Annotated in this window: 97 protein-coding genes; 71 read left to right on the forward strand and 26 right to left on the reverse strand. The window is 64.0% G+C overall.

Annotated elements, in window-relative coordinates:
• Positions 1-16: 16 nt before the first annotated feature.
• The 3 genes from BUA41_RS12720 to BUA41_RS12730 form a co-directional block, all read right to left on the reverse strand.
• Positions 17-721 carry a DUF4123 domain-containing protein gene (locus BUA41_RS12720; protein WP_175546972.1) on the reverse strand — a complete coding sequence of 235 codons (705 nt, stop codon included), beginning with the start codon at positions 719-721 and terminating at the stop codon, positions 17-19.
• Complete coding sequence (locus BUA41_RS12725; protein WP_084671548.1) at positions 718-2,811, reverse strand: type VI secretion system Vgr family protein; 2,094 nt, start codon at positions 2,809-2,811, stop codon at positions 718-720. Before BUA41_RS12725 ends, BUA41_RS12720 begins: the two co-directional genes overlap by 4 nt.
• A gap of 217 nt (positions 2,812-3,028) precedes the next feature.
• Positions 3,029-4,885 (reverse strand): sigma-54-dependent Fis family transcriptional regulator, encoded by a 1,857-nt coding sequence (locus tag BUA41_RS12730; protein ID WP_072823451.1) that lies wholly within the window; start codon positions 4,883-4,885, stop codon positions 3,029-3,031.
• 273 nt (positions 4,886-5,158) lie between these two features.
• Between BUA41_RS12730 and BUA41_RS12735 the strand changes: the two genes are divergently transcribed.
• The 6 genes from BUA41_RS12735 to BUA41_RS12760 all read left to right on the forward strand — a co-directional run bounded on the left by BUA41_RS12735 (position 5,159) and on the right by BUA41_RS12760 (position 11,160).
• A complete protein-coding gene (locus tag BUA41_RS12735) occupies positions 5,159-6,250 on the forward strand; it encodes an ABC transporter ATP-binding protein (RefSeq protein ID WP_072823453.1) in 1,092 nt (363 codons plus the stop codon).
• 9 nt (positions 6,251-6,259) lie between these two features.
• Positions 6,260-7,378 carry an ABC transporter ATP-binding protein gene (locus tag BUA41_RS12740; protein ID WP_072823455.1) on the forward strand — a complete coding sequence of 373 codons (1,119 nt, stop codon included), beginning with the start codon at positions 6,260-6,262 and terminating at the stop codon, positions 7,376-7,378.
• Complete coding sequence (locus BUA41_RS12745; RefSeq protein WP_072823457.1) at positions 7,375-8,238, forward strand: carbohydrate ABC transporter permease; 864 nt, start codon at positions 7,375-7,377, stop codon at positions 8,236-8,238. The genes BUA41_RS12740 and BUA41_RS12745 overlap by 4 nt, the downstream gene beginning before the upstream one ends.
• A gap of 8 nt (positions 8,239-8,246) precedes the next feature.
• Positions 8,247-9,047: a carbohydrate ABC transporter permease gene (locus BUA41_RS12750; protein ID WP_072823459.1), complete on the forward strand. Its 801-nt coding sequence runs from the start codon at positions 8,247-8,249 to the stop codon at positions 9,045-9,047.
• A 29-nt stretch (positions 9,048-9,076) separates the two neighbouring features.
• Positions 9,077-9,349, forward strand: coding sequence for a DUF2160 domain-containing protein (locus BUA41_RS12755; protein ID WP_072823461.1), 273 nt, complete (start codon positions 9,077-9,079; stop codon positions 9,347-9,349).
• A 110-nt stretch (positions 9,350-9,459) separates the two neighbouring features.
• Complete coding sequence (locus tag BUA41_RS12760; RefSeq protein WP_139249129.1) at positions 9,460-11,160, forward strand: ABC transporter substrate-binding protein; 1,701 nt, start codon at positions 9,460-9,462, stop codon at positions 11,158-11,160.
• A gap of 51 nt (positions 11,161-11,211) precedes the next feature.
• On the opposite strand, the gene BUA41_RS12765 is transcribed toward BUA41_RS12760, so the two are convergent.
• Both BUA41_RS12765 and BUA41_RS12770 read right to left on the reverse strand, forming a co-directional pair.
• Positions 11,212-13,032: an aminopeptidase P family protein gene (locus tag BUA41_RS12765; protein ID WP_072823465.1), complete on the reverse strand. Its 1,821-nt coding sequence runs from the start codon at positions 13,030-13,032 to the stop codon at positions 11,212-11,214.
• 56 nt (positions 13,033-13,088) lie between these two features.
• Entirely contained in the window at positions 13,089-13,547 is a 459-nt protein-coding gene (locus BUA41_RS12770) for a DUF6314 family protein (RefSeq protein WP_084671551.1), read from the reverse strand.
• Between the two features lie 58 nt (positions 13,548-13,605).
• Here BUA41_RS12770 and BUA41_RS12775 point away from each other — a divergent pair, with 58 nt between their 5' ends.
• Positions 13,606-14,487, forward strand: a complete 882-nt coding sequence (locus BUA41_RS12775) for a carboxylate/amino acid/amine transporter (protein ID WP_072823469.1) — start codon at positions 13,606-13,608, stop codon at positions 14,485-14,487.
• A 14-nt stretch (positions 14,488-14,501) separates the two neighbouring features.
• Here BUA41_RS12775 and BUA41_RS12780 read toward each other — a convergent pair whose 3' ends face one another.
• The 5 genes from BUA41_RS12780 to BUA41_RS12800 form a co-directional block, all read right to left on the reverse strand.
• Positions 14,502-15,494: a DUF1853 family protein gene (locus tag BUA41_RS12780; protein WP_245791917.1), complete on the reverse strand. Its 993-nt coding sequence runs from the start codon at positions 15,492-15,494 to the stop codon at positions 14,502-14,504.
• Positions 15,495-15,561: 67 nt separating this feature from the next.
• Positions 15,562-16,026 carry a hypothetical protein gene (locus BUA41_RS12785; protein ID WP_072823471.1) on the reverse strand — a complete coding sequence of 155 codons (465 nt, stop codon included), beginning with the start codon at positions 16,024-16,026 and terminating at the stop codon, positions 15,562-15,564.
• A gap of 9 nt (positions 16,027-16,035) precedes the next feature.
• On the reverse strand, positions 16,036-16,416 hold the full coding sequence (locus BUA41_RS12790; protein WP_072823473.1) for a DUF6152 family protein: 381 nt from the start codon (positions 16,414-16,416) through the stop codon (positions 16,036-16,038).
• Between the two features lie 3 nt (positions 16,417-16,419).
• Positions 16,420-16,791 carry a DUF427 domain-containing protein gene (locus tag BUA41_RS12795; protein WP_072823475.1) on the reverse strand — a complete coding sequence of 124 codons (372 nt, stop codon included), beginning with the start codon at positions 16,789-16,791 and terminating at the stop codon, positions 16,420-16,422.
• A 780-nt stretch (positions 16,792-17,571) separates the two neighbouring features.
• Complete coding sequence (locus BUA41_RS12800; RefSeq protein ID WP_175546973.1) at positions 17,572-18,060, reverse strand: tetratricopeptide repeat protein; 489 nt, start codon at positions 18,058-18,060, stop codon at positions 17,572-17,574.
• 12 nt (positions 18,061-18,072) lie between these two features.
• Here BUA41_RS12800 and BUA41_RS12805 point away from each other — a divergent pair, with 12 nt between their 5' ends.
• The 7 genes from BUA41_RS12805 (at position 18,073) to BUA41_RS12835 (ending at position 23,778) form a co-directional block, all read left to right on the forward strand.
• Positions 18,073-18,486, forward strand: coding sequence for an alpha/beta fold hydrolase (locus BUA41_RS12805; RefSeq protein WP_072823479.1), 414 nt, complete (start codon positions 18,073-18,075; stop codon positions 18,484-18,486).
• 158 nt (positions 18,487-18,644) lie between these two features.
• Positions 18,645-19,526: an NAD(+) kinase gene (locus BUA41_RS12810; RefSeq protein WP_072823481.1), complete on the forward strand. Its 882-nt coding sequence runs from the start codon at positions 18,645-18,647 to the stop codon at positions 19,524-19,526.
• Between the two features lie 7 nt (positions 19,527-19,533).
• A complete protein-coding gene (locus BUA41_RS12815) occupies positions 19,534-20,532 on the forward strand; it encodes a metallophosphoesterase (protein WP_175546974.1) in 999 nt (332 codons plus the stop codon).
• Between the two features lie 210 nt (positions 20,533-20,742).
• Positions 20,743-21,594 carry a rhomboid family intramembrane serine protease gene (locus tag BUA41_RS12820; protein WP_072823484.1) on the forward strand — a complete coding sequence of 284 codons (852 nt, stop codon included), beginning with the start codon at positions 20,743-20,745 and terminating at the stop codon, positions 21,592-21,594.
• Positions 21,595-21,614: 20 nt separating this feature from the next.
• Positions 21,615-21,875: a YeaC family protein gene (locus BUA41_RS12825; RefSeq protein ID WP_072823486.1), complete on the forward strand. Its 261-nt coding sequence runs from the start codon at positions 21,615-21,617 to the stop codon at positions 21,873-21,875.
• Between the two features lie 26 nt (positions 21,876-21,901).
• On the forward strand, positions 21,902-22,699 hold the full coding sequence (locus BUA41_RS12830; protein WP_072823488.1) for a DUF2797 domain-containing protein: 798 nt from the start codon (positions 21,902-21,904) through the stop codon (positions 22,697-22,699).
• Between the two features lie 83 nt (positions 22,700-22,782).
• Positions 22,783-23,778 (forward strand): zinc-dependent alcohol dehydrogenase family protein, encoded by a 996-nt coding sequence (locus BUA41_RS12835; RefSeq protein ID WP_245791918.1) that lies wholly within the window; start codon positions 22,783-22,785, stop codon positions 23,776-23,778.
• A gap of 168 nt (positions 23,779-23,946) precedes the next feature.
• Here the strand turns inward: BUA41_RS12835 and BUA41_RS12840 are convergent, their stop codons facing one another.
• Positions 23,947-25,431, reverse strand: a complete 1,485-nt coding sequence (locus BUA41_RS12840) for a RimK family ATP-grasp domain-containing protein (protein WP_072823490.1) — start codon at positions 25,429-25,431, stop codon at positions 23,947-23,949.
• A 162-nt stretch (positions 25,432-25,593) separates the two neighbouring features.
• Here BUA41_RS12840 and BUA41_RS12845 point away from each other — a divergent pair, with 162 nt between their 5' ends.
• From BUA41_RS12845 to pepN, 4 genes are all read left to right on the forward strand, one after another.
• Complete coding sequence (locus BUA41_RS12845; protein ID WP_245791919.1) at positions 25,594-26,073, forward strand: GNAT family N-acetyltransferase; 480 nt, start codon at positions 25,594-25,596, stop codon at positions 26,071-26,073.
• A 72-nt stretch (positions 26,074-26,145) separates the two neighbouring features.
• Entirely contained in the window at positions 26,146-26,631 is a 486-nt protein-coding gene (locus tag BUA41_RS12850) for a YajQ family cyclic di-GMP-binding protein (RefSeq protein ID WP_072823494.1), read from the forward strand.
• A gap of 54 nt (positions 26,632-26,685) precedes the next feature.
• Complete coding sequence (locus tag BUA41_RS12855) at positions 26,686-27,057, forward strand: YbaN family protein (RefSeq protein WP_072823496.1); 372 nt, start codon at positions 26,686-26,688, stop codon at positions 27,055-27,057.
• Between the two features lie 80 nt (positions 27,058-27,137).
• Complete coding sequence (pepN, locus tag BUA41_RS12860; RefSeq protein WP_245791920.1) at positions 27,138-29,813, forward strand: aminopeptidase N; 2,676 nt, start codon at positions 27,138-27,140, stop codon at positions 29,811-29,813.
• Between the two features lie 89 nt (positions 29,814-29,902).
• On the opposite strand, the gene BUA41_RS12865 is transcribed toward pepN, so the two are convergent.
• The 4 genes from BUA41_RS12865 to BUA41_RS12880 form a co-directional block, all read right to left on the reverse strand.
• Entirely contained in the window at positions 29,903-30,430 is a 528-nt protein-coding gene (locus BUA41_RS12865) for an invasion associated locus B family protein (RefSeq protein ID WP_072823500.1), read from the reverse strand.
• A gap of 79 nt (positions 30,431-30,509) precedes the next feature.
• A complete protein-coding gene (locus BUA41_RS12870; RefSeq protein WP_072823502.1) occupies positions 30,510-30,803 on the reverse strand; it encodes a hypothetical protein in 294 nt (97 codons plus the stop codon).
• A gap of 3 nt (positions 30,804-30,806) precedes the next feature.
• On the reverse strand, positions 30,807-31,682 hold the full coding sequence (nfo, locus tag BUA41_RS12875; protein ID WP_072823504.1) for a deoxyribonuclease IV: 876 nt from the start codon (positions 31,680-31,682) through the stop codon (positions 30,807-30,809).
• A gap of 46 nt (positions 31,683-31,728) precedes the next feature.
• The gene (locus tag BUA41_RS12880) at positions 31,729-32,214 is read right to left on the reverse strand and encodes an Lrp/AsnC family transcriptional regulator (protein ID WP_072823506.1); all 486 of its coding nucleotides are present in this window, start codon (positions 32,212-32,214) and stop codon (positions 31,729-31,731) included.
• A 262-nt stretch (positions 32,215-32,476) separates the two neighbouring features.
• Between BUA41_RS12880 and leuA the strand changes: the two genes are divergently transcribed.
• A complete protein-coding gene (gene leuA, locus BUA41_RS12885; protein ID WP_072823508.1) occupies positions 32,477-34,180 on the forward strand; it encodes a 2-isopropylmalate synthase in 1,704 nt (567 codons plus the stop codon).
• 101 nt (positions 34,181-34,281) lie between these two features.
• Here leuA and BUA41_RS12890 read toward each other — a convergent pair whose 3' ends face one another.
• A complete protein-coding gene (locus BUA41_RS12890) occupies positions 34,282-34,749 on the reverse strand; it encodes a GFA family protein (protein ID WP_072823510.1) in 468 nt (155 codons plus the stop codon).
• Positions 34,750-34,799: 50 nt separating this feature from the next.
• Positions 34,800-35,618: a formate/nitrite transporter family protein gene (locus BUA41_RS12895; RefSeq protein WP_217652823.1), complete on the reverse strand. Its 819-nt coding sequence runs from the start codon at positions 35,616-35,618 to the stop codon at positions 34,800-34,802.
• A 182-nt stretch (positions 35,619-35,800) separates the two neighbouring features.
• Here BUA41_RS12895 and BUA41_RS12900 point away from each other — a divergent pair, with 182 nt between their 5' ends.
• The 5 genes from BUA41_RS12900 to BUA41_RS12920 all read left to right on the forward strand — a co-directional run bounded on the left by BUA41_RS12900 (position 35,801) and on the right by BUA41_RS12920 (position 39,034).
• Positions 35,801-36,496, forward strand: coding sequence for an MgtC/SapB family protein (locus BUA41_RS12900; RefSeq protein ID WP_072823512.1), 696 nt, complete (start codon positions 35,801-35,803; stop codon positions 36,494-36,496).
• A gap of 110 nt (positions 36,497-36,606) precedes the next feature.
• A complete protein-coding gene (gene yegS, locus BUA41_RS12905; RefSeq protein WP_072823514.1) occupies positions 36,607-37,563 on the forward strand; it encodes a lipid kinase YegS in 957 nt (318 codons plus the stop codon).
• A 20-nt stretch (positions 37,564-37,583) separates the two neighbouring features.
• The gene (locus tag BUA41_RS12910; RefSeq protein ID WP_072823516.1) at positions 37,584-38,012 is read left to right on the forward strand and encodes a VOC family protein; all 429 of its coding nucleotides are present in this window, start codon (positions 37,584-37,586) and stop codon (positions 38,010-38,012) included.
• A gap of 10 nt (positions 38,013-38,022) precedes the next feature.
• Complete coding sequence (locus BUA41_RS12915) at positions 38,023-38,460, forward strand: nucleoside deaminase (protein ID WP_072823518.1); 438 nt, start codon at positions 38,023-38,025, stop codon at positions 38,458-38,460.
• A gap of 100 nt (positions 38,461-38,560) precedes the next feature.
• Entirely contained in the window at positions 38,561-39,034 is a 474-nt protein-coding gene (locus BUA41_RS12920) for a hypothetical protein (protein WP_072823520.1), read from the forward strand.
• A gap of 102 nt (positions 39,035-39,136) precedes the next feature.
• Here the strand turns inward: BUA41_RS12920 and BUA41_RS12925 are convergent, their stop codons facing one another.
• Both BUA41_RS12925 and BUA41_RS12930 read right to left on the reverse strand, forming a co-directional pair.
• Positions 39,137-39,340 carry a cold-shock protein gene (locus BUA41_RS12925; protein WP_048308232.1) on the reverse strand — a complete coding sequence of 68 codons (204 nt, stop codon included), beginning with the start codon at positions 39,338-39,340 and terminating at the stop codon, positions 39,137-39,139.
• Positions 39,341-39,681: 341 nt separating this feature from the next.
• Positions 39,682-39,888: a cold-shock protein gene (locus tag BUA41_RS12930; RefSeq protein ID WP_048308231.1), complete on the reverse strand. Its 207-nt coding sequence runs from the start codon at positions 39,886-39,888 to the stop codon at positions 39,682-39,684.
• Between the two features lie 360 nt (positions 39,889-40,248).
• On the opposite strand from BUA41_RS12930, the gene BUA41_RS12935 reads away from it, so the two are divergent.
• The 3 genes from BUA41_RS12935 (at position 40,249) to BUA41_RS12945 (ending at position 41,964) form a co-directional block, all read left to right on the forward strand.
• Positions 40,249-40,632, forward strand: a complete 384-nt coding sequence (locus BUA41_RS12935; protein WP_072823522.1) for a TM2 domain-containing protein — start codon at positions 40,249-40,251, stop codon at positions 40,630-40,632.
• Positions 40,633-40,700: 68 nt separating this feature from the next.
• Positions 40,701-41,270 carry an exopolysaccharide biosynthesis protein gene (locus tag BUA41_RS12940; RefSeq protein ID WP_072823524.1) on the forward strand — a complete coding sequence of 190 codons (570 nt, stop codon included), beginning with the start codon at positions 40,701-40,703 and terminating at the stop codon, positions 41,268-41,270.
• 52 nt (positions 41,271-41,322) lie between these two features.
• The gene (locus BUA41_RS12945; RefSeq protein ID WP_072823526.1) at positions 41,323-41,964 is read left to right on the forward strand and encodes a LysE family translocator; all 642 of its coding nucleotides are present in this window, start codon (positions 41,323-41,325) and stop codon (positions 41,962-41,964) included.
• Here BUA41_RS12945 and BUA41_RS12950 read toward each other — a convergent pair.
• Entirely contained in the window at positions 41,961-43,907 is a 1,947-nt protein-coding gene (locus tag BUA41_RS12950; protein WP_072823530.1) for a transglycosylase SLT domain-containing protein, read from the reverse strand. The two genes, BUA41_RS12945 and BUA41_RS12950, sit on opposite strands and share 4 nt — an antisense overlap.
• Before the next feature lie 127 nt (positions 43,908-44,034).
• On the opposite strand from BUA41_RS12950, the gene BUA41_RS12955 reads away from it, so the two are divergent.
• The 10 genes from BUA41_RS12955 (at position 44,035) to BUA41_RS13000 (ending at position 54,799) form a co-directional block, all read left to right on the forward strand.
• A complete protein-coding gene (locus tag BUA41_RS12955) occupies positions 44,035-44,379 on the forward strand; it encodes a YkvA family protein (RefSeq protein ID WP_072823532.1) in 345 nt (114 codons plus the stop codon).
• Positions 44,380-44,492: 113 nt separating this feature from the next.
• On the forward strand, positions 44,493-46,391 hold the full coding sequence (gene htpG / locus BUA41_RS12960) for a molecular chaperone HtpG (RefSeq protein WP_072823534.1): 1,899 nt from the start codon (positions 44,493-44,495) through the stop codon (positions 46,389-46,391).
• 126 nt (positions 46,392-46,517) lie between these two features.
• Positions 46,518-47,360: a protein bax gene (locus BUA41_RS12965; protein ID WP_072823536.1), complete on the forward strand. Its 843-nt coding sequence runs from the start codon at positions 46,518-46,520 to the stop codon at positions 47,358-47,360.
• Positions 47,361-47,469: 109 nt separating this feature from the next.
• Positions 47,470-48,957, forward strand: a complete 1,488-nt coding sequence (locus BUA41_RS12970; protein ID WP_072823538.1) for a protein adenylyltransferase SelO — start codon at positions 47,470-47,472, stop codon at positions 48,955-48,957.
• A gap of 81 nt (positions 48,958-49,038) precedes the next feature.
• Positions 49,039-49,632 carry a cysteine hydrolase family protein gene (locus BUA41_RS12975; protein ID WP_072823540.1) on the forward strand — a complete coding sequence of 198 codons (594 nt, stop codon included), beginning with the start codon at positions 49,039-49,041 and terminating at the stop codon, positions 49,630-49,632.
• Positions 49,633-49,760: 128 nt separating this feature from the next.
• Positions 49,761-51,332 carry a Re/Si-specific NAD(P)(+) transhydrogenase subunit alpha gene (locus BUA41_RS12980; protein ID WP_072823542.1) on the forward strand — a complete coding sequence of 524 codons (1,572 nt, stop codon included), beginning with the start codon at positions 49,761-49,763 and terminating at the stop codon, positions 51,330-51,332.
• Positions 51,333-51,350: 18 nt separating this feature from the next.
• Positions 51,351-52,793 (forward strand): NAD(P)(+) transhydrogenase (Re/Si-specific) subunit beta, encoded by a 1,443-nt coding sequence (locus BUA41_RS12985; RefSeq protein WP_072823544.1) that lies wholly within the window; start codon positions 51,351-51,353, stop codon positions 52,791-52,793.
• An 88-nt stretch (positions 52,794-52,881) separates the two neighbouring features.
• Complete coding sequence (locus BUA41_RS12990) at positions 52,882-53,982, forward strand: NAD(P)H-dependent glycerol-3-phosphate dehydrogenase (RefSeq protein WP_072823546.1); 1,101 nt, start codon at positions 52,882-52,884, stop codon at positions 53,980-53,982.
• Positions 53,979-54,464 carry a phosphohistidine phosphatase SixA gene (gene sixA, locus BUA41_RS12995; RefSeq protein ID WP_072823548.1) on the forward strand — a complete coding sequence of 162 codons (486 nt, stop codon included), beginning with the start codon at positions 53,979-53,981 and terminating at the stop codon, positions 54,462-54,464. Before BUA41_RS12990 ends, sixA begins: the two co-directional genes overlap by 4 nt.
• A 20-nt stretch (positions 54,465-54,484) precedes the next feature.
• Positions 54,485-54,799, forward strand: coding sequence for an antibiotic biosynthesis monooxygenase family protein (locus BUA41_RS13000; protein ID WP_072823550.1), 315 nt, complete (start codon positions 54,485-54,487; stop codon positions 54,797-54,799).
• Here BUA41_RS13000 and BUA41_RS13005 read toward each other — a convergent pair.
• Complete coding sequence (locus tag BUA41_RS13005) at positions 54,796-55,743, reverse strand: AEC family transporter (RefSeq protein ID WP_072823552.1); 948 nt, start codon at positions 55,741-55,743, stop codon at positions 54,796-54,798. The genes BUA41_RS13000 and BUA41_RS13005 overlap by 4 nt on opposite strands.
• Before the next feature lie 226 nt (positions 55,744-55,969).
• On the opposite strand from BUA41_RS13005, the gene BUA41_RS13010 reads away from it, so the two are divergent.
• The 3 genes from BUA41_RS13010 to BUA41_RS13020 are packed head-to-tail and all read left to right on the forward strand — an operon-like array spanning position 55,970 to position 58,683.
• Positions 55,970-56,773 (forward strand): alpha/beta fold hydrolase, encoded by an 804-nt coding sequence (locus BUA41_RS13010; RefSeq protein ID WP_072823555.1) that lies wholly within the window; start codon positions 55,970-55,972, stop codon positions 56,771-56,773.
• Positions 56,770-57,639 carry an alpha/beta fold hydrolase gene (locus BUA41_RS13015; protein WP_072823557.1) on the forward strand — a complete coding sequence of 290 codons (870 nt, stop codon included), beginning with the start codon at positions 56,770-56,772 and terminating at the stop codon, positions 57,637-57,639. Before BUA41_RS13010 ends, BUA41_RS13015 begins: the two co-directional genes overlap by 4 nt.
• On the forward strand, positions 57,640-58,683 hold the full coding sequence (locus BUA41_RS13020) for a patatin-like phospholipase family protein (protein WP_072823559.1): 1,044 nt from the start codon (positions 57,640-57,642) through the stop codon (positions 58,681-58,683).
• Between the two features lie 24 nt (positions 58,684-58,707).
• Here BUA41_RS13020 and BUA41_RS13025 read toward each other — a convergent pair whose 3' ends face one another.
• Positions 58,708-59,295, reverse strand: coding sequence for a Smr/MutS family protein (locus tag BUA41_RS13025; protein WP_072823561.1), 588 nt, complete (start codon positions 59,293-59,295; stop codon positions 58,708-58,710).
• A 123-nt stretch (positions 59,296-59,418) separates the two neighbouring features.
• Between BUA41_RS13025 and prmB the strand changes: the two genes are divergently transcribed.
• The gene (prmB, locus tag BUA41_RS13030; protein WP_072823563.1) at positions 59,419-60,369 is read left to right on the forward strand and encodes a 50S ribosomal protein L3 N(5)-glutamine methyltransferase; all 951 of its coding nucleotides are present in this window, start codon (positions 59,419-59,421) and stop codon (positions 60,367-60,369) included.
• A 63-nt stretch (positions 60,370-60,432) separates the two neighbouring features.
• Entirely contained in the window at positions 60,433-61,518 is a 1,086-nt protein-coding gene (gene aroC, locus BUA41_RS13035; RefSeq protein ID WP_072823566.1) for a chorismate synthase, read from the forward strand.
• 39 nt (positions 61,519-61,557) lie between these two features.
• On the opposite strand, the gene BUA41_RS13040 is transcribed toward aroC, so the two are convergent.
• Positions 61,558-62,091 (reverse strand): DUF1269 domain-containing protein, encoded by a 534-nt coding sequence (locus tag BUA41_RS13040; RefSeq protein ID WP_072823568.1) that lies wholly within the window; start codon positions 62,089-62,091, stop codon positions 61,558-61,560.
• A gap of 135 nt (positions 62,092-62,226) precedes the next feature.
• Between BUA41_RS13040 and BUA41_RS13045 the strand changes: the two genes are divergently transcribed.
• From BUA41_RS13045 to phaC, 3 genes are all read left to right on the forward strand, one after another.
• On the forward strand, positions 62,227-62,655 hold the full coding sequence (locus BUA41_RS13045) for a hypothetical protein (RefSeq protein WP_072823570.1): 429 nt from the start codon (positions 62,227-62,229) through the stop codon (positions 62,653-62,655).
• Between the two features lie 152 nt (positions 62,656-62,807).
• Positions 62,808-63,281: a phasin family protein gene (locus BUA41_RS13050; protein WP_072823572.1), complete on the forward strand. Its 474-nt coding sequence runs from the start codon at positions 62,808-62,810 to the stop codon at positions 63,279-63,281.
• A 155-nt stretch (positions 63,282-63,436) separates the two neighbouring features.
• Positions 63,437-65,287 (forward strand): class I poly(R)-hydroxyalkanoic acid synthase, encoded by a 1,851-nt coding sequence (gene phaC, locus BUA41_RS13055; RefSeq protein WP_072823574.1) that lies wholly within the window; start codon positions 63,437-63,439, stop codon positions 65,285-65,287.
• An 11-nt stretch (positions 65,288-65,298) separates the two neighbouring features.
• Here the strand turns inward: phaC and BUA41_RS13060 are convergent, their stop codons facing one another.
• A complete protein-coding gene (locus BUA41_RS13060; RefSeq protein WP_072823576.1) occupies positions 65,299-66,219 on the reverse strand; it encodes a LysR family transcriptional regulator in 921 nt (306 codons plus the stop codon).
• Positions 66,220-66,406: 187 nt separating this feature from the next.
• On the opposite strand from BUA41_RS13060, the gene leuC reads away from it, so the two are divergent.
• The 22 genes from leuC to BUA41_RS13170 all read left to right on the forward strand — a co-directional run bounded on the left by leuC (position 66,407) and on the right by BUA41_RS13170 (position 90,825).
• The gene (leuC, locus tag BUA41_RS13065; RefSeq protein WP_072823578.1) at positions 66,407-67,846 is read left to right on the forward strand and encodes a 3-isopropylmalate dehydratase large subunit; all 1,440 of its coding nucleotides are present in this window, start codon (positions 66,407-66,409) and stop codon (positions 67,844-67,846) included.
• A gap of 2 nt (positions 67,847-67,848) precedes the next feature.
• The gene (leuD, locus tag BUA41_RS13070; protein WP_072823580.1) at positions 67,849-68,502 is read left to right on the forward strand and encodes a 3-isopropylmalate dehydratase small subunit; all 654 of its coding nucleotides are present in this window, start codon (positions 67,849-67,851) and stop codon (positions 68,500-68,502) included.
• Positions 68,499-69,578, forward strand: a complete 1,080-nt coding sequence (gene leuB / locus BUA41_RS13075) for a 3-isopropylmalate dehydrogenase (protein WP_072823582.1) — start codon at positions 68,499-68,501, stop codon at positions 69,576-69,578. Before leuD ends, leuB begins: the two co-directional genes overlap by 4 nt.
• 77 nt (positions 69,579-69,655) lie before the next feature.
• Positions 69,656-70,768 (forward strand): aspartate-semialdehyde dehydrogenase, encoded by a 1,113-nt coding sequence (gene asd / locus BUA41_RS13080; protein ID WP_072823584.1) that lies wholly within the window; start codon positions 69,656-69,658, stop codon positions 70,766-70,768.
• 176 nt (positions 70,769-70,944) lie between these two features.
• A complete protein-coding gene (locus BUA41_RS13085) occupies positions 70,945-73,149 on the forward strand; it encodes a FimV/HubP family polar landmark protein (protein WP_084671558.1) in 2,205 nt (734 codons plus the stop codon).
• Between the two features lie 454 nt (positions 73,150-73,603).
• Positions 73,604-74,581, forward strand: a complete 978-nt coding sequence (locus BUA41_RS18765; RefSeq protein WP_175546975.1) for a glycosyltransferase family 61 protein — start codon at positions 73,604-73,606, stop codon at positions 74,579-74,581.
• A gap of 38 nt (positions 74,582-74,619) precedes the next feature.
• Positions 74,620-75,585: a tRNA pseudouridine(38-40) synthase TruA gene (gene truA / locus BUA41_RS13095; protein WP_072823588.1), complete on the forward strand. Its 966-nt coding sequence runs from the start codon at positions 74,620-74,622 to the stop codon at positions 75,583-75,585.
• Positions 75,582-76,220 carry a phosphoribosylanthranilate isomerase gene (locus tag BUA41_RS13100; protein WP_072823590.1) on the forward strand — a complete coding sequence of 213 codons (639 nt, stop codon included), beginning with the start codon at positions 75,582-75,584 and terminating at the stop codon, positions 76,218-76,220. The genes truA and BUA41_RS13100 overlap by 4 nt, the downstream gene beginning before the upstream one ends.
• Positions 76,221-76,248: 28 nt before the next feature.
• The gene (trpB, locus tag BUA41_RS13105; protein WP_072823640.1) at positions 76,249-77,463 is read left to right on the forward strand and encodes a tryptophan synthase subunit beta; all 1,215 of its coding nucleotides are present in this window, start codon (positions 76,249-76,251) and stop codon (positions 77,461-77,463) included.
• Between the two features lie 170 nt (positions 77,464-77,633).
• On the forward strand, positions 77,634-78,437 hold the full coding sequence (gene trpA, locus BUA41_RS13110) for a tryptophan synthase subunit alpha (protein ID WP_072823592.1): 804 nt from the start codon (positions 77,634-77,636) through the stop codon (positions 78,435-78,437).
• Between the two features lie 91 nt (positions 78,438-78,528).
• Positions 78,529-79,482, forward strand: coding sequence for an acetyl-CoA carboxylase, carboxyltransferase subunit beta (accD, locus tag BUA41_RS13115; RefSeq protein ID WP_072823594.1), 954 nt, complete (start codon positions 78,529-78,531; stop codon positions 79,480-79,482).
• The gene (gene folC, locus BUA41_RS13120; protein WP_072823596.1) at positions 79,483-80,823 is read left to right on the forward strand and encodes a bifunctional tetrahydrofolate synthase/dihydrofolate synthase; all 1,341 of its coding nucleotides are present in this window, start codon (positions 79,483-79,485) and stop codon (positions 80,821-80,823) included.
• Entirely contained in the window at positions 80,820-81,476 is a 657-nt protein-coding gene (locus tag BUA41_RS13125) for an SPOR domain-containing protein (RefSeq protein WP_072823598.1), read from the forward strand. The genes folC and BUA41_RS13125 overlap by 4 nt, the downstream gene beginning before the upstream one ends.
• Entirely contained in the window at positions 81,473-82,039 is a 567-nt protein-coding gene (locus tag BUA41_RS13130; protein ID WP_072823600.1) for a CvpA family protein, read from the forward strand. Before BUA41_RS13125 ends, BUA41_RS13130 begins: the two co-directional genes overlap by 4 nt.
• 53 nt (positions 82,040-82,092) lie before the next feature.
• The gene (gene purF / locus BUA41_RS13135) at positions 82,093-83,610 is read left to right on the forward strand and encodes an amidophosphoribosyltransferase (RefSeq protein ID WP_072823602.1); all 1,518 of its coding nucleotides are present in this window, start codon (positions 82,093-82,095) and stop codon (positions 83,608-83,610) included.
• 42 nt (positions 83,611-83,652) lie between these two features.
• Complete coding sequence (locus BUA41_RS13140) at positions 83,653-84,855, forward strand: O-succinylhomoserine sulfhydrylase (RefSeq protein WP_072823604.1); 1,203 nt, start codon at positions 83,653-83,655, stop codon at positions 84,853-84,855.
• A 12-nt stretch (positions 84,856-84,867) separates the two neighbouring features.
• Positions 84,868-85,425 (forward strand): cytochrome b, encoded by a 558-nt coding sequence (locus BUA41_RS13145; RefSeq protein WP_072823606.1) that lies wholly within the window; start codon positions 84,868-84,870, stop codon positions 85,423-85,425.
• Positions 85,426-85,473: 48 nt separating this feature from the next.
• Entirely contained in the window at positions 85,474-86,055 is a 582-nt protein-coding gene (locus BUA41_RS13150) for a YceI family protein (protein WP_084671564.1), read from the forward strand.
• A gap of 234 nt (positions 86,056-86,289) precedes the next feature.
• Positions 86,290-87,423 carry an ABC transporter ATP-binding protein gene (locus BUA41_RS13155; protein ID WP_072823611.1) on the forward strand — a complete coding sequence of 378 codons (1,134 nt, stop codon included), beginning with the start codon at positions 86,290-86,292 and terminating at the stop codon, positions 87,421-87,423.
• Between the two features lie 98 nt (positions 87,424-87,521).
• Positions 87,522-88,622: an extracellular solute-binding protein gene (locus BUA41_RS13160; protein ID WP_217652824.1), complete on the forward strand. Its 1,101-nt coding sequence runs from the start codon at positions 87,522-87,524 to the stop codon at positions 88,620-88,622.
• A 93-nt stretch (positions 88,623-88,715) separates the two neighbouring features.
• Complete coding sequence (locus BUA41_RS13165; RefSeq protein WP_072823613.1) at positions 88,716-89,969, forward strand: ABC transporter permease; 1,254 nt, start codon at positions 88,716-88,718, stop codon at positions 89,967-89,969.
• A 4-nt stretch (positions 89,970-89,973) separates the two neighbouring features.
• Positions 89,974-90,825: an ABC transporter permease gene (locus BUA41_RS13170; RefSeq protein ID WP_072823615.1), complete on the forward strand. Its 852-nt coding sequence runs from the start codon at positions 89,974-89,976 to the stop codon at positions 90,823-90,825.
• 12 nt (positions 90,826-90,837) lie between these two features.
• Here the strand turns inward: BUA41_RS13170 and BUA41_RS13175 are convergent, their stop codons facing one another.
• Positions 90,838-91,962, reverse strand: coding sequence for an NAD(P)/FAD-dependent oxidoreductase (locus BUA41_RS13175; protein ID WP_072823617.1), 1,125 nt, complete (start codon positions 91,960-91,962; stop codon positions 90,838-90,840).
• A 144-nt stretch (positions 91,963-92,106) separates the two neighbouring features.
• Between BUA41_RS13175 and dkgB the strand changes: the two genes are divergently transcribed.
• Positions 92,107-92,922 (forward strand): 2,5-didehydrogluconate reductase DkgB, encoded by an 816-nt coding sequence (gene dkgB / locus BUA41_RS13180; protein ID WP_072823620.1) that lies wholly within the window; start codon positions 92,107-92,109, stop codon positions 92,920-92,922.
• Between the two features lie 81 nt (positions 92,923-93,003).
• Here the strand turns inward: dkgB and BUA41_RS13185 are convergent, their stop codons facing one another.
• Positions 93,004-93,789: a 2OG-Fe dioxygenase family protein gene (locus BUA41_RS13185; protein WP_072823622.1), complete on the reverse strand. Its 786-nt coding sequence runs from the start codon at positions 93,787-93,789 to the stop codon at positions 93,004-93,006.
• A gap of 397 nt (positions 93,790-94,186) precedes the next feature.
• Here BUA41_RS13185 and BUA41_RS13190 point away from each other — a divergent pair, with 397 nt between their 5' ends.
• The 3 genes from BUA41_RS13190 to BUA41_RS13200 form a co-directional block, all read left to right on the forward strand.
• Positions 94,187-96,100 carry a putative bifunctional diguanylate cyclase/phosphodiesterase gene (locus tag BUA41_RS13190; RefSeq protein ID WP_084671567.1) on the forward strand — a complete coding sequence of 638 codons (1,914 nt, stop codon included), beginning with the start codon at positions 94,187-94,189 and terminating at the stop codon, positions 96,098-96,100.
• A 208-nt stretch (positions 96,101-96,308) separates the two neighbouring features.
• Positions 96,309-97,598: an MATE family efflux transporter gene (locus tag BUA41_RS13195; RefSeq protein ID WP_072823624.1), complete on the forward strand. Its 1,290-nt coding sequence runs from the start codon at positions 96,309-96,311 to the stop codon at positions 97,596-97,598.
• A 578-nt stretch (positions 97,599-98,176) separates the two neighbouring features.
• The coding region (locus BUA41_RS13200) for a hypothetical protein (protein WP_217652825.1) at positions 98,177-104,707 on the forward strand (6,531 nt) is incomplete at its 3' end.

Below are 104,707 nucleotides of genomic sequence, written 5' to 3' on the forward strand. Positions count from 1 at the left end.
GGAAGGTCGAGAGTATTCATGACGATATTTCTTCTTCTGGATGGGCACGAGTGTCGCTAATACGAGCTTCATGTGCCTTACGCCGGCAATATTCGAGACACGCTTGTTCATTGTCGACGCCCGTTGCGTGATGCTCTTGGTACCAGTCGATCAAGCGCTCGAGGGAGATGGCGTATTGCGCGGCCAAGGGTTGCAGCATCAATTGCCTGCGCCATGCCTCGATGCCTTGCAGATGCTGCCGGGTCAGTCGGAAGGGAGCCTCGCTTGACGCGTAACGTGCCGCCGCCTCGGTGTCCTGTTGCAGTTGCCAGGCCTGGCCTGCCACCACGCCCCGCATGCGCTCGTTCGGCCCCAGTAGCCGCGCCCGTTCAGGCGCGTTCAACGAGGCTTCGAGCCCGGCAAGGACGCGGGGATCGGCGTAACGAAACAGGGAGGGGGGCGCCTGCTCGCACTCGATCACCGTCAGGGTCTTCAGATGATCGGCGACCCTGTCGAACGGCTGTGCCGAGACCAGCTCGATGGCCAGCCCCTCTTCGACCCACGGGCGGTAGCGTTGAAGGGCGACCAGCGAGGCGGGTTCGACGAGCAGCGGGCCGGCAGTGGCCTGTTCGTGCTGGTGGGTCTGCAGGTAGAGTAGGTGATAGCGAGGCGACGGTTCGGTCTCGAACAGCTGGCGCAGCCCGTCCCGATGCCAGGCCAGATCGACTAGGAAACGACTCATCCGCATCGGCATTGCGCTCCCAGGCTGCAGTTGTCGGGGCCGGAGGCCAGGGTGACGTCCTGGATCTGGCAGGTGTCCAAGGTGATGAAGCCCTGCATTGATGACTCGAGTAGCGCGTCGTAGGCGACGGGGGGTATGGCTTCGTGGGATTCCGGGGTGGCATGTTCGGGCAGCAGCGGTATCGCGGTACGCTGACCACTACCCTTGCCCGGATTGCCCCCGGCATTGAGCCGCACCTTGGGGCCGCTCATTGTCACGCCGCTGGGGTCGAGTTTGAGGAAGCTGCCCTCGGCATTCAGGGTGAATTCGTCACCCGCCTCCAGCACGACCTGCTGGCCGGCCTTGATGTGCAGCTCACGCCCGCATTCCGAGAGCCAGGCCTGACCGGCGTTAAGGTGCAGCGAGCCCTGGACGATCAGGCTCTGATCGCCATCGACCCTCGTGCGTCGTTCACCGTTTACGTGGAGGTGTTCGTCGCGCTCGATCACGGTGAGGCGGTCGCGCTGGACCGTGAGATGGCTGTCGCGGCGAATCTCCTCGGTTCGATCGTTTTCGGTGAGCAGCTCGAGATCCTTCTGGGCATGAATCCAGATCTGCTCGTTGTCCTGGGCATCCTCGAAGCGCAGTTCGTTGAAGCCCTCGCCCTGGTGGGTCTGGGTGCGAATCACCGTGCGCGTCTTGTGCTCCGGCAGGGCATAGGGCGGGGTATTCACCGCGTGATAGGTGCGCCCGGTGATCAGCGGCTGGTCCGGATCGCCTTCGAGAAACGAGACGATGACTTCATGGCCGATGCGAGGAATCGCGATCGACCCATAACCCCCACCGGCCCAGCCCTGGGCGACGCGAATCCAGGCGCTACTGGTGTCATCACCGACGGCATAACGGTCCCAGGGGAAGCGCACCTTGACCCGACCGTGGACGTCGCAGTGAATCTCTTCCCCTTCGGGACCGACCACGAAGGCCACCTGGGGCCCATCGACGCGCGGCTTTGTATCTTGCGCTGGCCGCCAGGCCTGGTCGGCAGGCATCAGCACCAGGGTGTTGGTGTATTTAGTCATGCCGTCACCGCCGACGGCGTCTTCTTCGAGCGCCTGGGGCTGGACGCCGTCGTGGACCACCTCGATGACCTGCCAGTCACGGTTCAGCGCGTCGTTATCGTGCCCGGCGAGGGTGAAACGGGTCCCGGGCCGCAGTTCGGGTAGATCGCTTTCGGCGTTCACAGTGAGGGCATCACGGCGCAACCGTTCCAGGCGGGTCTTGGTGAACGCCTGGCCCGAGACATCCGCCTTGTAGCGCCCGGGATAGTCGAAGTGCTCGTAGTCGGTTCTTTGCGCGTGTTCTTCCAGCGCGCTGCCGACCTGTTCATGTAATTGCGCATATGCCGGTTGCTTGAAGGAGTAGTCCTTCAGCATGGCCGAGGCCGGGCGCACCCGGGCTGTCTGGCGCAGTCGCCGCACATGGCGGACCAGCGCCGTACCCCCGGCGCGGCTGTGATAGGGCCGCGACCCCAGGCTCCCGAGCATCTTGGGATCGTCGGCGAATACCAGGCGATGGGCGCCACCCGCTCGCTCGTCGAATTCGTGGAAATAGCACAGGCCTTCCTCGGCGGCCAGGCGCTCGATGAAGGCAAGGTCCGTCTCGCGGTACTGCACGCAGTATTCGCGCTCGACGGGCTCCCGGGTCACCGCGAAGGTCGCATCCTTGATGCCGCGCTCGGCAAGCAGGGTGTTGATGAGGGTTAGCGGCGAGACCTGCTGGAAGATACGCGAGTTGTGGCGCAGGGAGAGCCGCCACAGGGCCGGCCTGACGAGAAGCGTGTAGAAGGTGCGGCGGTGACCGCGATCGCCCTGGGCGAACTCGGCGACCACGCCATGCACGCGGCGCAGGGCTTTGCCGTCCTGCCACACGGTGAGGGTCACCTCGCGTTCGAGCCAGTCGCCGGCGGCAAGATCGGGCCGGCGGCTGGCCAGGGTCACGGTGAGTTCGAAGGGTTGGGAGAGGGCTTCCTCGAGATGGAAGTCGATGACCGCGAGGTCGGCGTCCTCATTGGCGCGACGGAGAGTGAACTGGAGGCCGGTCGAGGTCGCCATGCGGAGTCCTTGGAGAATGCGAGACGACCCAGAATAACGGAATTAATTATCCAGAACAGAGGCTTACAGTGTTTGTATAAAATGGCTGACAAGCGTTGTCGGCAATGTCTTACAAGATTCTGAAACACCACTGTATAAGCAACACCGGTAAGTAAATATTGTTAAATTTAAAGAGTGCGATATGTCTTTTTTCGACGCTCCTTATCAGACTTTTCGATCATGCCTGCAAGGCCGCGGCTTGCTCCCGCAAGCGCTTGTAGAGGGTCGTGCGGCTGATGCCCATTTGCCGTGCCAGGGCAGAGAGGTTTCCACCGTGTTCGGCCAGGCGTTCTGCCAGGCTGAGTGAGCCGCTAGCAGGGTGTGGGGGCGTTGCTTCCCCGAGGGACGACGTGGCGGGAGGTGCAGCCGATGCCAACAGGTTGGCCGGCAGATGGTGGAGCTCGAGCACGGGCCCGTCGGCCATGGCCATGGCGACACGCAACACATTCTCCAGCTGGCGTATGTTTCCCGGCCAGGGTTGCTGGATCAGCCAGTCGAGCAGGGCAGGCGAGGGCGTGGAAAAACCGGGTCGCGGATCGTCTCGCAGCGGCTCGGCGGCATCACGGATCAGACCGTCGAGCACCGCCTGGACCAGCATTTGCCGGTCTTCTCGCTCGCGAAGCGGCGGCAGCAGAATCTCGACGCCGCACAGGCGGTAAAAGAGATCGGCACGAAACCGCCCGGTAGCCACGTCCTCGATCAAGGGACGGTGGGTGGCCGCGATCACTTCGATATCCACCGGGTAGGACACCCCGCCACCCAGCGGCGTCACTCGCCGCTCCTGCAGCACGCGTAGCAGGCGTGCCTGCACGGCAAGCGGCATGTCGCCGATCTCGTCGAGGAACAGTCGCCCGCCATCGGCTTCGCGCAGACGACCGATGTTGCCGCGCGGGTCGGCGCCGGTAAACGCGCCACGCACGTACCCGAACAGTTCGGCCTCGACCAGTTCGCTGGGGATCGCGGCACAGTTGATGGCGACCAAGGGTTGGCTGGCGCGCCGGCTGGCGGCATGCAGGGCCTTGACGAAGACCTCCTTGCCGGTGCCGGTCTCACCACGGATCAGCATGGCGATGCCGCTGTCCTTGAGTCGCGAGGCCAGGGTGATCGCCTGATGCATGCGAGGATCGCCCAGGTCGAGCCGCTGAAGCGGCGAAGCTGGGGCGCCCGCCGGGGCTGCCGAGATCGGCGCGGCCAGGCGACAATGACAGTGATAGCGTCCGGCGAAGCGCAGGGTCATGTCGCCGTCGAGGTGTGCAACGATGGCCTGCCAGTTTTCGTCGCAGAGCGATTCGAGATGCTGCCCCCGGGCATGCTCGGCCTCCAGCCCCAGCAGCCAGCGTGCTCGGCTATTGCTGGCCACGAGCCGGCCCTGTCCATCGAGAATCAGTAGCCCCGAGCGGGGGCTATCCAGGTTGTCGCGGTTGGAGTTGAAGGTCAGGCGATAGTGATCATGGCGATAGTGATTGATCAGGCGGCGGTTCTCGATCTGCATCGAGAGCACCTGTAACAGGCCGCTGTGATGGCGCGTGGGGTTTCGGTAAGGGTCGCTCAGCAGGGCCAGGCAGGCGTCGACATTGTCGTTCGGGAGCTTCAAGGGCACCGCGAAGCTCGCCAGGTGATGCAGCGCGCCACAGGCATGTTCGTCGCCGATCACATCGACACTCCTGCCTTTTGCCAGGCAGGTACCGATGGCATTGCGGCCGCAGTAGCGTTCGCCCCAGTGCGCCCCCGGGGACAACCACGCCTGACAGGCCGGGGGCAACAGAGGCGTCTCGCCCCAGCGCTCGAGAATGACGCCGTCGCGATCGGTCACCACCAGACAGCATTGCCAATGGCGCAACATCTCGTCGAACTCGGCGATCACACCCTGGCCCAGCAGCGACAGCAGCGGCTGCATGGTGGCGAGTCGCTGGGCCGTATCGGCGGCCGAACAGCGTCGGGGGTGCCACTGGCGATCTTCGGTATGCTGGTGCGGCGAGGCACGGTTGATGCGCTGAGGTGATGGCTGGCGACGATCGACGGCGCTCTCACTCATGGGAGGTTCCTTGACCCGAAGCGGGCGCAATGTTCGTTCCCGAACAGTTATTGTTCATTGTTGAGTGTTCAAGGGTGTTCAGCAGCTGTTCATCCAAGGGTAGTCGGGTCGGGTGGAAAAGCGTTTATACCAAGGTATAGGGTGGTTTTTTCTCCTCTTGCAACAGAGGTCTACTGGTTTCTTGCACAAGGCTGAAGTCTCGTTTTCCAGCCTTGGCATGGCGTTCGCTTGGGGCTTGCAGAATGCGCGAACCCGAAAGGAAACCGACGATCCATGTCCCTGACCCTCGAGCACATCGAGCGCACCGTGAGCGGCGAGAGGCATATCACCGACGCCAGCCTGACCCTGGAGTCCGGTACCTTCAACGTGCTGCTGGGCCATACCCTGGCCGGCAAGACGACACTGATGCGTCTGATGGCCGGGCTGGACAGCCCCAGTCACGGGCGGGTGCTGCTCAACGGTCGCGACATGACCGGCGTGCCGGTGCGCCAGCGCAATGTGTCGATGGTCTATCAGCAGTTCATCAACTATCCCACGCTGAACGTCTTCGACAATATTGCCTCGCCGCTCAAGCTGGCCAAGGTGCCCAAGCGGGACATCGCCCGCCGGGTCGAGGAAACCGCCGGCATGCTGCACATCGAGCATCTGCTGGGACGCTATCCACAGGAACTTTCCGGGGGCCAGCAGCAGCGCACCGCCATGGCCCGGGCGTTGGTCAAGGATGCCGACCTGGTGCTGTTCGACGAGCCGCTGGTCAATCTCGACTACAAGCTGCGCGAGGAGCTGCGTCTGGAGATGCGCAAGCTGTTTCATTCGCGCAACACCATCGCCGTCTATGCCACCACGGAACCCGGCGAGGCCCTGGCCCTGGGCGATACCACCACGCTGATTCACGAAGGCCGCATCCTGCAGAGCGGACCCAGCGACAGCGTCTATCACCATCCGGAAACCGCCGAGGCCGCCGCCCTGTTCGGCGAGCCGCCCATCAACCTGCTGGATGTCGAGGTGCGCGGCAGCGAGCTGGTCATCGATCGCACGACCTTCCCGTTACCGACGACCCTGGCCACGCTGGAAGAGGGGCGTTATCGCCTGGGCATTCGCCCCAGCCACCTGGGATTGGCGCCGATGGGCGATGACGATCTGGAGTTCCGGGTGGCGGTCGGCGTGGCCGAGATCAGCGGGTCCGAGACCTTCCTGCATGTGGAGAACGACGACCTGGAACTGGTGCTGCACCTGGGAGGCATCCACGACTTCCATGTGGATGACGAGATTCGCGTCTACGTGCCCTGCCACAAGCTGTTCGCCTTCGATGACCAGGGTGCTCTGGTCCGCTCGCCCACTCGATCCCCGAACGTGCCGGAGTGAGAACCAGCCATGGCGGAAATTCGTCTTCAACAGTTGGCCCATAGCTACCACGCCAATCCGGCCGGTCCCGAAGATTATGCGCTGCGCCGCATGGAACACGTCTGGGAGCAGGGCGGCGCCTACGCCCTGCTGGGCCCTTCGGGCTGCGGGAAGAGCACTTTGCTGAACATCATCTCGGGGTTGCTCGAGCCTTCCGAGGGGCAGGTGCTCTACGACGGCAAGTCGGTCAATGGCCTGACGCCCCAGCAGCGCAACATCGCCCAGGTTTTCCAGTTTCCGGTGATCTACGACACCATGACGGTCCACGACAACCTGGCGTTCCCGCTGCGCAACCAGCGCCAGCCGGCGGCCAAGATCGCCGAACGGGTCACGGAGGTGGCCCAGACGCTGGAGATCGAGCACCTTCTGCATCGCAAGGCGCGCAACCTCACCGCGGACGAGAAGCAGAAGGTCTCGATGGGCCGCGGCCTGGTGCGCGACGACGTGGCGGCGATCCTGTTCGACGAGCCGCTCACCGTCATCGACCCGCAACTGAAATGGCGCCTGCGCCGCAAGCTCAAGCAGATCCACGAGCGCTTCAACATCACCATGGTCTACGTGACCCACGACCAGCTCGAGGCCTCGACCTTCGCCGACAAGATCGCGGTCATGTACGACGGCCAGATCGTCCAGTTCGGCACTCCCCGGGAGCTGTTCGAGAACCCGGCGCACACCTTCGTCGGGTACTTCATCGGCAGCCCCGGCATGAACCTGCTGGCGGTGACGCCGAGTGCCGAAGGCGTGCTGCTGGCGGGCATCGAGCTACCGCTGGCGCCGGCGACCCGGCAGGCCCTCGCCGAATGGGGCGCGCAACGGCTGATGCTGGGCATCCGCCCCGAATTCGTGCAACTGGTGGCGCCCGGCCAGGCCCGCCTGCGTGCCTCGGTCGGCCTGGTGCAGGACCTGGGCACCTACCGGATTCTCGATCTGCAGCTGAAGGGGGCGGTCGACGCCCCGCTGATCAAGGCGCGCATCGAGGAGGACCAGGCGGTGCCGAATGGCGAGGTCGGGGTGCTGTTTCCCGAACGCTGGACCCGCTTCTATGCCGACGACGTCCTGGTGGAGATGACCGAGGGAGGCCACCCATGAAGGTGCACAACAACAAGGCCTGGTGGCTGGTGCTGCCGGTCGTCGCGCTGGTGGCCTTCAGCGCCATCGTGCCGATGATGACGGTGGTCAACTATTCGGTACAGGATATCTTCGATCCCAGCACCCGCTACTTCGTCGGCACCGAGTGGTATCGCGAGATCCTGCGCGACGAGCGCCTGCACAACGCCTTGCTGCGCCAGTTCGCCTACTCCTTCAGCGTGCTGGCGATCGAGATTCCGCTGGGCATCATCGTCGCCCTGTCCATGCCGCGTCGCGGCCTCGGCGTGCCGATCTGCCTGATCCTGCTCTCGCTGCCGCTGCTGATTCCCTGGAACGTGGTCGGCACCATCTGGCAGATCATCGGCCGCGGCGACATCGGCCTCTACGGTCGGCTGCTGCATGATCTCGGCATCGACTACAACTACGCCTCCAACCCCGCGGATGCCTGGGTCACCGTGCTGATCATGGATGTCTGGCACTGGACCTCCCTGGTGGCGCTGCTGTGCTACTCCGGGCTGCGCTCGATCCCCGATGTCTACTACCAGGCCGCGCGCATCGATCGCGCCTCCCACTGGGCGGTGTTTCGCTACATCCAGTTGCCCAAGCTCAAGAACGTGCTGCTGATCGCGGTGATGCTGCGCTTCATGGACAGCTTCATGATCTATACCGAACCCTTCGTGCTCACCGGGGGCGGGCCGGGCACGACCACCACCTTCCTCAGCCAGACCCTGACCCAGATGGCGGTGGGGCAGTTCGACCTGGGCCGCGCCGCCGCCTTCTCGCTGATCTACTTCCTGATCATCCTGCTGGTGACCTGGCTGTTCTACACCGCCATGACCCACGCCGACGACAAGGGCTGAGGTGTGCCATGAGAACCCGAAAGCTGCTCGTGCTGATCGCCTACATGCTGTTCGTGCTGGTGCCGATCTACTGGCTGATCAACATGTCGTTGAAGACGAACCGTGAGATTCTCGGCACCCTGTCGCTGTGGCCGGTGGAGCCGACCCTCGCCAACTACCGCGTGATCTTCACCGACCCGACCTGGTACATGAGCTACCTGAACTCGCTGAGTTTCGTGTCGATGAACATGGTCATCTCCCTGGCGGTGGCCCTGCCCGCGGCCTATGCGTTCTCGCGCTATCGCTTCCTCGGCGACAAGCACATGTTCTTCTGGCTGCTGACCAACCGCATGGCGCCCCCGGCGGTGTTCCTGCTGCCGTTCTTCCAGCTCTACTCCTCGATTGGCCTGTTCGACACGCCGATCGCCGTGGCCCTGGCGCACTGCCTGTTCAACGTGCCGCTGGCGGTATGGATCCTCGAAGGCTTCATGTCCGGCGTGCCCAAGGAGATCGACGAGACGGCCTATATCGATGGCTACAGCTTCCCGCGCTTCTTCCTGCGCATCTTCATTCCGATGATTCGCCCGGGCATCGGCGTCACCGCCTTCTTCTGCTTCATGTTCTCCTGGGTCGAGCTGTTGCTGGCCCGTACCCTCACCTCGGTGGACGCCAAGCCTATCGTGGCGCAGATGACGCGCACCGTCTCCGCCTCGGGAATCGACTGGGGAGTGCTTGCCGCCGCCGGCGTGGTGGCCTTGCTGCCGGGTGTCGCGGTGATCTACTTCGTGCGCAATCACGTGGCCAAGGGTTTTGCCCTGGGGCGCGTGTGAAAACCGATTCGTAACGAGGAGGGCAGCACATGGAATGGATGGCATGGACGTTGCCGACGGCGCTCTTCTTCATCGTCATCGGCCTGATCCTGGCCGGGATGACGGTCTGGCAGACGGTGTCGCCGGGGCACCAGCGCAAGGGCTTCCTGCCCATCTCGACGACCCGCGGCGATCGTCTGTTCATCAGCCTGCTGATCGCCGGCTACGCTCACCTGCTGCTGCTCGGCCTGACCGGCTGGCCGCTGTGGGTTGCCACCCTGGCCAGCGTGACGGCAGCCATCGTCATCATGAAATGGGGGTGAACCACCGCTGATTCGGGGCACGACGCCAACGACGCACCACACCAACACCACACAACAACGAGGTTGCCATGTCTTCTATACACCACACACCACGGCTGACCCGCATCGCCATGGCGATGAGCCTGGTCGGCTGGATCGCGGCACCCAGCCCGGTCTTCGCCGACCAGTACCAGGATGCCGCCAAGCGCTGGATCGAGCAGGAATTCTCCACCTCGACGCTCACGCCGGAAGAGCAGATGAAGGAGATGCAGTGGTTCATCGACGCGGCGGAGTCGCTGCGCGGCAAGGAAATCAACGTCGCTTCCGAGACCCTCACCACCCATCAGTACGAGGCGGATGTGCTGGCCAGGGCGTTCACCGAGATCACCGGCATCGAGGTCAATCACGACCTGATCCAGGAGGGCGACGTCATCGAGAAGCTGCAGACCCAGATGCAGTCCGGGCGCAACATCTACGATGGCTACGTCAACGACTCGGACCTGATCGGCACCCATTCCCGCTACGGCAAGGTGGTGCCGATCTCCGAGATGATCGAGGGCGATGGCGCCGAGTTCACCTCGCCGACCCTGGACCTGGACGACTTCATCGGCCTGTCGTTCACCACCGGGCCGGATGGCAAGGTCTACCAGTTGCCGGACCAGCAGTTTGCCAACCTCTACTGGTTTCGTGCCGACTGGTTCGACGACCCCGACATCAAGCAGCAGTTCGAGGAGAAGTACGGCTATGCGCTGGGCGTGCCGGTCAACTGGTCGGCCTACGAGGACATCGCCGATTTCTTCACCAACGACGTCAAGGAGATCGACGGCACGCGCGTCTACGGCCACATGGACTACGGCAAGAAGGACCCGTCCCTGGGCTGGCGCTTCACCGATGCCTGGTTCTCCATGGCTGGCGCGGGCGACAAGGGCATCCCCAACGGGCTGCCCGTGGACGAGTGGGGCATCCGTGTCGAGGAGTGTCACCCGGTGGGCTCCATGGTCGCGCGCGGTGGGGCGGCCAACGGCCCGGCGGCGGTCTTTGCCACCCAGAAGTACGTCGACTGGCTGAAGGCCTACGCGCCGCCCGCCGCCCAGGGCATGACCTTCTCCGAGGCCGGTCCGGTTCCCGCCCAGGGCAACATCGCCCAGCAGATCTTCTGGTACACCGCCTTCACCGCGGACATGACCAAGGAAGGCCTGGCGGTGGTCAACGAGGATGGCACGCCCAAGTGGCGCATGGCGCCCTCGCCGGTGGGGCCCTACTGGGAAGACGGCATGAAGAAGGGCTATCAGGACGTGGGTGCCTGGACCTTCTTCGACTCGACGCCCCAGGAGAATCGCCTGGCGGCCTGGCTGTATGCCCAGTTCGTGACCTCCAAGACCGTGTCGCTGAAGAAGACCCTGGTCGGGCTGACGCCGATTCGCGAATCGGACATCCAGTCCGAGGCGATGACCGAGGCGGCCCCCAGGCTGGGCGGCCTGGTCGAGTTCTATCGCAGCCCGGCACGCCTGCAATGGTCGCCGACCGGCACCAATGTGCCGGACTATCCGAAGCTGGCCCAGCTGTGGTGGCAGTACGTCTCCCGGGCCGCCAGCGGGGAATCCAGCGCCCAGGAAGCCCTCGACGGCCTGGCCGAGGCCCAGGATCGTATCCTCGAACGCCTGGAACGCGCCAAGGTGCAGGAGGAGTGCGGGCCCAGGCTCAACGAGAAGCGCGACCCGCAGTACTGGCTCGACCAGCCCGGCGCACCCAAGCCCAAGCTCGACAACGAGAAGCCCCAGGGCAAGACCGTGCCCTACGATGAGCTGGTCAAGTCCTGGCAGGAAGGTTGAGCCAGGCCTCGATTGGCACGACAGTAATGGCGCCCGCGGGCGCCATTGCTGCTACTGCTCCCTGAGCGGCGCGGTGCGCTCATTCAGCCAGGCCCGGGCAGACTCGCCGACCTTCGGCGCCAGGCGTTCTCGCACCTCGGCATGATAGGTATCGAGCCAGGCGATCTCCTCGTCGCCGAGCAGGGCGACGTCGATGCAGCGGGTATCGATGGGGCACAGCGTCAGCGTCTCGAACTCAAGAAACTCGCCGAAGTCGCTGCGTTCGGCGGGCCGGTTCGCCGCCAGGTTCTCGATGCGCACGCCCCATTGCCCGGGGCGATACACCCCGGGTTCGATCGAAGTGATCATCCCCGGCTGCATGGCGGTGTGTGGTGACGAGGGCGCATACCAGGCGATGACCTGGGGGCCTTCGTGAACGTTGAGGAAATACCCCACGCCATGCCCGGTGCCGTGCCCGTAGTCGCGGCCCGAGGCCCACAGTGGCGCCCGGGCGATGGCGTCGAGCTGCGGTGCGGGAATACCCCGGGGGAAGTGCGCCCGGGACAGGGCGATGGTGCCCTTGAGCACCCGGGTGAAGTCCTCGCGTTGGGCGGCCGTGATCTCGCCGATGGGCACCACCCGGGTGATATCCGTGGTGCCGCCCGGGTACTGGCCGCCGGAGTCGATCAGCAGCAGCCCGTTACCCTCGATGACCGAATGGGCGGCCTCGGTGGCATGATAGTGGGGCAGCGCGCCATTGGCATTGAAGGCAGCGATGGTCGCGAAACTGCGCGAGACGAAGCCTTCCCGCGCGGCGCGCTCGGCGGTGATGCGTTCGTCGATGGTCAGCTCGGTGATGCGCTCTCCTTGGGCCAGGGCCTCTTCCAGCCAGGCGAAGAATTCGCACAGCGCGGCGCCATCCTCTTCCATCGCCTGTCGCACGTGAGCCAGTTCCTTTTCTTCCTTGCACCCCTTGGCCAGGGTCGAGGGCTGGTAGGCCTCGGTGATCTCAAGGGTGTCGGGCAGGGCCTGGAACAGCGCCAGGCTGAGGCGCGCCGGGTCGAGCAGCAGTCGGGCGTGCCCGGGCAACTCAGCGAGCGCATGAGCGGCGGCGTCATAATCGGCAATCGCGATGCCGTCTCGGCCAAGCGCCTCGGTCAGCGCCGCATCGAGCTTGCCCGGCGCCACGAACAGGGTGGCCCGCTCGGGGCCGACCAGCAGATGGGCGAGGAAGACCGGATTGAAGTCGACATCCGCGCCGCGCAGGTTGGTCAGCCAGGCGATGTCGTCCAGGGTCGAGACGATGTGCCAGTCGGCGCCGTGCTCGGCCATGGCCTCGCGCAGCCGCGCCAGCTTCTCCCGGCGCGAGCTTCCCGTGTAGGCGACGGGGTGCTCGAACACCGGCGCCTCGGGCAATGCCGGGCGACCGGGCCAGATGGCGTCGAGCAGATCGATGTCACCGCGCAGCGCGATACCCTTGGGGGCCAGCACCTCCTCCAGTTGCCGCGCATTGGCCAGGGAGACCACGCTGGCATCGAAGCCCAGCGTGGCACCGGCGGGAAGCTCGCCGGCGAGCCACTGCATCGGCGCCTGGGCCTGACCGGGCTGGAGTTTCATCAGCGTTATACCGCTGCCGGCGAGCTGCTCCTCCGCCTGAACCCAGTAGCGGCTATCGACCCACAGGCCGGCGCTCTGCCGGGTGACCACCAAGGTGCCCACCGAGCCATCGAAACCCGATAGCCAGGCACGCCCCTGCCAGTGCTCCGGAAGGTATTCGGAACCGTGCGGGTCCGAGGAGGGCAGCCACCAGGCGTCGATGGCCTGGGCTTGCATGGCATCGCGCAGTGCGGCGAGCCGGGCCTGGGGGGTGGCGGGATTCTCATCAAGGGACATCGTTCGGCCTCCGGTCGGAAGAGGGGGGAGAATGGGCATGGCAAGGAAGCCGCTCCTTACCGATAACGGTAATGGAGGTGTTCATCCTTGCGCGGCCCGTGGATGGTCCATTCGAGATCGAAGCCATCCTCGGTGAATGTCAGGGTGGCACGATAGCGGTCATCGCCGCACAGGTGGGCTTCTCGGGAGACGAAATCGGCATCTCGCTCGTCCTCGGCGACCACCAGGTCGAACAGCCATACCGCCGCATCGACGCCACGACGCTCGTGGGAGAGGGCGACATGCTCGGCATGAGAACGCCAGCGAAAGACGTTGTGAAAGGGCAGGGGGCGGGCTGACGAGATACCGGAGGGCTCGGGTAGCGCATCCTGCTGGAAATGCCCCGTTTCGGTGAAGGTCAGGCTGCCGTCCTCATGGCACCTGGCCTCTACCCGCCCCTGGCCCTTGCCGGACCAGCCACAGCGTGAACCGGCACCGGAGCGGGAACGAAAAGTGACGCACGAGATGGATGACAAGCACGCCGTTAGTTGTAAAATGCGCGCCGTCGCTTCCACATTCACTGGTTGATCCGTCATGTCCTACCTGATTGGTGTCACGGCCCTATGGGCCTTCTCGTTCTCCCTGATCGGCGCCTATCTCGCCGGCCAGGTCGATAGCTATTTCGCGGTGCTGGTGCGTATCGTGCTGGCCAGCATGCTGTTCCTGCCGTTCCTGCGGCCGTCGGCGCTCTCCAATGGCATGAAGCTGGCCATGATGTGCATCGGGGCGATCCAGCTCGGGCTGATGTACATCTTCTTCTATCAGTCCTTCCTGCTGCTGTCGGTGCCCGAGGTGCTGCTCTTCACCATCTTCACGCCGCTCTACGTGACCCTGCTCGACGATGCCATGGTCAAGCGCTTCTCGCCATTCTACCTGCTCACGGCAGCCCTTGCCGTGCTGGGGGCCGCGGTCATTCGCTACCAGGGCATCAGCAGCGATTTCTGGCTGGGCTTCCTGGTGGTCCAGGGCGCCAACCTGTGCTTTGCCATTGGTCAGGTGGCCTATCGGCATCTGGCCAATGGCCTGCCGCGCGACCTGCCCCAGCGTAGCGTGTTCGGCTGGTTCTACCTCGGGGCGCTGGCCCTGGTCGTCATCGCCTTCGCCATCTTCGGCTCCACCGAGAAGCTGCCCACCAGCGGCGTGCAGTGGGGCGTGCTGGGCTGGCTGGGGCTGGTTGCCTCGGGGCTGGGCTACTTCCTGTGGAACAAGGGGGCGACCCAGGTCGATGCAGGCGCCCTGGCGATCATGAACAATGCGCTCATTCCTGCCGGGCTGCTGGTCAACCTGCTGATCTGGAACCGGGATGCGGACCTCGTGCGCCTGGCCTTGGGTGGTGCGATCATCGTCGCCTCGTTGCTGGTCAACGAATGGTGGGCGCGGCGTCGCGAACAGCGTCGCTCGGCTGCCGTGGCCTGAGTCGCCGGCCCCGGTCAGTGATTGGTCGTCGGTCGTGGCGGTGGCAGGGGAATCCGATGCGGCCAGTCGTTCCCGACCACGAACAGTCGCTGCCAGCGCTCGTCGGCGTGCTTGAGTATCAGTTGCCTAGGCGAGCGACGCTGAGCGAAATGCCGGTCCAGGGCGCCGGTCAGGCTCTCCAGGTCGATCAGGTCGGCGTCGACCGGCGGCGCCAGCCAGTGAGGCTTGTCGAGAAAGGCGCCTCGTGTCGTGTGGATGCTCTCGATCCGCTCACGGAAGCTTGGCCATCGGGAAAGGGCCAGCCAGTCACCGAAAAGTGCCCCGGGAGCGATCTCTCGCGGTGCCGGAAGCGGTGATTCGCAGGACCAGGGACGAAACAGCAGACCGAGCAGGGCCAGCCGAGGCGTCAACGGTGGCGCATCGAAGGGCGCCAGCGCCTCGGCCGCCTCGGGACGCAAGGCCAGCGACAGCTGATGATCGATGGCGTGCTGGCGCTTGATGGCCAGCGAGTCGGCACAACCCGGGCCGATCCAGCGCGCTTGGCTATCCGGTGTCTCCGGCCCCTGGGGCAGGCCGAGGTAATACTTGATCGCCAGTTCCAGATGCACCGGCTGCGCGTCGCGCCGGTGGCGATACAGCAGATCGAGTTCGCCAAGAGTGCGCTTGGTGTCGCGGATGGTCAGGTTGTGCGCCAGCAGGCGCGTATCCGGGGCCTGATCCAGCAGGAAGTGCCAGAGTCGTTCGTGATAGAGGCCCAGGCGATTGACGAGACTCGGCCCCACCCGTGCCTCGATCGTCTGAGGGGCTTGTTCGAAGCCTTGCAGCCAGGCTCGGCGCCGCTGAGGGTCTTCCAGACCCAGCTCACCCAGGGAAGGGCGTCCGGCGAAGGGCGTGGTCAACAGATCAGGCGCATGCAGCAGCCAGGCGAGGTCTCTCACCAGCGGGTGGCGTAGCCCGGCCAGATCGGCGGTCATGACGTCGAGCGAAGCGGTTGGCGGCAAGGGCATCTGCAGTTCATCGGTAAGGACTCTTCGCAGTGTCTGCAAGTGGCCAGGGCATTTCAAATGGCTAAGCCTAGTCGGCGACGAAGGCCAGTAAACGCCCCGCCACCAGAATGCCAGGCCACAGCAACAATGAGAGGCCCCCGGCCAACCGGCGACGACGTGGCGAGGCATGCTCGACTCCCGGGCCGAGATTGAAGAGCAGGGCGTTGCCCAGCGCCAAGGCGATCAGGCCGAGCTTGAACACGAAAAGGGGCTCGCTCGCATATTCCGTGGCGCGGCTGGCGAACAGCAGAGCGCCCGTCACGAGTGCCAGAAGCAGGCCACCGATCGCCACGCGCTGCAGCAGGCGGGTCAAGGGCAGCAGGGGTAGCCCGCGTGCCCAACCCAGCAGACGCAGGTCGAGGGGCACGATGGCACCGACCAGCAGGGCGATCCCCAGCACATGCAGGGTATTGACGGCGGCGTAGCCCCAGCGCGAGAAGCGCAACCACATCGCCGGCGGAGATTGCTCCAGCAGCGCCAGCAGCGCCTCCATGGCGTCGGCTCAGAGGCGATCGGGATAAAGGGTGTATTCGCGATCCTCGATCCATAGCCGCTCGACCTTGAGCAGCTTGCGGTCCGGGTCCGTGGCGCGTTCTCCGGAAACGGTGATCTCCACCCCCTCGGCCAGGTCGCCCTTCTTCAGTCCCGCCCGCTCGTTGCGCCAGGGCTGGCCGACTTCCACGGTCCAGGATGTACCTTCCACATCCAGGGTGAGCTCTCCGTGGGGGTTGCCGAGCCGTACCGCGGTGATGACGCCGGTCAACTCGATGTTCTCGCCGCTGGTCCAGCTCCAGCCGTGGTGGGCGAGTGCCATGCCGGCCCCTTGACTGGCGATGAGAAGGCAAAGACCGATCAGCAGGAAAAAACGTCGTACAGGTTTCATGGGTCAGGCCTCGTGTGATGCCCAGTCTAGCTCTTCTTCCACCAGGCGCGTATCGAAGGCCAGATGACCTTTGATCGCGGTCATGGCCTCGAAGGGTCGTTCGTAGCTCCAGGCGATGTCCTTCAGGGTCGCGTCGTCCCGCTCGAGAGAGAAGTAGGTCGTGTCGCCCTTGAAGGGGCAGTGGGTGACCGTCGATGACCTGGTGAGCCGCTGCAGATCCACATCCTCGCGGGGGAGATATTGCCGGGGCGGGTAATCTGTCTCCCGCAGCTCGATGGCATTGTGACTATCGGCGATCACCTGCCCGCCAGCCCAGATACGCACGCGTCGGTGATGGGGATGCAGGCTGATACGGCCAGCAGGATCGTGAATCATCGGGAAGCTCCGCGGCGGCTTTACGTCTACCTAAATATAGCAGCCAGTAAGATGCCACCAAGCGGGAAGTCTGCCCTGGGCTTAAACATCATCAATGGGCTCGATAACGATAGTCTTGTCGAAGCGTTTGAAATCCTTGAAGTTATGGGTCGGTAGGCACGGAATATCACAAGCAAGCAAAGTTGCTACGATATTGGCGTCGTGGACCTGCTTGCCGCCGATAGGGAAATTATTCATTAGCTCGATCAACTGGTTGGTGACGGCGTCGGTATCGTCGGCAATATGTTGGTATCGACAAACAGTGGCTTAGCGCCCGTCGTCTCCATACATATCCTCCCTGCGCAGGCTTAACCCTTCCGGCCAAGGACCGGGATCATCCACCGGAAAATCCAGTGTTTCCGGCTTGCGGGCGCTTTCCTCCAGGCGCGCCGTGCGCTCTCTAAGGAAGTCCACGAAATCCAGAGCATCGCCGTTATCATGAGGATGCGCAGATGCAGAATGTCCCGCATCAGATACGACAGCAGGTGTAGGGCGTTGGCAAGGTAAATCAAGGCGTCCATGGTGGTTTCACGTCATCGTCAGGGGCTTCGCGTCGATACTCTCGGCGCGATCCAAATAGTCCGGGGTATTCTTCGATAAAGCTCCCGGCACCATGAAGGGTGCCGGGGGCAGGTCCGCTATGGGGATGAACCCGATGACGACGATAAATGGCAGGCGTTGGAGGCAGCGTGGTGATCAGCGTGGAATTTTTGGCGATTGGGTATCACGACCCTGATCCGATCACAGCCGATCCAGCGCCAGCAAGGCGTTATCCCCAAGCCATACCCGACGAAACTCCCGCTCGGTCTGCCTGGCGGAGGCGTCGCCGGCCTGTCGCTGTGCCTGCAGCAATCCCCAGAGCGCCCAGCCGTTCTTCGGCTGTTGCGCGAGCGCCTGGCGGAAGGTGGCGATCGCCTCTTCGGCGCGGCCGTCCTGAAGCTGCACCGCGCCGAGGGTCTGGCGGACCGGGTAGTACCAGTAAGGCGGCTCCATGTAGGCGATGGCGTCTTCCAGGGCAATCGCCTCCTGCAAATGATGCTCGGCGGCGGGATAATCCTGCCTGGCCTGTTCGACTCGTGCTTCGACGATATGCTTGGCGATCTCGAGCAGGGTGCGCGCCGGGACATACTGAGCTTCTAACCCGTCCAGGTCGGCGTTGTTGTAAAGCTCGTTCAAGGCCGTCGCTTCCGACAGCGCCTCGTCGATCCGGCCCAACCGGGCTGAGGCCACGCCGCGGGCGTAGTGCCAGTAGCCCTTGACGAAGGGGAAGCGCTCGCCGGGATCGGCTGGGGCCAGGACAACCCGGCCTATCGGCAGGTCTTTTCCTCGACCTTCCTTCCCAGCGCCACCTTCGACGAACTCCAGTGGTTCAACGAGTTTCAGCGGCGTACCACCTCGCCGGAGAACGCGGTACGCTTCCTGTCGGCATTCGGAGATATCGACGTGCGCCATCGACTCGCCCTGGTGCACGTACCCACGCTGGTCATTCACTCGCAACGAGACGGGCGCATTCCGATCGACTCGGCCCGAAAGATTGCCGCTGCCATCCCCGATGCGCAGTTCATGAGCCTGGAGAGCGATGGGCATCTGCTGCTGGGTCGCGAACCCGCCGCCCGGGAATTCGTCGAGGCGGTAAGGCGATTCGTGGCGAGTTGAACGAGATGCCACGAGCCGCGGCTCGGCGTGCAGGATGCCGGGGCGCAAGCCTGACAAACGGCTGAGCGATGGCGTCAGGCGTCCGACAGCGATGCAGTTTGCCCCGCCTTCGAGTCAGCCCGCATAATAACGACTCGCGACATGGCAGTGGAGCGCCCATGGCATCCTTCAAGAATATCGGTCTGATCGGCCGCCTCGGCAGCGCGAGCGTGGTCGAAACGCTCAAGCGGCTGATTCGTTTTCTCAACGACCGAAGCTACCATGTCATTCTTGAGGACCGCACCGCCACGGTGCTGCTCGATCATGGCCAGCAGGAGGCCAGTCGGCGCCTGCTGGGAGAAATCTGCGACCTGGTCATCGTGGTAGGGGGCGATGGCAGCATGCTGGGAGCCGGTCGCGTCCTGTGCCACAGCGGCACGCCCGTACTCGGGATCAACCGTGGGCGCCTTGGGTTCCTCACCGACATCTCGCCGAACGAAGTGGAAGAGCGCGTGGGCGACGTCCTGGACGGCGAGTACGAAATCGAGGAGCGCTTCCTGCTGGATACCGAGGTCTTCCGCGAGGGCTCGCTGGTCGGCACGGGGGAGAGCCTGAACGACGTGGTGATCCACCCCGGCAAGGCGGTACGCATGATCGAGTTCGAGCTGTTCGTCAACGAGCAGTTCGTCTACAGCCAGCGCTCGGACGGGCTGATCATCGCCACGCCCACCGGCTCGACCGCCTACGCGCTGTCCGGTGGCGGGCCGATCGTCCATCCCAAGCTCGATGCCATCACGCTGGTACCGATGTTCCCGCACACCCTGTCGAGCCGGCCCATCGTCGTCGATGCCGCCAGCGAGATCATGGTCCACATCGGCGAGACCAACGAAACTTATCCGCACGTCAGTTGCGACGGTCAGACGCAAGTGGTGTCCAAGCCCGGGGACATCGTTCACGTGCGTCGCAAACCGCAGAAACTGATGCTGATTCACCCGCGAGGACACAACTATTTCGAAATCTGCCGCAGCAAGCTGGGCTGGAGCAGCCGACTCGGAGAATGAGACACCCATGACCGGCAATATCGAAGGCTATGATCTGATCGGCGATGTGCATGGCTGTGGCGCGACCCTGGCGGCATTGCTGGAAAAACTGGGTTACCACCAGCGCGGCGGTGTTTATCGTCACCCCCGGCGCAAGGCCATCTTCCTCGGCGATCTCATCGATCGGGGCCCGCGTATACGCCTGGCGGTTTCCATTGCCCGGCGGATGGTCGAGGCCGGGGAGGCATTCATCGTCATGGGCAATCACGAGGTGAATGCCCTGGCGTACACCCGCCGCTGCAAGCCCGGCTCGAGTTGCGAATGGCTGCGCGAGCATACGCCGCGCCACAACCGCATCGTCCAGGAGACCCTCGAGCAGTATCGCGATCACCCGGCCGAATGGGAGGATACCCTGGCCTGGTTCATGGACATTCCCCTGCTTCTCGAGCGAGACGGCTTGCGGGTGGTGCATGCCTGCTGGGACGCCCCCTTGATCAATCAATTCCTCTCTCGCTACCCCCAGGCCCGCATCGACGAAGCCTTTCTGCATGAATCGGCAGTACCCGACAGCTTCGCCTATCGCGTACTGGAGCGCCTGACAAGGGGAACGCACATTCCGTTGCCCGAGGGCGTCAGAATTCACTCCGGCGACGGTTTCACCCGGCGAACCTTCCGCGCGCATTTCTGGGCGGACTCGCCCCGGACCTATGGCGATGTCATCTTCCAGCCCGACAACCTGCCCGGGGATCTCGAGGATCGCCCCCTATCCGAGAAGGAGCGGGCGCGCCTGACCTATTACGGGCCCGACGAGCCGCCATTGTTCATCGGCCACTACTGGTGCGAGGGGATACCGGCCCTGCCGGCGCCCAACATCGCCTGTGTGGATTACAGCGCCGTCAAGTACGGTCGGCTGGTGGCCTATCGCTGGGACGGCGAGCAGGTGCTGAGTGCCGACAAGTTCGTCTGGGTGCGGGTGCCCCGAGACGAACAGACGCGGCCCAGGCCCTGGGAGATCGATCTGGACTGACTTGCCATTCTTTACAAAAAATTACTCAATTTTCCGGCCTGGCCGGAAACTTGTCGCTTCAATCGCCATCAGAGTAGGTGTTCCCTTGAATGATCCCTTGCTCGTTGTCCGGCGGCCCCCTCCGCCGGACTTTTCTTTGTGGGATACTTGGCGCAGACGATTACATGCTGGGGCGCACTCTCCTGGCACCAACGGGACGAGGAGTAGCCAATGTACAAGGTGTTGATGCTGCCGAGGGACACCGACATACGCAAGCTGCGTCAGGCCCTCTGGGCCCAGCGTATCGGTCATCGCTTCACCGAGGAAGACGACGCCCAGGTGCTGTGGCTTGCCGATCCCCGTCAGCACGACGATCTGATGCAGCTGATCGAGCGTTGGCAACGTGGCGACCCACTGGACGTGGCCCAGGAACAGCCCCGCAGGTCGCAGGGCTGGCGCCAGGGGCTTTTGGCCGAAGCACCGATGGCAGCAGGACTGATCGCAGTGTGCCTGGCGGTGTTCGGCCTGATGGCCGTCCTCGGCGATCTGGTGATCGCCGCCATGACCATCACGCCCATCGGCGTGGTGGGCAACAGCCTGAGCGTCGGCACCCTGGGCGATACCCTCTCCTCGGGCCAGCTATGGCGCCTCGTGTCGCCGGCGTTCCTGCACTTCGGCTGGACGCACCTGATCTTCAACATGCTCTGGCTGTGGTACTTCGGGCGCCAGGTCGAGGCGCTGCAAGGGTCGTTGCGCCTGCTGGGCGTGGTGTTCGGCAGCGCCCTGGTTTCCAATCTGGCCCAGTACGCCACGGGCACGGTACTGTTCGGCGGCATGTCGGGCGTGGATTATGCCCTGCTCGGCTATGTCTGGCTGATGGCTTGGCGCGTGCCGAGAAGCGGCTTCTTCGTGCCGCAGATGCTGGTGGTGTTCATGCTTGGCTGGATGGTCTTCACCATGACCGATTTCGCCGAGCCCATCGGCTTCGGCAACGTCGCCAACGAGGCCCATCTCGGTGGCCTCTTGATCGGCCTGCTGATGGGCTGGGTCGCCAGTAGCCGCAGCAGGCGGCGTATTTCATGACAACGTTTTTGGAGCAAGTGATGAGCGATATGACCTTCGAGCGCATGATCCGGCAGATGACCCCGAGTGTCTATGAAAGCTTCAAGCAGGCGGTGGCGCTGGGCAAGTGGCCCGATGGGCGTCGGCTCACCGCCGAGCAGACCGAGCTGTGCCTGGAAGCGGTGATGCGCTACGAGATCGAGCATGGGGTGCCCGAGCACGAGCGGGTGGGCTATCTCGGTGCCAGCGGCTGCGGCAGTGCCACGAATGACGGCGGAGATGGTGTCAAGTGGGTGAACTGATCGCCCTGCGGGGCTGCCTGAGCAAGATGGCCATCGACCCCGGGAGTGGCGACCGGCCGGCACGATACATGCTGCGCGCCGGCGAGCACCGTCTCGATCTCAACGCACGTCTTGGCCAGACGCTGCACCTGAGGCATACCGGCGCCATCGCCTGCACCCATTGCGGGCGGCCCACCCGCAAGAGCTTCGCCCAAGGCTACTGCTACCCCTGTTTCAAGCGTCTGGCACAATGCGACACCTGCATCGTCAAGCCGGAACTCTGCCACTACCATGCCGGCACCTGCCGTGAGCCCGAGTGGGGCGAGCGTCACTGCTTCCAGCCGCATGTGGTCTATCTGGCCAACTCCTCGGGGCTCAAGGTGGGCATTACCCGCAGGACCCAGCTGCCGACCCGCTGGCTGGACCAGGGGGCGATCCAGGCGCTGCCGATACTCGAGGTGGATACCCGCCAGCAATCCGGCTTCGTCGAGATGCTGTTCAAGGAGCAGGTCGCCGATCGCACCAACTGGCGCGCCATGCTCAAGGGGGAAGTCGCGCCTCTCGATCTGCGCACGGAGCGCGATCGCCTGCTGGCATCCCTGGCCCCGGGCCTGGCCAACCTGCGGGAGCGTTTCGGCAGCGATGCCCTGCGCCTCCTCGATGCCGAGCCAGTCAGCTTCACGTATCCGGTGCTCGAGGCACCGACGAAAGTGGTCTCCCACAACTTCGACAAGAATCCAGTGGTTGCCGGCACCCTGCTGGGGCTCAAGGGGCAGTACCTGATGCTCGATACCGGGGTGATCAACCTGCGCAAGTTCACCGGCTACGAGGCCGAGGTGGCCTGAACCGCTGCTGTCGCTTTCATTCACGGTTCGTCCAGGCGCTATGCTAAACCGAGTCCATTTCGTAATGGCCAGGAGGACATGAGATGAGCGACGAGATGCGGGCGATGCGCCTGACCCGAGTGGGGCGCCCCCTGGAATTGCAGAGCGTTCCTCGCCCCAGTCCGGGTGAAGGCGAGGTGTTGTTGCGGGTGCTGGCCTGCGCGGTCTGTCGTACCGACCTGCATGTGGTGGATGGTGAACTCCCCGATTCGCGTCTGCCCCTCGTGCCCGGGCACGAGATCGTCGGCGAGGTCACTGCCCTGGGGGGTGGCGTGACGCGCTTCGCCATCGGCGATCGTGTCGGGGTGCCTTGGCTGGGCTGGACCTGCGGTGAATGCGACTATTGCCGGGCCGGTCAGGAAAATCTCTGCGAGCGGGCCGAGTTTACCGGCTACACCCGGGATGGTGGTTTCGCCGACTACTGCGTGGCCGATGCCCGTTACTGTTTACCGATCACCGGCTATACCCCGGAAGCCGCCGCACCCCTGCTTTGCGCCGGGCTGATCGGCTATCGCGCCTATCGCATGGCCGGCGATCATCCCGAGCGCCTGGGCCTCTATGGCTTCGGCGCGGCGGCGCATATCCTGGCCCAGCTGGCGGTCGCCCGGGGCCAGGCGCTCTATGCCTTCAGTCGTCCCGGCGACGAGACGGCCCAGGCGTTTGCCCGCCAGCTGGGAGCGACTTGGGCCGGCGGCTCGGACCAGGCACCGCCGGTCAAGCTCGACGCGGCGATCATCTTCGCCCCGGTGGGGGAGCTCATCCCCATCGCGTTGTCTCACGTACGCCCGGGTGGGACGGTGGTGTGTGGCGGCATCCACATGTCGGAGATTCCCGCCTTTCCCTACCGGCTGCTGTGGGAAGAGCGCTGCCTGCGCTCGGTGGCCAACCTGACGCGCCGTGACGGCGAGGAGTTCCTGGCCCTGGCGCCGACGATTCCCATCGAGACCAGCACGCGGCGTTATCCGCTGGAACAGGCCAACCAGGCCCTGGACGACCTGCGGGCCGGCCGGCTCAGCGGGGCGGCGGTCCTGATTCCCTGAATTCCTCGAGCCACGCAACCGGAACATCGCTTCATGGCATGGTTGATCGGCAACCATGGAGAAGACGAGGTGTGATCATGCCAAGGATAGCGAAAACACTGCCTGTCGTCGGTTTGACCGCAGCGTCGCCGAATGCCCAGGCTCAGCAAGACAGCTTCGGTAGCGCGGCTAACCTGCCTGGCGCCTCCGGGCCTCCATTCGCTCCAGGAAGACCTCCATGACCCTGGCATAGAGGGCGGGGCCCAGCACCGTATCTTCCACTCCGGCATCCAGATTGGGATTGTCGTTGATCTCGATGACCACCACCCGCTCGCCGATCTGCTTGATATCCACGCCGTAGAGCCCGTCGCCGATCAACCGGGTGGCCTTGAGTGCCGCCTTGACTACGGTCTTGGGTACCTCCCGGGGGTCGTGGGTGGTGAAGCCGCCGCTGCGGGTCCTGCCCCGGGAATGGTCGTAGATCTGCCAATGGCCGCGGGCCATGTAGTAGCGACTGGCGTAGAGGACCTTGCCGTCGAGCACGCCGATGCGCCAGTCGAATTCGGTCGGCAGCCACTCCTGCAGCAGCAGCAGGGCAGAGGAGTCGAACAGCCGCTCGGCCTCCTGACGCAGCTGATCCCCGGACTGGATCTTCACCACCCCTCGGGAAAAGGCGCCATCCGGGATCTTGAGCACCATGGGGAACTGCAAGCCGGCTGCCTTCTCGGGCAGACGCCCGAGATCGTCGCGATGCAATAGCAGGCCCTCCGGTGCCGGCACCCCCTTGGCGCCCAGCAGGGCGTGCAGGTAGACCTTGTTGGTGCAGCGCAGGATCGAGCGCGGATCGTCGATCACCACCAGGCCTTCATGTTCGGCACGACGGGCCATGCGGTAGGTATGGTGGTCGAGGGCCGTCGTCTCGCGAATGAACAGCGCGTCGAACTCGGCCAGCCGACTCTCGTCGCGCTTGGTGATGAGGGAGACGTCGATGCCGAGCTTGCGGCCGGCACGAATGAACTGCTTCAGCGCACTCTTGTTGCTGGGGGGCAGCGCCTCGCCGGGGTCGATCAGGATCGCCAGGTCGTAGCGGTAGCGGCGCCGCGCCTTGGGGGTGCGCCACACCCGACGTGAATGACGGTTCAGCGCCTGGGCGAACAGGTCCTGCTCCTCGCCGCTCAGCGAAGTCAGCGACAGGGGTTTGAGCCGGGCCAGGCGCCAAAGCCCCTGGCGACGCTGAAAGCGTGCCTCGAGCAGGGGGCAGGGCAGGCGATCGAACAGCCGGCGGGCCAGCTTGCCGAGCCCCGGTTGCAGGCACTCGCCGAACATCAGGCGCAAGTGAAAGGCATCGCCTGCCAGGGCGCCGCGGCGTGCCAGTTCGTCCATGAGCGGCGCCAGCGACTCGAGTTGCAGATCGACCAGCGCCTTGCGCGAGAGCTGGTTGAGGGTCTCGACCGAGGGCAGGACGCGCTGGCCTCGCGCCTGGGCCAGCAGCGACACGTAATAGCCGGTCTCGAGATAGTCGAGTCCGCTGCACAGGTTGATGACGTGAGTGGCGCTGTCCTGGGGGCCGTTGGCCTCCTGAGCCAGATACTCCCCGGCAGTGATCAGGTCGTCGCTGGGGAAATAGGGGCGCCAGTCGGAAAGGCGGTCGACGACGATGCGCAGTGGAGACATGGGGGGCAATATCCTGACCGAGGAAAGCCGCCGAGATGGCGGCTTGAACGGCGCTAGAATGCACCCGCGCCGGCGCCGGTTCAATATGACAGTGAACAGATGACAACGACCCCGGCAACCCCCACAATGCCGTCGTCAAACCTTCCGAGAGATAATCTCATCGTGTTGCCGCTACTGCGTCCGGCCCGTCCGGATGATCTCGAGGCAATCTGCCGGCTGGAGGTCGCCTGTTTCGAGTGGGACCGATTCAGCCGTCGCCAGTTGGCGCACCTGCTCAGCCGCGCTCATGCGTCCACCTGGGTCGTTATCGACGAGAACGGATCGGTGGCCGGCTACGGCACGGTGCTGTTTCGCCGCAATAGTCATAACGCCCGGCTCTACTCCTTCTGTGTTCACCCCTCGGCCCGGGGGAGCGGCCTGGGCCGAGGGCTGGCCGAACGGCTCGAACGGGACGCCCGCGAGCGGGGGATGCACAGGCTGACCCTCGAGGTGCGCGCCGACAACCGAGCAGCCATCGGGCTCTATCGCCGGCTGGGGTTTCTGCCCAGGCGCTGGATGGACGACTACTACAGCGATGGCTGCGCGGCCTGGCAGATGGATAAGTCGTTGGAGGCAAAAGCGGCTTTGGAAGTCTCCAGCTAGGCGGGTGGAGGGATGCGCGGCAAAACCGCTTACGCTAGCATTGATGGCCTATGAAACCTTGCGGAGTCTTTCATGCCTTCTTTCGATATCGTCTCGGAACTCGATAAACACGAAGTGACCAATGCGGTGGACCAGGCCAATCGCGAGCTTGCCACGCGTTTCGATTTTCGCGGCGTCACCGCGAGCTTCAGCGAGGAAGGCGATAGCGTGAACATGGAGGCCGATGCCGATTTCCAGTTGCGCCAGATGCTCGATATCCTCAAGGGGCGTCTGATCGCCCGAGGCATCGACGTGAGCTGCCTGGAAGTCAAGGAGGCCGAAACCGGTGGCGTTCGCGCGCGCCAGCAGGTCGTCCTGCGTCAGGGAATCGATCAGCCCCTGGCCAAGAAGATCGTCAAGACCCTCAAGGACGCCAAGCTCAAGGTGCAGGCGCAGATCCAGGGGGAGAAGGTGCGGGTCACCGGCAAGAAGCGCGACGACCTGCAGCAGGCCATGATGCTGCTGAAGAACGAGGAAGCCATCGACATGCCGCTGCAGTTCAACAATTTTCGCGATTAGGTGTTGTCTGACAGGTAGCGATAAAAGCGACTTCCTCGTCACCCGGAGGCTGCGATGTCGAAGCTACGACGCACGCTTTACACGAGCCTGGCCGGCGTCAGCTTCGCTCTGGGCATCGTCGGGGCGTTTCTGCCGCTGATGCCCACGACGGTTTTCATGTTGCTGGCGTTGTGGCTGGCCTCGAGGGGCTCGCCGCGCTTTGCCGGCTGGATCCGTCGACATCCCCGTTTCGGCCCGCCGATCCTGGCCTGGGAAGACGAGGGGGCCATTTCCCGTCAGGCCAAGTACCTGGCGTGTGCCATGCTGTTGCTGTCGATGCTCGTCATCTCGCTGACCCTCGATTCGCTGTTGCTGCGTACCCTGCTGATTCCCTTCCTTGCCCTGGTGGGGCTCTGGATCGTCACCCGGCCCGAGCCGCGCCCCTGACATCACCCGCCGCGTCTCTTTGAGGGGGCGGCCCCGGTGGCCGTACAATGGTCGCCATCTTACTCAGGAGTGTTCATTCGATGTCTACGACAAACATGTCACCGGCGACCTCGGAACCCCGGCCTACCTACCTCAGCGACTACCGCCCGCCTGCCTACCGGGCGACCCATACCGAACTCAAGTTCGACCTGGCGCCGTCGAGCACCCGGGTCACCGCATTGCTGCACCTCGAAAGGCACCCCGACAGTTCCGGGGAGCGCCCCCTGGTGCTGCATGGCGAGAAGCTCTCCTTGCAACGCATCGCCATCGATGGTCAGGAACTCCAGGAAGGCGAGTATCGGCTCGATGAGGAAACGCTGACCATCGAGCACGCGCCGGATCGCCTGCGCCTGGAAACCGAAGTGGATATCGACCCCGCCTCGAACACCGCGCTGCAAGGCCTCTATGTCTCCAATGGCATGTTCTGCACCCAGTGCGAGGCCGAGGGATTCCGGCGCATCACCTTCTACCCCGATCGCCCGGATGTCATGGCGACCTTTTCGACAACACTCATCGGTGACCAGCAGCAACTGCCGGTGCTGCTTTCCAATGGCAACCCGGTGGAGCGTGGCGAGCTGCCCAACGGCAAGCATTTCGTCACCTGGGAGGATCCGTTCCCCAAGCCCAGCTACCTGTTCGCCCTGGTGGCAGGGCAACTCGAGAAGGTCGAGGACCGTTTCACCACCATGAGCGGGCGTGAGGTATTGTTGGAGATCTGGGTCGAGCCTGCGAACATCGACAAGACCGAACATGCCATGCGCTCGCTCAAGGCGGCGATGAAATGGGACGAAGAGACCTATGGTCGGGAGTACGATCTCGATCGTTTCATGATCGTCGCCGTCGACGACTTCAACATGGGAGCGATGGAGAACAAGGGGCTCAACATCTTCAACAGCGCGGCGGTGCTCACCCATCCGCATACCGCCACGGACGCCGCTTTCCAGCGCGTCGAGGGGGTGGTGGCCCACGAATACTTCCACAACTGGTCGGGCAACCGGGTGACCTGCCGTGACTGGTTCCAGCTCTCCCTCAAGGAGGGCTTCACCGTATTCCGGGACCAGAGCTTCTCCGCGGACATGAATTCGGCGCCGGTCAAGCGCATCGAGGACGTCTCCTTCCTGCGCACCGCTCAGTTCGCCGAGGATGCCGGCCCGACCGCGCACCCGGTGCGTCCGGATCATTACATCGAGATCACCAACTTCTACACCCTGACCATCTACGAGAAGGGCGCGGAGATCGTGCGCATGCTGCGCCACCTGCTGGGTTGGGAAACCTTCCGCAAGGGGTCGGATCTCTACTTCGAACGTTTCGACGGTCAGGCGGTGACCATCGAGGATTTCGTCGGCTGCATGGCGGAAGTCTCGGGACACGATCTTGACCAGTTCATGCGCTGGTATTCCCAGGCCGGCACACCGGAAATCGACGCCATCGGCGAGTACGACTACGCCAAGGGCGAATACCGCCTGACCCTGCGTCAGCGCACCCCGGCCACCCCGGACCAGCCCGACAAGCAGTCGCTGCATATCCCTGTGCGCGTGGGCCTGGTGGGCACCAAGTCCGGCGAGGATCTGACGCTGACCCTGGAGAACCCGGAGGATCAGGAGAATCTGGACAAGGGTGGCGTGCTGCACCTGCGCGAGGAGGAGCAGACCTTCGTCTTCACGGGGCTCAACGAGGCGCCGATTCCCTCGCTGCTGCGCGGGTTTTCCGCCCCGGCCAGGCTGCGCTTTCCCTACGGGCGCGATGACCTGGCCTTTCTCCTGAAGCACGACAGCGATGGCTTCAATCGCTGGGATGCCGGCCAGCGCCTGGCCATGCTGGCGCTCGAGGACCTGATCGCCGCGCATCGCAACGGCGTGGAGAAGGTCATGGACCCGCGGGTCACTGAGGCCTTCCGCGGCCTGCTGACGACGCCGACGGACGACAAGGCGGTGCTTGCCGAAATGCTGACGCTGCCTTCCGAGGCCTACATCGCCGAGCAGCAGCCGGTGGTCGACGTGGACGCCATCCACGCCGCGCGCACCTTCGTCAAGCAGTCCCTGGCCGGTGCCCTGCGCGACGAGTTCCTGGCCCTCTATCAGGCCAATCGGTCCGACGCGGAATACGCGCCGGACGCCGAGCAGATCGCAGCTCGCAGCCTCAAGAACGTCGCCCTGTCGTACCTGATGAGCATCGAGGACGACGAGGGTATCGCCTTGGCCGGACAGCAGTTCGAGGCCGACCACAACATGACCGATGTGCGCGCGGCCTTGACGCTGCTGGTGCACAGTTCCCGGGGCGACATTGCCGACCCGGCCCTGCGTGCCTTCGGCGAGAAGTGGGCCCACGATCCTCTGGTCATGGATCAGTGGTTCAGCCTGCAGGTGACCCGCCCGCAATCCGATGCCCTGGACCGCGTCAAGTACCTGATGGCGCACCCGGCCTTCTCGCTCAAGAACCCCAATCGGGTACGCGCGCTGATCGGCGCCTTCGTCGGCCAGAACCGGGTCAACTTCCATCGGCTGGACGGTGCGGGCTACGAATTGCTGGCCGATGTGGTCATCGAACTCAACAAGCTCAATCCGGAGATCGCCGCACGCATCATCACGCCGCTGACTCGCTGGCAGCGCTTCGACGAGGAGCGTCAGGCCTTGATGAAGGCGCAGCTCGAGCGCATTCGTGCCGAGGATCTGTCGCCCAACGTCTACGAAGTGGTGGAGAAGGCACTGGCGGCCTGACGGGTCCACCGACGTGACAGGCTAGCAAGGAAACGGGCCGCTCGAATGAGCGGCCCGTTTCGTTCGCAGGGGTGATCGCCAGGAGAGGTTCAGCGTGCGATGCGATTGTCCGCGGCGGTAAAGCCCTGCAGCGACACGGGGAGATCGAGGCGCTCGCCCCGCGGCCCCATGATGCTCAAGGTGGCCCTGCTGCCACTGCGCATCTGCTGGCGCAGGGAGTCGGTGACCGGTATGTCGGCGCGGCAGCCCTGCTGCTGGCAGACCTGGTAAGGGAAGTTGATCGGCTCGCCGTTGTCGACGGCCAGCTGCAGCCCCGGGGCCAGGCGTGTACCGAGCGGCAGGATGAAGGCCATCGCCGCGGTGTCCATCTCCGAGGGGTAGGCCATGATCACTCGCATGATCGGGCTATCGCCGTTGGGATTGTCGACCAGTTGGGTCATCGTGCAGTCCCCCGGGGCACCGCCCCCCTGGGGGCAACGGACTTCCCAATCCTGGAAGGTTTCGACCTCGACATTGGCATCGGCTGGGGGCTGTTGCTGGGCGAAGACCTGGGGAGCGAACAGGCCGCCAAGCAGCAGCGTGAAAAGCCCAAGCGATAGTTTGAAACGAGAAAACATAAATGAGTCGTCCCTGGTTGTTGTCCACCCTGCCTACTCTACGCGACCAGACCTGTTTCGTCATGGTCGAGGCGTGGCGTCAGGCCATCAGCCAGCTCAACAGGAAGAGCCCCGCCAGCGTCCAGATCACCCCGCCGATGATGGCACGCTGCAGGAAGCTGCGGATGCCCTTGACGAGCAGCAACAGGCCAATGATCAAGACGATCATGTTGAACAGCGAGGTATTGACGCCCAGGGAGCCGGACAGGCCCTCGATGAATTCGTAGACGGCGACGCCGATACCGGCGAAGAAACTCGACAACAGATCGACGAGGGCACGAAGCGCCTCACCGATGCTTTCGCCGAGCCAGTTGAAGAAGCCTTCCGTTTGCATGGGTCATTCCTGATGAGCCGACGCCGCGGCGTCGCCGGGATGTTGTTGCGCGCGCAGCCAGCTGATTTCCTCCGGCCAGAGGGCAGGCTCGATGGTTTCCAGGATCAGCGGGATGCCGTCGAGTCGCGGATCGCGCATGAGCGCGGTGAAGGCCTCGAGCCCGATGTTGCCTTGCCCCAGGCTGTGATGACGATCGACGCGACTGGCGAAGGCGCTCTTGGCGTCGTTCAGATGCATGCCGCGCAGATAAGCCATGCCGACCACGTCATCGAACTCGTCGAGCATGGCGCGACACGCCTCGGGGCTGCGTAACTCGTAACCCGCGGCGAAGGCATGGCAGGTGTCGATGCACACCCCGACCCGAGTCTTGTCGTCGACCTGCTCGATGATCTCGGCCAGGTGCTCGAAGCGATGGCCCAGGTTGGTGCCCTGGCCGGCGGTGTTCTCGATCACCGCCGTGACGCCCCGGGTCCGGGACAGCACCTCGTTGATCGACTCGGCGATGCGCTTCAAGCATTCGCTCTCGGAGATCTTGCGCAGATGGCTCCCCGGGTGGAAGTTGAGCAGCGTCAAGCCGAGTCGTTCGCAGCGCTGGAATTCATCGAGGAAGGCCGCCCGGGACTTCTTCAGGCCCTCGGGGTCGGGGTGGCCGAGGTTGATCAGGTAACTGTCGTGGGGCAGGATCTGCTGCGGGCCGAAGCCGTGGTGCGCGCAGGCTTCCTGAAAGGCGTTGATGGCCTCCTCGGTCAACGGCTTGCCCGTCCACTGGCGCTGGTTCTTGGTGAACAGGGCGAAGGCAGTGGCGCCGATCTCGTGTGCGCGGATCACGGCCTGATCGACGCCGCCGGCGGCACTGACATGGGCTCCGATATATTTCATGGGGACTCGTGACTGATGGGTACCGGTGTATGGTAAAGCATTTGACTCAAGCCGTCGGGGTCGGGGGGTTGTCGATGACCCGACGCAGCACGAAGCTCGAGTGCACGCCGCTGACCCCCTCGATACGGGTGATGCGATTGAGCAGCAGGTTCTGGTAATCGTCCATGTCGCGGACCACAACCTTGAGCTGATAGTCGGCTTCCTGACCGGTGATCAGCAGGCATTCCAGGACCTGAGGCAGGCTGCTGATCTCCTTCTCGAAGTTGGCGAAGCGCTCCGGCGTGTGGCGATCCATGGAGATGTGCAGCAGGGCCATCAGGCTGTAGCCCAGGCGCTTGCTGTCCACCAGCGCCCGGTAGCCGGTGATCAGGCCGTTCTCTTCCAGCGCCCGGACCCGGCGCAGACAGGGCGAGGGGGAGAGGCCGATGCGCTCGGCGAGCTCCTGGTTGCTGATGCGGCCATCACGCTGCAGGACATCGAGAATGTGTCGGTCGTAGCGATCCAGCGCAGCAGAAGTGTCTTTTGTCGGCAAAAGAGGAAATCCTGTATCGGAAAAATGCTCTATCAGGATACTTTATGCCAATAATTAGCAAATTTTCATCTCATTTCGCAATCCTCTACTCGCCCGAGTGACGTAGGCTAGATACCATCGTTATCGCGATGACCCCGTTGCTTCAGGGCGGCTCCACGAGAGGCGTCACCGAAGCTCGACTCACGAGGTCGAATTCACAGGTTCATTCATTCGCCGGCCCAGGCTGAAACCCGGCATCGACAACCGGCAAGGACACGACCCCATGACTTCTGCACCCACTTCCTTCGATCATCGCAAGTACGCACCGGCCGAGCCGGTTCCGCTCACCGATCGCCAGTGGCCTTCGCGTACCCTGACGCAGGCACCCTACTGGGCCAGCGTGGACCTGCGCGACGGCAACCAGGCGCTGCTCGAACCGATGAGCGTGGAGCAGAAGAAGCGACTGTGGGCCTTGCTGGTCAAGATCGGGCTCAAGGAAATCGAGGTCGGGTTTCCCGCCGCCAGCCAACACGACTACGACTTCGTGCGCTGGTTGATCGAGGAAGACCAGATCCCCGAAGGCGTCAACATCCAGGTGCTGGTGCAGGCTCGTGAGCACCTGATCGAAAAGACCTTCGCCGCCCTGGAAGGGGCCGAGCGCGCCATCGTCCATGTCTACAACTCGACCTCCAAGGTGCAGCGCGAGCGAGTCTTCGAACAGGAGCGCGAGGGCATCATCGCCATTGCCGAGCAGGGCGCTCGCTGGGTTCAGGAGCATGCCGCACGCTATCCCGGCACCCAGTGGACCTTTCAATATTCCCCGGAAAGCTTCACCAGCACCGAGCTGGATTTCGCCGTGGAGATCTGTCAGGCGGTCATGACGGTGTGGCAACCCACCCCCGAGAAACCGTGCATCCTCAACCTGCCGGCGACCGTCGAGGTGGGGCCGGTCAACCACTTCGCCGACCAGATCGAGTACTTCATCACCCACCTCGAGAACCGCGAGAGCGCAATCATCTCGTTGCACACCCACAACGATCGCGGTGGCGCCGTGGCGGCGGCGGAACTGGGCCTGCTGGCCGGGGCCGACCGTGTCGAGGGCACGCTCCTGGGCAACGGCGAGCGCACCGGCAACATGGATATCGTCACCCTGGCAATGAACCTCTACAGCCAGGGCATCGACCCGGGGCTCGATCTCTCCAATCCCGACGAGATTCTCAACGTGTGCACCGAGTGCACGGGGCTGTCGGTACACCCGCGCCATCCCTGGGTCGGCGAACTGGTCTATACCGCCTTTTCGGGAAGCCACCAGGACGCCATTCGCAAGTGCCTGCAGAAACAGCGCGACGACGAGGCCTGGCAGGTGGCCTACCTGCCCATCGACCCCAAGGACCTGGGCCGCGACTACCAGGCGGTGATCCGAGTCAACAGCCAGTCGGGCAAGGGGGGCATGGCCTTCCTGCTCGAGCGCGACTTCGGCATCAGCCTGCCACGCTGGATGACCCTGGAACTGGCCCCCGTCGTGCAGGCGGCCAGCGAGAAGGTCACCGGGGAGCTTTCCAGCCAGGCGATCCACGATCTGCTGCTGGGGACCTTCATGCGCGATGCACCCTTGACCTTGAAGGGCTATCGCCTCGATCGCGAAGGGGCCGAACGACTGACGGCAACCCTCAAGCAAGGGGACGAAACCCTCGCGCTCGAGGGGCAGGGCAACGGGGCGATCTCCGCCTTCATGGATGCCTGGCAGCGTCACACGGGCGACAGCGTCAACGTGGTCGATTACGGCGAGCATGCGCTGGGAGAGGGTAGCGACGCCGTGGCGATCGCCTTCGTGCAGTTGAACGTCAATGGCGTGAGGGTCAGCGGCATGGCCGAGGATGGCGACACCGTCAGTGCGTCCCTCAAGGCGGTGCTCTCGGCGATCAACCGCAGCAACGCGGCTCAGGGCGCACTGGATGCCGGCCAGATCCAGGCGGCCCATGCCTGACGTCGGCTGATTCACGGCGAAGTGCCTGTACGGAAAACGATCGGCCGCCTCTCCGGGCGGCCGATCTCATGAGAGACTCACGAGAGAAAAGCTTGCTTCGATCACAATCCCAGGCGTTGGTGCCACTCCCTCAGGGATTCATCCGGGTAACCTTCGAAGCAGCGATCCTGCTGGGCAGGATGGAATATCACCCAGTCGGGCTTGGAGTTCAGTAAGAGGTGGGTGCGTTCCGGCGGTACCGGCAACGGCGTATCGATGGCGCCGGCGTGCGGGTGCATCAGTTCCGGCCACTCCGGAGACCAGAGCCACAGGGCGGTACCGCACTCGCAACAGAAGCGCCGTTCTGCGCTGCTGCGGCTGCCATCCTCCAGGATGGCGCGATAGATCCGGATGAACTCCTCGCCGTGAACCTCGAGCGTGTCGGCACGTGCGCCGAGGTTGATGGCGAAGCCGCCGGTGCCGGCGGTCTTGCGACAGATGCTGCAGTAGCAGAGATTGAAGGGGTAGGGGGCGTCGGCCTCCACGCTGAAGCGAACGGCACCACAGTGACAGCTACCGTCGAGATGCATGGTGTTTTCCTCCTCGCGTCATGGCGCCAGGCCCGGATTCGCTCGGTGCGTCACTTGTCGCTGCGAATCTGGGCGTGGCTGATCAGGGCAAAGATGAAGGTGCCGCCCACGACGTTGCCGAGCAGGGTGGGCAGCGCGAAGCTCATGAGATAATCGCCCAAACTGGCCTTGCCGTCGAAGACCAGGTACAGCACTTCCGTGGAGCCCACGACGATATGGGTGAATCCACCCAGGCCGATCAGGTAGGTGATGATCAGGATGACCCAGATCTTGGCATGGCCGGCGGCGGGGATCAGCCACACCATCGTCGCGATCATCCAGCCGGCGATCACGCCCTTGGCGAACATCTGTCCGGGGTCGTTGCTCATCACTTTCTCGCCCAGGGCGATGAAGACCCCATGGGTCTGGGCATCGAAGAGCGGCATGGACAGTATGACGTAGGCAGAGATCGCCACGCCGATCAGGTTGCCGATGAGCACGACGCTCCATAAGCGTAGCAAGTAGAGAAGCTTGAAGAGCCTCGGTTCGCTCATCAGCGGGAGCACCGCGGTGACGGTGTTTTCGGTGAACAGTTGCTGGCGGGCAAAGATGATCACCATGAAGCCGATGGTGTAACCGAACGAGGAGATCAGCAGACCGGTGTCGTTGTCAGGCAGGTGGGCCTTGAGCAGACCGATGGCCAGCATCGAAAAGCTCATCGACATGCCTGCGGCAATGGCCGACCACAACAGTGCCGGAGCGGTACGCCTCAGTTCCTGCTCGCCCTGGGCACGAATCGTTTCGTGGACGGCGGCAGCCTGGGTATTCTGGCGCTTGCCATTCGCTTTGCCACCTTGCGGGCGCGGGATGCTTTCGTCGGTTGCTGACAAGTTGCGTCTTCCTTGGTAGTGGATCCTTGGTAGAGAAGCCAGGGGCGACGACTGTGAGTGATAGCCCCGATGGGTGCAAGCCCTGGCGGCGCGAAAGCCGTGTTGAATGGGACAAACGAACAAGCCGATTCCAGCACTATACTTTAGAAAAAATTGGTTAATCGGTTTCAGGGAGGAAGGCCATGGCCGACGATACGCTGACGATCGTGTTCAACCTGGGGGCCGCCTGGCTGGCGGGCAGCTTGATCGGCCTCGAACGCAGCTACCACGGGCGCCCAGCGGGGTTTCGCACTCATGCGCTGGTGTGCGTGGCCTCGGCGATGCTGATGCTGATTTCCACGCATCAGGGGCAGTGGCTGGGCGACAGCCTGTCCCAGTCGACGATCCGCACCGACCCCACGCGCATGGCCCAGGGCATCATGACCGGCATCGGTTTCCTGGGCGCCGGGGTCATCTTCAAGGAAGGCCTCACGGTCCATGGGCTTACCACGGCGGCCTCGATCTGGATCACCTCGGCCCTGGGCATCCTCTTCGGCATCGGCTTCCTCTACCCTGCCGTACTGGTGACCATCGGGACACTGGTGACGCTTTCGACCTTCCGCTGGGTGGAAAACCACCTGCCCAGCGAATTCTTCGCCGACAACATGCTCTGCTATCCCATCGAGTCGGTCGACAGCGAAAGCGAGGTGCGTGCGATGATTGCCCGTCATCGGTGCGCCATCAAGTCGATGAGCTACAGCCTCGACGAGCGCGGTACCGTCTATCGTTACCATATGGTATTACAAACCCACGACAAGCAGAATCTGGTACAACTGGCGGCTCACCTGCGTGATTCCGACACCATCCAGGAGTATCGCCTGGCCCCGGCGACCACCTGAGCCGGCATGCTTGGGTCAAGACCGCGGGTATGGGGATGGTGCTGCGAATCGCTTGCACCGGTCGATCGTCAGGGACAGAAACACACAGAATACAAACAAGGGACGCATGAATGGCCGACTCAATGGCGAGGACGACGCGCTTGATTCTCAATGGCAAGTCATCGCAGATTCCGGAAGTGCGCGACGCGGTGGAAGCGTTGCGTCGTGAAGGCCACGAGTTGCAGGTACGCGTCACCTGGGAGGCGGGGGACAGTGTGCGCTTCGTTCATGGAGCCAGTCGGGACGGGATCGGCCGCGTGATCGCCGGGGGCGGTGACGGCAGCGTCAACGAGATCGTCAATGGGCTGATGCAGCTTGACGAGGCAAGACGACCCTCCCTGGGGGTTCTGCCCCTGGGGAGCGCCAACGACTTCGCCCACGGGCTGGGTCTGCCCATGGAGCCGCTGCCGGCCTTGCGCGGCGCCTTGAGTGCGTCTTCACGAGCCGTGGACGTCGGCCATCTGGGTGACGACTACTTCATCAACATGGCCTCGGGGGGATTCGGTGCCGAGGTGACCACCTCGACACCGCGAGCGCTCAAGCGCGTACTTGGCGGGGGCGCCTATGCCCTGATGGGAATGTTCAAGGTCTGGCATTATCGACCCTATAGCGGGCGTGTGCGCTGGAGTGATGGCAATGGCGAGGGCGAAATCGAGTCGCCGCTGTTCCTGCTGGCGATCGGCAACGGCTCCCAGGCAGGGGGCGGGCAGGAACTGGCCCCGGATGCCAAGGTGGACGATGGCCTCTTCGATGTATTGATCGTGCGCCACTTCTCCTCGATGAGCGAGATGCGCCAGTTGATGGCCGAGCTGGAACGGATTCCGGAGAACGGGGATTTCGTCCACACGGTCAGGACGTCTCGGGTATCGTTCCGCGCCGACGGTGCATTCCCGCTCAACCTCGACGGTGAGCCACGCTATCTGCGCGAGTTCGAGGCAACACTCATGCCGCGCGCCATTCGCCTGCTGGTGCCCGCAAGCAGCCCACTTCTGTCATCAACCTCGTCGGCCCGGGCCGAAATGGCTTGAGCCCACGACAAGGAGGCATCATGCCCAATCCCTTTCATCTGGCCGTACAGGTTCGCGATATCGAGGAAGCTCGAGGCTTCTACGGCAAGCTGCTGGGCTGTGCCGAGGGGCGTTCTAGTGACTCCTGGGTCGACTTCGACCTGTATGGCCATCAGTTCGTGTGTCACCTGAACCCCGACCTGGGCAGCGCCAGCGACAACCTCCACCGTAATGCGGTGGACGGGCATGGCGTGCCCGTGCCGCATTTCGGCGTGGTGCTGGACATGCCGGCCTGGGAAGCCCTGGTCGATCGCCTGACCCGGGCGGGGGTGCGTTTCGAGATAGAACCCTACATCCGGTTTCGCGGCGAGCCGGGGGAGCAGGCCACCATGTTCTTCCTCGACCCCTCGGGCAATGCCCTGGAGTTCAAGGCGTTTCGTGATATCGAGGGGCAACTGTTCGCGACGTGAAGGAGGCAGCATGGACGAATTCATGCAGGCGGCCATCGACGAGGCTCGACAAGGGCTGGCGGAGGGCGGCGTGCCGATCGGCTCGGTGCTGGTGCATGACGGGCGTATCATCGGCCGAGGGCACAATCAGCGCCAGCAACGCGGCAGCGTGGTGCTGCACGGCGAGATGGATGCCCTCGAGAACGCCGGCCGGCGACCCGCCTCGGTGTATCGGGAGTCGGTGCTCTACACCACGCTGTCGCCGTGCCCGATGTGCAGCGGCGCGATCGTTCTGTATGGCATACCTCGCGTAGTGATCGGCGAGAATCGTACCTTCCAGGGCGCCGAAGCCTATCTTCGCGCTCAGGGTGTCGCTGTCGAGGTGGTCGACAGCAACGCGTGTCGCGACCTGATGACGACCTTCATCGGGCGTCATCCCGAGGTATGGAATGAAGACATCGGCGTCTAGGGTGGCCGGCACATTCGCTGCTCTTGCGCATGCCGGCGGGGTTTGCTGCAATGGCGCCTGCATCGAATGAAGGGTTCATTCGTGTCACAAGGAGAGGATCATGGCCAGAGTGCCTTGGATGTTACCCGCGGCGGTTCTGATGCTGACGCTAGGCCTGACGGCTTGTGACGGTGGCGAAGAAGCGTCGTCCACGGAATCGAGCAGCAATGATGTCGCCAATGAGCCGGCGCAAACGTCTCAGGATCAAGCGCCTGTGGAGCCGGCCTCCGAGCCCGCCGACGCCAGCCAGGCTCAGAGCGGTTCTTCCCCTTCTGGCGACGAGGCCACGACGTCGAGTGGAACCGAAGCCGGTCAGGCCCAATCGGGCGATTCTTCCGGGGAAGACGCGGCCGAGGCCGCCGCGAGCGACTCCTGGGAGAATACGGAAGATGATGTCAACGAGGCGTTGAAGGAGACCGAGCGGCGCTTCGAGGAAGCCGAAAAGGAACTGGAAGAACAGTTCAAGGCTGCCGAGGAAGAGGATGTGAAGCAGAATCAGGAACTGGACACGCCGATAGAGGGGGAGTCGCAGTAATCCTGCTGGCCGGCAGCAGGCATTAAAAAGGCCCACCGAAGTGGGCCTTTTGCCGAAACCGAACGTTGTCGCGGTCGGTCTCAGAACAACATCTCACCCGGCTTACTCGGGCTTGATGTTGGCAGCCTGAAGGCCTTTCTTGCCCTGGGTGACGTCGAAGGAGACCTTCTGACCGTCTTGCAGGGACTTGAAGCCGTCAGCTTGAATTTCGGAGAAGTGAGCGAAGAGGTCATCACCGCCGTCGTCCGGAGAGATGAAGCCAAAGCCCTTGGTGTCGTTGAACCACTTGACAGTGCCAGTTGCCATTGTCGATTTCCTTGCTGCTAACTAAATGATGTTGATGCGGCTTCGAGAAGCGGTGTGCTTCTGCCCGCCGACAGTGCGAGGCTCATATGCCAGAGAAAACGCGCACGAGGATTATCGAGGGGAATCGATTACAACTGACGTTATTCTGCCTACAAACCAACGTGTGAGAGAGTGCGCCTTTCGTCGGTATGCGTCAAGAACTATTTGTCATCATACCTGGCAGTATGGCTTATGGCAGCCAGAGCGGCGGCTAAAAAAGGCTCGCCGTGGCGAGCCCTCTTCCAGAAGCAGGGAGGCGACGCCGTCGCCTCTGCCTCCCGGCATCAAGACATCGGGAAGGATCAGTTCACGACCTTGATGTTGGCGGCCTGAAGGCCTTTCTTGCCCTGGGTGACGTCGAAGGAGACCTTCTGGCCGTCCTGCAGGGTCTTGAAGCCGTCAGCCTGGATTTCGGAGAAGTGCGCGAAGAGGTCATCGCCGCCGTCGTCCGGAGAGATGAAGCCGTAGCCCTTGGTATCGTTGAACCACTTGACAGTGCCAGTTGCCATTTGCTGATTTCCTTACTAACTAATGATGGTGCTGGGCGCCTGGAGAACCTTGATGGCCCTCACGCCCGTATTACGTGGACCAGCCAGGAAAATGTACACTGGCGTCTGTCGTGGTATCGACTCAACCGACGGCATTTGCCGACTGGTCAACGCGACGAGGCCGCGTCCTGTAGCCGTGTGGCAGTCGACTGCGATTACAGCTGTTTCAGGTTACGATGCTCGCACAAGCACCATAGATCGAAAAACCGGGTACGTCCAGAACGTCGGCCAAGCATCTTCGGCTGCTGCCGAACACTTCGCGCAATCGCTTGTTGGAAGGGAGGGAGCGTGACTCAATTGACAGCCAGCAACACGCACAGCATGTGGGTCGGCTATCTTCTATGGATAGTCGGTTTCACCGGCTCGCATCGCTTCTATTACGGCAAACCGGTCACCGGCACGATCTGGTTCTTCACCCTGGGGCTGCTGGGGATCGGCTGGCTGATCGATCTGTTCCTGATCCCGGGCATGGATCGCCAGGCCGACCTGCGGTTTCGGGCTGGGCCGACCAACTATACCTTGGCCTGGATCCTGCTGACCTTTCTCGGCGTCTTCGGGGTCCACCGCATGTACATGGGCAAATGGATCACCGGGATTCTCTACCTGCTCACCGGGGGGTTGCTCTTTCTCGGAGTGCTCTATGATTTCTGGACATTGAACGATCAAATCTCGTTGAAGCATGCCAGGCGCGGCATCTTCAGCTAGTTCCCCCACGGGGAGCGGCGTCAACGAACCAGTCTCTGCCCCTGCCGGGGCTTTCCAGGGAGGGAGCCATGACGGAGCGCATTACCTTGACACGCCTGCTCGAGCAGCTCGACGAGTCGGGCACCGGCGAGATGCTTCGTTTGCAGGATATCGTCGACAACTTCGATTCCCGAGGGTTCGGACCACTGCTGGTGTTGCCGGCATTGATCGTGTTGCTGCCCACCGGGGCCATACCGACCATACCGACCCTGTGTGGCCTGTTCATCGCCACCCTGGCGGGACAGCTGGCCCTGGGCAAGACGTCGCCCTGGCTACCGCGACGCCTCGGCCGGCGTGGCATCAGCCATGACAGGTTCCATCGTGCCGTGACACGCCTCAAGCCCTGGACCGAGCGTTTCGACAAGTTGCTCAAGCCGCGACTGCAGGCATTTGCCAACCCTCTCTCTCGTCGGTTGATCGCCGCCCTGGCGGTGATGCTGGCACTGTCCATGATTCCGCTGGAACTGCTGCCTTTCGCGGCAGCCTTGCCCGCCCTGGCCATCGCGCTCATGGGGCTTGGGCTAGCCGCCGAGGACGGCCTGGTCATGCTGATCGGCCTGGCCGTGGTGATCGGTGGCGGGGTGTTCCTGCTGTGGTGACCGGCGTCGTGATCCTCGATCCGTTGACACCGCTCTGCCGATGGGGGCTGGCATGCTGATCGACGCGCAGTTCTGGCCCTTCGTGATGGCCATCACCCTGCTGAGCATGACACCGGGGGTCGATACCTTGCTGGTGATTCGCAACACGCTGCGGGGGGGAGTCCGCGACGGCGTGCTCACCAGCCTGGCCATCTGCTGCGGATTGTTCGTGCACGCCAGCGTTTCCGCGCTGGGCATTTCGTTGATCCTGCTGCAATCCGCCTGGGCCTTCGGCATGCTCAAGCTGGCGGGGGCGGCCTACCTGGTATGGCTGGGGGCGCAGAGCCTGCTCAGCGCCCGGCGCGGGACACCGCTGCCGGTGGCCGGAATCGCCACGGCGCGACGCCAGGTTCCCGTCTGGCTGCCGTTGCGAGAGGGGTTCCTGTCGAACGTGCTCAACCCCAAGACGGTGGTGTTCTACATGGCCTTTCTACCGCAGTTCATCGCGCCGGATGATCCGGCGCTGCTCAAGTCCCTGTGGCTTGCCGGGGTGCACTTCGTGATTGCCAATGCCTGGCAGATCGGCATCGTGCTGATGGTGGGCCGCGCCGGCCATTGGCTGGCCAAGGGCTGGGTGTCGCGCGGCCTCGAAGGCATCACCGGCACGGTGCTGATCGGCTTCGGCATCAAGCTCGCCCTGCAGCAGCGGCCTTAATTGCGGGCCAATAGCGAGGCATCGTAGTCGACCTGACATTCGTCGGGAGTCAGCATGGCGATGCCACGGGTATCCCCGCCCTGGGCCAGGCTCTGGAAGATGACCTGGTAGGCCAGCACCGCCTGCACGTAGTCACGGGTCTCGCGGAACGGAATGCTCTCGACGAACAGGTCGAACTCCTCGGGAGCTTCGCGCAGCCAGCGATCGACACGCCCGGGCCCCGCATTGTAGGCGGCAGTGGCCGCCAGGCGATTGCCGTTGTAGCGCTTGAGCATGTCGCGAATGTAGGTGCTGCCCAGGCGGATATTGGTCTCGGGATCGAACAGCTCGTCCAGGCTGGGCCTGCCGATGCCCAGCTGGCGACTGACCTGGGCGGCGGTGCCGGGCATCAGTTGCATCAGACCGCGAGCGCCGACCGGGGAAACCGCTTCGTTGTTGAAGGCGCTCTCGCGCCGGGCGATCCCCATCAGCAGGAAAGGATCGACGTCGACCGTCTCGCCCCAGCGCAGGAAGCTGTCGCGGTAGGCGCCGGGAAAACGCCAGTCCAGGGCGTCCCATTGCTCGGCGGCGATGGTGGTCTGCACCAGGGTGGCATAACGGCCATGGCTCAGGGCGTAATCCGCCAGTGCCCTGGCCTCCTCCTCGCTGGCCCGGGAGACTGCGCCGTACCACTCGCTGCGTGCCAGGCCGGGTTCGTCGATGCGCTGCAACGCCTCGGCGCGCTTCACGGCAGGCCAGTTGGCGACCTGGCGACGAAAGGCGTCGTTGAAGGTGGCGCGCTCGAGATTGAGTGCATAGGGCTGGCCCAGCCGGTCGGCGGCGGCAAAGCCGAAGAAGTTGCGCTGCTCGGCGGCGGCGGCATAGGCCTTGTTCGCCGTCTCGGGATCGCCTAGCTTGGCCAGGGCGCGGCCCAGCCAGTATTGCCAGCGGGCCTCCTGGCGCGTCTCGTCGGGCATCGCATGAACCCAGTGGATGACGCCCTTCCAGTCACGTTCTGCCAGGGCGCGTCGCACCCGCAGTTCCAAAAGATCGCCATCGGCGAGGCGCGGCAATGCCTCGTCGACCCAGCCCTCGTTGTTGTTGACCTCGCGGGCCATGGAGTAATAGGCCAGGTCGTGTTCGATCCGGTGGCGCTGCGTTTCGTCGATCGGCAGGTGCGGGCCGACCTTGCGCCAGGCTTCCAGTGCCGCTTCGGTATCGGCTCGGGTGAAGTTGTGCATCGCCGCCGTGAACAAGTCGCCACCGCTGGCCCCATTGGGGCCGACAGACACGGGCACCCGGGTGATGGCGGCATAGTCCTTCCTCAAGCGCTCGAAGGTCGCTTGTGCATCGCTCCAGCTTCCCGGGAGCTGGCGTGCCAGATAGCGCACCAGCCCCTCCTCGCCGTTCTGCCAGGCCAGCATCTGGCGTTGCCAGATGGCCTGGCCGTCGATGACGCCGCGCTCGCGAAGAGCGTCGAACAGGTCGTCGCAGGCAGCGGGTTGGGAGCGCCCGGTCAGCCAGAGGTCGAGACCGCCCTCGGCCGCCGCCTGGGGTTCGCGATCGAGCAGGGCGGTGTAGTAGTGGCATCGGCGAACGCTGCCGCGGGGTTCACCGTCGCTGACGGCAAGCAGCGCCTCGTGACGGCCGATGTCGCCGTAGCTCACCTGGGCGACACCGCGTAGCCAGCCGCTCAGCGGCGAGTCGGCGTAGCGTTGCAGGTAGTCGTTGACGACCGCCGGGTCGAGATGAGGCAGTCGATCGCGCAGTCGGTGGTATTCGACATAGCCGGCCAGCACGTGGTCCTCGATGGCGGCTTGGTCGATCTTGTGCCATTCCCGGTTTCGTGCGGCTTCCAGGGCCTGGCGCATGCGGTGATCGGCGTTGTCGTCGGCGACGACCGGCAGGCTCAGCAACAGGGCGGTCATCAGTGCCAGTCCGCGCTTCAGTGTTTTGATTTTCATCGCTGGTCGTTCCTCATGCTTGCCCCAAGTATGCAGTGTGCTCCATTTTTAGTGGTAGTGCCCGCTCGCATGGTGGTCGTCAGGCGATGGCGATTTCGATTCTACGCGCCCGAAACGGAGAAAAGGAATGTCCCTGTTGAAGCATTGGAATATTTTTTCGCGTCTCAAGAATCGTGCGGGGGCGTTGTCTCGAATGGGGCGAGCGCTGCGCCTGTTCGTGCCCATGTGCGCCGATGTGGTGAGCGGCCGCTATCGCCCGGTGCCCTGGTCGGCGTTTGGCTGGATGACGCTGGCCTTCGTCTATCTGGTATCGCCCCTGGATCTGATTCCCGAGGCGCTGTTGCTGATCGGTGTCGTGGATGACGTGGTCATCGTCGGCTGGCTGCTGACCAAGGTCGATCGCGCCCTCGACGGCTATCGCCGCTGGAAGGGCATCGACATCACCCAGGAACCCCCCTCTCGCGAGTCCTGAGGCGCAAGCCGTGCCGGTCATGCACTGCTGGAAAGCGATGCTTGAAAAGTGCCGGATGGGCCCCATATCGGTGACGAAAACGTCCAACCAACACCATGAGGGGCCTTTGCCACATGACTACCGCCACCCATGAAGAGACGCTTGGTTTCCAGACCGAAGTCAAGCAGTTGCTGCACCTGATGATCCACTCCCTGTATTCCAACAGGGAGATATTCCTGCGCGAGATGATCTCCAACGCCGCCGATGCCTGCGACAAGCTTCGCTACGAGGCGCTGGACAACGATGCGCTCTACGGGGACGACAGCGACCTGCGCATCGAGATCGAGCACGACACCGACGCAGGCACGGTCACCGTGCGCGACAACGGCATCGGCATGAGCCGTGACGAGGTGATCAGGAATCTCGGCACCATCGCCAAGAGCGGCACCGCCGAATTCCTCAAGCAGCTTTCCGGCGAGCAGCAGAAGGATGCCAAGCTGATAGGCCAGTTCGGGGTGGGGTTCTATTCCGGCTTCATCGTCGCCGACGAGGTCACGGTGCGCACCCGGCGTGCCGATGCCGATGAGGGCGTGGAATGGCGCTCCAGGGGCGAAGGCGAGTTCACCATCGCCGATGTCGACAAGCCCGGACGCGGCACCGAGATCGTCCTGCACCTGAAGCAGGATGCCAAGGAGTTCGCCGACGATTTCCGTCTGAAGAATCTGGTGCGCAAGTACTCGGACCATATCGAGGTGCCGGTGCGCATGCCCCGGGTCGAGACCGACAAGGACGACGAGGGCAAGCCGATCGAGGGCACCGAGAAGACCGTCTGGGAAACGGTCAACGAGGCCACCGCGCTGTGGGTGCGTCCCAAGTCGGAGATCAGCGACGACGAGTACAAGGCGTTCTACAAGCACGTCGCCCACGATTTCAGCGATCCGCTGACCTGGAGCCACAACAAGGTCGAGGGCAAGCTCGAATACACCAGCCTGCTCTATGTCCCGGGGCGCGCACCGTTCGACCTCTACGAGCGTGACGGTGCCCGGGGCGTGCGTCTCTATGTGCAGCGCGTGTTCATCCTGGAGGACGCCGAGCAGTTCCTGCCGCTCTACCTGCGCTTCGTCAAGGGCGTGGTCGACTCCAAGGATCTGTCGCTCAACGTCTCCCGGGAACTGCTGCAGCAGGACCCGCAGGTCGACAAGATGAAGTCGGCGCTGACCAAGCGTGCCCTGGACATGCTCAAGAAGCTGGCCAAGGACAAGGAGACGTACCAGAGCTTCTGGAACAGCTTCGGCAGCGTGCTCAAGGAGGGCCCGGCGGAGGATTACGCCAATCGCGAACGGATCAGCGAACTGCTGCGCTTTTCCACCACCCACACCGAAAGCGCCACCCAGGACCAGTCCCTGGCGGATTACGTGGGGCGCATGAAGGAGGGCCAGCAGAAGATCTACTATATCGTTGCCGATGGCTTCAATGCCGCCAAGCACAGCCCGCATCTGGAGATCTTCCGCAAGAAGGGCATCGAGGTGCTGCTGCTGCACGATCGCATCGACGAGTGGCTGATGAGCCATCTCACCGAATACGACGGCAAGGCCTTCGCCGATGTCGCCAAGGGTGATCTGGATCTGGGCGATATCGAAGGCGAGGAGGAGAAGCAGGCCCAGGAAGAGACCGCCAAGGCCAAGGAGGAACTGGTCAAGCGGGTCAAGGAGGCGCTGGGCGACGAGGTTCAGGAGGTACGCGTGACCCATCGCCTGACCGACTCGCCCGCCTGCGTGGTGCTCTCCGAGCACGAGATGGGCTTTCAGATGCGGCGCATCATGGAGGCCGCCGGCCAGCCGCTGCCCGAGGTCAAGCCGATCCTCGAGCTCAATCCCGAGCATGCGCTGGTCACGCGCCTGGAGGCTGCCGACGAGGGCAGTTTCGGCGACCTGGCCCATATCCTGCTCGATCAGGCGATCATCGCCGAAGGTGGCCATCTCGATGATCCGGCCGCCTACGTCAAGCGGCTCAACGCCCTGCTCACCGCCTGAAGACAAGAGGAGGCAAGCGTTCGACTGGCCGGCCCTGGTGGGGTCGGCCAGTTTTTTGGAGACAAATAATTCGCCGTTTGTGAACGAGATTGGGTAAGATTGCCTCTTTGTGTCCGGAGGCCCGCCATGCATCGATGTCGTCCACTTCATCGGCGATCCAGAGCCGCGTCGATCCTGGCATTGACGGTGTGTCTCGGGATCGCCGCCTTTCCCATGGCGGCTCCTGCCGAACCGGCATCGGAAGCGTCCTCACAACCGCTGCAGGAGATCGCGCTCTACGAGCAGACCCAGCGGGTGATCGACGAGGTAGACCCGCTTTCCCGGCTTCCCGACCTGCGCAAGTACCCTGCGGGCCCCAAGCGCAAGCAGGCGTTCCTGGAGTTGCTGGTACCCATCGTCGAGATCGAGAATCGGCGCATCGCCGCCCAGCGCCAGTGGCTGCTGGCCCTGCAGTCTCGAAAGGGCGGGCTCTCTCGCCAGGAAGCCACACAACTGACGGCACTCTGCGAAGAGTATGCCCTGGAGTGCAGTGGCCAGAAGGTTCCCGCCCAGTTGCTGGCCCGAGTCAACACGGTGCCGCTGCCGCTCGTGGTCGTGCAGGCCGTGGAAGAGTCGGGGTGGGGCACCTCGCGCTTCGCGCGTCAGGGCAACAACCTGTTCGGCCTGCGCTGCTTCGGCAGCGAGTGTGGCCTGGCCCAGCGCGGCAGCGGTCGCCGCTACCAGGTCTTCGATAGCGTCCGGGAGTCGGTACGGGTCTACCTGCGCAATCTCAACACCCACGATGCCTACCGGCAGTTACGCGAACAGCGCGCTCGTCAGGCTCGACAAGGCCGCAAGGTCACGGCGGAGAAGCTGATCGCGACCCTGGACAACTACGCGGTGCGCGACGACTACCAGGACGTGCTGCTTTCGCTGTTGCGCAGCAACGATGGGTTGATCGAGCAGCATCGTAGCGACGATACGGTATGACAGTCCGGCTTCAATGACGCTCCTGCTTGCAGGGGCGTCGCTGTTTTACCCGAGGGGGTTGCGGGGCTAGAGTGGAGGCATGCTCACTTCACCCTGTTTCAGGACCACCATGACCCTGGATTCCCTGCATTTCGACAACGCCTGGTTGCGCCTGCCCGAGGCGTTCTATTCCCGCGTCGAGCCAACCGCCTGGCGCAACACCCGCGTACTGGATGTCAGCCCCCTGGGGGCCGCCCAGCTCGATCTGGACCCTGAAGCGATCGAGCCCGGACGTCTCGCGGCCTTGATGGCGGGTGCCGAGCTGCTGCCTGGCATGACGCCCATCGCCCAGAAGTATACCGGGCACCAGTTCGGCAGCTACAACCCGGCGCTGGGCGACGGTCGCGGCCTGTTGCTGGGCGAGGCGATGACCTCCCGGGGGCCGATGGATCTCCACCTCAAGGGCGCCGGCCAGACTCCCTACTCCCGGTTCGGCGATGGCCGGGCCGTGCTGCGTTCGTCGATCCGCGAATATCTTGCCGGCGAGGCGCTGGCCGGGCTGGGCATACCCACCACCACGGCACTTGCGGTGGCGGTCAACGACGAGCGGGTGATGCGCGAGCGCGTCGAGCCGGGGGCGACCCTGCTGCGGCTGGCCCCGAGTCACGCCCGTTTCGGACACGTCGAATGGCTCTATCAGCGCCGCAAGGTCGATGACATGCAGACCCTGCTCTGGCACCTGATCCATCGTCATCGGCCCGAGCTTGCCGACGCCGAGGCGCCCTTCGAGGCCTTTTTCGCCGATGTGGTGGAACGCACCGCCAGCCTGGTCGCCGCCTGGCAGGCCTACGGTTTCGTGCATGCCGTGATGAACACCGACAACATGTCGCTGCTCGGCCTGACCCTGGATTACGGTCCCTATGCCTTCATGGAGCGCTACAAGCCGGACTGGACGCCCAACCATACGGACGCCGGGGGACGCTACGCCTTCGACCAGCAGCCCGGGGTCGGGCTATGGAACCTCACCGTGCTGGCCCAATCCCTGACGCCAGTGATCGATGTCGAACGCTTGCGTGGCATGCTCGACGAGTACGAGCCTGCCCTGCAGCACAGTTATGCACAGCTCATGCGGGCGCGGCTGGGGCTCACGCTTCCCGTGGAGAGCGACGACACCTCCCGGGGCGATGGGGCGCTGATCGCGGGTTGGCTCAAGCTCCTCGAGCAGCACGATGTGGATTTCCACTCTGCCTTTCGAGAGCTGGGCGCCTACCGCGGAGGGGACGAGTCGCGCCGGTTCCTGGCCCATGCCCTGGAAATCGCGCCGGACAACGAGTCCCTCGTCGCCTGGCTGGCTGACTACGATCGGCGTCTGGAGCAGGAGTCGCGCAGTGGCGAGGCCCGTGAACTTGCCATGAACGCGGTCAATCCCTGCTACGTGCTGCGCACGCATCTGGCCCAGTGGGTCATCGATGCCGCCGAGGCCGGTGACAGCGGCCCGCTGCGCCAATGCCGCGAGCGCCTCGCGGCCCCCTTCACGCGTCGGCGCGACGACGACAGGCAGTGGTTTACGCCTCCCGGGGTCGATGCGCCGCCGGTGTGCCTTTCCTGCTCGTCGTGACGGCCTGGCGAGAGCGGCACGCGTTCTCGCCACCGCCTATGCTATAACGGTTCTTCATTCCTCCCGCAGGAGTCTTCTTACATGGCAGCCGGTTCCGCACGTCTTAGACTGTGTGATGCCCGCGACGAGAGCGCCGCGCTCGTCATCATCGATGTACAACAGGCGATCGACGATCGCCGTTACTGGGGACGCCGCAACAACCCCGAGCTCGAGGAACGGCTTGCCGAGCTGCTGAGTTGCTGGCGGGCCGGCAATGGCCACGTCGTGCACGTCCGGCACCATTCCCGCGAGACGCGCTCCCCCTACCGTGCCGGCCAGCCCGGCGCGGAATTCAAGTCCTGCGTGGCGCCACGGGACGGCGAGCGGGTCGTGACCAAGCATGTCAATAGCGCCTTCGTGGGCACCGAGCTGGAAGTCTGGTTGCGTCGCCACGGGGTGTCGCACCTGGTGATTGCCGGCGTGGCCACGGCCCATTCGGTGAGCACCACGGTGCGCCATGCGGCCTGCCTGGACTTCAGCGTCTCGGTGCCAGAGGACGCCTGCGCCGGTTTCGAGGTGACCAGCCGCCATCAGGCGCACTGGAGCGCCGAGACGGTCCACGACCTGAGCCTGGCGCTGCTCGATGGAGAGTACGCTCACGTCACCACGACCCACGAGGTGGTGCAGCATTTCTGAGTCCTGCTCAGGAGTGAACAAGATTCTCGCAATCGAGTGCATTGCGAAATGTAAATTGTGAAACGTTTTTTTTCGTGTAATGGTGCTTGGTCCGAGAAGCACATCCATCTGGGAACGGGAGGTTTGATGTGAAAATTGGTGCACCCAGGGAACTTGCCAAGGGCGAGGCGCGTGTTGCGCTGACGCCCGAGAGTGCGGGGCATATCATCAAGCTGGGCCATGAGTGTCTGGTGGAAACCAAGGCGGGCGAGGCGGCGGGATTCCCCGACGAGGCCTATCGCGAGGCCGGCGTGACCGTCGTCGACAGCGCCGAGGCGCTTTGGCAAGAGGCCGAGATCGTCGTCAAGGTGCGCGAGCCCTCCGAGCAGGAGGCCGAGCGGCTGCGCAAGGGCCAGACGCTGATCTCGTTCTTCTGGCCGGCCCAGAACGAGGCACTGCTGGAAACCTGCCGCGCCAGGGGCGCCACCGTGATCGCCATGGACATGGTGCCGCGAATCTCCCGGGCCCAGAAGATGGACGCATTGTCGTCCACCGCCAACATCGCCGGCTATCGGGCGGTGATCGAGGCGGGCAACCAGTTCGGTCGCTTCTTCGCAGGGCAAGTGACCGCCGCCGGCAAGGTGCCGCCGGCCAAGGTGCTGATCATCGGTGCCGGCGTGGCAGGGCTTGCCGCCATCGGCACGGCCACCAGCCTGGGCGCCGTGGTGCGTGCCTTCGACGTGCGACCCGAAGTAGCGGAGCAGATCGAATCCATGGGGGCCGAATTCCTGTTCCTCGATTTCGAGGATAGCCAGGACAGCGCCGGTACCGGCGGCTATGCGGCCCCCTCCAGTCCGGAGTTCCGCGAGAAGCAGTTGGCGCTGTTCCGTGAGCAGGCGCCCGAGGTGGACATCGTCATCACCACGGCGCTGATTCCCGGCCGCCCTGCGCCCAAGCTCTGGCTCGAGGACATGGTCAAGGCCATGAAACCCGGCTCGGTGGTCGTGGACCTGGCGGCGGAAAAGGGCGGCAACTGCGATCTCACCGTGCCGGACGAGAGAGTCGTCTCCGACAATGGCGTCGTGGTGGTCGGCTACACGGACTTCCCGTCACGCATGGCGACGCAGGCCTCGCTCCTGTATGCCACCAACGTTCGCCATATGCTGACCGATCTGACGCCGGAGAAGGACGGCAAGGTCGTTCACGACATGGAGGACGACGTGATTCGTGGCGCCACCGTGGCCCATCAGGAAGAGATCACCTATCCGCCTCCCAAGCCCAAGGTGCAGGCGATCGCCTCCTCCAAGCCCAAGGCGAAGGAAAAGGAGCCCACGCCGGAAGAGAAGAGGGCCGCCGAGCACGCCGCCTTCAAGGCCCAGACCAAGACCCAGGTGACCATGCTGGCCGTCGGCGGCGCGCTGATGCTGCTTCTGGGACAGGTGGCACCGGCCTCCTTCATGCAGCACTTCATCGTCTTCGCGCTGGCCTGCTTCGTGGGATATCAGGTGATCTGGAACGTCAGCCACTCCCTGCACACGCCGCTGATGGCGGTGACCAATGCCATTTCCGGCATCATCGTGCTCGGGGCGGTGCTGCAGATCGGGTCCGGCAATTGGCTGGTATGGTTGCTGGCAGGCATCTCGGTGCTGATAGCCTCGATCAATATCGTGGGTGGCTTCCTGGTGACGCGCCGGATGCTTGCCATGTTCCAGAAATCCTAACGCGGTGGAGAACAAGGAATGCTAGGTCAAGAGTTCGTCTCTGCCGCGGCGATTGCGGCAAGTGTACTGTTCATCCTTTCCCTGGGGGGGCTGAGCAATCAGGAGAAGGCCAAGCGGGCCGTCTGGTACGGCATCGTGGGCATGGCGGTGGCGGTGTTCTTCACCGTGCTGGGCCCGGGCATCGGTGGCTACTGGCTGATGATACCGATGATGATCATCGGGGCCGTGGTCGGCGTCTACGTGGCCAAGCAGGTCGAGATGACCCAGATGCCGCAGCTGGTGGCGGCGCTGCACTCCTTCGTGGGGCTCGCGGCGGTACTGGTGGGCTTCAATGCCGACCTGGAGCGTCGCCGGGTGATGGCGACCCAACTGGCCGGAGGCGCGACGGAAGAGTTCTCCGCCTTCGCCGCCCTGGTGGCTACCAAGACCCCGGCGGAACTCACCTTCCTTCAGGTCGAGGTGGTGCTCGGGGTGTTCATCGGCGCGGTCACCTTCACCGGCTCGATCATCGCCTTCGGCAAGCTCTCCGGCAAGATCGACGGCAAGCCCCGGCAGTTTCCCGGGGGGCACTGGTTGAATGCCGGCGCCGCAGCGTTGTCGCTGCTGCTGGCGGTGCTGTATCTCAACGGCGCGGGCTTCTGGACGCTGCTGCTGCTGGCGGTGCTGGCGCTGTTCATCGGCTGGCACCTGATCATGGGTATCGGCGGCGCCGACATGCCGGTGGTGGTGTCGATGCTCAACAGCTACTCCGGCTGGGCGGCGGCGGCCATCGGTTTCACCCTGTCCAACGATCTGTTGATCGTCACCGGCGCCCTGGTGGGCTCCTCAGGCGCGATCCTCTCCTACATCATGTGCAAGGCGATGAACCGCAAGTTCGTCAACGTGATTCTGGGCGGCTTTGGCGGCACCTCGGGGCCGGCCACCGAGATCGAGGGCGAGCAGGTGTCGATCGATGCGGGCGGCGTGGCAGGCGCTCTCAACGATGCCGACAGCGTGATCATCGTGCCAGGCTACGGCATGGCGGTGGCGCAGGCGCAGAATGCCGTCAGCGAGCTGGTGCGCAAGCTGCGCTCCGCCGGCAAGGACGTGCGCTTTGCCATCCACCCCGTCGCAGGGCGCATGCCCGGCCACATGAACGTGTTGCTGGCCGAGGCCAAGGTTCCCTACGATATCGTGCTGGAAATGGACGAGATCAACGACGATTTCGCCCAGACCGACGTGGCGATCGTCATCGGCTCCAATGACATCGTCAATCCCGCGGCCGAGGAGGATCCCAACAGCCCCATCGCCGGCATGCCGGTGCTCAAGGTCTGGGACGCCAAGCAGACGTTCGTCTGCAAGCGCGGCCAGGGGACGGGCTATTCCGGCATCGAGAATCCGCTGTTCTTCAAGGAGAACACGCGGATGTTCTACGGCGATGCCAGAAGCAGCATCGACTCGCTACTGCCGCTGATCGAATGATCGTCGGTTCGGAAGACGCCCCTTGCGAGGGGCGTTTTTATGAACACCTTCTTATACTGGAAGCATCATTGGTCCATTCGAGGCGAGCATGTCGGAAAGCAGCCTGACAGAGCAGGATTCGAGGGCATCGCAAGAGGAGTGCCTGCGCGTGGCGGTGCTGGGGGGCGGCAGTTTCGGCACTGCCCTGGCGAGCATCGCCGCCGACAACGGGGGCGAGGTGCGCCAGTGGTTGCGCGACGCCGAACTCGCTGCCGAGATCAATCGCGAGCACCGCAACTCCCGCTACCTGCCCGATTACGCCATCAATCCGGCGGTACAGGCCTCCGACGACCTGAGCGTGGTGCTCGACGGTGCCGAGCTGGTGTTCGTGGCCATCCCCTCCAAGGCCTTCCGGGCGGTAGTGCGCCAGGCACGCCCCTGGTTGGGCGCCGATCAGATACTGGTCAGTACCACCAAGGGCATCCAGGAGGAGGGCTTCAAGCTGATGAGCCAGATCCTCGAGGAGGAGACCGGATTCCCCCATATCGGGGTGCTTTCCGGTCCCAACCTGGCTTCCGAGATCGCCCAGAAGCAGCTGACCGCCACGGTGGTGGCCAGCGACGATGCGCTGACCCGCACCCGAGTGCAGACGGCGCTGGGTTGCGACTACTTTCGCGTCTATGCCAGCAACGACCGTTACGGGGTCGAGCTCGGCGGGGCGCTCAAGAACATCTATGCCATCGCCGCCGGCATGGCGGCGGCCCTCGGCATGGGCGAGAACACCCGCAGCATGCTGATGACCCGTGCCCTGGCCGAGATGAGCCGTTTCGCCGTTGCCCTTGGCGCCAACCCGCTGACGTTCATCGGCCTGGCCGGGGTCGGCGATCTGATCGTGACCTGCTCGTCCAACCTGTCGCGCAACTACCGCGTCGGCCATGCCCTGGGCGAAGGCAAGACCCTCGACGAAGCGGTGGAGGCGCTGGGGCAGGTCGCCGAAGGGGTCAACACGGTCAGCCTGGTGTGCCACAAGGCACGGCAGGACGGCATTTACATGCCGCTGGCCGAAGGGCTCTACCAGGTACTGTTCAAGGGTGTTCCCGCGCGCCAGATGGCACAACTGCTGATGCTGAACGAGCAGAGCAGCGATGTCGAATTCACGCTGCCCCGGGAACTTGTCCAGCAGGCGCGCCAGGAGGAGGGAAAGACATGACTGCGACACTCTGGATCATGCGCCACGGTCAGGCGGGTCAGGGGCATCCCGACCCCCGGCGCGAATTGACCGGGCATGGCCGTGCCGAGGTCGCGCGCATGGCCGAATGGCTGGCAGAGAGCCTCGACGCCGCGCAGCGCTCGCGATTGCATATCGTCGCGAGTCCCTACACCCGGGCCCAGCAGACCGCGGAGATCGTGGCCGAGCGGCTCGGCGGCGAAGTGGCCACGCTGTCGCTGATCACGCCCGACGATCCGGTGGAGCCGGTCATCGACTGGTTGCAAGACGGCGCGCACGAGACACCTCAGCTGCTGGTCAGCCACATGCCGCTGGTCGGGGCGCTGAGCGCACGGTTGATCGAGGGCGACCCGCGCAGCAGCCTGCCCATGCCTACCGCGGCCATCGCCGTGCTGCAGGCGGAGGTCTGGGCCCCGGGCTGTGCTCGGTTGAGTGCCTTTCGCCACCCTGCCGACATCGTTTGAGTCCCGTTCAGGAGACGTGAATGACTTTCGTCGTCAACAATCGAGTATTCGTCAATCCCGGCTTCGAAGAGGAGTTCGAGGCCCGGTTCAAGGCTCGCGCCGGCGAGATCGACAAGCAACCGGGGTTCATCGCCCTGCGTGTGCTGCGCCCGCTGGGCAACCAGGCACCCTATGTGGTGGAAACCGAGTGGGAAAGCCAGGAAGCGTTCCGTGCCTGGGTGGGCAGCGACGATTTCAAGCGCGCCCACGCCAATCCGATGCCCGCCGAGGCCACCCGCGAGGGTGGAGGGCTGGAGCAGTTCGAGATCGTGATCGCCGCTTCCGGCAATGCCTAGATCACTTCCCAGACCCGCAGGAAGAAGACCCCCAGCGTGATCGTCACGCTGGCCATCAAGGTGGTCAGCGCGATGATGTTCGCCGCCAGCTTGGCGTTGCCACCCATCGCCTTGACCATCACGAAGCTGGCGGCCGCCGTCGGGCTGGCGAAGAACACGAACATGAGACCGAGCTCGGGCCCTGAAAAGCCTGCTAGCCAGGCGGCAAGGGTCGCCAGCAGGGGCAGGGTGACCATCTTCATCAGACTGGCGCCGAGTGCCGTCGAGCGATCGTCGCGCAAGGCACTCACCGAGAGAGTGCCGCCGATGCAGATCAACGCCAGGGGCAGGGTCAGCGAGGCGAAGTAATCGCCGCTGGTCATCAGCCACTCCGGCAGTTCGATGCCGGACCAGGCGATGGGCGTGGCCAGCAGGACGGCGATGATCAGTGGGTTCTGCACGATGTGCAGGAGGATGCCGCGCCAGTCGGCCTGGTTGCCGGGTTGGTAGGCGCTGAGCACGATTACCGAGAAGGCGTTGTAGGTCAGGATCACCACCCCCAGCAGCAAGCCTCCGGCAGAGAGCCCGTAATCGCCGTACATGCTGGCGGCAAGCGCCAGGCCGACGATCCCGCAGTTGCCCCGGAATGCGCCCTGCACGTACACGCCGCGGTCGGCATACGGCACGCGCCATTTTGCCCAGAGCCAGCTGAACAGGAAGGTTCCCAGCGTGGCGATGGCGAAGAAGCCGAGCAGGCGTGGATTGAGAGTGGCGTCGAGGTCGGCGCGGATGATGCTGAGGAAGATCAGGGTCGGCATGGTCGCCTTGAATACCAGCATCGAGGCCGTGGTGATGAAGGCACTGTCGATCCAGCCGATACGCTTCAAGCCGATACCGATGAAGACCATGGCGAAGACCGGCAGTGTGGTCTCCAGGGTTTGAAGGAAAACGCCGAGTAGATTCATCGTGGTGAGTGCGACCTAGCGAACCAGCCAGAAGCCGACGACCAGTGCGGCCAGCACCGTGGCGAAGAAGATAGCGTTGCGGGGGCCGGTATTCCTGGGCGGGCGGTTCTTTGGCACGTGAGCGTCCTTGTCGACGAAAGTCGAAAAAAATAAAACGGGCGTATGAATGGGTGCGGCAGATGTATTATGGTAAACCCGACCTATAGTCATAAGGAAGCACGGCCCGATGGCATCTCTTCCGCGCCTGGTCTTTGCCCATGCGAATGGTTTTCCCGGCGCCAGCTACCGCAGTTTCCTGGCGCCCCTCGGCACCCGGTTCGATCTCCACCCGCTGGAGCGCCTGGGCCATGACCCGGCGCATCCGGTCAGCGACAACTGGCCGGCACTGCGCGACGAACTGGTGAGGCACCTGAACGCCCTCGAGACACCCGTGATCGGTGTCGGCCACTCCATGGGAGGCGTATTGATGCTGATGGCTGCCGACGTGATGCCCGATGCCTTTCGCTGCGTGGTGATGCTCGACTCGCCGTTGATGGTGGGGGTAGACGCCCTGGGGCTGCGCACCGCCAAGCGCCTGAAGCTTGCCGATCGGGTCACGCCGGCAGGACGCAGTCTTGGGCGCCGCAGTACCTGGCCCGATCGCGAGGCCATGGGTCACTACCTGCGCCGACGTGCGCTGTTCAAGCGCTTTACCGACGATGCCCTGCGGGACTACATCGAGGGTGGGACCGCGTGCCGCGACGATGGCAGTATCGAACTGCTCTTCGATCCTGCCGTGGAAGTCGAGATATTTCGCCACCTCCCGGATCATCTGCATGGCCTGGCTCGCCGCCTGAGGGTGCCGCTGGCGATGATTGCCGGCGAACACTCCGACCTGCTGAAGCCCTCCCGGCGACGTCGGCTAAGGCGTCACGGCGTGCGTGTCGAACAGACCCCGGGCGGCCACATGTTTCCCATGGAGTTTCCCGATCAGGCCCGTGACACCTTGCTGACCACCATCGATTCCCTGCTGGAGAACGAGCCCTCATGACCGCCGCGACCGAAGTGCTTCTGTCAGAGAATCGTCTGGCCGGCTTGAGCTGGGGGCGCGAGGGGGCGCCGACCTGGCTGGCCCTGCACGGTTGGCTGGACAACGCCGCCAGCTTTTCGCGCCTCGCCCCGCGGCTCGTCGAGCGCCTGGACATTCGCATCGTCGCCATCGACTTCAGCGGTCACGGCAGGTCGGAGCGCCACCCGCCGGGGGTCGATTATGCCATCTGGGATTACACCCACGACGTGCTGGATGCGTTGAAGTGCCTGGGGTTGGAACATGCCCATCTGCTGGGCCATTCCATGGGGGCAGGGGTGGCCTGCCTGCTGGCCGCGGCCTTGCCGGAGCGCGTGACCCGCCTGACGCTGATCGATGGGCTCGGTACCCTGAGCACTCCGGCCGAGAAGACCGCCGAGCAGTTGCGCAAGGGATTGCTGGGGCATCGCCGTCGCGCTTCCGGCGCCCCACGCTATCCTGATCTCGAGAGTGCCGTCGCCGCTCGGGTGAGCGGCGGGGTGACGCCGATCGACGCGCCTACCGCCGAGCCCCTGGTGGCACGTAATCTCGAAGAGGACGAGCGTGGCGGCTTCCGGCTGCGCACCGATGGCCGCTTGCTGCGTCCCTCGATGGTGCGCTTTTGTCCCGAACAGGTGCAGGCGATCCTGGCCGCCATCGAGATGCCCATGCTGTTGATCGAGGGGGAGGACGGCATACTCGGTGATCGCGACATGGCGTGCCGGGCGCGGGACGCCGTGGGGTCGCTGCGGCGGCGTGTCCTGGCGGGGGGGCACCATCTCCATCTCGAGGCGGCGGCGGTGGAGTCGGTGGCCGAGGCGATCGTCGTGGAAACGCTTCGCAAGGGGTGAATGGGGGAGGCTGAAGTGGACAAGCGTATCGCATTGGTGCTGGGTAGCGGTGGGGCCCGGGGCTATGCCCACATCGGGGTCATTGACGAGGTGGTGGCCCGAGGCTACGAGATCGTGGCCATCTCGGGCTGCTCCATGGGGGCGCTGATCGGGGGCATCTATGCGGCGGGCCAGCTCGATGGCTATCGCGAATGGGTCAGCGAACTGGCCTACTTCGATGTGCTCAGGCTGATCGATGTCACCTGGAGTCCGCTGGGCGCGATGCGTGCCAACAAGGTGATGAGCAAGCTCGAGGAGCTGGTGGGCGACATCACCCTCGAGGAGTTGTCGATTCCTCTGACCACCGTGGCGACCGATCTCAACCGTCAGCGGGAGGTCTGGTTCCAGAGCGGGCCGCTGCTGCAGGCGATTCGTGCCTCGATCGCGGTGCCGGGCATCATCACCCCCGTCAAGCTCGGCGATCAGGTGCTGGTGGATGGCGGGTTGATGAATCCGCTGCCGATCATCCCGACGGTATCGGCACGTACCGATCTGGTCCTGGCGGTCAATGCCACGGCCCAGACCCACCAGCCGGTGGGCCTGGAAGAGCTGCTGCCCCCCGACCAGGCTGCCGAGGAGCACGCCCGGGAGGCCGCTCTGGAGGCCCAGGGCAAGGGCTTTTCCAAGTGGGTGCGCGAACGCGCCCAGCGCATGTTCAACAATGCCGGTGACGCGGAAGACGAGATCGACGAGGCTGGCGAGGCCGCGAACCGGCACAAGCGTGCCGCCGAGCGGGCCTGGAGCAAGCTCGATATCATGCTCGCTTCCTTCGAGATCACCCAAGGCGCGCTGGCCAAGTACAAGGTGGCCGGCTACCCGCCGGATATCCTGGTCGAGATCCCCAAGACGGTATGCGGCGCCTACGAATTCCACCGGGCCGAGGCCTTGATTCGCCTGGGACGCCATCTCGCCGCCCAGGCCCTGGACCGTTACGAGAAGCATGGCAGCGCTCACGGCGGGCAGGTGATGATCAGCGAGCCGGCCACGGGCAAACCCACCAATTAGTAGCAGGCACTTTCCACCAGGAACCTAGACTTCACCACGTCGGCGCAACAGCACATAGACGGCGCCGGTGCCGCCATCCAGCTCCTGGGCCGAACAGAAGGCCAGCACCGTGGGCCATTCGCGCAGCCAGGCATTGACGTGGCTCTTGATGACCGGATAGTCGGTCAACAGGTTTCCGGTACTGGCGCGCGCCTTGCCGTGTACCACCAGCACACAACGCATGCGCTTGCCCCGGGCTTCGGCGAGGAAGCCCTCCAGTTCCTGGCGCGCTTCGTCGAGGGTATGGCCATGCAGGTCGAGCCCCGCCTCCCAGGCGATTTGCCCTTGTTTCAGCGCCTTCTGGGTGCGATAGGGGAGATCGGGCACGGCGAAATCCAGGCGGGCACTGGGACGTACCGGCTCGACACGCCCGTCGCTGGTGCGGCTGGTCAGGGAATGCGTGGAGGCGGCAAGGGCCGCATGCCGACGCTCGCCGAGGGCGGTGGCGTCCCGACGGGGCTTGCCGGGGTCGGCGCGATCATTCTCGAGACGCCTGACGCCGGCCTGTTCCAGGGCTTGGCGGAACAGGGCGATCTCCTCTTCGTCCGGAGTGTGGGAGCGACGTCGGCTCATGCGCTGACCTTGATGGTTTGCAAAATCGCGGGGGCTCCAGTATAGCGACTCGTTCCCGACTGTGAACCGTTCCCTTCGACGGGTACAATCGGCACAATCTTTGGCTTATTCACAGGATGCCGCGTGACCTCCCGACCTGCCGCCGTTTCGACCCTCGCGCTGGATGATGAGCAGCTTGCCGCAGAACTCGTCAGCCTGCGCGACTACCTGCGCTGGGCGACCAGCGAGTTCCATGCCAGCCGCGTGCATTTCGGTCACGGCACGTCGAGCGCCTGGGACGAGGCGGTAGCGCTGGTGCTGGGTGGATTGCACCTGCCCTGGGACGTCGATCCCGCGGTGCTGGACGCGCGGCTCCTCGGCGACGAGCGACGGCGGCTGGTCGCCCTGGTGCGTGGGCGTATCGAGTCCCGTCGGCCGCTTGCCTACCTGCTCGGCGAAGCCTTCTTTGCCGGCTACCCCTTCCAGGTCGATGAGCGGGTGCTGATCCCGCGCTCGCCGATTGCCGAACTGATCGAACATGGCTTCGCTGCCTGGTTCCCGGCGGCTCCTCCGGCCCGGGTGCTGGACGTGGGCACCGGTTCGGGCTGCATCGGCATCGCCACGGCGCTGCACCTGCCCACCGCCAGGGTCGATCTGGTGGATATCAGCACCGAGGCACTGGAGGTGGCCAAGGCCAACATCACCCTCCACGATCTGGGCACGCGGGTACGGGCGGTGCTTTCCGACCTGTTCGACGGGGTCTCCGGCCAGCGCTACGACCTGATCGTCGCCAATCCGCCTTACGTCAACGCCCGGGACCTGGCCACCATGCCTGCCGAGTTCGGCCACGAGCCGGCGCTGGCCCTGGGAGCGGGCCGTGATGGTCTGGATGTCGTGCGGCGCTTGCTGCGCGATGCCCGGCAACATCTCGAGGACGATGGCGTACTGATCGTCGAGGTCGGCAACTCGGATGAGCAGCTCGAATCCGCCTTTCCCGAGGTGCCGTTCCTGTGGCTCGAGTTCGAGCGCGGTGGCCATGGGGTGTTTGCCCTGACCGCTCGCGAACTGGATGAGTACGCCGAGCATTTTGCCTGAGAACCCGTTCACGACGCTCGTCACGACCTGCACCGGCGCCTAGCCCCATTCGAGGAATACCGCATGTCCGGCAACACCTTCGGCAAGCTGTTTACCGTCACCACCTTCGGCGAAAGCCACGGGCCGGCGCTCGGCGCCATCGTCGACGGTTGCCCGCCCGGCCTGCCGCTCACCGAGGAGGACCTGCAGCGGGACCTGGATCGCCGGCGCCCCGGTACCTCGCGACATACTACCCAGCGTCGCGAGCCCGACCAAGTGCGGATTCTCTCCGGTGTCTTCGAAGGGACGACCACCGGCACGCCGATCGGCCTTGGCATCGAGAACACCGATCAGCGCTCGAAGGACTACGCCAACATCAAGGAGCAGTTCCGGCCGGCCCACGCCGACTACACCTATCATCACAAGTACGGCATCCGCGATTATCGTGGCGGCGGCCGCTCCAGCGCTCGCGAGACCGCCATGCGCGTCGCTGCCGGCGCCATCGCCAAGAAGTACCTGGCAAGCGAAGGCATCCGCGTGCGCGGCTACATGAGCCAGCTCGGCCCCCTCGCCATCGACTTCAAGTCCTGGGACGGGGTCGACGACAATGCCTTCTTCTGCCCCGACCCGGATCGTGTGCCCGAGCTCGAGGCCTTCATGGACCAACTGCGCCGTGATCAGGATTCGGTGGGTGCCAGGATCACCGTGGTTGCCGAAGGCGTTCCGGTGGGGCTGGGCGAGCCGGTCTTCGATCGTCTCGATGCCGAGCTGGCCCACGGGCTGATGAGCATCAATGCGGTCAAGGGCGTGGAGATCGGCGACGGTTTCGCGACGGTGGCCCAGCGCGGCAGCGAACATCGCGACGAGATGTCCCCGCAAGGCTTCCTCTCCAACCATGCCGGCGGCGTGCTGGGAGGCATCAGTTCGGGCCAGCCGGTGATCGCCCACCTGGCCCTCAAGCCCACCTCGAGCATCACCCGGCCGGGACGTTCCATCGATGTGCACGGCAACCCGATCGAAGTGGTCACCAAGGGGCGCCACGACCCTTGTGTCGGCATTCGCGCCACCCCCATCGCCGAAGCGATGATGGCCCTGACCCTGATGGATCATCTCTTGAGGCATCGGGCCCAGAACCCGCACGTACGGGTCGAAACGCCACGCCTGACGTAGTCGCGCTATCCCGGGGCGCCCGGATGTCGACAAGGCGGATCAATTGCCCTGGCCCTCGGCATGCCGCCTTTCCTCCTCGGTGATCTTTTCTATTTCCACATCGGGGTGGTGACGTCGAATGGTGTCGCTGATCTCTTTCTCACGCGCGCCGGGCACGTCCACCATCATCAGGATGGCGCCCCGCTTGTATGCGTGCTGGAATTTCTCGACCTTGATGTCGGGCACCGAGACACCCACCAGCGTGCTGGCCCAGAGGCCGAACAGTCCGCCGAAGATACCCAGGCCGATGACCAGCGCGAAGTTGCCCGCCTGGCCGGGAATCGACAGCACCGTGGCGGCGGCGATGCCGACGACCAGACCCAGTGGGATGCCGATCAGCAGGCCACGTTTGCTTGCATTCACGGCATCGGAGGTCTGGAGCAAAGTCGCCTCCCGGAGCCCAGTGTCGTTCAACTGCCTGCGGTCCCTGGCCATGATGTGCACCTCGCTTCGGCGCAACCCCAGATCGTTCAGCTCATTGGCGATAGTGACCGTCGTCTGGGGATCGGGCGTCAGAAAGTAAAGCCGTTGCATTGGGCGTTCTCCTCTCGGTTCATTGAAGCGGTATTGTGCTTCTGCCACCCAGTGTAGGCGTACCCGGACCAACACGACCGCCTGGGAGCGCATCGCTGCTATACTCATGGCATCGTCAACCGACCGAGTCATGTCATGAAGATCAACGTCGAATTCGATCTCACGCCAGCGGAGTTTCGCGAATCCTTGGGACTTCCGGATGTGGAGGCCTTCCAGCGCGACCTGATGAGTCGCATTCAGCAGCAGATGGAGGCAGGCGTCGAGGGCTACGATCCCTGGAGCCTGATGCAACCCTTCATGCAGCAGGGATTGAATCAAGGTCTGAGTCAGGGATTCGCCAATTTCGGTAGCTATCAGCAGATGATGCTGGACATGTTCCGCCAGGCCGGCAGCAACGCCAAGGTGTCGACGTCATCCGAAAAGGCCTCCTCTCCGTCCCCATCCGCGTCAGATGAAAAGGCAAGGGAAAAGGCAGCAGAGGAGAAGAGTGGCAGTGCGTCCTCGTCGCGTTCGAATGCCGCCAGTTCGTCACGCCAGGGCAGGGCAAGAAAGACGAACGGCTGACGAAGCGCAGCGAGTGACCGGCAGTGACCGGTTCGAATGGTATACAAGCGCTAACCTGTTGCAACTGATCGCAAGGGCGACTACCCTTTGTGCAGTGCAGCAAAGGGGCTTCACTATCTCGAACAATGCTCATCCGTCAGGAGGGATTCGATATGGCACGTAACAACCAGCAGGACCAGATGTACAACGCCTTCGCCGAGCAGACCCGCAACTTCTTCGAGCCGATGCGCAAGCTCAATGGCGTGATGCTCGACAACATGGAAAAGATGACCCAGTTCCAGCTGGAGTCGATGAAGCGTTACAGCCAGATGGGAACCGAGCGCATGCGCGCCGCATCCGAGGTCAAGGATGCCGACGACATGCGGGATTTTGCGACACGCCAGACCGAGTTGATGAACGAGCTCTCTCAGCAGATGATGGAAGACGCCCGGGCCATGTCCGAGCTGAGCGTGAAGTTCCGCGAGGAACTTCAGAAGACGTTCTCCGATGCCAGCCAGCAGGCCATGAGTCAGGCCGACGAAGTGGCGCGGCAGACACAGGAGGCCACCAAGACGGCTGTCGATTCCGCCAAGTCCACCACGGATGCGGCCAAGGCGACCAGTTCGCGCGGCAACAAGAGCAGCTAAAGGATGAGGGCCGGTGTGACCGCCGGCCCCTCACCTTGAAAATTTCGGCACGATGCATGGTCCCGCACCGCGAGGCCGTGCATCGTGTGCCTGGTTGATATGTGCAACAAGCACGCCAGGAAACAACAAGCGCGTCGGGAAACAAGGGGGGGTGTATGCAGTCAGATTCCCAATTCGAGTTGGGGCCGTTCGTCGACGAGGAGTGGGTGGCCAAGCTCGAGTCGATCAATCGTGAATACCAGGCGTTGACCCAGGAGATGCTGGCGCGATTGATGCCCAGTGAGGCCGGTGAGTCGATCCTGAGCGACATGAAGGCAAGCCTCCGGCAGGGCGTCGAGGCCCTGGCAGGCAACCCCCAGCTGCTCTACGGCGCGCAGATGCGCCTGGTCCAGGATCAGATGCGGCTCTGGCAGCAGACTGCCCGGGAGTTCTATGGCAATGCCGAGCCTGCCGAGGCGGTCATCGAGCCCGAGCGCTCGGACCGACGGTTCAGGGATGAAGCCTGGCACAACGAACCCTTCTACCGATACATCATGCAGCAGTACCTGCTCTCGGCCAGGATGATGAACGAGTTGATCGAGGGAATCGATACCCTGAGCGACGAGCAGAAGCGCAGCCTGGAGTTCTATATTCGCCAGTACGTCAGCGCCATGGCGCCGACCAATTTCGTCACCACCAACCCCGAAGTGATGCGCCTGACCCTGGAAACCAAGGGCCAGAACCTGATCGATGGCCTGCAGCGTCTGCGCGCCGACCTGGCCAATTCGGCAGAAGGCCTGAACGTGGCGATGACCGATCGGGAAGCGTTCCGCATCGGCGAGAACATTGCCGTGACCCCGGGGGACGTGGTCTACGAAAACGAATTGATCCAGTTGATCCAGTACCGCCCCACCACCGAAAAGGCGTTCAAGACACCGTTGCTGGTCATTCCCCCCTGGATCAACAAGTACTACATCCTCGACCTGCGTCAGGACAACTCGATGATGAAATGGCTGGTGGATCAAGGCCATACCGTCTTCCTGATCTCCTGGCGCAACCCCGGGGTCGAGCAGCGCGACCTGACCTGGGCCGATTACATGCAGCTGGGGCCGATCGCCGCGATGGAGGCCATCGAGAAGGCGTGCGGCGAAAAATCCGTCAACCTGCTCAGCTATTGTGTCGGGGGGACCCTGGCGGCCTCGACGGTGGCCTATCTGACCAGTACCCGGCGTGGGCGCAAGGTGCGCTCGGTGACCTACATGGCTACCCTGCAGGACTTCCGCGACCCCGGCGAGATCGGCGTCTTTCTCAGCGAGGCGGCACTGGACGGGATCGAGCGCCAGCTCGAGGCCGATGGCTATCTGGATGGACGCATCATGGCGTTCTCCTTCAACCTGCTCCGGGAAAAGGATCTGTTCTGGTCGTTCTACATCAACAACTACCTCAAGGGCGAGGAGCCGGCGGCCTTCGACCTGCTCTACTGGAACACCGACGGCACCAACCTGCCGGCCGCCACCCATGGCTGGTACCTGCGCAACATGTATCTCGAGAATCGGCTGGTCGAGCCCGGCGGCATCGAACTCGACGGGGTCAAGATCGATCTGCGCAAGATCTCCACGCCGAGCTACTTCATCTCGGCCAAGGAAGACCACATCGCCAAGTGGAACTCGACCTACTACGGCACCCAGCTGCCCAAGGGGCCGGTGACCTTCGTGCTCGGCGGCTCGGGGCACATCGCCGGTATCGTCAATCCGCCCAGCAAGAACAAGTACGGTTACTGGACCAACCCCGAGTTGCCCAACAGCGCGGATCAATGGTTCGAGGGCGCCACCTTCAATGAGGGCTCCTGGTGGCCGCACTGGCAGGCATGGATGACCGACAACGGCTACGCGGATGCCAGCAAGCAGGTACCCGCCCGCCAGCCCGGCGAGGGGGAGCTCGGCATCATCGAGCCGGCACCCGGCCGCTATGTGCGCCAGACGATTCCCGAAGTGCTGGGACACCTGCCCGAGGAAGAAGACGCGTAAGGCGGCCGCCCTCAGGTGTGACCGTAAGACGCCCCAGGCGCCCGATAGGTGCGTGCCTGGGGCGTCGCTGCGTCGTCGAGCAGGGCAAGCATCGAGCGTGCCGCGTTGGACAGCGTGCGGCTCCGGTGCACCAGATAGCCCAGCGGACGCTCGATGGGGCGATGATCGATGGGCAGGATGCGTACCTCGTCGTCGATCAGCGTATCGGGCAACACGCTCCAACCCAGCCCGATGGCCACCATCATCTTCAAGGTTTCCAGGTAGTTGGTGGAAAGTGCGACGTTCACCTGGAGCCCGTTCCGGGCAAAGGTATCGACGACGATGCCCCGGGTGAAGGTCAGGTGACCGGGCAGCACCGCGTCGTGGTCCGACAGCGCCGACAGCGGTAACCGGGGCTGATCGGCCAGGGGGTGATCCCTGCCGCACACGTAACGCAGCCGGTCGATCCACACGGGGACCACGGCGAGGCGAGGGTCGGGAACCGGCGCCAGGGTGACCACGGCGATTTCCAGTTCACCCTCCAGTACCCCCTGGTAGGCCTGTTCCGAATCGAGGAAGCGCAGATCCATGCGTACGTCCGGATGCGCCTGGGTGTAGGTCTTGAGTATCGGTGGCAAACGATGCAGGCCGATATGGTGGCTGGTGGCCATGGTCAGGCTGCCACCGATGTCCCCGGCCAGATTGGCCAGCGCCCGGCGGCTGTCGTCGACCATCACCAGGATTTCCCGGGCCCGGGGCAGCAGCACCTCGCCGGCCTCCGTGAGGGTGACCCGCCGGCCGAAACGGTCGAACAGGCGCGCGCCGATCTGGTCTTCCAGCGTGGCAATACGCTTGCTCACCGCCGGCTGGGTCAGATAGAGCTGTTCGGCGGCCAGTGAAAAGGAGCCGCTGTCGGCGACGGCGAGAAAGGCTTGCAGGCTTTGCGTATCCATGGGCGTTCCACCGGGGCGTTAGTTGAAGCTATTCTGTTATGGAATCCAAAGGATAAATAACATGAATTGCTTTTATGGGGCTATCCCCATAACCTCATGATCATCGAGGGCGTGGTTCCGGCACCCCGATCGAACATCGTCGCGCCCCGGCGCGTCCAAGGCTCTAGCGAGCAGGTGGAGGAGACCCATGGCAGGCCAGACGCTTTACGACAAGTTGTGGTCGCAACATTTGGTCAAGCAGCGCGAGGATGGCAGCGCCTTGATCTACATCGACCGCCAGTTGCTGCACGAGGTGACATCGCCCCAGGCCTTCGAAGGCCTGCGCCTGGCGGGGCGCAAGCCGTGGCGCCTGGATGCCAACCTGGCGACGCCGGATCACAACGTGCCGACGACCCTGAAGGAGCGCGCGGCGGGCAACGCCGGCATCCTCGACCCGGTGTCGCTGATCCAGGTACAGACGCTCGACGACAACTGCGAGGCCTTCGGCATCGAGGAGTTTCGCATCAACGATGCCCGTCAGGGCATCGTCCATGTGGTCGGCCCGGAGCAGGGCGCGACCCTGCCGGGCATGACCGTGGTCTGTGGGGATTCCCACACGGCGACCCACGGTGCCTTCGCGGCCCTGGCCCATGGCATCGGCACTTCCGAGGTCGAGCATGTGCTGGCGACCCAGTGCCTGGTGGCCCAGAAGATGAAGAACCTGCGGGTGCGCGTCGAGGGCAGGCTGGGCACCGGCGTGACCGCCAAGGACATCGTGCTGGCGGTGATCGGACGCATCGGCACCGCCGGGGGCACCGGCTACGCCATCGAGTTCGCCGGCAGCGCGATCCGCGATCTCTCCATGGAAGGGCGCATGACCATCTGCAACATGGCCATCGAGGCCGGTGCCCGGGTAGGGCTGGTGGGCGTCGACGACACCACCATCGACTACCTGCGCGAGCGTCCCTATGCGCCGACCGGCGAGCAGTGGGACGCCGCCGTGGCGGCCTGGCGCGAGCTGGTTTCCGACGAGGATGCGGTGTTCGACAAGGAGGTGGTGTTCGACGCCGCCGAGATCGCGCCCCAGGTGAGCTGGGGAACCAGCCCCGAGATGGTGGCGCCCATCGAGGGCGAGGTGCCCGACCCCGCCACCATCGACGATGACACCGTCAAGCGCGGGGTGACCCGGGCCCTGGAGTACATGGGACTGTCGCCGCGCCAGAAGATCACCGACATTCGTCTCGACAAGGTGTTCATCGGTTCCTGCACCAACTCGCGGATCGAGGACCTGCGCGAGGCCGCCAAGGTGGCGAAGGGCAAGAAGGTGGCGGACTCCATCGCCCTGGCGATGGTGGTACCGGGGTCCGGCCTGGTCAAGCGCCAGGCCGAGGCGGAGGGGCTCGACAAGATATTCCTCGAGGCCGGCTTCGAGTGGCGTGAGCCGGGCTGCTCGATGTGTCTGGCCATGAACGCCGACAAGCTGGGGGCCGGCGAGCATTGTGCCTCCACGTCCAATCGCAACTTCGAGGGGCGTCAGGGCTACGGCGGCCGCACCCATCTGGTCAGCCCGGCGATGGCGGCAGCCGCGGCGATCGCCGGCCACTTCGTGGACGTGCGCGATACTACCCTGTCACCCCGGGAGGCCTGATCATGCAAGCACTCAAGCAACATCAAGGCCTGGTGGCGCCGCTCGACCGGGCCAATGTCGACACCGACCTGATCATCCCCAAGCAGTTCTTGAAGTCGATCAAGCGCACCGGCTTCGGCCCCAACCTGTTCGATGAATTGCGTTACCTCGACGAAGGCTATCCGGGCCAGGACGCCTCGCAGCGACCGCTGAACCCGGATTTCGTTCTCAACCAGCCGCGTTACCGGGACGCCAGCATTCTGCTGACCCGGCGCAACTTCGGTTGCGGCAGTTCCCGGGAGCACGCCCCCTGGGCGCTGGAGGATTTCGGTTTCCGGGTGATCATCGCGCCGAGCTTTGCCGACATCTTCTACAACAACGCCTTCAAGAACGGCATCCTGCTGGTGCCTCTGGACGAAGGGACCGTCGAGCGCCTGTTCCAGGAGGTCGAGGCCAGCGAAGGCTATCGCCTCGCCGTCGACCTCGAGGCCCAGACCGTGACCACGCCGAGCGGCGAGGTGCTGCACTTCGAGATCGACGAGTTCCGCAAGCACTGCCTGCTCAATGGCCTGGATGATATCGGCCTGACGCTGGAGCACGAGGCCGCGATTCGCGATTTCGAGATGAAGCATCGCAGCGCGCACCCCTGGTTGTTTCGTGACAGAGAGGTCTCATGAGTCGCAAGATTCTCGTTCTGCCGGGTGACGGCATCGGCCCGGAAATCACCGCCGAGGCGGTCAAGATCCTTCATGCTTGCCAGGAGGCGGGGCTCGACGTGGAAATCGACGAGGCCCTGGTGGGGGGAGCCGGCTACGATGCCCACGGCGAACCGCTACCCGTCGAGACCCTGACCAAGGCTCAGGCCGCGGACGCGATCCTACTGGGGGCCGTGGGCGGCCCGAAGTGGGACAGGCTCGATGACATCGACAAGCGGCCGGAGCGCGGCCTGCTGGGCCTGCGCAAGCATCTCGAGCTGTTCGCCAATCTGCGTCCGGCGCTGCTCTACCCGCAGCTGGCCGAGGCCTCCAGTCTCAAGCCGGAAGTGGTGTCCGGGCTCGACATCATGATCGTGCGCGAACTCACCGGCGGCATCTACTTCGGCCAGCCGCGCGGCATCGAGGAGCGCGACGGCCAGCGGGTGGGCTTCAACACCTATGTCTATTCCGAGGCGGAGATCGAGCGCATCGGCCGCGTCGCCTTCGAGATGGCACGCAAGCGTGGGCGTCGGCTCTGCTCGGTGGACAAGGCCAATGTGCTCGAGGTCACCATGCTGTGGCGCGAGGTCATGGAACGCCTGGCCAACGAGTATCCCGATGTGGAACTCTCCCACATGTACGTCGACAATGCCGCCATGCAGCTGGTACGCGCCCCCAAGCAGTTCGATGTCGTGGTCACCGGCAACATGTTCGGCGACATCCTCTCCGATGCCGCGGCCATGCTCACCGGCTCCATCGGCATGCTGCCGTCGGCCTCCCTGAACGAGCGCAACCAGGGCATGTACGAGCCCTGTCATGGCAGCGCCCCGGACATCGCCGGCAAGGGCGTGGCCAACCCCCTGGCGACCATCCTCTCGGTGGCGATGATGCTGCGCTACAGCCTCGGCGAGACCGCGCTGGCCGAGCGCATCGAGCGCGCCGTGGGCGCAGTGCTCGACCAGGGGCTGCGTACCGCCGATATCGCCTACCCGGGGACGCGAGAGGTGTCCACCGCGGCAATGGGGGATGCCGTATTGGCGGCCTTCCATCAGGCGTAGAATAGTGTATGCGGCACCCGCGTACACGCACCCGTGAGGACTCATGGGTGACACTCGGAATTCCAGGAGGACTCCACATGTTGAAAGTCGGATTTGTCGGTTGGCGGGGCATGGTCGGCTCCGTGCTCATGCATCGCATGCGCGAGGAGAACGACTTTGCCGGCATCGAGCCGGTCTTCTTTACTACTTCCCAGGTCGGTCAGCCGGGGCCCGATATCGGTGTCGACGTGCCGCCGCTCAAGGACGCCTTCGACCAGCAGGCCCTCAAGGCGCTGGACGTGATCGTGACCTGCCAGGGCGGCGACTACACCGAGGAAGTCTACAAGCCGCTACGCGAGTCGGGCTGGAAAGGCTACTGGCTGGATGCGGCAAGCACCCTGCGCATGAGCGACGAGGCGACCATCGTACTCGACCCGGTCAATCGCCACGTGATCGATGCCCAGCTCGCCAAGGGAACCAGGACGTTTGCCGGTGGCAACTGCACCGTCAGCCTGATGCTGATGGGGCTCGGTGGGCTGTTCGAGGCCGACCTGATCGAGTGGATGACCTCCATGACCTATCAGGCCGCCTCGGGATCCGGCGCCAAGCACATGCGCGAACTGCTCAGCCAGATGGGCTCGCTGCGTGATTCCGTGCAGCACGAACTCGACGATCCGGCCAGCGCCATCCTCGACATCGATCGCAAGGTTTCCGAGGCGATGCGCGGGGGCGACTTCCCCATCGAGAACTTCGGCGCGCCCCTGGCCGGTGGCCTCTTGCCCTGGATCGACAAGGCCATGGACAACGGCCAGAGCAAGGAAGAGTGGAAGGGTGGCGTCGAGACCAACAAGATCCTGGGTCACACCGCCAACCCGATTCCCATCGACGGCCTGTGCGTGCGCATCGGCGCCATGCGATCCCACAGTCAGGCCTTCACTATCAAGCTGAAGAAAGATGTGCCGATAGATGAGATAGAGGATCGTCTAGCCAGGCACAATGACTGGGTCAAGGTCATCCCCAACGAGAAGGAAGCGACGCTCCAGGGCCTGACGCCCGCCGCCGTTACCGGCACCATGAATGTCCCGGTGGGGCGGCTGCGCAAGCTGGCCATGGGCGGCGAGTATCTGACCGCCTTCAGTGTGGGTGACCAGTTGCTCTGGGGAGCCGCGGAGCCGCTCAAGCGCATGCTTGGCATTCTGCGCGAGCAGTAACGACACAGGCCGGGTTCCAGCACCGACGACGCCTCCTCCGGGAGGCGTCGTTGCGTTGGAAGGCAGCAACGGGACGTGCAGGGAGAGGACGATGCAGGACGTTCAATAACGCAACGCCACAACATGCCTTGGCCAGGCGCTGGTCCAAGACGGTGAATCGAGCTGGGGGATAAAAAATGAGACGCATACTTCCACTGGTCGCAACGGTGACGCTCGTCGCCGCCAGCCCTGGACTACAAGCGTTGGACTTGGCCGAGCTGAAGGTACAGTCTCGTCTCGACGAGCCCTTGCGCGCGCGCATTCCGCTGGTCGATCTGGAAGGCGTGGACCCCGGTCGGCTGAAGGTACAGCTTGCCGACAAGGCGGATTACGAAAAGGCGGGTCTGCCGTACGGCCCGGTGGTCGACGACGTCCAGGTCTCCCTCAGCCACCAGGGCAACGATGCCGCCTTGCTGCTGAGTACCGAACAGGCGGTGAGCGAGCCTTATCTCGAGCTGCTGCTCCTGCTGGAATGGCCGGAAGGCGAGCAGCAGCGCCAGGTGAACCTGCTGCTCGATCCACCGGAATACACCCTGGGGCCAGCACTGCGAGGTGCGTCGCAAGGCGTGACACCCGAACGCCAGGACGTGACACCCAGGGCGACCGATGCGACACGCGCGCAAGCGCGACAGATCGTGGTGGAAGCCGGCAGCACGCTCTGGAGCCTTGCCGAGCGTGTTCGGCTGGAAGCCGGGGTAACCATCGAGCAGGCCATGCTGGCCCTTTACACCACCAATCCCGGGGCTTTCGAGGCACCCAACATCAATGCCCTGCATGCGGGTTCCGTGATGGATATTCCCTCCCGGGGCGTCATGACGGCGGTCAGCCCTGCCGAGGCACGACGGTTGGTGAGTGAGCAGAACCAGGCATGGGAATCGAGGCATTCGAAACCCGCTGATGCCGATGCGCAGGTAGAGTCGCCAGCCCCCGCAGCGCCCGTTGTCGATGCAGATGGCGCCCTGGCCTTGCGCGAGGCCATCGCAGATGAGCGTAGCGCCGAGATCGTCGACTCCAGCGGGGCAAAGGCCCTGCAGGACGCCATCGAGAAGAACACCGGCGAACCGGTAATCGTCGACACGGGCAAGAGCAATAGTCAGTTCCAGGATGAGGTCGATAGGGACGCCGGCGCTGTCACGACGGCGGAATTCGAAGCCTTGATAGCCCAGCAGGAAGCGCGTTTGGCGGCTCTCGAGGCCAGATTGGAGGCCACCACGCAAACGCTGGAAGAGACCCGAGCAAGGAGCGACCGCACCGAGGGCAAGGTGGCCCTGGTGAGCCAGAGCGTGGATGGGTTGCGGGAGCAGGTCGTCGCGGCCCTGAAAGGCAAGACCCTGAATGGTGACGGCGGCGAGGGATTCCTGAACCTGGCCGGTATCCTGCAGACGGTGAAGGCCCACATGGCAACTATCGGCGGCGCCTCGGCGCTCATGCTGCTGGTTCCTCTGGCATTGTTGCGTCGACGGCAGCGCTCCCTGGCTGAAAAGTCAGCCGAGGAGACGCCTGTACGTGACGTGCCAGGGGCGCGTCCGGAAGGCAGGGGCCGGGGTGCCGACGAGTCGCTTTACAGTGCCTCGATGCCCTCGAGCGCCACCCGGGATGCCATCCAGGCCCGGGCGTCACAGGCGGAAACACTCAACGACGCCGATGTGTTCATTGCCCATGGCCGTCACGCGGCGGCGCGAGAGCTCCTGGAGCAGGAACTGGAAGGCATGCCCGAGCGCCATGATCTGCGCCTCAAGCTGCTGTCGGTCTATATCGATCTTGGCGAGGGCGAAGCCGCAGAGCGCACCGCAAGCTTCCTCAGGCGCAATGCACCATTTTCCTGTCAGGCGGTCGACCGGCTCATGGCACGCTACGAGAAGCCGCCTGAAGAGACCGTCTTCGAAGAGGCTGTTTCCGATGACGAGGCATTCGAGAACAAGGCCATGCAGGATGCGTCCTTCGTGGACATGGCTTTCGAGGCCGCGGCCTCGGAAGGAGAAGCATCCGACGAGGAAGCGGACGGGCGAACCTCGGGTGGCCTGACGACGGACGAGGATGACGCCAGGCCCGAGACGACGGCGTCACGAATCCCGGACGAGACTCGGGAGCGGGGCCGGGAAGGCGAAAACGTGATCGACTATCAGCCGCCCAGTCTCGAGTCCGACTCGGAGGCCTCCAGCGACGAAATGGATCTATCGGAGCGCGTTCAGGCAGACGCCCTGGAGGTGACGATGGTGTCGGACGATCAGGCGCCCGCCGGGCAGGCGTCGGGTACCGAAGAGGAGTGGCTCATCGAGGAGATCGCCTTCGACCCCCCGCAGTGGGGTGCGCCCTCCGATTCCGACACTCCTCGACGCTAGCCGCATCGAATATTGAAGCGCCCCTTCGCGGGGCGTTTTCGTTGATGCTTGGCTTGTCGGCCGGACGCGTTCATGGTCTTGGGGGGTAAAAGGCGCTATGGTAATCGTCAACATTTATTGCCAGCCGTAACCCGGATTGGAAGCGGCACTCATCGCGAATCATGAATGAAGCCAGCTATGGCGTAGCTGCTGTTTCGAACTACGGCCATTTCGCCCATGGAAATGCGACACGGTGGAACAGATGAGTTACCAGAACCGGTTTCGGCGGGGCCTGCACAGGTTTCTGCAGGCCCTCGAAAAGAAGTTCACTCACGAGCCCAGGCATTCACGCTTTGCCGAGTGGCGTGATCAGGCCTCTTTTCGGGGATTCGGCGCGTTCGAAAATCCTGATAAATATCGGCCCGGCCCTGGCGAGCCACTCTGGCGTTCGCGACAACCTATCGATCGGCCAGGGGTGTGCACACTGCGTGATGCCGTCATCTACATGCTCAGCCCGAGAGCGACGGTCGCTCAGGACCCCCAGCGGCGCCTGGCCATCATCTTCGATCGCTATTATCGTCGACTCACCTTCCCCGGATCGCGCCATCTGCTGCCCTATCTCCTGCGCGGCGAATGGCGGCGTTGGTGGCGACCCAGGCGGCGCTGCGTGCATTATTCCGGGCGGGTCGCCGTGCTCAGCAATTACGTGAGCGATCGTACCAACTACTACCACTTCTGGGCCGATAACATCGCCGATATCTGGTATCTACGCCAATTGTTGGCGGAATCCGAGATGCCCGAGCGCTACCTGATGCCGTTCAGCGATCTCCCCTGGCAAAGGCGGATCCTGGAAATGTGCGGCATCGGGGTGGATCAGGTTATCCCTTTTACGGTACATGAATGGCTGTCGGTAGATACCCTGATCGTGCCTGTCCGGGACAAGGGGGCCACGCTTTCGCCACCCTGGCTGGCCCACGCCATTCGCGACATGGCCGACTGGAAGAATGATGGTCATAAAAGCCCGGCGAGCCGGCGTCTGTTTCTGTCCCGGGCCGATGCGCCGCGTCGCCGGGTCGTCGATGAAGAGCGTTTGCACGACCGGCTCCGAACCGCGGGATTCGAGATCCTCACCCTGGACGGACTCGATGTGCGGGAGCAGCAGGCGCTGTTCGCTTCCGCATCAGTCATTCTCGCGCCTCACGGCGCGGCGCTGACCAATCTGGTGTGGTGTCGACCGGGCGCTGCGGTTGTGGACTTCCTCTCCGAAAACCATCTGCTGGCCTGCTTCCGGGAACTGGCATGGCAAACCGGCGTGGACTACCACCCCATTCCCTGCCGCCAGGTGGGCGGCGATGCCGAGGGCATCGAAGGCGATATCGAGATCACCCTCGAACAGCTCGACGGAGCTCTTAAACGGTTGAGTGAAAAAGACATCGGACGGGTATGCATGTAAGATAAGTTGTTTCCTGTCAGCATGAAGTTCGAGCACCGATGCCCCTATTCGAGTTCCTGGATGATTCTCGACCTCTCACGGGCCGCGTGGCCCTGGGGGTCGAGTACGATGGTAGCGGCTACTGCGGCTGGCAGCGTCTCAAGCAGGCCCCTTCTGTACAGGCTGCGCTGGAAGAGGCGCTGGGCAAGGTCGCCTCGACGCCCGTCAAGGTGCTGTGCAGTGGTCGTACCGACAGCGGCGTGCACGCGACCCGCCAGATCGTGCACTTCGATGCGCCCGTGCCCCGGAGCCAGAAGGCCTGGGTCTTTGGCGCCAATGCCAATCTCCCCCGGGACATCGCCGTGCGCTGGGCCGTGCCCGTGGCAGAGGACTTTCATGCGCGTTTCCTGGCGCTGGCACGACGCTACCGCTACGTGATCCTTAACCAGCCCAACCGCCCGGTGCTCGAGCGCGCCAATGCCACCTGGTGTCGCGAGCCGCTGGATGAGCGGCGGATGCATGAAGCGGCACAAGTGCTGGTGGGCGAGCACGATTTCTCGAGCTTTCGTGCCGCGGGCTGCCAATCCAGGTCGGCCTGGCGCCATCTGCATTTCATCGAGGTGGCCCGCTACGGGCCGCTGGTGGTGATCGATGTACAGGCCAACGCCTTCCTGCACCACATGATTCGCAATATCGCCGGCGCCCTGGTGGCGGTCGGCAGGGGAGATGAGGACGCTGACTATATGGGGAGGCTTCTTGCCCTGCGTGACCGGGCTCGGGCCAACGTCACCGCGCCGGGTTGTGGCCTGCATTTCGTCGACTCGGTCTACGACGAACGCTTTGCGCTGCCGCGCGAGCCTCTGGGGCCGAACCTGCTGGCCTTTCTAGGCGAGTGGACCGGCGAGCGGCCATTGCCCGACAGCCCGATGGTGCGTTATCGGCGCGGGCAACCGCTGGCCGGGATCGATCCCGAGCGTCCCGAGTCGAACGATGAGGCCAGGTTCTTCGGGGAGGCACGACCATGACCGAACACATGAGGGGGCGTACAAGGGTCAAGATCTGTGGCCTGACCCGGGAAGAAGACGTGGACACCGCCGTGGCCGCGGGCGCCGACGCGATCGGCTTCGTGCTCTGGCCGGGCAGCCATCGTGCGATCGATGCCGGACGCCTGGCACACCTTGCTGCCCGGGTGCCGGCATTCGTCACACGAGTGGGGCTCTTCGTCGACCAGTCTCCCGAGTTCGTGCGACGCTGCGAGTCCTATCTGGATCTGATCCAGTACCATGGGGACGAGCCTCCGGAGGCCTGTGCTCATACCCTGCGCCCGTGGATCAAGGCGCTGCGCATGCGCGACGGGGTCGATCTTGCGGCGGCAGCCCAGGCCTATGGCGAAGCCCGTGGCCTGTTGCTCGACGCCTACAAGCCGGGCGTCCCGGGGGGGACCGGCGAGACCTTCGACTGGTCCCGAATCCCCGCAAACCTGGCAAAACCTGTTATTCTCGCGGGTGGCCTCACCGCCAGCAATGTGGGCGACGCCATCCGCACGGTCCAGCCCTTTGCGGTGGATGTCTCGGGAGGCGTCGAGCATGCTCGTGGTGTCAAGGATCCCGAATTGATCCGCGCGTTCATTCGTCAAGTGTCTCTCGCGCAACAGCCGTAATATCCAGCGACCCTATGAGGTGCCCTTCGTGACCAAGTTCAGCGATCTGACCCGTCTGCCCGACGCTCGCGGCCATTTCGGACCCTACGGCGGCCGGTTCGTTTCGGAGACCCTGAGTTTCGCGCTGGAAGAACTGGAGAAGACCTACCTGAGTCTTCGTGACGATCCAGACTTCCAGGCGGAATTCGACCGGGATCTGGCCCAGTACGTCGGCCGTCCTTCGCCGCTCTATCACGCCGAGCGCTGGTCCCGCCAGCTGGGAGGGGCACAGATCTGGCTGAAGCGCGAGGATTTGAATCACACCGGCGCCCACAAGGTGAACAACACCATCGGCCAGGCGTTATTGGCCAAGAAGGGCGGAAAGCCGCGAGTCATCGCCGAGACCGGCGCGGGCCAGCACGGTGTGGCCTCTGCCACGGTGGCGGCCCGGCTGGGGCTCAAGTGCGACGTCTACATGGGCGCCGAGGACGTCGAACGTCAGAAGCTCAACGTCTACCGCATGCACCTGCTGGGAGCCAACGTGATTCCCGTGGAGTCCGGCTCGCGGACATTGAAGGACGCCATGAACGAGGCGCTGCGCGACTGGGTCACCAATGTCGACGACACTTTCTACATCATCGGTACCGTGGCCGGGCCCCATCCCTACCCGATGCTGGTGCGCGACTTCAACGCGGTGGTCGGCCGCGAGGCTCGAAGGCAATCCCTCGAGCAGATCGGCCGGCTGCCGGATACACTGATCGCCTGCGTCGGCGGCGGCTCCAATGCCCTGGGGCTGTTCTATCCCTTCGTCGAAGACGATGAGGTGCGCATGATCGGTGTCGAAGCCGGCGGCGATGGTGTCGAGACCGGTCGCCATGCCGCACCGTTGAGCGCCAATGCGCCCCGAGGCGTGTTGCACGGCAACCGGACCTATCTGATGTCCGACGAGGGAGGGCAGGTCCTCGAGACCCATTCGATATCGGCGGGCCTCGACTATCCCGGCGTAGGCCCGGAGCACGCACTGTGGAAGGACGTCGGCCGCGTGGAGTATGTGGCGGCCAACGACAGCGCCGTGCTCGAGGCTTTCCGGGAGCTGACCCACATCGAGGGGATCATGCCGGCACTGGAGTCCGCCCACGCCCTGGCCCACGCCAAGGTGCTCGCACCCACCATGCGGCCCGACCAGCATATCGTCGTCAATCTGTCGGGGCGTGGTGACAAGGATATCCTGACCGTGGCCAAGATCGATGGCGTCGAATTTTGAGAGACCGTCCATGATCTACTGCACTCGGCGATACGGCGTTGAAATTGAACTTAGAATGCTCATTTACACCATGTAAACTCGCACGCGAGCCCGGTGCTTTCTTCGTTCAATTTCGCCTTGTCTCGCCTTCGTTCGTAACGACCATGAACGGGCTCTAGAAGGAAAAAGAGATGAATCGTATCGACCAACGCTTCGCCACCCTCAAGGAGCAGGGCCGTACCGCGCTGATCCCCTATATCACCGCGGGCGACCCGGCTCCGGAACATACCGTCGGATTCATGCATGCCCTGGTCGAGGCCGGCGCGGATGTCATCGAGCTGGGCATGCCGTTTTCCGATCCCATGGCCGATGGACCGGTGATCCAGAAGGCCTGCGAGCGCGCGCTCAAGCATCATGTGCGCCTGTCGCACATCTTCGACATGGTGAGCGAATTCCGTCGTCGCGACAGCGAGACCCCCGTCGTATTGATGGGCTATCTCAATCCGATGGAGCGTATGGGCCTGCACGACTTCGCCGAGCAGGCGGCCGGATCGGGGGTCGACGGCGTGCTGGTCGTCGACATGCCGCCGGAGGAAGCCGACGAAGTCGCCCCGCTGTTCAAGGAATACCATCTCCAGTCGATCTTCCTGGTGGCCCCTACCACCTCCGAGTCGCGTGCCGCTACAATATGCGCCCATGGAGAGGGGTATCTCTATTACGTGTCCCTCAAAGGGGTGACCGGGGCCGCGACGCTGGACGTGTCGGAAGTGGATCGGCACCTCGAGCCGCTGCGCCGGCTGACCTCCTTGCCCTTGTGCGTCGGTTTCGGTATTCGTGACGGTGATACGGCCGCCGCCGTGGCTCAGGTCGCCGACGGGGTGATCGTCGGCAGTGCTCTGGTATCACGTATCGCCGACAACTGCGAGCGACCCGAACGGGCCACGGAGGAGCTCAAGGCGCTGTTGAGCGAGATGCGCCACGCCCTGGATGCCTGAACGAAGCGAGATTCGGCCCTGTCGATGACTCCGGGACCGAGCGGCGAGCCGCTCGGATATCAACCACAGCAGCATACGGAACCTCCTTACCATGAGCTGGCTAGACAAGATCGTGCCGTCCATGGGGCGTATTCAGCGTAACGATCGGCGTTCCAGCGTGCCCGATGGCCTCTGGCGCAAATGCCCCAAGTGCGACGCGGTGCTCTATCTTCCCGAGCTGGAGAAGCACCACAATGTTTGTCCCAAGTGTGACCACCATCTGCGCCTGACGGCGCGCAAGCGTCTGGACTGGTTTCTGGACGCCGAGGGTCGCGAGGAGATCGCGGCCGGTCTGCAGCCCGTCGATCGCCTCAAGTTCCGGGACTCCAAGAAGTATCGGGACCGCTTGAATGCGGCGCAGAAGGAGACCGGCGAGGACGATGCGCTGGTGGCCATGCGTGGCACGCTGGACGGCCTCCCGGTGGTGGTGGCGTCCTTCGAGTTCACCTTCATGGGTGGCTCCATGGGGGCGGTCGTCGGTGAGAAGTTCGTGCGTGCCGCCTCCTTGGCGCTGGAAGAGAAGGTGCCCTTCATCTGCTTTTCCGCCTCGGGTGGTGCACGCATGCAGGAAGCCTTGTTCTCGCTGATGCAGATGGCCAAGACCTCCGCGGCACTGGAAAGGCTCAAGCAGGCGGGGGTGCCCTACATTTCCGTGCTCACGGACCCGGTGTTCGGCGGTGTCTCGGCATCGCTTGCCATGCTCGGGGATTTGAATGTGGCCGAGCCCAATGCCCTGATCGGTTTCGCCGGCCCGCGGGTCATCGAGCAGACGGTACGCGAGCAGTTGCCGGAGGGGTTCCAGCGCAGCGAATTCCTGCTCGAGCATGGCACGGTGGACATGATCGTGCATCGCCAGGAGATGCGTGAGCGCGTCGGCGGCATGCTGCGCAAGCTGACCCACCAGCCGCTGCCGGGCGTGGCCCCTGAGCATGGTGAGGAGCCGGAGGAAGAGGTGCAGGAAGAGTTGCTCCTCGACGACGAGACGCCCCAGGATGCCGAACGCTGAATGAGCGACAGCATGGCGCTGGCCGACTGGCTTGCGCGAATCGAGTCCCAGCACCCGGTGAGCATCGACCTCGGCCTCGAGAGAGTGGCCGAGGTCGCGCGTCGTATGGGGCTGACCGATTCGCCCATCGCCGAGCGGGTCGTCAGCGTGGCGGGCACCAACGGCAAGGGATCCACGGTCGCCCTGCTCGAGGCCTTGGCCCGTGCCCATGGGCTGTCCACGGCCACCTACACCTCTCCGCATCTGCTGCGCTATAACGAGCGTCTGCGTCTCGACGGTATCGAAGCCTCGGACGCCCTGCTGGTGGCGGGGTTCGAGCGTGTCGAGACGGCACGTCTTGCGCCTGAACCGATCTCCCTGACCTATTTCGAGGTCGGCACCCTGGCAGCCTTCTGGGCGATTGCCGAACGACATCCCCAGATGGCAATCCTGGAAATCGGCCTCGGCGGGCGTCTCGATGCCGTCAATGTCGTGGACCCAGACGTGGCGATCATCACCACGGTCGCCCAGGATCACGCGGCTTTTCTCGGTACCGATATCGAGATCATCGGTCGCGAGAAGGCCGGCATTCTGCGTGCCGCGCGCCCCGCGGTGCTGGGCAGCCGGCATCTGCCGGCCAGCGTATACCGCCGGGCCCTCGAGCTTGGCGCCGGGACACACGCGCTGGGTCGTGATTTCTGGCATGTGCCTCAGGCGACAGGGTGGCAGGAGGGTGACGGCAACTGGCGCTGGGAAGGCCGCGACGGCGAGGGCAACGCGCTGACGCTCGAGGCGCTTCCCGATCCTCGTCTGCCCCTCGACAATGCCGCCAGTGCCCTGCAGGCGCTGGCGCTTGCCGGGACTACCCTCGATGGCGAAGCATGCCGGCAAGCCTTCGAGGGGGTGCGCCTTCCCGGGCGGATGCAGTGGCTGGGGCAGTGGTGCCTGGACGTGGCGCACAATCCCCAGGCAGCGCATTATCTGGCGGCCAGGCTTGCCGAACGGCCTCGGTCGGGTCGTCGTGTCGCGCTTTTCGGCATGCTCGACGACAAGGATGCCGGCGCCGTGATCGACGCCCTGGCCGCCCAGGTGGATGGCTGGGTGGCCGTGAGCCTCGAGGGCGAACGGGGTCGAGATGCCACGCAGCTGGCCGCGCTGCTCGAGAGTCATGGTCAGACGGTGCTGCATCGTGCTGCTGCTCCCCGTGCGGGGGCCGAATGGCTGGCCGCGACGCTAGAGACGAACGACGAGGCGCTGGTATGCGGCTCTTTCCTTACCGTGGCCGACGTGCTCGACTGGTATGATTCGCGGGAATCGGATGTCAGCCCGGAAACGGCGTCTATCCCGAGGAGGAAATCATGAAATACGGAATGCGCGAGCGTATCAGCGGCGCAGTGATCCTGCTGGCATTGGCGGTGATCTTCATTCCCATGCTGTTCGACGAGCCCCCTTCCCGGGAGGCTCAGCCCGAGCCGACGCTGACCATCGAGCAGCCGATCGAGGTCGAGCGCCAGGACGTCGACGAGCCAGAACCGCCGGCCAGCCTGGGGCAGATCCAGATGCCCGAGCTGCGCGATGATGGCGCGAGCGCCTCGCCGTCGGTCGAGCCGTCGGCCACGGATGAGCCTCGGGTCGTCGAGACAGAGTCGGCACGCCGGGTCGCCGACCCCGAGACCCGTTCCGATCCCATCGCCGAGCTGGCGCGTCGCACCGAAGAGGGGAAGAAGCAAGAACAGCAGCCCCCGGCCTCGCAGCCCGAGACCCCCTCGGCCGAGGAGCAAGGTGACTGGGCCGTCCAGGCAGGCAGTTTCGGCGAGCCGGGCAATGCCGAACGCTTCGAGGCAGAGCTGAAAGCGGAAGGGTTCGAGGCATTTCGTCGAGTCCGGGACAACGACCTGACCACCGTCTACGTCGGCCCGTTCACCTCTTCGGAGGCGGGTGAAAAGGCGCGTGCCGAACTCAAGCAGAAGGCCAACATCCAGGGGCTGCTGATTCGACTCCGGGGGCAGGAGTGATATTGACCTGGCTGGACTGGGTATTCCTTGCCATCCTGGCCATCTCGATGCTCGCAGGCTTCCTGCGAGGGCTGGTACGCGAGGCGCTGGGCCTGGGGGCCTGGATCGTGGCTCTCATCGCCTCGCGAATGTTCGCCCAGCCGGTCGCCGACATGCTCGAAGGGTTCATCGATCATCCGGATGCACGGCTGATCCTGGCGTTCGTGCTGGTCATCCTTGCGGTCATTCTGGTGTGCGGGGTGATCATTCGCCTGACGAATGCCGCCGTGGAGTGGGCCGGGATGGGTTTTTTCAATCGGCTCGCCGGCGCCGGATTCGGTACACTGCGCGGTGGTGCGATCCTGATCCTGGTCACGGTGGTGATCAGCCTGACCCCGCTGGCCCAGCTGCACGCCTGGCAGCAGGCCGAATTGCGCCCTTCCTTCGAAGGGCTGAGGGACTGGGCGATGGCACGCATTTCCGATTGGGAACGGCACGATCCGGAAACGGCCGACGAGTTGCGCTCGCTGTCGCTGCCGCTCGAGCTGCCGCTCGGTAAGGATGACCGGTCGAAGGGTAACTGATACATATCGAGTTCGTCTCGACGAGTATTTCATTGCAAGCGAGGTAAGGCGACATGTGCGGTATCGTAGGCCTCATGGCCAACCGGCCGGTCAATCAGGCGCTGTATGACGCGCTGACGGTGCTTCAGCACCGGGGGCAGGATGCCGCCGGGATGATGACCTGGCACGAGGGACGCTTTCTGCTGCGCAAGAGCAACGGCCTGGTGCGCGATGTCTTTCATACCCGCCACATGACCCGTCTCAAGGGCAACCTGGGAATCGGCCATGTGCGCTACCCCACCGCAGGCTCCTCCAGCGAAGCCGAATCCCAGCCGTTCTACGTCAACTCCCCCTACGGACTGGCCCTGGCCCATAACGGCAACCTGACCAACTCCGACCAGCTCAAGCAGGAGCTCTACTCCACCGACCTGCGGCACATCAATACCAGTTCGGACTCCGAGGTGCTGCTCAATGTCTTCGCCCACGAGCTGGGCAAGCAGGGGCATCATCTCGAGGCCGAGGATGTCTTCGATGCGGTGCGTCGCGTGCATCGCCGCTGTCGTGGCGGCTACGCCGCGGTGGCGATGATCAACGGGTTCGGCATGGTGGCCTTTCGTGACCCCCAGGGGATTCGTCCGGTGGTCTTCGGCACCTGCGAGACCGAGGAGGGGCGCGACGTGATGATCGCCTCCGAGTCGGTGGCCCTGGACGTGGGCGGTTTCGAGCTGGTGCGCGACCTGGCCCCGGGCGAGGCGATCTTCGTCGACATGCGCGGCGAGATTCATACGCGAGAGTGCGCGGATAATGCGGTGCTCGCTCCGTGCATCTTCGAGCACGTCTATCTGGCGCGGCCGGACTCGATGCTCGATGGCGCCTACGTCTATGTCACGCGCATGGAGATGGGCCGCAAGCTCGGCGATCGCATCCTGAGGGAGTGGCCCGAGCACGACATCGACGTGGTGATCCCGATTCCCGACACCTCGCGTACCTCGGCCCTGGAACTGGCCCAGCACCTGGGCGTGACCTACCGTGAAGGCTTCGTCAAGAATCGCTACATCGGCCGCACCTTCATCATGCCGGGGCAGACCCAGCGCAGGAAGTCCGTGCGTCAGAAGCTCAATGCGATCGACAGTGAATTCGAGGGCAAGAACGTGCTGCTGGTGGACGACTCCATCGTGCGCGGCACGACCTGCAAGCAGATCATCCAGATGGCCCGGGAGGCCGGCGCCCGCAAGGTCTACTTCGCCTCCGCCGCGCCCCCGGTGCGATACCCCAACGTCTATGGCATCGACATGCCGGTGGCCAACGAGCTGATCGCCCATGGCCGCAGCGAGGCGGAAGTCGGCGAGCTGATCGGTGCCGATCGCATCTTCTACCAGGACCTGGAAGACCTCAAGAGTGCCTGTCGCGAGGTCAATCCCCAGCTCGAGCGTTTCGACTGCTCGGTGTTCGACGGCGACTACATTACCGGCGACATCGACGAGGCCTATCTCAGCGCCCTGGAGGCCGCACGGGGCGATGCGGTCAAGCAGAAGGCGGGGTCGGCCCATTCGGTGGTGGATCTGCATAACGATGTCGAGGATTATGGCTGATCGCGACGCTCCAATCTGCCTCGACCCGCGCGAGTAACGACTATGCATCAGGATGGACCTTTCGAGCACCCCGACAACCTGGCCTTCGACACCCTGGCGGTGCGTGCCGGCCAACGGCGCACCGACGAACAGGAGCATGGCGACCCGATCTTCCCCACCTCGAGCTTCGTCTATGCCAGTGCCGAGGAGGCGGCGCGCAAGTTCGCCGGGGACGAGCCGGGCAATATCTATTCCCGCTTCACCAATCCCACCGTGCAGGCCTTCGAGCGGCGCCTGGCGGCGCTCGAAGGGGGCGAGCGCTGCGTGGCCACCAGTTCCGGCATGGCGGCGATTCTTGCGACTGCCCTGGCGCTGCTCGAGGCGGGCGACGAGATCGTCGCCTCGCGTTCGCTGTTTGGCTCCACCGTCAGCCTGTTCGACAAGTATCTGGGCAAGTTCGGTATCACCACGCGCTACGTGGAGCTGGGCAATCTCGATGAGTGGGCGGCGGCGATCACCCCGAAGACCCGGCTGCTGTTTGCCGAGACGCCTTCCAATCCGCTCTCCGAGGTGGTGGACATCGCCCGTCTGGCAGCGCTTGCCAGGCAGCATGACGCCTGGCTGGCGATCGACAACTGCTTCCTGACCCCGGCACTGCAGCGCCCGTTGGCACTGGGCGCCGACCTGGTCATCCATTCGGCCACCAAGTACCTGGATGGCCAGGGCCGGGCGATCGGCGGTGCCGTGGTGGGGCGGGACAAGGAGCTGGAAGAGGTGTTCGGCGTGGTGCGCACCTGCGGCCCCTGCCTGAGCCCCTTCAACGCCTGGATATTCCTCAAGGGGCTCGAGACGCTGGGGCTTCGCATGAAGGCCCACTCCGAGAACGCCCTGACCCTGGCCCGCTGGCTGGAAGCGCACCCGGCGGTCGCGCGGGTCCATTACAGCGGCCTCGCGAGTCACCCTCAGCACGAGTTGGCAAGCCGCCAGCAGCAAGGCTCTGGGGCTGTATTGGGCGTCGAGATCCAGGGAGGGCGCGATGGGGCCTGGTCGGTGATCGACGCCACCCGGCTGATGTCGATCACCGGCAACCTGGGCGATGTGAAGACCACCATCACCCATCCGGCCACCACCACGCATGGCCGTCTCAGCGAGGAACAAAAGGCGCTGGCAGGGATCAATGAAGGATTGATCCGCATCGCCGTGGGGCTCGAGGATAGCGAGGACCTCAAGGCCGACCTGGCGCGCGGTCTCGACAGTCTGATTTAGGGGATCGTTGCCATGTGGCGTAACACGACGCTTGGGTGGGGGCTTGGCAGCATCCTGATCCACTGGCTGAGCGCTCTGGCGGTGATCGGACTCTTTGCCCTCGGCTGGTGGATGACCGGCCTCACTTACTACGACGCCTGGTACAACCTGGGGCCCTGGTGGCATCGCTCCGTCGGCATGCTGCTGCTGGGCGTGTCATTGCTGCGCGTCCTGTGGCGGCTGTTCCAGCCGACGCCCCGGGCCCAGGGGGCCCCTCTCGAGAAGCTGGCGGCCCATGTCGGGCACCTGCTGATCTATCTGCTGCTGTTTGTGGTACTGATCAGCGGCTATTTGATCTCCACCGCCGAGGGCCGTGGCATCAGCGTCTTCGGCTGGTTCAGCGTGCCGGCCCTCGTCTCGGAACTGCCCAATCAAGCCACGCTCGCCGGCGAGGTGCACTGGTACAGTGCCTGGGCGCTGGTGATCCTGTCGCTGGGCCATGCCCTGGCGGCCTTCAAGCACCTGATGATCGATCGCAACGAGGTCATGCGCCGGATGCTCGATCCGCGCCTGTCGCGACGCTCCCGCTGATCACCCATGCTATCGTTGGCCACGTCCAACAACACACAGGAGTCAATGATGTCCAAGAAGACCATGCTGGCCGCCCTGGCGGTGTCCTCACTGCTGCCCTTGAGCCAGGCCCAGGCGGCCGACTACCTCATCGACACGGAAGGCCAGCACGCCTTCATCCAGTTCAAGATCAGCCACCTGGGCTTTTCCTACATTCTTGGGGCCTTCGAGGACTTTTCGGGCGGTTTCAGCTACGACCCGGACGATCTCGCCTCCTCGAGCGTCAATGTCGAGGTCGACGTGTCCAGCCTCAACAGCAACCATGCCGAGCGCGACAAGCATATCTTGAGCGACGATTTCCTCGATGCCGCCGAGTACCCCAGGGCGACCTTCGAATCCACCGGCTTCGAATCCACCGGAGAGGGCGAGGGCAAGCTGACCGGCGAATTGACGCTGCATGGTGTCACCAACGAGATCACCATGGACGTGAAGCACATCGGTGGCGGCGAAGACCCCTGGGGCGGCTACCGCAATGGCTTCGAGGGAACGACCACCCTGGAACTGGCCGATTACGACATCGACATGAGCAAGTTTCCACCGGTGATGCGCGAACTCGAGCTGTACGTGATTCTCGAGGGCATTCGCCAGTAAGGAAAGGCTAACGTCGCAAGGCACTCAACCCGAGAGGGCGCCGCTCTGGCGTCCTTCTTCAGGGTGGGTGCCTTAACTAAAGCGCTGCCTGGATTCAGCCCCGTGGGTTCAACGCTGATTGTCCCCTAGGGGGATTGTGGCGGGGGTGTCGGCGAATTATGGTCGAGTCGATGGCGTCTATCAGCACGCACGGCGAATTCGACTATAACAACAACCGTACGCCCAGGAATCCTCATGACTCAGATCCTCGAGGCCGAGTCTTCGGCAGACGACGCGCTCACCGATGACCTTTGTTTCGCACGCTTCATCAACGTCCAGAAGAGTTACGACGGTGTCGAGCTGGTCGTCAAGAACTTCAATCTGGATATCCGGAAAGGCCAGTTCGTGACCCTACTGGGGCCTTCCGGCTCCGGCAAGACCACCTGCCTGATGATGATGGCCGGCTTCGAGACGCCGACCCACGGCGATATCCTGCTCAAGGGCGAGCCGATCAATGGTCTGCCGCCGCACAAGCGCGGCATCGGCATGGTGTTTCAGAACTACGCCCTGTTCCCGCACATGACCGTGGCCGAGAATCTGGCCTTTCCCCTCGAAGTGCGTCACCTGAGCAAGGACGATATCAAGCAGAAGGTGCAGCGCGCCCTGGCGATGGTTCGTCTCGAGGAGTTCGGCGACCGCCGTCCGGCCCAGCTTTCCGGCGGGCAGCAGCAACGGGTGGCCTTGGCGCGTGCCCTGGTCTTTGAGCCCGAGCTGGTGCTGATGGACGAGCCGCTGGGAGCGCTCGACAAGAACCTGCGCGAAGAGATGCAGTACGAGATCAAGCGCATCCATGCCAACCTGGGGGTGACCATGATCTATGTCACCCACGACCAGACCGAAGCGTTGACCATGTCGGACCGTATCGCGGTGTTCAACGATGGGGTGGTGCAGCAGCTCGCCACGCCCGAGACCCTCTACGAGGAGCCCGAAAACGCCTTCGTCGCCTACTTCATCGGCGAGAACAATCGCCTGTGCGGCGAGGTAGTGGAGCTCCAGGGCGATACCTGTCGAGTACGCCTGGACAGTGGCGACACGGTATTGGCCAAGCCGGTGGCGGTGAGCGAGGTCGGCGAGCGCACCACCCTGTCGTTGCGCCCCGAGCGGGTTAGCATCCTGGATACCGGCGACGCCACCGTCGATAACTGTTTCACGGCCAGGGTAGAGGAGGTGATCTACCTGGGCGACCACCTGCGCACCCGGCTCTCGGTATGCGGCAATGACGAGTTCATTCTCAAGACGCCCAATGCCGTGGGCAATACGGGCCTGCGCCCCGGCCAGGAGATCCGGGTCGGCTGGTCGCGAGGCGACTGCCGAGCCCTCGACGTCTGAGCGGTACCCAACAACGGCGTAGCCGAGTCGGCCGCGACGCTACGCTGACACAAGCATGGGCCGACAATCTGAATCACAATAACAACGGGAGAAGTGCCATGAAGAAGTCATTGATGACCAAGGGTGCCACGGTTGCCGCGATGGGACTCTCGACCCTGGCCATGGCCGTGGCGGCCCAGGCGGAGACGCTCAACATCGTCTCCTGGGGCGGCGCCTACAGCATGAGCCAGCAGAAGGCCTATCACGAGCCCTGGATGGAGAAGACCGGCGACGAGATTGTCAATATCGATCGCAGCGGCAATGCCCTGGCCGGGCTGCGGGCCCAGAACCAGGCCGGCAACGTGACCTGGGACCTGGTCGACATGCTGCCGGCGGATGCCCTGATCGCCTGCGCCGAGGGCCTGATCGAACCGCTGGATCACGATCAGTTGCTGGCCGACGCGCCGGACGGCACGCCGCCCACCGAGGACTTCATCGACAACTCGCTGACCGAGTGCTTCGTGCCCTCGATCGTCTACTCCAACATCGTCGCCTTCAATACCGAGATGTTCCCCGAGGGCAAGCAGCCAAGCACCATCGCCGATGTCTTCGACCTGGAGAACTACCCCGGCAAGCGCACCCTGCTGCGCAAGCCCATCAACAACCTGGAGTGGGCCCTGGTGGCCGACGGCGTGGCCCCGGAAGACGTCTACGACGTGCTGGAGACCGAGGAGGGGGTGCAGCGCGCCTTCGCCAAGCTCGACACCATCAAGGACGAAGTGATCTGGTGGGAAGAGGGCGCCCAGCCGCCGCAGCTGCTGGCCGACCAGGAGGTCGCCTTCGGATCGGCCTACAACGGGCGTATCTTCAATGCCATGGTCACCGAGGATCAGCCCTTCGAGATCATCTGGGATGCCCAGGTCTTCGAGCTGGACGGCTGGGTCGTGCCGACCGGCAAGCTCGACAAGGTCAAGGACTATCTCCACTTCGCCACGGACACCCAGCGCCTTGCCGACCAGGCCAAGTACATCTCCTACGGTCCGGCGCGCAAGTCCACCTCGGACATGGTCTCGACCCATGCCGAGACCGGCATCGACATGACGCCGCACATGCCCACCTATCCGCCCAACTTCGAGACCGCCATCCCCAAGGACGACGAGTTCTGGGCGGACAACAACGACGAGCTGACCCAGCGCTTCAATGCCTGGCTGGCCCAGTAGCCCCGAGCGTCGTCTGAACGGGCCCGTCGCATCGCCCACCGGCTTTTGGGCGGTGCGACGCCTCTTGTCGATGAGCTTTAAGGAGAGGCATGCGTGTCGAATTCTTCCTCCGCTCCCTTGACCACCGCCGACGGCGTGCCGCTGCGAGTCAGTCTGCGCCGGGCGATACGGCGCTCGAAACTCAAGGCCTTGCTGCTGGTGTCGCCCCTGCTGCTCTTCCTGGGCATCGCCTTCGTCATGCCGATCGTCGACATGCTCTGGCGCAGTGTCGACAACCCCGAAGTCTCCTCGACACTGCCGCGTACCGTCTCTGCCCTCGATGGCTGGGAGGGCGAGGCGCTTCCCGGCGAGCCGGTATTCGCCGCCCTGGCGGAGGACCTTCGCGAGGGGCAGCAGGCCCGCAACCTGGGCCTGCTGGCCAGCCGCCTGAATTATGAAAAATCCGGCATGCGCTCGACCATCACCCGGACGGCGCGTCGGTTGCGCACCCTGGAACCGCCCTATCGGGAAGCGCTGATCGAGATCAACGATACCTGGGGCGAGCTGGACACCTGGCGGCTGATCCAGCGCGAGTCATCACCCTATACCCTCTCCTATTACCTGGCGGCGGTGGATCGCCAGTTCTCGCCGCAAGGCGAGATCGTCCCGGTCCCCGAGTACCTGCAGATTCATGCAACGCTGTTCTGGCGGACCTTCTGGATGAGTGCGGTCATCACGCTGGCAACCTTGCTACTGGGCTATCCGGTCGCCTTCCTGCTTGCCAACCTGCCGCTGCGCCATTCGAACCTGCTGATGATCCTGGTGCTGTTGCCGTTCTGGACCTCGCTGCTGGTGCGCACCACCACTTGGATCGCCATCCTGCAGTCCCAGGGGGTGTTAAACGATGTCATGGTGGCCCTCGGGGTCATCGCCGACGAGGCCCGCTGGCAGATGATCCACAACAAGACCGGCACCATCATCGCCATGACGCACATCCTGCTGCCGTTCATGATCCTGCCCCTGTACTCGGTGATGAAGACCATTCCGCCGAGCTACATGCATGCGGCGCGCTCCCTGGGCGGGCGCCCCTTCCTGTGCTTCCGGCGGGTCTATTTCCCCCTGACCATCCCGGGCATCGCCGCCGGCGGCATCCTGGTCTTCATCCTGTCGATCGGCTACTACATCACGCCGGCCCTGGTGGGCGGGCAGTCGGGACGCTTCATCACCAATTACATCGCCTATCACATGCAGACGTCGCTCAACTGGGGGCTGGCCGCGGCGATCGCCTCGATCCTGCTGTTCGTGGTGGTGGTGTTCTACTGGATATTCAATCGCCTGATCGGCGTCGACAAGGTCAAACTGGGGTAATGTGATGGCGCTTCCTTCCTACGCCACGACCGGCGAACGAATCTGGCACTATGTCTTCCTGGCCTCGTGCGGGTTGATCTTCCTGTTCCTGATCGGCCCCTTGCTGGTGATCATTCCGCTGTCGTTCAATGCGGAACCCTACTTCACCTTCACCGAGGCGATGCTGACCTTTGATCCGGCGGGCTACTCGCTGCGCTGGTACGAGGACTTCTTCACCTCGAAGGCCTGGCTCAACGCCATCAAGAACAGCTTCATCGTGGGCATCGCCTCGACGCTGCTGGCAACGGTGCTCGGCACCATTGCCGCCCTGGGGCTGTCGAGCCGCTACATGCCGGCCCGGGGGGCGATCATGGCGCTGCTGATCTCGCCGATGATCGTGCCGCTGATCATCTCGGCGGCGGCGATGTTCTTCTTCTTCTCCAAGATCAACCTGGCCCAGACCTACCTGGGTGTGATCCTCGCCCATACCGTGCTGGGCATCCCCTTCGTGGTGATCACGGTCACGGCGACGCTCTCGAGCTTCGACACCACCCTGATCCGCGCGGCCCACAGCCTGGGAGCGAACCCGACCCGGACCTTCTTCAAGGTGGTGCTGCCGCTGGTCACCCCCGGCGTGGTCTCGGGGGCGCTGTTCGCCTTCATCACCTCCTTCGACGAGGTGGTGGTGGTGCTCTTCATCGCCGGCCCTGAACAGCGCACCATGCCGATCCAGATGTGGTCGGGCATTCGCGAGCAGATCAGCCCCACCATCTTGGCGGTGGCGACCCTGCTGGTGTTGCTGTCGATGTTGCTGCTGGCGACCCTGGAGCTGCTCAGACGACGCGGGGAACGACTGCGGGGGCTGTCGCCGGGATAAGCGCCACCCCTCTCATCGGCAACGGTAGTGATCCATGAAGCCATGATCGAGCCGCCGCTTGACCCTCATTGCCAGGCGTCCCGGCCACCATAGGCGTCCCCACAGTGCCATGCCCCGGCCGTCGCCGAGATTGAGTATCGACAGATAGCGGGGCTGGGGATGGAAATCTTCCAGCGACTCGTCCTGCAGGCGAGCGGCGAGATTGTGCAGCAGGATCGGCCCCTGGCGCACGCCGAACACGCCGAGCTTGGGGTAGGGCGAGTGCTTCAGCCAGGCGCAGTCGCCCACCGCGAAAATGCGGTCGTCGTAAGGGGTGTGCAGTGCCGGGGTGATCGCCAGGCCGTGATGCGGGTGATGATCCAGGCCCAGCTCGCCGGTCAGGAGCGGCGCGACCAGTCCCGTGGCCATGACGATGTGATCGGCCGGGAGTTGCATGCCATCGTCCAGGATCAAATGGCCCTGTCGATAGGCGATGGCGCTGGCGGCCATCTCGATCCTCAAGCCGCGCCGGCTCAGGCGGCGGGCCAGCCAGGTGCTGGCGCTGCGGGGCGAATGTTCCAGCAGTCGCTTGCTGGCACTGACCAGGCTGATCTCGAAGGGTCTGCCATAGCGCTCGCTCAGCGCCAGAAGATTGGCGGCAAGCTCGACCCCGGTCGGCCCGCCGCCGATGACCGCCAGCCGGGGCAGGGGCGCCGGATCGGCAAGCGCCGACTCGAGGAGATCGCGCAACCGATAGAGGCCGTCGATGGGTTTGGCGGGCCAGACACCCCGCGCCTCTTCGAGGCCACTGATCGGCGGCATGTCAACGCGACTGCCGAGGTTGAGCGAGAGCAGGTCGAAGGGGAGGGGGGCGCCCCTGGCCAGGTGCAGCTCCCGCGCTTCCCGGTCGACGGCGACGACGCGATCCTTGATGAAGCGCCCGCCCGCCCGCGTGATCAATGCCGCCGGGTCCAGGCTGTCGTCGGCGTCGCTGTATTCGCCGCCCAGCATGCCGCTGGCCATGCCCGAATACCAGAAGGCCCCGGGGGACAGCAGGGTGACCCGTGCCCCGGCATCGATCAGTTGCCCGGCATGGGCGGCGACGTGCAGGTGAGCGTGTCCTGCACCGACCAGGACGATATGCGAGGTGTCGGTCATCTGAAGGCACGGTCGAGGGTGGCCATCCAGTCTAGCACGGCCGTTCAGGATAGCGGCGGGCTTGAAACGCCCCTGCGCGCCCCCATCTTCCAGGCAGCACCACGGAGTAACACCGCGAACGATCTTCAGGACAGGAGACTCGACATGGCAGGAACGGACGTATTGCCGCGCATCGGTTTGGGCACCTTTCGCCTCAAGGGGCAGGATGTCATCGATTCCGTGACCTCGGCGCTGGAACTGGGGTATCGCCACATCGATACCGCCCAGATGTACGAAAACGAAGAGGCCGTCGGCCAGGCCATCAAGCAAAGCGGTGTCCCGCGGGAGGAGATCTTCCTGACCACCAAGGTGTGGTGGGACCGCTACAGGCACGACGACCTGATCGCCAGCCTGGAGGAGAGTTGCCGCAAGCTGGGGGTCGATCAGGTCGACCTGGCCCTGCTGCACTGGCCCTCGCCCGACGACGAGGTGCCCATGGCCGAATATATCGGCGCCCTCGGCGAGGCGCGGGAAAAAGGGCTGGCCAAGCGTATCGGCATCTCCAACTTCACCATCGCCCAGGTCAACGAAGCGTTATCGCTGCCCGGCGGCGAGCACCTGGTGACCAACCAGATCGAAGTGCATCCCTTCCTCGCCAACCGCAAGCTGGTCGAGCATTGCCAGGCCAAGGGATTGCAGGTCACCGGCTACATGCCGCTGGCGGTGGGCAAGGTGATGGACGAGCCGGTACTCACTCAGATCGCCGCGGATCATGACGCCACGGCGGCCCAGGTCGCCCTGGCCTGGGTGGCCCAGCGCGACATCGTGGTGATCCCGTCTTCCACCAGGCCCGAGCATCAGAAGGCCAACCTCGAGGCGCTTAAGATCACGCTCTCGGAAGACGAGATGGCGCGGATCGACAAGCTCGATGTCGGCGAGCGCATCGCCAATCCGGATTTCGCCCCCGACTGGGACGCGTGATCCCGCCCCGAGAATGACAGTGTCGAAGAGCCCGGTCGGTGCCTGCCGACCGGGCTTTCTCGTTGCCGCGACACCGAGTGGCTAGAAGGCGTCGTTGAGCACTGCCTGGGGGAAATGGCGTCTGAGCATGCGGTTCTGGAAACCGTCGACGAAGCGGCTGTTGATGATCACGATGAAGCGCTCGAAGGGCTGCCCGGGGTCGGTCTGAGTGATGGCCTCCGCGCTGTGAAACAGCTTGTCATCCCGGATGTGCAGTATATCGCCGGGGGCCAGCAGCACCTCTCCCAAGGACTGCGCCCCCGCCTTGTCGGCGTAGAGGTGGTTGGCGGCACCGGTGACATTCTCACGCTTGAGGACCAGGACGCTAAGGTACTTGCAGCCATCGGCGTGGATGCCCTGGCCCTGGAGCGGGTCGACCCGCCCCGTCCCCCGGACACCGGTTATCTGGACCAGGATGGGCTCCCGAGGGCCGAGGCCCCACAGGTTCGCCCAGCCGCGGACGAAAGACTTGAAGTCCTCCCGGGCGATGAATTCCGACTCCAGTGCAGGGTAGTAGCGTAACTTGTCAGCCATGCTCTGGGCATCGTTGAACATGCCGCCCTGGGCCATGGGGCACTCGCCCATGCACTCGACATCCCCGCTCTCCAGCAGGTGCATCCATGCCATGCGCTTCCAGCGTGAATTGACATAGGGGTCACGCGGTAACCTGTCACAGAACGCGCTCCAGGCGTCGATATCTACCCGATGGCCGACCGACGTCTTGCTCCAGTGCCGGATGGAGGTATCGACGTGTACCTGCGGGCTCCAGTAGTTGTCACTATACGCGAAGTTGGGGCGAGCGAGCGGGGATAGGTGGGTCAAGGCCATGAAGTTCTCCTGGGGAACAATTTTGGTGTTAATCAAAGTGTATATTTGTAACTAACGGGTAAAGGATAGTAGGAGAAAGCCAATTTAGTAGGAAATCAATAAGCCTCCTTTACTAAACCAACTTTTTTTAAATATATAAGTAACTAACGTTTGATTTTTTGGTTAAACGTATCGGTCAGGTGTTAGAAAAATGGTTATTTGTAACCACCGAAGCGCAAGAGGCGAGCCAGGAAATTTCCCGTCTTTTTATTCTATAGTTCTAATGTAATGCTAGCTGCCCCGACCCATGAAGGAAGTGATCGCTCGAATAAGGCGCCTTGAGTGGTCTTTTTGAGGGCTTACGAGGGAGTTAAGAATAGTTAACATGCCTTACAATCCATGCCTCTGATGGTGGCGAATGTCTGATTCCGGCAACATCAGGTATCCAGTCTCGGCACTGCTTGCCTCGGCAACCGGCGCCTCATTCCTGGCTATCTTCTTCCTCGACCCGCCGTGGTGGGTGCTGGGTCTGCCGGCAATCCTCCTGGCGGCGCTGGCAGCGTCGGGACGCCCCGGGCAGCCGGGCAAGGCCTTGCGGATTGAATCCGATATAGAGCAGGTGAAGTATCGTCACCGAGAGAGTGAGCAGCGCTTCCGGGCGCTGCTGGAGAGCTTGCCCAAGGTGGCCGTGCAGGGCTATGACAAGGATCGCCGGGTCATCTACTGGAACGAGGCGAGCTGTCGGCTGTACGGCTATACCCGGGGCGAGGCGACAGGCCGACTCCTGGAAGAACTGCTGATTCCCGATGGCATGAAGGAGCACGTGATCGCCGCGCATCGTGCCTGGGTGGAGGAGGGCAAGGAGATCACGGCCAGCGAACTGGAACTGAAGCACAAGTCGGGTGCGCCGGTTGCGGTCTTTTCCCATCATGTCATGCTGGGCGAACACACGAGCAACCCGCTCATGTTCTGTGTCGACGTCGACTTGTCGGATCAGAAGCAGGCGCAGCGCGAGCTCGACTTCGTGATGCGCTTCGATGCCTTGACGGGGCTCCCCAACCGCCAGTCCTTCGAGGCCGATCTCGCGACCTGCCTGGACCAGAGCCCTCGGGGCGACCAGCTGGCGGTGATCTTCATCGGCATCGATCGATTCGCCGAGATCAATGACGCGCATGGCTACACGAGCGCGGATGAAGTATTGACGCTGATAGCGCATCGCCTGCGTCGTTGCCAGCGCGGCAACGACCTGCTCGCGCGTTTCGGCGGGGACGAGTTCGTCATGGCACTGCCCGCGCTCAAGTCCAGCAACGACGTGCTCGCCCAGGTCGAAGGCATCCACCAGGCACTAAGCCAGCCGCTCATGCTCCGGGAAGAGGAACTTTACGTCACCTCGAGTGCCGGTATCAGCCTGTTCCCGGACAACGGGACGACGGCGAGCGAATTGATCCACAATGCCGTCGTGGCCAAGAACCGAGCCAAGCTTGGTGGACGGGACAACGATCACTTCTTCGATGAACGCTTTCATCGCGATGTGCAGCGTCGACACGAGCTCACCAGGCGGCTGCGCAATGCACTGCGTCATGATGAGTTCGTGCTGCATTACCAGCCCCAGGTGGCAGCGCGCAGCGGACGCATCGAGAGCTTCGAGACGCTGTTGAGATGGTTTCCCGAGGAGGGCCCCGCCGTGTCGACGGCCGAACTCATCGAGGTCGCCGAATACTCGGAACTCATCCATCCCCTTGGCGACTGGATCATGCTGGCGGCGTGTCGCCAGCAGGCAAGCTGGAAGGCCCGCGGCCTGGGCGGCCGTCGCATCGATATCAACCTTTCCGGCAAGCAGCTTGCCCAGGAGGGCGTGTTGCAGCGCCTCGAGGCTCACATGGCCGATCATGGGCTGACGGCGCAGGACATCGGTATCGAACTGACCGAGAACGTGCTGATCCAGGCCAGTGACCGAATCCTGGCGGGACTGAACCGCCTTTACCACAAGGGGATGAAGATCGCCCTCGACGACTTCGGTACCGGCTACTCCTCGTTGAGCTACCTGAAGCAGTTGCCCGTCACCTCGATCAAGATCGACAGAACCTTCGTGCGCGATGCGCCGTCCGAGCCCCGCGATCGAGCGATCATGGAGGCGACGGTGTTCATCGGCCACCGCCTCGGTCTGGAAGTCGTGGCCGAAGGCGTGGAAAATGAGGCCCAGCTCGAGCTGGTACAGGAAATGGGCTGCGACCTGGTGCAGGGCTACCATTTCTTCAAGCCGATGAGCAGTCACGAGGCAGGCGAGCTGATCGCGCTGCCGGCGGCATCGGGTACCGTGCCGATCCACTGAAGGCACTCGAGCCGCCCGCGCAGGCGCCATCAACAGCCAGTCGGCCTTTTCCTCTTGTGCACCCCATGTCCGGCGGCTCGTGCCGTCTGGCGCCGGGTATGTGGCATCGTCCCCAGAACGTGCCATCGGGAGTCTCAAGCCACCTCTCTTCGGAGCCTTTGTGAGTCAACCTTCCCTCAGCCGTCAGCTCTGGAGACAGACCTGGCCCATGGCCCTCGGCGTGTTGTCGCTGCTGGGTTTTCAACTGGTCGACAGTGCCTTCATCGCGCGCCTGGGCACCGCGCCCCTGGCGGCTCAGTCGTTCACCTTCCCGATGTCGTTTCTCATCATCGGCGTGCAGGTCGGGCTGGGAATCGCCATCGCCGCCCTGATCTCCCGGGCCCTGGGGGCCGGGGAAGCGTCTCGCGCCAGACGCCTGGGCAGCCTGGTGCTGGTGGGCGGCAGCCTGATGGTGGGCATTCTGTGCCTTTCGCTGCTGATCCTGCAGGCACCGCTGTTCCGGCTCCTGGGGGCCGACCAGGCGCTGCTGCCGCTGATTCGTGCCTACTGGACGCCACAATTGCTGGCCTCCTGGGTCGGGGCGCTGCTCTATTTCGGCTACAGCCTGTTCCGGGCCCATGGCGACATGCGCCTGCCCGGCAAGATGATGGTGCTGACCAGCCTGCTCAATCTGCTCCTCGATCCGCTGCTGATCTTCGGGCTCGGCGGCTGGCCGGGGCTGGGCCTGCCCGGGGCCGCCTGGGCCACGGCCATCGCCTTCACCCTCGGACTGCTGGTGCTGGGCCTCAGGCTAAAGCAGACCGACTGGCTGGCCAGGCAGGCGCTGGGCATGGAGATGCGTCGTTCCGCAGGGCCGTTTCTGGGCATCGCGGGCCCCGCCATGATCAGTCAGTTGATGCCACCCCTGGCGGCCATGCTGGCGACGGCGATCCTGGCCTCCCTGGGCGAGACCGCGGTCGCCGCCTGGGGCATGGCGAGCCGGCTGGAGACGGTCTCGCTGATGGTGGTACTGGCCTTGACCATGTCGCTGCCGCCCTGGCTGGGGCGTTGCTACGGTGCCGCCGACTGGCAGCAGATCCGGCGCCTGATGAGGCTGGCACTGCGCGTCGTGGCGGTTTGGCAGCTGGCCCTGGGCCTGCTGCTGGCCCTGGCCGCCCCCTGGGTAGCAGATCTTCTGGCCGGCAACCCGGAAATACGCGGCGAGCTGACGATACTCATACGTGGGCTGTTGCCCAGCTACGCCTTGCTGGGGGTGTGCATGGTCGTCGTCTCGGCATCGAATGCACTGGGGTGGCCTCTGCGTTCCATGCTGATGTCCGCCGTGCGGCTGTTTGTCTGTTATCTGCCCTGTCTCTGGCTGGGCGCCCAGTGGGGAGGCATCGTCGGCGTCGCTTTGGGCGCCGCGTTGGGCAATGCCCTGGCCGGAGGGCTGGCGTTCGTCCTGTACCGGCGCTCGATCGGCACTCGGGGCAAACCGCTGGAAGCGGCGACCGTATAGTGCCGGGCCCATGCCCGCACGATGTTCCCGTTTTCCGATGGTTTTCAGTATTTGGTGAATAAATCATTCCTCGAGGTGGTCATGAGTGGTGCGATTGTTTTCGTTCACTTAATGCTTTCTTGCTTGCTTTCCCTAAGTGTAAACCGCCTTTTTGACCATGAATTTCTAGTTAAATAATGACGGGGAATTAGCTATTTAAATTGGCGAGGTAACAAGAGGTCCATTCTTGTTACTGCTTGTAAAAGAAGCGATGCTATGCCGACAGGACGTCGTTTACGCATCGCAAATAACAACACCTGGCAGGCAAGAGCGTTAGGGAATTTCTGAATAAATCGCCGAGCGAAATGAAGTGCAAGGCGCACGGAGCGCAGAAAACGAGACATAACATGGGGTTAGGCGAGTTTTCGAGCACCGCGCAACGCAGCAATTCGTTCGTGTAGGCATTTATGCAGTGATTCCTTAGGCGGTCATGAAGAGATCAGCCGTGTCCTGAGAAATGGTGAATATCGAGCGTCCTGAAAACGTTTCCTGGCGTTCCGTTCCGGAAGCCGACCACGACTTTTACAGGATGTTCGAGCATGGTTACCAACAACTTCTCCAAGAGCGGTCTCGATCTCAACGGTCTGGTGACCTTGACGCAGCCGACATCTCTTGACTGGGGCCCCGATGGACGCCTCTACGTGACGGAAGTCAGTGGTAACGTCAAGGTGTTGACCGTGGCCTTCGGCGATCCCGACCCCAACGATACGCTCAACGTCAACTCCTTCTACGTGACCGATGCCGAGACCCTGAGCTTCGTCAAGGACATCCCCAACTTCAATGACGATGGCAGTGCGGCAAGCGGCAACGCGCGGCAGGTGACGGGGATCTCCGTCGTGCCGCAATACGATGCCCTTGGCCAGCCGGTCACGATCTTCGGCAAGCCTGCGGTTTCCGTCTATGTGACCTCCAGCGACAGCCGCATCGGCGGCGCCAGCGACGGCGACGACACCGGACTGGACACCAACTCTGGCGTCATCACCCGCATCGACCAGACCGAAACCGGCTGGACCGCCGTGGATCTCGTGCGCGGGCTGGCACGCTCCGAGGAGAATCACGCCCTCAACGGTCTCGAAGTCATCCAGCAGCTCGATGCCTCGGGCAATCTGGTCAGCGAACGGCTGATCGTGGCCAATGGCGGCAATGCCAACAATGGCGCACCCTCCAACAATTTCGCCGGCCAGCAGGAGACCGCCTACAGTGCGGCAATCCTGGAGGTCGATCTCGACCAGCTCAAGGGCATGGAGGTGCTCACCGACTCGCTCACCGGGCGCCAGTATGTCTACGACGTGCCCACCCTCGACGATCCGACGCGCCCCGGTGAGCCGGACACCAGCGACCCCTTCGGCGGCAACGACGGTCTCAACGGCGGCAAGATCGACCCCGACGGCCCCGTGCAGATCTACTCGGCGGGCTATCGCAACGCCTACGACGTCGAGGTGACCGAGGACGGTCGGGTCTGGACCTACGACAACGGCAGCAACAACAGCTGGGGCGGACGCCCGATCGGCGAGGCCGGCGACGATGGCGCGGCCCTCGACTACGCCCAGTGGATCGGTTACATCGCCACCAACCTCAACAACGGCGACGGCAACAGCGGCGATCCGATCAACCTCGAAAGCTGGGATCCCAAGAATTACGATCAGTTTCACGAGATCACGCGCTCGGACGACCTCGCCGGCCGTCAGCTCTCCGCCGGTCCCGGCGGGGCGGCGACCTACGAGTGGCTGGACCCGGACAGCGGCGAGACCCTGACCCTGGTGTATGGCGGCCACCCCAATCCGACGCGGGCCAGCGGCGGCCAGTCGGGACTGCTCTTCACCCCCGCGAACGGTGTCGCCGATGCCTACCTGATGGTCTCGGATGTCGACAAGGATGGCCCCGGCAGCAGCGATTACGATGCCGTGATCGCCTGGCTGAGCGAGGTCGAGAGCCGCTACGCCACGGTGGCTGCCGGTGACCTGACCGGTCGCGTGATCGGCGTCACGCCAGGGGAGTCCTACTACATCACCGACGCCGGCAAGGCCTACTATACCCGGGATTATCCGAACGGGCCGGCGACGATCAACGGCGAGACGGTGCTAGGTCAGAGCGGCCTGCCGGCGGATTTCGCCGAGGTGGTGGCCAGCCTCAACCCCATCGAGGGCAACTACCTCGAGGGCGGGTACACCGACGGTGCCGTCGATGCCGGCAAGGGCTCGGTCAACGGCCTCACCGAATACACCTCGACGGTGCTCGACGATCCGGAGAATGGCATCAAGATGTCCGGCGCGATCCTCGCGGCCAGCCTCAACCAGAGCTCCCTGACGGTGATGGGGCGTGACGAGAACGGCGTCATGCAGACCACCACCGGCACCAAGGGGCAGACCCTGGCCCTGGAGCGTTCCACCATCGCCGTCAGCGGCGCCCCCCTGGGGCTGGCGTCGATCGGGGACGACCTGACCCCCTTCGACGGCCAGACGGCCTTCCAGGGGTCGGTATGGACGACGGTGTTCAAGCAGAACGGTCCGCTGATCGAGATCCTGCAGCCCAACAACGGCGCCGTGCCGCTGGCCGGCAGCGAGATCGTCGACCCGACCGACCAGGACGGCGATGGCGTCGATCACCTTCACGATCCCTTCGAGTTCAGCGACGACAACGGTTTCGATCTGAACGTGAACGAGCGTCTCGTGCTCGACTTCGGTTCCGAGACGAGCGGCTTTTCCGGCACCATCTTCGATACCGGCCTGATGGGGGCGGCGCTGGATGGCGTCACCCCCAACCGTGATGCCAGGACCGCCGACGAGGGGTTCGAACCCGAGAAGCAGGAGGATGGCCTCTATGATCTCGGCGGCAACATCATCCCCGGAGGCAATGCCCCGATCTTCCAGATCAAGAAGGTGATCGGTGGCACGATGACAGGCAGCGCCAACACGGCGCGCGATGCCATGCACGTGGGCATCAAGCCCGGCCCGAACGTGGATCGCCTGGTGGTCTCCTCCAAGGCCCAGAACTGGGTATCTTCGGTCAGCGGCGGTCTCAAGCCCGGTCAGCTCACCGGCATCATGCTCGGTGATGGAACCCAGGCCAATTTCCTGCGCCTGGTGTTCGGGGCGATGATGATCGATGGCGTGCTCGCCGCGGGCTTCGAGGTGGGCTACGAGATAGACGACGTCTACACTCCGCTGACTCGCGTCGCCGCACCAGAGCTCAGCGGCAGCAGCGTGGCGACACTCGACCTGCTCCTGGAAGTCGACATTGGCAACGACTTCGCGGTCAGCGCCGGTTACCAGCTCGATAACGCGGCGACGCCGGTCATGCTCGACCTGGGTGGCTTCGCGCTGCCGCCCGGCGTGCTCCAGGATGTGCTGACCGGCGCGCACACCATCAGCGACGGCGACACGACCCTGCCTTCCGGGGCGGCGGTCGGCTTCATCGCCGAGACCTCCCCCGAGGACGCGGCCACCGAAACAGGCCTGTCGGCGATCGACTTCTACGATCTGCGCATCGAGGCGCTGGGCAACGAGATCCTGGCCGATACCGCCGCCGAGGTCGGCACCCAGGGCACCGAGGGCTTCGATACCATCATCTACACCGGCAGCGACACCGACCTGGCGCCTCTGGCCGCCAACGTCGAGAACTTCGACGGCAGCGGTTCGGCGGCCGACTTCAGCGTGACCGGCAATAGTGGCGATAACGTGATGATTGCCGGTGCGGGCCTCAATACCTTCACCGGGGGTGGCGGTGCGGACAGCATTCGCGGCACCTTCGAGCACATCGATGGCAGCCTGATCACCGACTTCCTGCCGGATGACGATTTCCTGATACTGGACCGCTACTTCACCGCCGAGGATGTCGGCTACAGCCTCGATGCAGGGGTGGTCAAGCTCACCTTCACCGACCCGCAGACCGGGGAAACCGCAACGATAAACCTGGAAAGCGACCAGTTCGCGGGCTTCGACCCGGCCGACGGCCCGTCGGTCTTCGAGATCGAGCAGACGGAGTTCGGCACCCGGGTCTCCTACGACATCAAGACGGTCATCTATCGCGTCAATACCGGTGGCGGGACCGTGGCCGCCACCGACGGCGGGCTGCCCTGGCTGGGGGACGCCGATTCGGACTACCCCTTCCTGTTCGGTAACAAGTCCGACACCTACAGCGACGAGCTGTCGGACGAGAAGAGCGAGATCGACCTCACCAACCTGGGGGAGGACGGGACGGTCCCCTGGCAGGTGTTCGTTACCGAGCGTGGTGACAACGACCCTGACATGCCGCTCATCGAGTATGCCTTCCCGGTGACCGCCGGTGAGACCTATGCGATCACCCTGTATTACACCGAGAACTGGCCGGGCATCTTCAACGAGAGCGACCGCATCTTCGATGTCGAGGTGGAGGGGAGCGTCCCGGCCGAATTCTCCGGTATCAACCCCCTGCAGGAGGCCGTCGACCTGTATGGCGCCGATGCCGGCCAGCAGGCGTTGCTGGGCGTGGGGCTCTCGCGGACCTATACCCTGACGACACAGGACGACACCCTGAACCTGGCCTTCCTGCACGACGTTCAGAATCCCAAGATCAACGCCATCGAGATCAAGCAGTTCGGTTTCGGTGTCTCGGCACCGGACAGGACGCCGCCCGCGGTCAAGCTGATCTGGGTCGAGGAGCCGACCGACAACGACAGCCCGATCCTGGCCACCGTCGTGGTCAAGGACGAGACGGGCATCGATGTCGCCTCCATCGACGGCGATGAACTCATCTTCACCGGCATCGAGCCCTCGACGGTCGCGCTGGCGCCAGGCAGCGATGCCATCGTACTGAGCGCGGATGGCAAGACCGCCACCATCAAGTACCAGTTGATGCCGCCGAGCGATACCGGTGCCTGGAGCAGCGGCGACTACACCGTCGGTGTCGCCGCGGGGAGTTACCAGGATACCTCGGGAAATGGCGTGGCGGCCTTCGAGACCAGTTTCGACATCGCACCGACCAGCAACACGCTGCTTTCACTGAATTTCGACCAGGTCGGTGCGCCCCTGGTCGAGGGTGGTTTCGACGGGCTGCTGGGCGGCATCCAGGATGCTTCCAAGGCCACTCAGCTTCAGGGTGGCGACCTGGTGATCGCCACCTCGGACGGCGATATCGCCAAGGGGCAGAGTGCCAACGACTTCATCAAGTACGTTGACCTGAGCAGCGATACGCTGAACGAGATCGTGATCGGCACGCGCTTCGACAACCCCTTCCCGGCAGCCCTGGCAGCCCAGGGGCTCCCGGCAGGCACCATCCCCAACTATGCCCAGCAGGGCATCGTCTTCGGGCTGGGCACCCAGGGCAACAACGAGCTGGTCAAGCTTGTCCTCGGTGGCAACAAGGGCAACGTGATCCAGATCTGGTCCAACCCGGATCTTGGCGGCATCGACACGACCTACGCGCTTGGCGATCTGCTGGTGGACAGCAGCCTGGGGCTGGATGATGTGGCCTCCCTGGAAATGACCCTGTCGGTCGACAAGGCGGCGGGCACCGTCACGCCGATCGTGACGCTCTTCGGTGCCGGCGGGGCCGTGCTGGGCGGACTGCGGGCCAGCCCGACCGGAGGGTTCGTCACCGCCACCGCGGAGGCCGTGCCGGAGGCGGTGCTGGCCAACCTGCTCGACCCGGCGACGTCCACGGCGGTGGGAGTGACCTCGAATGACTACAAGACCCTGGGGTCCTACGAGGCGCGCTGGGAGTATCTCGAGGTCACTACCCCCGATCCGCTGGGCGAGCCGCTTGTGCTGATCGCCATCGCCAATGCACCGACCGTCCTGGAGAGCGGCAATACCGGCGTCACATCCCTGGCCTTTGCCCTAACCACCGAGGCCGGTGTCGATGCCACCCTCGATATCGTCTATACGACCGACGCCGGCGCCACGACCCAGACCCAGGCAGTGACCTTCGTCGATGGGGCCGGCACCTTGACCATCGATGTTGCCAACGATGATATCGACAACGGACCCGACGACGTGACGGTGAAGCTGGTGAACGTCACCGACGAGCAGTACGCCGTCGATCCGAACGCCAACACGGCAACCGGCAGCGTGGCGGAGGACGACCAGACCACGTTGATCGCCATCAGCGATGCGCCGACCCTGGCCGAGAGTGGCGACAGCGGCACGACGAGCTTGTCTTTCGACCTGGCCACAGGGGCCAGCGTGAATGCCACCCTCGATATCGCCTATACGACCGATGCCGGTGTCACGACCCAGACCGCCACGGTGACCTTCGTCGATGGGGTCGCCACCTTGACCATCGAGGTCGCCAACGACGATATCGACAACGGCACGGACACGGTGACGGTAGCGCTTTTGAGCGTCTCGGATGCCAACTATGCCATCGATCCGAATGCCAATACGGCAAACGGCAGCGTGGTGGAGGACGACCAGGCCGCGCTGATCGCCATCAGCGATGCGCCGACCCTGGCCGAGAGTGGTGACAGCGGAGTGACCACGCTGTTCTTCGACCTGGCCACCCAGGCGGGGGTGAACGCCGACCTCGAACTCAGCTACACGACGGATGGCGGCGCCACGACCCAGACCGCCACGGTGACCTTCGTCGACGGGGCCGCGACCCTGGCCATCGATGTTCCCAACGACGACATCGATGACGGTACGGACAGCGTGCTGGTGGAGTTGCTGGGGGTCAGCGACACCCAGTACGCCATCGACCCCAACGGTGACAGCGCGGTCGGCAGCGTGACCGAGGACGACCAGGAGATCGGGGCGCTACTGGCGCTGGACTTCGAACTCCCCGGCGATCCGCTGACCGAAGGCGGTTTCGACGGGGTGCTGGGCGACGTGACCGATGCCGGCAAGCTCGCCACGATCCAGGACGGCGAATTGGTGCTCGCCACCTCCGACGGGGATATCGCCAAGGGCAATAGCGCCAACGACTTCATCAGGTACCTGGACCTGAGCGATGCGGCACTGAACGAGCTCACGATCGACACGCGCTTCGATAACCCCTTCCCGGCGGCCCTGGCGGCCCAAGGGTTGCCGGCGGGGACCATTCCCGACTATGCCCAGCAGGGCATCGTCTTCGGGCTGGGTACCCAGGGCAACAAC

The sequence above is a fragment of the Modicisalibacter ilicicola DSM 19980 genome, from assembly GCF_900128925.1.
In the GTDB taxonomy this organism is placed as follows: Bacteria; Pseudomonadota; Gammaproteobacteria; order Pseudomonadales; family Halomonadaceae; genus Modicisalibacter; species Modicisalibacter ilicicola.

Excerpts from the sequence above, each read along its gene's own strand:
- BUA41_RS13050 (WP_072823572.1), top strand. The coding sequence starts at position 62,808 with ATGGCACGTAACAACCAGCAGGACCAGATGTACAACGCCTTCGCCGAG.
- BUA41_RS13140 (WP_072823604.1), top strand. The coding sequence starts at position 83,653 with ATGCATCAGGATGGACCTTTCGAGCACCCCGACAACCTGGCCTTCGAC.
- BUA41_RS12755 (WP_072823461.1), top strand. The coding sequence starts at position 9,077 with ATGGAATGGATGGCATGGACGTTGCCGACGGCGCTCTTCTTCATCGTC.
- pepN (WP_245791920.1), top strand. The coding sequence starts at position 27,138 with ATGTCTACGACAAACATGTCACCGGCGACCTCGGAACCCCGGCCTACC.
- BUA41_RS12780 (WP_245791917.1), bottom strand. The coding sequence starts at position 15,494 with ATGCCCTTGCCGCCAACCGCTTCGCTCGACGTCATGACCGCCGATCTG.
- leuB (WP_072823582.1), top strand. The coding sequence starts at position 68,499 with ATGAGTCGCAAGATTCTCGTTCTGCCGGGTGACGGCATCGGCCCGGAA.
- purF (WP_072823602.1), top strand. The coding sequence starts at position 82,093 with ATGTGCGGTATCGTAGGCCTCATGGCCAACCGGCCGGTCAATCAGGCG.
- BUA41_RS13125 (WP_072823598.1), top strand. The coding sequence starts at position 80,820 with ATGAAATACGGAATGCGCGAGCGTATCAGCGGCGCAGTGATCCTGCTG.
- BUA41_RS12985 (WP_072823544.1), top strand. The coding sequence starts at position 51,351 with ATGCTAGGTCAAGAGTTCGTCTCTGCCGCGGCGATTGCGGCAAGTGTA.
- BUA41_RS12935 (WP_072823522.1), top strand. The coding sequence starts at position 40,249 with ATGTGGGTCGGCTATCTTCTATGGATAGTCGGTTTCACCGGCTCGCAT.
- BUA41_RS13195 (WP_072823624.1), top strand. The coding sequence starts at position 96,309 with ATGGCCCTCGGCGTGTTGTCGCTGCTGGGTTTTCAACTGGTCGACAGT.
- BUA41_RS13060 (WP_072823576.1), bottom strand. The coding sequence starts at position 66,219 with ATGGATACGCAAAGCCTGCAAGCCTTTCTCGCCGTCGCCGACAGCGGC.
- BUA41_RS12975 (WP_072823540.1), top strand. The coding sequence starts at position 49,039 with ATGGCAGCCGGTTCCGCACGTCTTAGACTGTGTGATGCCCGCGACGAG.
- BUA41_RS12820 (WP_072823484.1), top strand. The coding sequence starts at position 20,743 with ATGTACAAGGTGTTGATGCTGCCGAGGGACACCGACATACGCAAGCTG.
- asd (WP_072823584.1), top strand. The coding sequence starts at position 69,656 with ATGTTGAAAGTCGGATTTGTCGGTTGGCGGGGCATGGTCGGCTCCGTG.
- trpA (WP_072823592.1), top strand. The coding sequence starts at position 77,634 with ATGAATCGTATCGACCAACGCTTCGCCACCCTCAAGGAGCAGGGCCGT.
- BUA41_RS13150 (WP_084671564.1), top strand. The coding sequence starts at position 85,474 with ATGTCCAAGAAGACCATGCTGGCCGCCCTGGCGGTGTCCTCACTGCTG.
- BUA41_RS13155 (WP_072823611.1), top strand. The coding sequence starts at position 86,290 with ATGACTCAGATCCTCGAGGCCGAGTCTTCGGCAGACGACGCGCTCACC.
- BUA41_RS12815 (WP_175546974.1), top strand. The coding sequence starts at position 19,534 with ATGACCGGCAATATCGAAGGCTATGATCTGATCGGCGATGTGCATGGC.
- BUA41_RS12970 (WP_072823538.1), top strand. The coding sequence starts at position 47,470 with ATGACCCTGGATTCCCTGCATTTCGACAACGCCTGGTTGCGCCTGCCC.
- BUA41_RS12810 (WP_072823481.1), top strand. The coding sequence starts at position 18,645 with ATGGCATCCTTCAAGAATATCGGTCTGATCGGCCGCCTCGGCAGCGCG.
- nfo (WP_072823504.1), bottom strand. The coding sequence starts at position 31,682 with ATGAAATATATCGGAGCCCATGTCAGTGCCGCCGGCGGCGTCGATCAG.
- BUA41_RS12745 (WP_072823457.1), top strand. The coding sequence starts at position 7,375 with ATGAAGGTGCACAACAACAAGGCCTGGTGGCTGGTGCTGCCGGTCGTC.
- accD (WP_072823594.1), top strand. The coding sequence starts at position 78,529 with ATGAGCTGGCTAGACAAGATCGTGCCGTCCATGGGGCGTATTCAGCGT.
- BUA41_RS13025 (WP_072823561.1), bottom strand. The coding sequence starts at position 59,295 with ATGAGCCGACGTCGCTCCCACACTCCGGACGAAGAGGAGATCGCCCTG.
- BUA41_RS12990 (WP_072823546.1), top strand. The coding sequence starts at position 52,882 with ATGTCGGAAAGCAGCCTGACAGAGCAGGATTCGAGGGCATCGCAAGAG.
- BUA41_RS12940 (WP_072823524.1), top strand. The coding sequence starts at position 40,701 with ATGACGGAGCGCATTACCTTGACACGCCTGCTCGAGCAGCTCGACGAG.
- BUA41_RS12870 (WP_072823502.1), bottom strand. The coding sequence starts at position 30,803 with ATGCAAACGGAAGGCTTCTTCAACTGGCTCGGCGAAAGCATCGGTGAG.
- truA (WP_072823588.1), top strand. The coding sequence starts at position 74,620 with ATGCCCCTATTCGAGTTCCTGGATGATTCTCGACCTCTCACGGGCCGC.
- BUA41_RS12735 (WP_072823453.1), top strand. The coding sequence starts at position 5,159 with ATGTCCCTGACCCTCGAGCACATCGAGCGCACCGTGAGCGGCGAGAGG.
- BUA41_RS12865 (WP_072823500.1), bottom strand. The coding sequence starts at position 30,430 with ATGTTTTCTCGTTTCAAACTATCGCTTGGGCTTTTCACGCTGCTGCTT.
- BUA41_RS12925 (WP_048308232.1), bottom strand. The coding sequence starts at position 39,340 with ATGGCAACTGGCACTGTCAAGTGGTTCAACGACACCAAGGGCTTTGGC.
- BUA41_RS13020 (WP_072823559.1), top strand. The coding sequence starts at position 57,640 with ATGGGGGAGGCTGAAGTGGACAAGCGTATCGCATTGGTGCTGGGTAGC.
- BUA41_RS12910 (WP_072823516.1), top strand. The coding sequence starts at position 37,584 with ATGCCCAATCCCTTTCATCTGGCCGTACAGGTTCGCGATATCGAGGAA.
- BUA41_RS12835 (WP_245791918.1), top strand. The coding sequence starts at position 22,783 with ATGAGCGACGAGATGCGGGCGATGCGCCTGACCCGAGTGGGGCGCCCC.
- BUA41_RS12830 (WP_072823488.1), top strand. The coding sequence starts at position 21,902 with ATGGCCATCGACCCCGGGAGTGGCGACCGGCCGGCACGATACATGCTG.
- phaC (WP_072823574.1), top strand. The coding sequence starts at position 63,437 with ATGCAGTCAGATTCCCAATTCGAGTTGGGGCCGTTCGTCGACGAGGAG.
- BUA41_RS12890 (WP_072823510.1), bottom strand. The coding sequence starts at position 34,749 with ATGCATCTCGACGGTAGCTGTCACTGTGGTGCCGTTCGCTTCAGCGTG.
- BUA41_RS12920 (WP_072823520.1), top strand. The coding sequence starts at position 38,561 with ATGGCCAGAGTGCCTTGGATGTTACCCGCGGCGGTTCTGATGCTGACG.
- leuC (WP_072823578.1), top strand. The coding sequence starts at position 66,407 with ATGGCAGGCCAGACGCTTTACGACAAGTTGTGGTCGCAACATTTGGTC.
- htpG (WP_072823534.1), top strand. The coding sequence starts at position 44,493 with ATGACTACCGCCACCCATGAAGAGACGCTTGGTTTCCAGACCGAAGTC.
- BUA41_RS12965 (WP_072823536.1), top strand. The coding sequence starts at position 46,518 with ATGCATCGATGTCGTCCACTTCATCGGCGATCCAGAGCCGCGTCGATC.
- dkgB (WP_072823620.1), top strand. The coding sequence starts at position 92,107 with ATGGCAGGAACGGACGTATTGCCGCGCATCGGTTTGGGCACCTTTCGC.
- sixA (WP_072823548.1), top strand. The coding sequence starts at position 53,979 with ATGACTGCGACACTCTGGATCATGCGCCACGGTCAGGCGGGTCAGGGG.
- BUA41_RS12950 (WP_072823530.1), bottom strand. The coding sequence starts at position 43,907 with ATGAAAATCAAAACACTGAAGCGCGGACTGGCACTGATGACCGCCCTG.
- BUA41_RS13015 (WP_072823557.1), top strand. The coding sequence starts at position 56,770 with ATGACCGCCGCGACCGAAGTGCTTCTGTCAGAGAATCGTCTGGCCGGC.
- leuD (WP_072823580.1), top strand. The coding sequence starts at position 67,849 with ATGCAAGCACTCAAGCAACATCAAGGCCTGGTGGCGCCGCTCGACCGG.
- BUA41_RS12825 (WP_072823486.1), top strand. The coding sequence starts at position 21,615 with ATGAGCGATATGACCTTCGAGCGCATGATCCGGCAGATGACCCCGAGT.
- BUA41_RS13000 (WP_072823550.1), top strand. The coding sequence starts at position 54,485 with ATGACTTTCGTCGTCAACAATCGAGTATTCGTCAATCCCGGCTTCGAA.
- BUA41_RS12760 (WP_139249129.1), top strand. The coding sequence starts at position 9,460 with ATGGCGATGAGCCTGGTCGGCTGGATCGCGGCACCCAGCCCGGTCTTC.
- BUA41_RS13190 (WP_084671567.1), top strand. The coding sequence starts at position 94,187 with ATGTCTGATTCCGGCAACATCAGGTATCCAGTCTCGGCACTGCTTGCC.
- BUA41_RS12730 (WP_072823451.1), bottom strand. The coding sequence starts at position 4,885 with ATGAGTGAGAGCGCCGTCGATCGTCGCCAGCCATCACCTCAGCGCATC.
- folC (WP_072823596.1), top strand. The coding sequence starts at position 79,483 with ATGAGCGACAGCATGGCGCTGGCCGACTGGCTTGCGCGAATCGAGTCC.
- BUA41_RS13170 (WP_072823615.1), top strand. The coding sequence starts at position 89,974 with ATGGCGCTTCCTTCCTACGCCACGACCGGCGAACGAATCTGGCACTAT.
- BUA41_RS12955 (WP_072823532.1), top strand. The coding sequence starts at position 44,035 with ATGTCCCTGTTGAAGCATTGGAATATTTTTTCGCGTCTCAAGAATCGT.
- BUA41_RS13160 (WP_217652824.1), top strand. The coding sequence starts at position 87,522 with ATGAAGAAGTCATTGATGACCAAGGGTGCCACGGTTGCCGCGATGGGA.
- BUA41_RS13040 (WP_072823568.1), bottom strand. The coding sequence starts at position 62,091 with ATGCAACGGCTTTACTTTCTGACGCCCGATCCCCAGACGACGGTCACT.
- BUA41_RS13085 (WP_084671558.1), top strand. The coding sequence starts at position 70,945 with ATGAGACGCATACTTCCACTGGTCGCAACGGTGACGCTCGTCGCCGCC.
- leuA (WP_072823508.1), top strand. The coding sequence starts at position 32,477 with ATGACTTCTGCACCCACTTCCTTCGATCATCGCAAGTACGCACCGGCC.
- BUA41_RS12915 (WP_072823518.1), top strand. The coding sequence starts at position 38,023 with ATGGACGAATTCATGCAGGCGGCCATCGACGAGGCTCGACAAGGGCTG.
- BUA41_RS13045 (WP_072823570.1), top strand. The coding sequence starts at position 62,227 with ATGAAGATCAACGTCGAATTCGATCTCACGCCAGCGGAGTTTCGCGAA.
- BUA41_RS13185 (WP_072823622.1), bottom strand. The coding sequence starts at position 93,789 with ATGGCCTTGACCCACCTATCCCCGCTCGCTCGCCCCAACTTCGCGTAT.
- BUA41_RS12930 (WP_048308231.1), bottom strand. The coding sequence starts at position 39,888 with ATGGCAACTGGCACTGTCAAGTGGTTCAACGATACCAAGGGCTACGGC.
- BUA41_RS12775 (WP_072823469.1), top strand. The coding sequence starts at position 13,606 with ATGTCCTACCTGATTGGTGTCACGGCCCTATGGGCCTTCTCGTTCTCC.
- BUA41_RS12790 (WP_072823473.1), bottom strand. The coding sequence starts at position 16,416 with ATGAAACCTGTACGACGTTTTTTCCTGCTGATCGGTCTTTGCCTTCTC.
- yegS (WP_072823514.1), top strand. The coding sequence starts at position 36,607 with ATGGCCGACTCAATGGCGAGGACGACGCGCTTGATTCTCAATGGCAAG.
- BUA41_RS12850 (WP_072823494.1), top strand. The coding sequence starts at position 26,146 with ATGCCTTCTTTCGATATCGTCTCGGAACTCGATAAACACGAAGTGACC.
- BUA41_RS13145 (WP_072823606.1), top strand. The coding sequence starts at position 84,868 with ATGTGGCGTAACACGACGCTTGGGTGGGGGCTTGGCAGCATCCTGATC.
- BUA41_RS12785 (WP_072823471.1), bottom strand. The coding sequence starts at position 16,026 with ATGGAGGCGCTGCTGGCGCTGCTGGAGCAATCTCCGCCGGCGATGTGG.
- BUA41_RS13005 (WP_072823552.1), bottom strand. The coding sequence starts at position 55,743 with ATGAATCTACTCGGCGTTTTCCTTCAAACCCTGGAGACCACACTGCCG.
- BUA41_RS12840 (WP_072823490.1), bottom strand. The coding sequence starts at position 25,431 with ATGTCTCCACTGCGCATCGTCGTCGACCGCCTTTCCGACTGGCGCCCC.
- BUA41_RS12725 (WP_084671548.1), bottom strand. The coding sequence starts at position 2,811 with ATGGCGACCTCGACCGGCCTCCAGTTCACTCTCCGTCGCGCCAATGAG.
- BUA41_RS13175 (WP_072823617.1), bottom strand. The coding sequence starts at position 91,962 with ATGACCGACACCTCGCATATCGTCCTGGTCGGTGCAGGACACGCTCAC.
- BUA41_RS12855 (WP_072823496.1), top strand. The coding sequence starts at position 26,686 with ATGTCGAAGCTACGACGCACGCTTTACACGAGCCTGGCCGGCGTCAGC.
- BUA41_RS12720 (WP_175546972.1), bottom strand. The coding sequence starts at position 721 with ATGAGTCGTTTCCTAGTCGATCTGGCCTGGCATCGGGACGGGCTGCGC.
- BUA41_RS12750 (WP_072823459.1), top strand. The coding sequence starts at position 8,247 with ATGAGAACCCGAAAGCTGCTCGTGCTGATCGCCTACATGCTGTTCGTG.
- BUA41_RS12900 (WP_072823512.1), top strand. The coding sequence starts at position 35,801 with ATGGCCGACGATACGCTGACGATCGTGTTCAACCTGGGGGCCGCCTGG.
- BUA41_RS13010 (WP_072823555.1), top strand. The coding sequence starts at position 55,970 with ATGGCATCTCTTCCGCGCCTGGTCTTTGCCCATGCGAATGGTTTTCCC.
- aroC (WP_072823566.1), top strand. The coding sequence starts at position 60,433 with ATGTCCGGCAACACCTTCGGCAAGCTGTTTACCGTCACCACCTTCGGC.
- BUA41_RS12945 (WP_072823526.1), top strand. The coding sequence starts at position 41,323 with ATGCTGATCGACGCGCAGTTCTGGCCCTTCGTGATGGCCATCACCCTG.
- BUA41_RS12740 (WP_072823455.1), top strand. The coding sequence starts at position 6,260 with ATGGCGGAAATTCGTCTTCAACAGTTGGCCCATAGCTACCACGCCAAT.
- BUA41_RS13100 (WP_072823590.1), top strand. The coding sequence starts at position 75,582 with ATGACCGAACACATGAGGGGGCGTACAAGGGTCAAGATCTGTGGCCTG.
- BUA41_RS12765 (WP_072823465.1), bottom strand. The coding sequence starts at position 13,032 with ATGTCCCTTGATGAGAATCCCGCCACCCCCCAGGCCCGGCTCGCCGCA.
- BUA41_RS12795 (WP_072823475.1), bottom strand. The coding sequence starts at position 16,791 with ATGATTCACGATCCTGCTGGCCGTATCAGCCTGCATCCCCATCACCGA.